Source organism: Blastomonas sp. (assembly GCF_030373265.1).
In the GTDB taxonomy this organism is placed as follows: Bacteria; Pseudomonadota; Alphaproteobacteria; order Sphingomonadales; family Sphingomonadaceae; genus Blastomonas.
Genome location: NZ_JAUCZC010000003.1, coordinates 57,672 through 171,525 on the forward strand (window position 1 = coordinate 57,672; position 113,854 = coordinate 171,525).

A 113,854-nucleotide genomic window follows, 5' to 3' on the forward strand; every position below is an offset into this window, starting at 1 on the left:
CGCGCTTGGCGAAGGAGAAATGGTCGGCGCGATAGAACAGCCCGCGCTCGGGCAGGCTTTCGGGCGTGATGGTGCGGCCCTGGGTACCGGCGACGCGCGCCATGTCGTCTTCCAGCGTGTTCTGGCCCTTGCCGACCAGCACGACATCGTTCGCCGCGCCCGCGGTCTGCAGGATGTCGATCCCCAGATTGGCAACGGTCTTGGCCATCGGGAAGACCGGATTGGTTGCGTAATATTCCGACCCCAGCAGGCCGCGCTCTTCGGCGGTCCACGCGCCAAAGACCACCGATCGCTCAGGCGCAGGCCCTGCCTTCATCGCGCGCGCGATCTCGAACATGCCCGCGATGCCCAGCGCATCGTCATTGGCCCCGGCGCGGTAGATGCGGCCTTCGGCGTCGGGCTTGCCCTCGCCATAGGCATCCCAGTGCGCGCCATACATCACGATCTCGTCGGGCCGGGTGGTGCCGGGGATCTTCGCCAGCACATTGTGGCTGGTGACCACCTCGGGCACGACCGGGATATCTGTGGCCAGCGATACGCCTTTCAGCTCGACCGGGCGGAATTGGGGCGAGCGGGCCTGCACCTCGAGCTTGGCCAGATCGAGCCCGGCGGCGGCGAACAGCCGGGTTGACATGTCCGCCGACATCCAGCCCTGCAGCTTCAGGCTGGTGAGCTGCTCAGCCGGGCGGACGATGTCGTAATTTTCGCCGCCCGGGCTGATCACGACATTCCAGCCATAGCCCACGCCCTCTGCGTTGTGCACGATCAGCGCGGCGACCGCGCCCTGGCGCGCGGCTTCCTCGAACTTGTAGGTCCAGCGGCCATAATAGGTCATCGTGCGGTCGCCGAACTTGCCGGCGGCAGGCTCGCCGGGCTGGGCCGCGAAATCGGGATCGTTGATCAGGAACACCGCGACCTTGCCCTTGAGGTCTGTGCCCTTGAAATCGTCCCAGCCGCGCTCGGGTGCCTTCACGCCATAGCCGACGAACACCAGAGGCGCGTCGGCGATCCGCGCGGCATCCTCGGGGCGGATGGTCGACAGATAGATATCCTGCGCCATCACCGGCGCGATCGCCCCCTTGGGCGTGGCAAAGTCCAGTTGTGCAGGCGTGCCCAGCCGGGTGTGGAGCAGCGGCACCTTCTGCAGCCAGCCGCCGTCGGTGCCCGCAGGCTCGAGCCCCAGCGCCTCGAACCTTGCGATCAGATAGCCCAGTGTCCGCTCCTCGCCGCGCGTGCCCGGCGCGCGGCCTTCGAACACGTCGGAGGCCAGAGTGCGCACGGTCTCGGTCAGCCGGTCGGGGTCGATCGTCATTGCGGGCTGCGCATAAGCGCTGACGAGGGGAACAGCGGCAAGCGCCGCGGCGAAAGCGAGGGTACGGGTCAGCATGACGGCGGTTATAGGGCGGCTGCAGAACAGGGCAAGGCTATGGCATGTCGGGCGCCCCGCCCTATATGCTGGGGATGACAGCGCCCCCTGCCCCGACCGTCCCGACCGATGCTGAAGCCGCCGAGGTGACGGTGTGGTTCGACGGCGCCTGTCCCCTGTGCCTGCGCGAGATCGCGCTGATGCGAAGGCTCGACCGGCGCGAGGCAATTGCGTTTGTCGATGTGGCTTCGCCCGACACTGCCTGCCCGATCGACCGGCGCGAATTGCTCGCCCGGTTCCATGCACGCGAGAACGGCGTGATGCTGTCGGGCGCGGCGGCATTCGCGGCGATGTGGCGGGCGATTCCGCTGCTCAAGCCGCTGGGCTGGGCGGCGCGCAACCGCACCGTGCTGAACGGGCTCGAATGGCTGTATCTGCGCTTTCTGGTGCTGCGGCCGCGGCTGCAGAAGATGCTCGCCCGATGACCTCCGGCAGCACGATGTTTCCGCCGACCCGAGCCGCTGCGGTAGAGCGGCTGGCCGCTTTCGTCCCGCATGCCGCTGCCGACTACGCGATCGGACGCAACACCGATCCCGGCCCCGGCGCGCCAACAGCTGTGTCGCGCCTGTCGCCCTATCTGCGCTACCGGATTCTCGCCGAGCAAGAGGTGGTGCATGCAGTGCTGGCAGAGCATGCACTGCGATCGTCCGAGAAATATGTGCAGGAGGTGCTGTGGCGCACCTATTGGAAGGGCTGGCTGGAGATGCGCCCGCAGGTCTGGGCGCGGTTTCTCGCCGACCGCGACCGCCAGCGTGCCGCGTTCGGCGATGCCAGGACCATCGCGGATGCCGAGGCGGGCCGCACCGGGATCGAAGGCTTCGACGACTGGGCGCGCGAGCTGGTCGCGACCGGCTATCTGCACAACCACGCGCGGATGTGGTTCGCCTCGATCTGGATTTTCACGCTCAAACTGCCTTGGACGCTCGGCGCGGATTTCTTCCTGCGCCATCTGGTCGATGCCGATGCCGCATCCAACACTTTGTCGTGGCGCTGGGTCGCAGGGCTGCAGACCGCGGGCAAGACCTATCTTGCCACCGCCGACAACATCGCGCGCTACACCGACGGGCGCTTTGCTCCCAAAGGATTGGCGGAGCAGGCCGAGCCGCTGACCGAGGAGCTGCTGGAGGCTGCGCGACCGGTGGCGGCGCTCGCTCCGTTCGATCCGCGCACGCCTGCGCTGCTGCTGGTCACCCCCGACGATCTGCATGCCGAATCGGCGTTGCCGCGCGATGCCGACTGGCGCGCGGCGCTGGTCGTGACCGATGACAATCTGCTGTGGGGCGATGCGGCGCGCGGATTTGTGCGCGCTGCGTCCGCCGATGCCGCAACCCGGGTGTCGGAGCATTTCGGGTGCGGGGCCAACCTTGCCACCAGCCTCGACGCTCCCACGCTGATCGAGGTGGCGCAGCAATCCAGCGCGCGCCAGATCGTCACGGCCTATGCGCCGGTCGGACCGGTGGCGGACGCGTTGGCGCGGCTTGCGCCGATACTGGCGGCAGAGGGTGTCCCGCTGGTGCAGGTTCGCCGCGAATGGGACGATATCTTCTGGCCGCACGCGAAGAAAGGCTTCTTCCCGTTCAAGCAGCAGATGCCGAAATTGCTGGCCGAGATCGGGATGCCCGGCGTGTAGCTAAAGGCCCAGCGCTGCTTTCCATTGCGCCAGCCGGGTGGCACGCGCGTCGGCGGCCATCTGCGGCGAAAACACCTGCGTGCTCGACACCATCGCTTCTGCGCCTTCCAGCGAGGGATACAGCCCCGCGCCGATCGCCGCGAGGACCGCCGCGCCGCGCGCGGTCGTCTCGACATCGGCCGGGCGTTCGCACGGGATGCCCAGCACATCGGCGATATCCTGCGCCAGCCAGTCGTTGGCGCTCATCCCGCCGTCGAGCCGCAGCACCGACCAGCCCGCGCCATCGGCGGCAAAGGCCCGCGCCAGATCGTGGAAGACGTTGGCGACCGATTCCAGCGACGCGCGGATGATGTGCGCGCGGGTGGTCGCAAACGACAGCCCGGTGATGCTGCCGCGGGCATCGGGCAGCCAATAGGGCGCGCCCAGCCCGGAAAGCGCGGGCACCACGACCACGCCGCCGCTGTCGGGCACCGACCGCGCCAGCGCCTCGCTTTCGGCGGCATTGCCCAGCATGCCGATGCTGTCGCGCAGCCACTTGACCAGGCTGCCCGCGACGAACACCGATCCTTCGAGCGCAAAGGTCCGCGTGCCGCCGACCTCGCACAGCACGGTGCCCAGCAGCCGGTGTTCGGACTTTGGCGGGGTCTGCCCCATATTGGCGAGCACGAACGCGCCGGTCCCGAGCGTCGCCTTGGTCTGGCCGTGCGCAAAACAGCCCTGGCCGATGGTCGCGGCCTGCTGGTCGCCGGCCAGGCCCGTGATGGGGATCGCCGCTCCGAAAAGCTCGGGCTTCGTCGTCCCGAACGCCCCGGCGCTCGCAACGATCTCGGGCAGCGCCGCGCACGGCACGCCGAACAGGTCACACAGCCCCTCGTCCCAGGTCTGCGCGGTCAGCGGGAACAGCGAGGTCCGGCTGGCGTTGGAAACATCGGTGATGTGCGCGCCTCCGGTGAGGTTCCAAACCAGCCAGCTTTCGACCGTGCCGAATGCCAACCGGTTGCCCAAAGCGGACGCGCCTCCGACGTTGTTGAGGATCCACGCCATCTTGGTGGCGGAAAAATACGGGTCGAGCAGCAGCCCGGTGGCGGACTGGATCGCGGGCTCGTGCCCCGCATCGCGCAAGGCGCGGCATTGCGCCTCGGTGCGCCGGTCCTGCCACACGATCGCGCGGCACAACGGCTTTCCGGTCGACCGGTCCCATGCCACCACGGTCTCACGCTGATTGGTGACGCCGATCGCCTCGATCCGGTCGGCACCGCCAGCGCGCTCGACCATCGCGCGCGCGCAGCGCAGCGTCTTGTCCCAGATCTCGCTCGCATCGTGTTCGACCAGCCCCGGCGCGGGATAATGCTGGGTGATGTCCTCCTGCGACGCGGCGATGACATCGCCGGTCAGCGAATAAAGGATCGCGCGGGTCGAGGTGGTGCCTTCATCGAGGACCAGCAGGAAGCGGTTATCGGTCATGCGGATAAGCCCATCGCGGTTATCGGTCAGACCCCGGGGCCTGAGCGTTCAGCAGATCATCGATATTGGCCACCGCCAGATCGAACTTTGCAACCAGATCGGCGATGTCGGCGGGCCGCGCCATCTCGCCATCGTCGCGCATGATCGCGCAGATTACCGCCGCATCGCCTGCGCCGGCGCGCTGGCACAGTTCGACCGCGGCTTCGGCGGCAGCGGGGCGTTCGGCCACGCCGCCGGGCGCGGTGATCAGCGGGAAGACATGGCCGGGCGAGACGATATGCGCATCCGTCGCATCGGGCGCGACCGCGACCTTGACGGTCTGCGCGCGGTCGGCGGCGGATATCCCGGTGGTGACGCCCTCTGCCGCTTCGATCGACCGCCCGAGCGGCCTGCCCGACTGGCGATCAGTGCCAGGGTTCATCAGCGTGATCCCCAGCCGCTGCGCGCGGTCCTGCTGCATCGCCAGACAGACCAGCCCGCGGCCATGCGTGGCGAGGAAATTGATCGCATCGGCATCGGCGTGCTGCGCGGACACGGCAAAATCCATGTCGCCCCGGCGAAAGCGGTCGCCGGTGATGATGATGATCCGGCCTTTGGCCAGCGCCTCGATCGCTTCGCCAAGCCCGCTCATGCGCCGGCCCGCGCCGTCGTCGCCAGGCTGGTCGCGCCCTGCACGACCTGCTGGCCGACGAGCTCGAGCTGCAGCCGGGCGCGGTCATCCAGGCATTCGCCATCGACCGAATACAGCCCGGGAAAGGTGCGGATCGTCGCCCCCATCGGCGTCGGCCAGCCGCGCAGAGCATGGACGATGCTGCGCAAGGTCTGCATCGTGCTCATCGTCGCCTGATCGCCATAAGCGGTTGCGATCAGCCCGACCGCGCGGCCATCGAGATAGGGCCGCGTGTCCTTCGACAGGTCCTCGAGATAATCGAGCGCGTTCTTGACCAGCCCCGAAATGGTGCCGTGATAGCCCGGCGCCGCGAGCAGCAGACCATCGGCCTGACGGACAGCCTCCACCAGTTCACCGCCCTCGGCGCCCGCATGCGCGGTGCTGCGATAATGCGGCAGCGCTGCGAGATAATCCCCGCCGAACAGCTGCACCTCGGCGCCCTGCGCCACCGCGCTCGCCATGGCGGTGCGCAGCGCAAGCTCGGTGGTGCTGCCGGTGGAGACGGTGCCGCCGATGGCGACGATACGGGGTGTCATGAAACGGGTTCCTTGGTGAAAAAGCGGTGCAGGCTGTCCTGCTCGGAGGACGAAAGACGAAGACCCAATTTGGAACGCCGCCACAGCACGTCATCGGCCTCGCGCGCCCATTCGTGCGCGATCAGATAACGCACTTCGCGGGCCGTGAGGCCGTGGCCGAAATGCTCGCCGCAATCGGCAAGGCTCGCGGCATCGCCCAGCATGTCGGTCGCGCGCGTGCCATACGAGCGGATCAGCCGCTCGGCCCATTTGGCTTCCAGGAACGGATAGCGGGCACGCAGATCGGCGATGCGCTGCTCGACCTCGTCCACGCCGAAATCGCCGCCGGGCAGCGGCCTGGTGTCGGTCCAGTGGTCGCCCGCCAGCGCGGGGATGCGTTCGGCCATGCGATCCACTGCCTCCTGCGCCAGCGTGCGGAAGGTGGTGATCTTGCCGCCAAACACCGACAGGATCGGCGCGCCTTCATGGGCGTCGGTCAGATCGAAGCGATAGCCGCGCGTCGCCGCCTCGGGCTTGCCCGATCCGTCATCGACCAGGGGCCGCACCCCCGAATAGCTCCACACCACTTCGGACGGCGTGACAGGCTTTGCGAAAAAGCGGCTCGCGCCCTCGCACAGATAGGCGATTTCCTCGTCGCTCGCGACGATCGGTTCGCCGGGCGTGTGGTCGCGATCGGTGGTGCCGATCAGCGTGAAATCCTGCTCATAGGGGATCGCAAAGAAGATGCGGCCATCGGGCAGCTGGAAGAAATAGGGGTGCGGGTGATCGAACAGCTTGCGCACCACGATGTGCGAACCGCGCACCAGCCGGATCGCCTGTTTGGGCGTCTCGCCGCTGCGCCCCAGAATGCCGAGCACTGAGGGCCCGGCGGCGTTGATCACCGAGCGGGCGGTGAAGCTGCCTTGCGCGGTCTCGATGTGCCACAGGTCCCCTGCCCGCTCCAGCTTGGTCACCGGACAGCGGGTGTGCACCGCAGCGCCGTGGTCTGCCGCATCGCGCGCGTTGAGCACCACCAGCCGCGAGTCATCGACCCAGCCGTCCGAATAGACGAAGCCGTGCTTGAACTCGGGTTTGAGCGGCGCACCCGCCGGGTGCCGGTCGAGCCGGATGGTCTGCGTCGCGGGCAGCAACTTGCGCTTGCCGAGATGATCGTAGAGAAACAACCCGATCCGCAGCAGCCAGCGCGGACGAAGCCCCTGCACCCAGGGCAATACGAAGCGCATCGGCCAGATGATGTGCGGCGCGATGGCCCAAAGCTTCTCGCGCTCGCCCAAGGCCTCGCGCACCAGGCCGAACTCGTAATGCTCGAGATAGCGCAGGCCGCCATGGATCAGCTTGCTCGAGTTGGAAGAGGTGCCGCTGGCAAGATCGTCCGCCTCGAGCAGCAGCACTTTCGCGCCGCGCCCGGCGGCATCGCGCGCGATGCCGGTGCCATTGACGCCGCCGCCGATGACGGCGACGTCGAAGATCGGATCAGTGCCGGGCACGCCTTGCTCCATCAGATGTTCAGCGGTCCGTGCTGGATATGCGGCAGCACGTAGCGTGCGAACATATCGGCTTCCTGCACATGCGGATAGCCCGACAGGATGAACGCCTCGATGCCCTCGGCCTGATAGGCGCGCAGCTTGGCGAGCACCTGATCGGGGGTTCCGACGATCGCCGCGCCGCAGCCCGAGCGCGCGCGGCCGATGCCGGTCCACAGGTTCTCTTCGACAAAGCCGTCACCATCGGCCGCGCCGCGCAATTCCTGCTGACGCTGGACGCCATAATTTTTTGCATCGAGCGACTGCTCGCGGATCGCCCGGCCTGCTTCGTCGTCGAGCTTCGACAGCAGCCGATCGGCATAAGCGCGCGCTTCGTCCTCGGTCTCGCGGACGATGACATGCGCGCGGTAACCGAACTTGAGCGTGCGGCCGTAGCGCGCGGCGCGGGCGGTCAGGTCGGCGATGTTCTCGCGGACCTTGTCCATCGTGTCGGGCCACATCAGGTAGACGTCGCTCGATTCCGCCGCGCATTCGCGCGCATCGTGGCTGAGCCCGCCGAAGTAGAACGCGGGGCACTTGCCGGAGAGCGTGCCGACGCGCGGCGGATCGAGCTTGAGCTGGTAGAACTCACCCTGGAAATCGAGATGCTCGCCGTTGAGCAGCGTCTTGACGATCTTCATGATCTCGGTGGCGCGGGCATAACGCGGGCCGGACTCGATCTTCTCGCCGGGCATGTCCGACGAGATGATGTTGACGTTGAGCCGGCCTCCGGTGCCGTCGGCGTTGGGGCCGAGGATGCGATCGAGCGTGGCGATACGGCGCGCGAGCTGCGGCGGCCAGTCTTCACCCATCCGCGTCGCCCAGAGCAATTTGATCCGGCGGACCTGCGTGGCGACGGCCGCGGCAAACGCGGTGGTGTCCAGCCCCAGCGCATAGCCCGACGGCAGCAGGATGTTGTCGAACCCGCCTTCTTCGGCGCGCAGCACGATGTTGCGGCAATGCTCCCAGCTCGACTGCAGATAGGGGTCGGGCACGCCGAGAAACTCGTAGTCATCGTCGCACAGCGCCGAGAACCAGGAGATTTCGCATTGTTGGCCAGTGGGTTGGGTCATGGATCGATTCCTTTGAACTGGGCTTGTGCAGGGCCTGGGTGAGGCTCTGCGAACATAATCTATTAGCGGCCTCGACCCCGCTAGTGCCGAGCCGGTCGAAGCCTCCGAGGGATCATCAGGGCAGCGGAACGCCGCGCGCCGCGATCAGCACCGCATACCAATCCTGCCGGGTCCAGCGCACCTTGAGCGCCTGTGCGCCTTCGGCGATGCGGCCTGGCTGCTGCGATCCGATGATCGGCACGATGCCTGCCGGATGCGCCATCAGCCAGGAATAGGCTGCGACCGTGCGCGACACGCCGTGCGCCTCGGCGACCGTATCGAGCGCGGCGGCCACCGCCTTGTCGCTCTCGCTCTCCGGCGCAGCGAGACGGCCACCGCCGAGCGGCGACCATGCCATCGGGGTCAGCCCCAGCATCATCGCCTGATCGAGCTCGCCATTTTCGAAGCAGTCGATCCGCAACGGACTGATCTCGGGCTGGGTGGTGACCAGCTTTTCGGCGAGGAAATGGTCAAGCGCCGCGATCTGCGCGGTGGTGAAGTTCGACACGCCGATGGTGCGGATCTTGCCCGATGTCACCGCATCGTCGAGCACACGCGCGGTTTCCTGCGGATGGGCGAGGATATCGGGACGGTGGATCTGCCACAAGTCGACCATGTCCACCTTGAGCCGGGCGAGCGAATCATCGATCGCCTTGCGCAGATAGTCGGCGCTCTGGTCATAGGGCAGCGGAGGCAGGATGCCGCCCTTGGTCGCCAGGACCATCCGGTCGCGCAAGGACGTGTCCGCCGCGAGCACCTCGCCCAGCAAAGCCTCGGCATCGCCGAAGCCGCCCGAGCCGTCGAAGCCATAAATGTCGGCGGTGTCGAGGAAGTTGATCCCGGCATCCAGCGCGGCATGCACCAGCGTCGTTGCCTCGGCGACGCGGCGGCCATTCTCGGCAAAGCGCCACATGCCCCAGGCGATCGGGGACACGGCGATATCGCTGCGCCCGAGGGGACGGAAGGCAGGGGGCATTGGCAATTCACTCATGAAACAGTCCTGTCAGGGGGCGCAACCGAGGCGCGTTCGATAAGGGTATGGGGAAGGCGGCGATGCGAGATATCGCCGCCGGCAATCAGGATCTCGGTGGCAGTGCGCGCCAGCTCGATCATCGGCTGATGGATGGTGGTGAGCGGCGGCCAGACGGTGCGCGCCAGCGTGGTGTCGTCGAACCCCGCCACCGAAAGCTGTGCGGGCACCGCCATGCCCCGATCGTGCGCGACCGCGAGCACGCCTGCGGCCATGTCGTCGTTCGAGGCGAAGATTGCGGTCGGGCGGTTGGGCAGGTCGAGCAGCGCGCCGCCGCCGCGCACGCCGGAATCGAAATCGAACGCGCCATCGCAGACCAGCACCGGATCATAAGGCAGCCCTGCGCGGTCGAGCGCGCGGCGATAGCCGAACAACCGGTCGTCCGACGCCATATGGTTGGGGTGGCCCTTGATGAAGCCGATGCGGCGATGCCCGGCGTTGATCAAATGGGTGGTCATGTCGTCGGCGGCCTGGGCATCGTCCATGAACACCGAACTCGTCAGCGCGTGATTGGTGCCCGGCGATATCCGCACGAAGGGCACGTCCAGCGCCTCGAGCGCGCGCAGCACCGGATCGCAATCGGTCACCGGCGACGACAGGATGATGCCGTCGACATGGGTTTCGGTGACCAGCCCGCGCACCTGTTCGCCGACATCGGGATCGGCGACATCAACCGGCTGGGCGAGCAGCCGGATATGGTTGGCGCGGCAGAAATCCCAGCAGCCGGTCTGAATCTGGAACATGTAATAAGGGCTGTGATTGTCGTAGATGAGCGCGATCTGGTTCGACTTTCCGCCCGACAAGATCCGCGCGGCGACGCTGGGGCGGAAATCGAGGCTGCGCATCGCCTCTTCCACGCGGGTGCGGGTCTCGGTGCTGACATAGGGGTGGCCGTTGAGCACCCGGCTGACGGTCTTGACCGCCACGCCCGCCTTCGCCGCGACATCCTTGATATTGGCCCGCTCACTCATCGATCAAAGCACCTCTTTCAGCCCCGCGAACAGCGCGGCAAAGGCGCTGTCCGGGCGATAGAACACAGGTGGCTGACCGATCGGCGCGGGGACCGTGTGCGTGCCGGGAGCGTAATCGTCCCCCGTCCAGACATGCCGCCAGTGCCCCTCGCCTGGAAGGATCACCTCGCGTGCACTCGCCCCCTGCGCGATGACCGGTGCCACCAGCAGATCGGCACCGTAGAGAAACTGGTCCTGCAGCGTAAAGAGCGCAGGCTCATGCGGATAATGCAGGAACAAGGGCCGCTGCGCGGGCAGCCCGGCCTCGCTCGCCTCGATGCACAGCTGGCGGACATAGGGCGAAAGGTGCGCATGCACCCGGCTCCAGCGCGCGAAGCAGGCGAGCAGTTCGGCGTTGCTGTCGTACTGCAGATTGTCGTCGGGCCGGTTGCCTTCGTGGCTACGCATCACCGGCGCGAACGCGGCGAGCTCGCACCAGCGCTGCATGAGTTCCTCGGTGCGGACATTGCCGTGCAGCGAGGTGTAGCCGCCGCAATCCGAATGGCTGTAGGCGTTGCCGACAAGGCCCGCCGACAGCGCCCCGGTGATCACCGTGCCGATGCCGTCGTGCCGGGTAAAGTCCACCGACTGGTCGCCCGCCCACAGCAGCGCACAGTGCTCCTGCACGCCCGAGAACCCTGCGCGCATGAAGAACACCGCATCGCCAGTCCGCCCGCGGCTTTCGACCGCGCGCGCGTTGACCTCGGCCCACAGCACCGGCCACAGATTGTGCGCCTCCATCGGATCGGAACCGTCGGCGAGGCGCAGGTCGGTGGGCAGATACTCGCCGAAATCGGCCATCCAGCCAGCGATGCCGATATCGAGCATCTCGCGGCCCAGCACGCGATCGGCGAACCAGGCGCGCGTCGCCTCGCGGGTAAAATCGACCACGCCGCAATCGAACTCGCCGAAATCGACGAGGTAGACGTCGTCGCTGTTCCGCTGCAGGCAGAAATGACCGCCCGCGCGTCCCTCTTCGTATAGCTCGCCGTCGACCGCGATATATGGGTTGGCATAGGCCATGAAGCGGATGCCGCGAGCGTGCAGCCCGGCGATGCGCGCCTTCAGATCAGGGTAGCGCTCGGCGCTGCGCGCGCCGTTGTGCCAGTCCCAGAACAGCCGGCGGCCGAACGTCGTCTCGCGCACGCCCGCCCAATCCTCGCACCACACGGCCGAAACCGCAGCGCCTGCGTCAATGAACCGCTCCATCCGGTCGAAGCTCGACGCGCCCGACTTGAGCCCGACGATCGCGCCGCCGATCGCCCAGTCGGGCAATTGCGGCTGCCGCCCGAACCGGGCCGAAAGCTGCGACACCAGCCCCATGGGCCCTTCGTCGGCGAAAATCTCGAATGCCGCAGCGCTTCTCCACACATCGACGGCATGAAAGGCAGGGTCAGTGAAGTCGAGCACGCTGTAGCAGCTGGCATCGAGATGCACCGCCAGCCAGCACGAGGTGAGGAAGGTCGGCTGCGGATAATTGGTGTTCCAGTAATCACCGCCCGCCATGCCGTCGGCATCCATGATCTGCGTGAGCTCGGTCGACTTGTCGCGGCCGACGCCGGGCTCGCTGGTCCAGATCGGGAAGGCGCGGCCGTTGAGCGCCAGATAGCTCATCTGCTCGCCGCCGCCCCACACGGTTTCCCCCGGCTCGGCATGGAAATGGACCCGCAGCCGGTCATAGCCTTCGACCAGCGCACGCAGCTTCAAGACGTTGGCGGCCAGTTCGATCCGCACCACCGGCACATCGCCATCCAGCAGCTCGACGCCGCCATAGCAGGTGCGCCATCCGGCCGGCGCAATCGGCTCTGAAGGGGTATCGGAGATGCGGAAGTTGCCGCGAATCATCAGGATATCGGGATCGCCGCGCGACATGACTACCGCAGGACAGGAATGGCGGTGACGCAACACCAGTCGATCCCCGAAGCGGAGATCAAACCCATCATTTCCGGCTTCCAGCCGCAGTTTCAAGCTATTATCCTCACCTGCACATCCGGGACTGTGGCGAAATGGCCGCTACCGCTGTGCGTTTTTCTGACACCGCTTGACATATCGAGACAGCCATAGCAGATCAAGCGCCAATCGCGGCGACCATACCAAGGGGCAACAAGCCCCCGCTACGACCAAAATTCTCGCAGGGAGAGGTTACCATGAAGCTCACCAACTACCCGTCCGCACGCGCCCTCGCGCTGTCCGCTACCGCGCTTTCGCTGGGTTTTGCCGCGCCTGCCTATGCGCAGGATACCACCGACGATAGCACGGGAGGCATCGCCGAAATCGTCGTCACCGCGCAGAAGGTCGCCGAGAATGTCCAGGACGTTCCGATCTCGATCACCGCAATCACCGCCGACCGGCTCGAAGCCTCGGGTGTCACCAGCCTTGAAGGCCTGACCCAGCTCGTCCCGTCGGTCACCTTCCGCAAGGGCACCACCAGCGCCAACAGCGCCATCGTGATGCGCGGCGTCGGCACCATCACCTTCTCGGTCGCTGCCGAGCCCAGCGTCTCGACCGTGGTCGACGGCGTGGTGCTCAGCCGTTCGGGCCAGGCGTTCATGGATCTGGTCGATGCCGAGCGGCTTGAAGTTCTGCGTGGCCCCCAGGGCACGCTGTTCGGCAAGAACGCGTCGGCGGGCCTCGTCAACATCATCTCCAAGGGCGGCACCGACAGCTTCGAAGCCGAAGCTCGCGCCGACATCTTCGAAGGCGACGAATACCGCCTGCGCGCCGCGATTTCCGGCCCGCTCGCCGAAGGCCTGACCGGTCGCATCACCGGCTTCTACGGCAGCTTCGATGGCAACATCACCAACGTCAACGGCGGCCGCCGCAACCAGATCAACGGTTACGAGCATTACGGTGCGCGCGGTATCCTCGATTATGACACCGGCGGTTCGCGCTTCCGCTTCATCGCCGATTATTTCGAAGCCGATGATGACTGCTGCGCCGATGTCACCGGCGTCAGCCGCGGCGCGGTGCTCGACCGCGAGCTTGGCCTGCCCGGCGGCGTGGCGCGCGGCGTCAACCAACGCTTCGTCAACCATAACCTCGTCACACAGACGCGCGACAAGCAGTGGAGCCTGACCGCTTCGGGCGATTTCGACGTGTTCAGCGCGCATGTGCTGAGTGTCGTCGCGGGCTATCGCAACTGGGAAAACATCGAGATCCGCGAGGGTGACTTCCTGCCCCGCGCAATCGTCGGCACCGGCGAACTGCACGACAATGGCGCGGTCCGCACCGAGCAGCTCTCGCTCGAGGTGCGTCTCGCGTCCGACCAGTCCAAGCCGTTCTTCTATCAGGTCGGCGGCTTCCTGTGGGGTTCGGACAACGAGCAGGACTTCACCCGTCGCAACATCACCTGCGCCACCTCGACCCTGCCGGTCGATCCGATCACCGGTGGCCGTCCGTGCAACGTCAACGACACCGTCAACACGCTGTTCCCGACCGCAACCTCGTTCAGCGACGTCAAGTCGCGCAACTACGCGATCTTCGGCCAGGCGACCTATCGCCTGACCGAGCAGCTCGCGCTCATCGGCGGCCTGCGCTACACCTGGGACGAGCTCGACTTCGTCCACACCCGCGCACCCGGCGTCAATGCGACCACCGGCCTCCCCGCAACCGGCCCCGGCGTTTCGGGCGCACCGGCTGGCGGCACGATCGCTTCGGGCGGCAACGGCACCAACACCTCGGCAGGCTCGAGCAGCAACGGCAACCTTTCGGGCCGCGCCGCGCTGCAGTTCAAGCCATCCGAAGACGTGATGCTCTATGGCAGCTACACCCGCGGCTATAAGGGCCCTGCGTTCAACGTGTTCTTCAACCACACCGCGCCGACCAACGCGATCCCGATCGACGAGGAAACCTCGGACGCATTCGAAATCGGCATCAAGTCGCAGTTCCTCGACAACCGCATCCAGGTCAACGCCTCGGCCTTCACCGTGACCTATGACGGCTTCCAGGCGAACAACTTCGTGCTCTTGAACGGCGCGGTCGTTTCCAACCTGACCAACGCCGGATCGGTGAAGAGCGAAGGCTTCGAAATCGATCTGCTTGCGGTGCCGGTCGATGGCTGGACGCTGCGCGCGAGCGGCGCCTATGCCGACGCCACGGTCAAGCGCTTCAACCCCAACCCCGCCACCAACGCGCCGGATGCCCGCAACGGCACCCAGCTGCCGCTGGCGCCGAAGTTCACCTGGACGATCGGCACCAGCTACGAGCGCGATCTGGGCGCGCTGAAGGTCTATCTCGACACCGACTTCCGCCATGTCAGCCGCCAGTTCTCCGACCTCGGCGAATCCGGCCCGATCGCGGCCTATGGCATCTGGAACGGCTCGATCGGCTTCTCCGATCCCGAAGACAACTATCGCATCAGCTTCCTGGCGCGCAACATCACCGACAAGGCCTACGCGCTGCTCAACGTGAGCGCCGGCCAGCGCCTGCAGATCCCGCGCGACGCGGACCGCTATTTCGGCGTGAGCCTGCGGGCACGCCTGCGCTGATTGGGTCAGGGATAGCATAAGCCCTTCGGGTCAAAGAGGGCAGACAAAGGGGCTCCGGGCGCAATGCCCGGGGCCCTTTTTCGTTGATCCTCCCCCAGCTTGCTGGGGGAGGGGGACCGCCCGCGCAGCGGGTGGTGGAGGGGAAGCGTCCGGGCGCCCTCCCGGCCACAAGGCACAATCCCGCTGCCCGTCCGTCATGGCTACGCCATGCCACCTCCCCTGAAGGGGGAGGATTTGAGAGCACACCCACCATCACCTCGAAATGTTTCTCCGGTGCCAGATCTCAGCTATTGTCGCGTTGCGGATCAACCTTGGACGATGAAGGAAAACGCATGCCCTCGCAGCAGATTAGCGTCGCAACAACAGTTCCCGTCGCAACAACAGTTCCCGTCGCACCCGAACGGGCATGGGCGCTCTATACGGATCCGGACGCCGTTACCCGTTGGAATTTCGCTAACGATGAATGGCATTGCCCGTCGGCCAGCATCGAGCTTCGGGTCGGAGGAACCCATACGGCCCGCATGGAAGCCAAGGATGGAAGTTTTGGCTTCGATTTCGAAGGCACATATACTGAAATCGATGCGCCACGCTCGCTCACGCTGCTGTTGGGTGACGGGCGGACCTCCCGGACGACCTTCCATCAGGCAACGGACGGGACGTTCGTCGAAACTACGTTCGACGCAGATGCTGACACCCCGATCGAGATGCAACGCGATGGGTGGCAGGCGATCCTGAACAATTATGGCAAACTCGTAGAGCGAGTTTCTGAAAGCTGAGGACGTTTTTGAGGGTCCGTTTATCCGTTCGCGCAGTCGGTTCATCCGGCGCGATGGATGCTGAAACGAGTTCAGCATGACGTGCTTTGCTCTCTCCCCTTTAGGGGAGAGATACTTGAGGCTTGGCAGCTTGCTGCCTAGCCGGGGTTGAGAGGGGCGAGCGGCGGTGCATTCCCCTCTCCCCCCGCCGCCTGACGGCGGCTCCTCCCTCTTCCCTGAAGGGGAGAGGGCGTCTGCCTCACTCCGCCGCCAGCTTGAGCTTCGGGATCATCACCTGGATGAATGCCAGCGCGACCAGATACGCGCTGCCGCAGATCGCAAACAGCGGCACATAGCCCATGCCGCTGCCCAGCGAGTAGCCGGCGAACTCGATGATCGCGGTGCCCGAGAGGTTGCCCGCGACCGCACCCAGCGCGATGACGCTGGCGACGCGAGTGGCGGGGATGATGTCGGCGGTCATACCGAAGACGTTGGTCGAAAAGCCCTGATGCGCGAACAGCCCGAAGCCGATCAGCACCGCGGCGAGCCACGGGTTGTCGGTAAGCAGCGCCAGCGGCATCGCCAGCACGACCACCGCATAGAACAGCATCGAGGTCTTGCGCGCGGCGTTGACGCTCATGCCGCGGCTGAGCAGGATCGGGTAGAGTCCGCCCGATGTGATCGCGCCCAACGCCGCCAGCGTGAAGATGATCGCGATCGGCCAGCCCAAGTCGCCCTGCGCCATGTCGAACTGCCGGTTGAAGAAATCGGGCATCCAGAACAGCACGAACCACCACACAGCATCGATGCAGAACTTCGCGCCGATCACGGTCCAGGTCCTGCGGTCGGAGAGCAGGATTCCCCACGGCACGCGCGCGCGCTCGGGGATGTCGCCGAGGGGTTTCAGGTTGCGGGTGCCGTACCACCAGCCGGCAAGCCAGACGAAGCCCAAGGCTCCCGTGACCCAGAACGCTGCCTGCCAGCCAAAGGCGAGCGCGAACGGCGGGATCAGCAGCGGGGTGATGATCGCGCCGATGTTCGGCGCGGTGTTGATTAGCCCGATGGCGAAGTTGCGTTCCTTGACCGGCAGATACATCGCCGCGGCCTTGAGACCCGCCGGCGTGCTGACCGATTCGCCTGCCGCCAGCACGATCCGCGCGGCGACGAACTGCTGGACCGTCTGCGCCAGCGCATGCGCCATTCCGGCGGCGCTCCACACGACGACCGCGATCGAATAGGCGACGCGCACGCCCAGCCGATCGACGAACCAGCCGACGAAGAGCAAGGTGCCTGCCGCGGCAATCTGGAAGGAGGAACCGAGATGCGCATAATCCGCGTCCGACCAGCCGAATTCGGCCTCCAGCGTGGGTTTCAACAGCGCCAGCACCTGCCGATCGACATAATTGAGCGCGTTGCCCAGGAACAGCAATGCGACCAGCGCCACTGCAGCACCGCGCGCCACACCCTGTTGCGCGGTTTGTTTCTGGGCCTCGTTCATTGCGCATTCCTCCCGCTTCCGCGCTCTTATGCAGCGCTTCTCGCTTGCACGATAGCCGCTCGCGTGCGTAAGAAAAGCGTTATATGACACCGAGAGACATACTTTGTGGTCAGGTCAGGGAGAGCCACGCGTGAAACGGCAGGAGATTGACTGGGATTCGCTTCCCGCAGCCGGCGACCTCTTCGGCGAGATGTATCTGGCCGAGGCCAACCCCAAAAACGCGACGGAAACTCCGTCAGAGCCCGCCAAGCCGCGCGATACGGTGTTCCAGGGGCTGGTGATCTGCGCCATCGCCGCGGCTGCGGCGGCGTGGCTGTCCGAACATTACATGTTCCCGATCATCCTGCTGGGCCTGCTGATCGGGCTGTCGATGAGCTTTGTCGCGCGCGATCCGCGCAGCCATATGGGGCTCGACTTCGCCTCGCGCACCTGTCTGCGCTTCGGCGTGGTGCTGCTCGGGCTGCAGGTGACCTTCAGCCAGATCGGCTCGCTGGGCGTCGAGCCGTTCGCGGCGCTGGCGGGGATCATGACGCTCACCTTCCTCGCCGGAATACTCGGCGCGCGGTTGGTCGGCCAATCGGTGTACACCGGCATATTGGCCGGCGGCGCGACCGCGATCTGCGGCGCGAGCGCGGCGATGGCGCTTTATGGCATCATCGGGCGTGAACGGGTCAGCCAGTCGCAGTTCGCGATCACCCTGGTGGTCGTCTCGCTGGCCAGCGCGCTGGCGATGTCGCTCTACCCGATCCTTGCGGGCTATCTCAACCTCACCGACGAGCAGGCGGGCTTTCTGATCGGCGCGTCGATCCACGATGTCGCGCAAGCCATCGGCGGCGGCTATGCGTTCTCCGAAGATGCGGGCAGTTATGCCGCGATCGTCAAGCTGTCGCGCGTCGCGATGCTGGCACCGGTGGTGATCATCGTCGGACTACTAATCGGTGGTGCAGACCAAGCCGAGGGCGGTCCGCTCTGGAAACGGCTGGCGCTGCCGTGGTTCATCGTCGCCTTCTTCTGCGTTGTGCTGCTGAATTCGCTGGTCGACATCCCGGCGCCCGCGCGCGACTTCGCGCTGAGCGTGTCCAAGGGCCTGCTGCTGATCGCTGTGATCGCCACCGCCATGCGCAGCCGGCTCGACCTGTTGCTCGAAACCGGCATCCGCCCGGCGATCCCGGTGGCGATCGCGACGATCGTCAGCCTGATCGCCTCGTTCGGCGCGGTGATGCTGATTACCTAGGGGTTTCCAGTGAGATCAACCATTTCACGGCTCGGAAATCCGGCAAGACAAGGGACCTAACCAAAGCGGTCGGCGAGGATATCGCTGATCGCCTGGGCATCCGCCGGTTCGATCGGTGCGCCATAGACCTTGACCATCTTGCCGACCGAATCGTGCCAGAATTTCTCGCCCATGCCGCGCGGCTGGGTGGTGATGTACTCGAGCGAATGACAGGCCGAGCAGGTCGAGACCACCAGCTCGGCGCCCTCGTCCGCCAGCTCGGGCGGCGTCGTCTCTTCGGGCATCACGAACGACACCGGCGCCAGCGAGGACGGCGGAACGACACGATCCTCGCCATGGACGCCCGGAAACACCGCGAGCACCGCCAGTGCCGACACCACGATGAACGCGGTTACAAATGTCTGCTGTCCCGATCCCATCACACCGCCTCCACGCGAACCGTCTCAACCACATTGCGCATATAGCCCGCAGGCTGCCACACCGCCTCCAGCGGCTGCGTCTCGCCGCCTGCTGTGGTCGCACGCACCCTGATCGCATGGCGCCCCCTGGCCAGCGTCACGCCCAACCGCCACTCGCGGAAGGAATAGCGTCCGGCATCCTCGCCGAGCCGTGCCGCCTGCCAGGCGCGGCCGTCATCGGTGGACACCAGGACCTGCTTCACCGCATCGCCGCCGCTGAACGCAATGCCGCGCAGTTCGGTCGTGCGCGCGGCCGGAACCTGCGCGCCATCGGCGTGGCTGGTGACGAACGAGCGGACGTTGAAGCGACCGATCGGCACGGTCTTCTCGGGCTTGGTGCCCGGTTCGACACAGGCGCAGTCATTGTCGGGGATGCGATAGGCGGTCTTCATCCAGTAACCGTCGAAGTCCGCGTCGACGACATTGATCTCGTCGAGATGCTTCACCCAATAGGTGCCGAAATGCCCAGGCACCACCAGCCGCAAGGGATAGCCGTTGAGAAACGGCAGGTCCTCGCCGTTCATCGCGAAGGCGACCATCACCTCGCCATCGGTGGCGTGATCGACGTCGAGCGCCTTGACGAAATCGGGAATGCCGTCGGTCGGTGGGTTGTCGAGCCCGTTGAAGGTCACCTGCCGCGCACCTTCGCGCAGGCCCGCCTTGGCGAGCAGATGCTTGAGCGCGACCCCGCGCCAGCGGGCATTGCCCATCGCGCCGTTGCCCAGTTGCCCGCCGCCGACACGCGGATCGAAAAAGCCCCGGCTGTTGCCCGAGCATTGGTTGACCGCGACGATCTCGCTGACCGGAAAATCGCGTTTCAGGCTGTCGAGCGACAGCGACAGCGGCGCATTGACATGCCCGCCGATCCTGAGCCGGAAGGTGCGCGGGTCGATCTCGGACGGCAGGCCAGACAGGTGATAGCGCACGAAGAACGCGTCATTGGGCGTGATCAGCCCCTCGTCGAACACGGCGAACGGCGTTTCAAGCTGGGGCGGGCGCGTGGTCAGCAGGATCATCGGACGCTTGCCCGGCATTTGCACCATCGATCGGGTGCCGTTGCCGAACGGCAAGGTCACCTGACCGGGCGTATCCCTGCTGGTTGCGCCCAGCAACGCGGCCCCGGCGCCTGCCAGAAACACCCGGCGATCAAACTCGGTCACAACCCCTCCTGCGGCGAACTTCGGTCAAGGCCTCTTTTCGCGCAGAGCGGCGGGTATGTCCACCGCTAGTCATACGGCCTGAACGATGATCAGTTGAGGTTGGTCTGTGCCCCTACGCGGTGGCAGCGATCACCTGGGTGACGATCGGCAGCCCGGTCGGGCGCCGGGCCCAGGAAGCAAAGCCGGCCTTGGTCAGCATTGTGCCGATTTCCTGCGGCGTGCGCGCGCGGCCCGAGCCCATCGCGAGCAGATAGAAGCCGAAATAGGCATCCGCCATCGCCTCGGCGCCGCTGGTTCCAGCCATCGGTTCGGCAATCAGCAGCGTATCGCCGGGTGCGAGCGCGGCGCGGACCTTGACCAGCAGCGCCTGCGCCAGCGCGTCGTCATGATCGTGCAGGATGCGAATCAGCGTGATCAGGTCATAGCCCTGCGGGATCGGATCGTTGCGGAAATCGCCGGGATGCGGAGCGACCCGGACCCCCTGCTCACCCAGTTGCCGCGCGCCGATGGCGGTGACCGCGGGCAGATCGAACAGCCCGAAATCCAGTTGCGGCGCGACCTTCGCCACCGCCGCGATGAATGCGCCCGCGCCGCCGCCGACATCGAGCATCCGCCTGTGCCGATCGAACCGCCAGGCGTGCACCACCTGTTCGGCGACCATCGGCTGCGAGGCGGCCATCAGCTGCGAATAGGGCGACACCGCCGCCTGATCCTCGCCTTCGCTGCCATCGCCCAGCGCATAAGGCCAGTATCCTGCGAGCGCCCCGGGCGCGGTGCGTTCGCCGCGCAACAGCGACAGCGGGTCGGCGAGATCGGCATAGAGCAGGTGATGATGGCGGATCATCGCGATCGCGCCCGGATTGCCGACCAACGCCACGCCCTGCTCGCCCAGCATCCACAGATCGTCCCCGACGCTTTCGATCAGCCCCAGAGCTGCGGCGGCGCGCAACAGCCGGCGCGTCGCATCGTCGCCGAGCCGGGCCAGTGCGCCCAGTTCCGCCGACCGCGCAGCCCCCTGCTCCAGCCGCCCGATAATGCCGCTTTCGACACAGGCGAACAGGGTCTGCGAATAGGTGAACCCGGCGATGATATCGAACAGCCTCCGCGCGCGGACACGCGAGACCGGGCGGGTCAGCACGAAGCGCGACGCCCAGGACTGGAACGCCGGGCTCGAGATGATTCCGTTGCGCCAGCCAACCCAGCTCTGCCTCCAGCCCGTCATCGCGATCAGGCTGCCACGGCCGGTATCTGTTCGGCAAATTCGCGGATCAGCGCGACGATCTGCTCGGGTGCCTCCTCATGCGCCAGATGCCCCAGATCCGGCAGGTTCAAGGTCACCGCATGCGGCATCAGCCTGGCCGCCCGCTCGATCGAATCGAGCGGGATCGCGCTGTCGAGCGCGCCGTGCACCAGCAGCGAGCGCGCCGCGACGCTGGGCAGTTCGCTCGCCAGCGTCTCCAGATCCCAGTTGGCCATCATGCCGATCGCGCCGGCGCAATGGTCCGACGTGCGGAACAGCCGGTGGTAGAGCGCGACACCGCGCGCATCGATCCGCGAGCCGGTGGATTTCTTGAGGAACCGCGCCACTTCGTTCTCGCTGCTGGCGATCTGGGCGAAGATCATCGCGGTGAACGGGTTGACGAACAACGCGCGCGCCATCGCCGGGAACAGCCGCGCGGCGAGACCCGGAAACGGCAGAAGGGCAGGATTGAGACCGATGATCGGCGCATCGATTCCCAGCCCGATCGCCAGCCGCACGCCGATGGCCGCGCCTGCCGAATGGCCGACGATCACATCCGGCGCGCCCAGACCCAGTTTGCCCAGCAGTTCAGCCAGCACTGTCGCCATCCCCGGCAGGCTTTGCCCGCCCGAAATCCGGCCCCGGGTGAAGCCGTGGCCCGGCATATCGGGCGCGATCACGGTATAATGCTGGGCCAGCAAGGGCAGCACGTCGCGCCAGCTGTGAGTCGCTGCCCCCGTGCCGTGGATCAGCAGCAAGACCGGCGCGCCGCCGCCTTGTGGCCCGGCGACCTGAACGTGCCAGTCGAGCATTCCAACGCGCACAAAGCGGCTGTGCTCGCGGTTGGGCCAGTCGTGCCCGTCAACCTCCCAGCGTACAGAACTCATGCATTTTTCCCGAATTGCAGTGCGGAGACCGCGCGCTCGACCCCGCGCGCGTCCGCACGCGGCAGTGCCAGATAGCGCGCACGCATCGCCGCTGCAATCGCTGCGGCCTCGGGCTGCGGCCGCGCGGAGATATCGATCACGACGGCTTGCGTCCCCGACTGGGCAAACCGGCGCGCTGCTGCCAGCGCATCCTCGCCCGCCTGCGCGCGGCCGGGCTGGCCGTTCTTGTCGATGTTGCCCTTGCCGTCGGTGAGCACCGCGACGAACGGGGTACGCCCGCGCGCAGCCTGGGTCTCGGCGAGTTCGGACGCTGCCGACAGCCCCAAGGCGAGCGGCGTTCCGCCACCCCCAGGCAGCTCGCCCAGCACCTTCTTGGCGCGGGTGAGCGAGCGCGTCGGAGGCAGCAGCAGATCGGCGCTGGTGCCGCGAAACGCGATCAGCGCGACCTGTGCGCGTTTGACGTAGCTTTGCGCCAGCATCAGCTCCACCGCGCCCTTGGCCTCGGCCAGTCGCGCCAGCGCCGACGATCCCGAGGCATCGACAGCAAAGATCGTCAGCGCCTCGGCACGGTCCTCGAACCTGTGGATGCGCAGATCCCCCTTGCGAATGCGCAGCCGCTTGGGGGCGTCCATGCCCTCCTGCTGGCGGCGGATCTCCTGCCAGGGGACCGCAGCGCGCAGCGTGTCGATCAGTGCCAGCCGTGCACCGCCGCGCGGTAGCCCGGGCCGCGCGCCCAACGGCCGACCGCGCAGCTGCGAGGCACGCTTGCGCCCTGCCCCGCCCGCGCCGGTGGAGCGACGCGCCGGGCGCCCCTCGCCGATCCGCGCGAGCACATCCTTGGGGATCGAGGCGAGCACCGCGGCGAGGATCAGGTCGTCGAGCTGGTCGGGGTCGTGCGGTTCTTGATCGCCGTCGCTGTCGCCCGGCGGGGGTTCGTCCTCCCCTTCGGGTGGCGGGGGTGGCTGATCCTCCGCCTGTTGCGGAATGCGCGTGGCGCGCGGGCCAAGGACAGTGCGCGCGACAAACTGGATGTCGTCATCGGTGACGGTGTCGCGCTCATCGATCTGTGCGGAGAGCGACAGCGCGGACTGCGCGAACAGCATCGCGCGCGCGGAATCGATGCCGAGCGCGAGAGTGATGTTGGCGAGGGTCTGGCGGTCCTCCATCCCGACTGCACTACCCACCTCCGCCTGTCCCGAGCGAAGTCGAGGGACGTGCGCGCTACCGTTCGCGCGGGGTCCCTCGACTTCGCTCGGGAACACGGAAGGGGGGGGGCTGGGGGCCTTTTCGCGATCCCCCTCGAAATCACACCAGAACGCCATCCGCTCGGTCAGCGAGACCGGCGGCACCTCCTCCTCGCCGCCATCGTCGATCAGCACCAAAGCAAAGCCCGCGCCTGCATCCATCGCCTGCGCAATGCGGCCTGCGACCATGCCGCTCAACCGCTCGGCCATCGGCACCACAAGCAGCCCGCCTGCGACCTCCTGCAGCAATCCCGCCTGTTCGATGCGGCGCCCGGCAGACAGGCTCGAGGCGACATCGATGCCGCCGCAAAGCCGTTCCTCGTCAATATGCACCGGCAGGCGGCGCAGCGGGCGATCGGAAAATTCCTCGGTCAGAAAAGCCAGTACCGCATCGCGCTCGGCCCCCTGCCCGCGCAACCAGATGCCGCCCAGCCGGGCGGGCGCGGCTGCCAGCAGTTCCGCCGCCAGCAGCGCATCGCTCATCCGAAAAGCTCGGCCAGCGCGCGATCGATGCGCACGGTCGATCCGGTCTCGTCGAGCACGTCGCGGCGCAGACGGTGACGCAGCGCCATCGGCGCAACCGCGCGCAGATGCTTGCGCTCGGCCGATTTCGCGCCTTCCAGTGCGGCAAAGGCGCGCGCCGCGCGCATCAGGGTAAGTTCGCCGCGCAAGCCATCGGCGCCAACCGCCATGCACAGGGTTGCGGCATCGGTCAGCGTGCTCTCGGGCATCGCCACGCCCGGCAACGCCTTCTTGCCCTTGGCGAGGCGCTTGACGATCTTGGCATCCGCCTCGGCCCAGTCGGCGGCAAAGGCTGCGCCATTGCGCTCGAGCGCATCGCAGCGGCGCATGATCTCGATCCGCTGTTCGATATCCTGCGGCGTCTTGACTTCGACCGACAGCCCGAACCGGTCGAGCAGTTGCGGGCGCAGTTCGCCTTCCTCGGGGTTGCCGCTGCCGATCAGCACGAAGCGAGCGGGATGCCGCACCGACAGCCCTTCGCGCTCCACGAGATTTTCTCCCGACGCCGCGACATCAAGCAGCAGGTCGACCAAGTGATCCTCGAGCAGGTTGATCTCGTCGATATACAGATAGCCGCGGTGCGCCTTGGCGAGCAGCCCGGGCTCGAACGCCTTTTCGCCGCGCCCCAATGCGCGTTCCAGATCGAGCGCGCCGAGCACGCGGTCCTCGGTCGCGCCCAGCGGCAGATCGACGAAGGGCACAGGGACCTTGGCGGTCTTGGCGCCGCGCTTTTCGGCGCATTTGTCCGGGCAGCGATCAGCTTCCTCGGGCGCGCAATTGTATCGGCACCCGGCAATCGCCAGCATCGGCGGCAGCAGCGCCGACAACGCGCGCGCGGCGGTGGACTTGCCGGTGCCGCGATCGCCAAACACCATCACCCCGCCAATCCGCGGATCAACCGCAGAAATCAGCAGAGCACGTTTCATTTCGTCCTGGCCGACGATGGCCGAAAAGGGAAAGGGCATGGCTATGGTCTAACAGATTGGTTTGCCGCGACAAGCAGGAGTGTCAGGCAAAGTTGACGGTTATCGAATTTCAATCCTCCCCGGCACGGGGAGGGGGACCGCGAAGCGGTGGAGGGGCAGCGGGATGGCACGCCGCTGAATCGAGATCACTATATCGCCGCCCCTCCACCACCGACCTGCGGTCGGCGGTCCCCCTCCCCGAGGCAAGCTCGGGGAGGATTTAAAACTATTGCTCGAACGAACCCTTCCTCGGCCCCAGATACCCGAACAGATACGCCCCCACCTTGCGCATCTGGATCTCCTCGGACCCCTCGGTGATCCGGTAGCGGCGGTGGTGGCGGTAAATGTGTTCGAACGGGGTATGGCGCGAATAGCCGATGCCGCCGTGCACCTGCATCGCGCGGTCGGCGGCTTCGCAGCACAATCGGTTCGCCCAGTAGTTGCACATGCTGACCTTGTCCGACATCTCGCGCTCGATCGCTTTATGAGGGAGCCGGTCCATGTCCCAGGCGGTCTTGTAGATCAGCCAGCGCAGCATTTCGGCCTGCGTCGCTAGTTCCACCAATGGAAACTGGATACCCTGGTTCTCGCTCAATGCCTTGCCGAACGGCTTGCGTTTGCGCGCATACTTCACGCTTTCCTCGATGCAGAACACCGCCGCCCCCAACGACGATGCGGCCTGACGGATGCGGTTCTGGTGGACGAAGCTTTGCGCCAGCGCCAGCCCGCGCCCCTCCTCGCCCAGCATCGCGGTTTCGGGTACCCAGACGTTGGTGAACGACAATCGCGGGTGATCGGTAGGCATGTTGAAAGTCCAGAGGTACTCCTCGATTTTCAGGCCCGGGGTCTCGGTCGGCACCAGCAGGCAGGTGATGCCCTTCGCGTCGCCATCCGCGCCGCTGGTGCGCACGAACAAAGCGCAGTGCGTCGCGACGTGCATGCCAGTGATCCACATCTTCTCGCCATCGATCCGCCAGCCGGAAACGCCATCACGGGTTTCGCGGACGGCGCGGGTTTCCATATGCGTCGCGTCCGATCCGTGATCGGGTTCGGTCAGGCCAAAGGCGGTGATCCGGGTGCGCTCGAACCCGCCGAGGATGAATTCGCGCTTCTGTTCCTCGGTGCCGAATTCCTCGAACATCGCGACGAACGGGAAGTTGCCGACGATCGAATGCTCGTTCTGCAGGTCGTTGTGCAGCCCCAGGCCCTTGGCGGCGAAATGCTCGCGGATCACTGCCATCCACAGGTTCGAGCCGTCCTTGCCGCCGTATTTCTTCGGCGCCGAGAAGCGCCAGTGCCCGGCGGCATCGGCGCGGCGCTGCGCCTCGCGGAGCAGCTCTTCCCAGTCGTGCCTCGGGAGCCCTCCGGCTTCGAAATCGGTCCGCGCCCATTCGCGGCGATGGTCGAAGAAGCGAATGTTGTCGTCCGCCTGTTCGAGCGGTTTGATCTCGGCCTCGATGAACGCGTCGAGCTCGGCGAGATAGGCGGTCAGCTCCGCCGGCAGCGTGAAATCCATTGGTGCATCCTCGTCTTATGGTTTGGATGCACTATGGACGGCTTTACGCTTGCGGCAAGCCCTCTGCTACCTCGTCGCGCTTGCCCAGCCCCGACCAGTCGACCTTGCGCGTCACGTACATCACCGCCGCCAGCGCCACGAACAGCAGCAGCGATCCGATGATCAGCGAATAGGCCTCGAGATTGAGCAGGACGTAGAGCAAGGCATAGAGGCCCAGCAGCAGCCCGGCGATGAACCCTGCGCGTTTCACACTGCCGAGCACTGCGGCGCTATAGGCGCTGATCAGCCCGACGATTGCACCCGAAGCCGCCAGATAGGCCAGCGTGAAGCCGATGATTTCGGCAAAGGCGAGCAGCAGCACGAAGAACAGGATCAGCCCCGCGCCGGTGAGCAGATATTCCGCCGCCGCAACCCGCGCGCCCGCGATGATGTCGAACATCAGGAAGGCGAGGAAGGTGAAGCCGATGAACAGGAAGCCGTATTTCACCGCGCGGTCGACCTGGCTGTAGAGGTTCACTGGCTCGATCAGGTCGATCTGCGCGCTTTGCGCGCCCTGGCCGACCTGCTCGCCCGGCTGCGGCAGCTGCACGATCGCGCGCCCCAAGGCCAGGTTGCTGATCGTATAGCGCGCGGTGAAGCCTTTGTCGGTCACGGAGCGGCTATTAGGCAGAAACTGGCCGCCGAAGCTGGGGTGCGGCCATTGCGAGGAGATCGTCCAGTCGGTCGACTCTGCGTCCGGGATCAGGGTCAGCTGGCCATTGCCGCGCACCCCGAAGCGATAGGCGACATCGAGCGGCGCGGCGCTTCCGGCGGACCAGTCGGCAAAGGCGAAGAACCCCGATCCGTTGGTCGCGCCCAGCCCCTTGCCGGGACGCAACGGCAGCGCGGTGCCACCGACGCTGATGCCGTTGTCCGCGAGCAGCCCGCGTGCATCCGAGATGCCGACGCGGATTTCGGCGCGGTCGAGCAGCAGCTGTTCGGGTCTGACGCCGAAGCGCGCCAGATCGGCGGGCAGTGCAAACCGCGCGGTGCCATTGACCCGTGCCTCGTAGACCACGGTTTCGTAGATCGACTTGGTGCGGCGTTCCGGGCTGACATCGACCTTGGCGGTGTTCTTCACCGGGGCGAGGAACAGCTCGCGGTCGATCGTCACCGCCCGCGTCGTCGCCTTGCCGTTTTCGGTGACGGTCTCGACCGATTGCTGGCGATAGGGGATGACCATCACCGGGCCTGCAAGCATCTGCGGCCCGCCCCAGCCCTCGGCCACGCTGGCGCGTGCGGTTTCGGACTGGCTCTGCCGGTCCCAGACAAGCGCGTAGACCATGAACAACGGGATCGCGAGCAGCGCGCCGATCAGCACGGTCATGCCCAGCTTGAATCCCGGGCTGCGGTCCTTGGCCATGCGGCGCTCCTAACGGTTGGTCGAAGAAAACCGCGCCCGGACTATGGCGCGGCGAATGTATCGGGTGTGAACTGCGTCACAGCGAATCGCTGTGGTGCATATTAACCCTGTCTCGGAAGCCGGATGCCCTACCCGTTCGTTGCCCGCTAGCAATCGGGGTGTCCGGTTTCCACTATTCCCTCAGCGCCACTCCCGTCATTCCCGTCATTCCCGCGAACGCGGGAATCCCGCTTCTGCGCCACGGCTACGCACAAGCGGGACCCCCGCCTTCGCGGGGGTGACGGAAAAAATTTGAACGGAGCGTTCCGGCTTTGGTGGCACACTCACCCGCTAAATCCCTTCGCGCCTTCGCGTCTTCGCTTGCGCAAATTGGGTTCACGCGAAGCCCGCGAAGCCGCGAAGAGCTTTCGCCCAACAGAACCCCTCCCTGCCACCTAACCGATCCCCTGCGAAGGCAGGGGCCCATCTCCCGACCGCCGCATCCGGAGGCATGGGCAGGAGATGGATGCCTGCCTTCGCAGGCAAGCGGCAATACGGCATCCCTAACCACCTCCGCTCATCCTGAGCCGCGGGCGTAGCCCGCGACGTCGAAGGACCCGCGCCCACGCCGGCCATATAGCGGGGCCTTCGACAGGCTCAGGCTGAGCGGGGTGGGTGGACTTGCCGCTGCCATTTTTGCCGTCATCCCGGACTTGATCCGGGACCCAGTATTGTCGGCACAGCGGCACACAGGACGCACTAGGCCCCGGATCAGGTCCGGGGTGACGATTGAAGGAGGGTCACGAAACCGCTCCAGGATCAATCAATCCGATCGCCAAAACCACCCCTCACCTTTTCTCCATCGCCAACCGGCTCATCAAAATCGCCGCCCGCTTCGCCTGGCGCTTGATGCTCGGCAGATCGACCGTCTCGCCGGGAGCGTGTGCGCCGTCGCCGGCGGGGCCCATGCCGACCAGCCCGTCGACATAGCGCGCGACGAACGAGATATCGCCCGCGCCGCGCTTCAGGGGGTCGAGTTCGGCCATCTGCTCGAGGCCCAGATCGGCGTTCACGACGTTGAGGCGGCGCAGAAGGCCGCGGTTGCCTTCGGTCGGGGCCATCGGCGGATAGCCCTGTTCGAACACGATCTCGGCGCCGGTGCCGGGAAGATGCTGGGCGACAATCGCCTGCATCTTGACCTTGACCCGCTCGGACTGTTCATCGCTCAGCGTGCGGAAGTCGCCGCGCGCCACTGCGAGCGCGGGGATGATGTTGGTCTTGCCCGCCGCCTGCGCGCGCACCAAATCGGCATCGAGCTGGGCGATCGATCCGCCCGCGATCAGCCCGACGTTGAAGGTCAGTTTGTCCTCGGGCAGCTCGCGACGGAACTGGTCGATGATGCGGGCGAGCTCGTAGATCGCGCCATGGCCGGCACTGGCCGAAAAGATCCCCGAGCTATGGCCTTCCTTGCCGGTGGCGTTGACCTGCCAGCTGTACGACGAGCGCCGCGCGATCGAGCCCATGTCCTTGCCGTCGACCTGGCTCAATCCCTCGAAATCGAGCGCGACATCTGCCCATTGGCCCCATTTGATCAGGTCAGCACGCGCCACGTCGATCGGGTCGCCAGCATCTTCCTCATCACCGGTCAGCACAATGGTGATCGTCGCCGCCGACAACGTGCCCGCTGCCTGCATCGCTTCCAGCGCGGCGAACATCGTCACGACACCGCCCTTGTTGTCCTCGATCCCCGGGCCTTCGAGCGTGGTCTCGTTGATGCGGCGGACATCCTGGAACGGCGAATCGGGTTCGAACACGGTGTCGAGATGGCCGATCAGCAGCATCTTGGTGCTGCCCGGACGTCCGGTGCGCGTCGCGATCAGATGGCCCGAACGCTTGGCCGCGCTCTGGTCGACCCATTCGACCTTGAAGCCCAATTTCTCGAGCTCGGGCGTCACCATCTCGCCGACCTTTTTCACCCCGGCGATGTTGCGGCTGCCGCTGTTCTGCCGCGTGATCGTCTCGAGCACGCCGATCCAGCGGTCATGGCCGGTGTCGACCGCCTCGACCATCTTGGCTTCCTGCGGAGACAGCTTGGCGAAAGCGGGCGTGGCGAAGGCCAGCAGGGCGGTGGCCGCGGCAAACCCGAACGTCTTCAATGTCATGATATTTCCTTGTCAGCCGAGATCGAATTCGCGCACGCCGCGCTTCTGGCGGATCGCCTCGACCCGGTCGCGCAGTTCGGCGCGGATGGCGCGGGCGTGGCGCACATGGGTGACGATGATCGATGTCCGCCCGGTGGGCGCCACGGGCTTGAGCGAGCCGCTGGCATCCGACGACGTGATTTGCACCGTGCCTGCGTTGAACATCTGCTGGATCACCGAGAAGGACACTTTTACGTCCTTGATCCGATAGAGCTCGATCTCTTCTTCGCTGCGCATCAATATGCCGCGGCGCATGAACAGCCTCTGGTCGTCGATCCAGAACAGGCTGGTGCGGTTTTCCAGATGTGTCCACGCAATATAGGCGCCCAGCACCACCGCCAGCACCGTCAGCGTCTGCCACCAGTAACCAGCATAGGCCCCGCCTGCCATCACCGCGGCGCTCAGCGCCAGAATGATCCAGCCCGTCCCCGACTGGAACAGCCATGCGAATGTCGAGGAGCGGAACTCTATCCGCGGCAGGCCCTCCATGCGCCGTATCCCGGGCCGGTTCTCGATCGGGCGATGTTCGATAATGTCATGCGGATCCATGTCGCATCCCTCCCCCGGGTCACAGGCCAATAGGATGGTCTTAACCGCCATCTGTCCGGCGGTAAACGGGCTTGCGCGCCTGCCTTGTACCATTGCATTTGGTCGAAGCGCGACGTTCACCGGTCGAAGGTCACACGGCAACGGAACCGTCCTTGCCCACAGGACGACTACGGATGTAGATGGTTGGCCTCAGGGGGGTGAAGCGCATCCGGCGAAGAGGGGAACGCCGCGTGACACGCCGACTGCTGACATCTGCTGCCTTGGGGCTGGCCAGCCTGCCCGTCGGCGCCCTGGCCCAGGAGGCACCGCCTGCGCCGTCATCGGCAGCGCCCGTTTCGGCGACCACGCCGCTGCGCAGCTTCAGCCCGTCCGATTTCGAGCGGTTCGCTCCGCGCACCGCGCTCGACATGGTGCGGCAGATCCCCGGCTTTGCGATCGACCAGGGCGAGGACCGCCGCGGGCTGGGCCAGGCCGGCAGCAACGTGCTGATCAACGGCGAGCGCTTTTCGGGCAAGAGCAACGACGTCGTGTCCGAACTGGGCCGGATCGGCGCCAGCAACGTCATCCGCATCGAACTGATCGACGGCGCGACATTGAACCTGCCGGGCCTGTCCGGCCAGGTGGTCAACATCGTCAGCAAGGTCGATTCCCTGACCGGCCAGTTCCGCTGGAGCCCGCGCGTCCGCTTCCGCAGGACCGACCCCCAATTTCTGGATGGCGAAGTGTCGATCAGTGGCAAGGCGGGGAAGATCGCCTATACCCTCAGCCTCTCCAACGACAGCTTTCGCAACGGCAATGCGGGGACGGAGCGGGTGGTCGACGCCAACGGGATCGTAACCGACCGCCGCTATGAAGAGCTCTACGTCAACGGTGACCAGCCGCGTATCGCGGCGGGGCTCAAATACACCGGCGACAACGGCCAGATCGGCAACCTCAATCTCTCGTTCGAACGCCCGTGGACGCGCATCACCGAGGATTCGGATGGCGAGGTGGTGCGTGACCGCGACTACCTCGAGACCGAGAAGGAATATAATTACGAGGTCGGCGGCGACTATCTGTTTCCTCTGTGGGGTGGCAATTTGAAGCTGATCGGCCTGCGCCGGTTCGAACACAGCCCGTTTTTCACCCGCATCTTCCTCGACTTCGAGGACGGCCGTCCGCGCGAAGGCAACAGCCTCGCGACGGTGATCGACGAGACCGAAACCATCGCGCGCGCCGAATATGGCTGGAAGGCGGGCGAGGCCGACTGGCAGTTCAGCCTGGAAGGCGCGATCAACAGGCTCGACACCCGCGCCGATCTCGCGCTGCTCGACACCGTCGGCGTCTTCGTGCCTGTGCCGCTGCCCGGATCGGACGCGGTGGTCGAGGAAAAGCGCGCCGAGATCGGCCTGAGCTACGGCCGACCCCTGTCCTCGACGCTGACGCTGCAGACCTCACTGGGCGGTGAGTATTCTCAGATCATGCAGAGCGGTGCCGGCGGGCTGACGCGCAGCTTCATCCGCCCCAAGGGTTTTGTTGCGCTGGCCTGGAAGGCGACGCCGCGGCTCGACCTCAGCCTCAGACTGCAGCGCGATGTCGGCCAGCTCAACTTCTTCGATTTCGTCGCCTCGGCCGATCTGGGCGCGGAGAACCAGAACAGCGGCAACCCCGATCTGGTGCCGCAGCAAAGCTGGAATATCGATTTCCAGGCAACGCAGAACCTGGGCGCTCTGGGGTCGATCAATGCCAAGGCGTTCGTCAACTTCGTCGAGGATATCGTCGATCAGGTGCCGATCGGGCTGACCGGCGAGGCACCGGGCAACATCGAAAGCGCCACGATCTGGGGTGCGTCCCTCGACAGCACCTTCAAGATGGATGTCATCGGCTGGACCGGGGTGCGCTTCGACATCGACTACACCTACCGCAAGAGCAGCCTGCCCGACCCGCTGACCGGCATCCGCCGCCGGATATCGGGGGACACCATCCATGAGTTCAGCGCCGAGCTGCGCTATGACATTCCCGGCGGCAACTGGGCGGTGGGCGGCAATTATTTCGATTTCAGCCAGGCGGACGAGGTTCGGCTGAGCCAACTGGCCGAGTTCCCGATCACTGGCGGCGATCTGGGCATCTATGTCGAGAACAAGAATGTCGGCGGGCTGACCGTCCGGCTGGGGCTGTCCAACATAATCGGCACCAACGAGGCCTTCCGGCGGACCTTCTATGTTGGCAGGCGCGATGGACCAGTGGCCTTCGTCGAGGATCGGGACCGTTTCTTCGGGCCGGTCGTGTCGCTCGATGTCAATGGCAGCTTCTGATCCACCGCGGGTTTTCGGGCCGGTTCATGGGCGATACAGGCTGCAAAATCTAGCGATCGGGCGACAAGGCGAATCCTCGCCGCACCGCTTGATTTGCGCTTGGCGCAGGGGTGCTTAGCCGATAAGGGTTGCGGCCATGAACAAGGCGATCAAACTGGCTCTGGCAAGCGCGGGCGCGCTGGCTCTGCTTTCCGGCTGCGCGAGCGGCAAGAACAAGGTCAACACCAACTACATCGCACGCGATGTCAGCACTCTGTATATGGCGGCGAAGGACCGGCTCGATCGCGGCCAGAACAAGATCGCCGCCGAGCTGTTCGACGAGGTCGAGCGGCAGCATCCCTATTCGCCCTGGGCGCGCCGCGCGCAGCTGATGAGCGCGTTCAGTTACTATCTTGCCAAGGATCACAACAAGTCGATCCAGTCGGCGCAACGCTTCCTCGCGATCCATCCCGGCAACAAGGACGCGTCCTACGCTTATTACCTGATTTCGCTCAATTATTACGAGCAGATCAGCGATGTCACCCGCGACCAGAAGATTACCCAGCAGGCGCTGGCATCTTTGGGCGAAGTGATGCGCCGCTACCCCAACACCCGCTATGCCTCCGATGCGCGGCTCAAGGTCGATCTGGTCAACGATCACCTTGCCGGCAAGGAAATGGAAATCGGCCGCTATTACCAGCGCAGCTCCAACTGGCTGGCGGCGACATTGCGGTTCCGCGAGGTCGTCGACAAATACCAGACCACCAGCCACACCGCCGAAGCGCTCTATCGGCTGACCGAATGCTATCTGGCGCTGGGCATCCCGCAGGAAGCCAAGCGGTCCGCCGCCGTACTCGGCGCCAATTATCCCGGCTCCGACTGGTACGAAAAGGCCTTCGCGCTCACCGAAAAGCATAGCGACCTGATTACCAGCTGATCGGCCCAAGCCATCACCATACAAGAAGCCCCGGAGCGCGATGCCCCGGGGCTTTTTTGTTTCAGATCTGATGGAAGACCCAGCGCAGCACCGATTTCTGTGCGTGCAGCCGGTTCTCGGCCTCGTCCCACACCACCGATTGCGGGCCATCGATGACGCTGCTCGTCACCTCTTCCTCGCGGTGCGCGGGCAGGCAGTGCAGGAAAAGCGCATCGGGCTTGGCCAGCGCCATCAGCGCGTCGTTCACCTGAAACGGCAGCATCGCCTGCAGCTTGGCATCGGCATGGTCCTGCCCCATCGAGATCCAGGTATCGGTGACGATCACGTCGGCGCCTGCCGCAGCCTCGGCCGCATCGCGGTGCAGGCTGATCGTGCCGCCCGCGGCCTGCGCCCGCGCGATGAAACCGTCATCGGGATCATAGCCGGTCGGGCAGCCGATGCGGACGGTGAACTTCATCAGCCCTGCCGCCTCGATGATCGAGTGCAGCACGTTGTTGCCATCGCCCAGCCAGGCGACGACCAGCCCGGGCAGCGCCTTGCGGTGCTCGATGATGGTCAGCAGGTCCGCGACGATCTGGCACGGGTGCGACAGATCGGTCAGGCCATTGATCACCGGAACGCTGGCGAACTGCGCCATCGCCTCGACCTTGGCATGATCGTCGGTGCGGATCATGATCGCATCGCACATCCGCGACAGCACGCGCGCGGTATCGGCGATGCTTTCGCCGCGGCCCAGCTGCGTGCTGGAAGCGTCGAGAATCAGACTGGTGCCGCCCAATTGGCGGATCGCCATGTCGAACGAGACGCGGGTGCGGGTCGAGTTCTTCTCGAACACCATCGCCAGCGTGTGCCCCTCCAGCGGGGCATCGGGATCGGCCTTGCCGCGCGGCCAGCCGTGGCGCACCGCCTTGCGGTCGAGCGCGTCGTTGAGCATCGCGGCAATGGCATCGTGTCCGGCATCGGACAGGTTCAGGAAATGACGGGTCATATTCAGTCTCCTCCCTCTCCCCTTTAGGGGAGAGGATACGGAGCCTTGGCAGCTTGCTGCCTAGGCGAAGTTGGAGAGGGGAATGCGATGTTGCACATGGCCCCCTCTCCCAACCCTCTCCCCTGAAGGGGAGAGGGCTCTGGGCTTAAGCCGCGACCGGCACCGCGAACTCCCGCGCGCCTGCGGACAGGCGTTCGATGAACTCGTCGACATGCGCCTGCTCAATGATCAGCGGCGGAAGAATTCGCACCACATTCTCGCCCGCCGCCACGGTCAGCAACCCGTGATGATCACGCAGATGCGCGACGAAAGCGCGCGCCTCCGCCGCCGGCTTGAGCTTGAGACCGAGCATCAGCCCCATGCCGCGCACCGAATCGAAAATGGTGTCGTGATTGGGGATCAGCTGCTCGAGCGCGCCGCGCAGACGTTCGCTCATCGCGCGGACATGCTCGAGGAACTCGGGATTGTCGACGACATCAAGCACCGCTTCGCCCGCCGCCATCGCCAGCGGATTGCCGCCATAGGTCGATCCGTGCGTTCCCGCGACCATGCCGCGCGCCGCCTTTTCGGTAGCGAGGCACGCACCCATCGGAAAACCGCCGCCGATGCCCTTGGCGGTCGCCATGATGTCGGGCTCGATCCCGTATTGCTCGTAGGCATAGAACGTTCCGGTCCGTGCGACGCCGCACTGTACCTCGTCGAGCACCAGCATCAAGTCGTGCTCGTCGCACAGCGCGCGCAGCCCCTTCATGAACTCGGGGGAAGCCGGGCGGACACCGCCCTCACCCTGCACCGGCTCGACCAGAAAGCCCGCGACATCAGGGCCAATCGCCGCCTTGGCGCCTTCGAGATCATCGAAATCGACGTACCGGAAGCCCGCCAGCAGCGGGGCAAAGCCCTTGTGCATCTTTTCCTGGTTCGATGCGCTGATCGTCGCCATCGTCCGCCCGTGAAAGGCGTTGTTGAACGTGATCAGGACATTGCGGTTGGCGTCACCACCCTCGCTCTGGTGATAGGCGCGCGCGGTCTTGATCGCGCATTCGACCGCCTCGGCACCCGAGTTGGTGAAGAACACGGTGTCGGCAAAGGTCGAATCGACCAGCCGCTGCGCCAGATGCTCGCCTTGCGGGCTGCCATAGAGGTTCGACACATGCACCAGCGTTTCGGCCTGTTTCTGGATCGCCTTGGTGAGGTGCGGGTGGCCGTGACCCAGCAGGTTGACCGCGATGCCGCTGGCAAAGTCGAGATATCGCTCGCCACGCTCTCCGATCAGATAACAGCCTTCGCCGCGCACCGGGCGGACTTCGCACCGGGGGTATACGGGCATAAGCGGCGTGATCGTCATGGCGGCCTTGTCCTTCTCGCATCGGCCCCGTTGGCATGTCCGGCAAGCCAGGCATGGCGCAGGGGGCCGCTGCGCCAAACAGAAAAGGCGACCCCGTCGATAGGGCCGCCAGCTTGCAGATCGCAGCTATAGCGCCGCTGAGGCCGCCGGGTCAATGATCGCCGCACAAAGGGGCTGGCGGCGATGCAGATCGCTTGCTAAGGGCTTGCGCCTTGGCGAGATGCACCCGTAGCTCAGCTGGATAGAGCGCTGCCCTCCGAAGGCAGAGGCCACTGGTTCGAATCCAGTCGGGTGCACCAATGTCTTGATCACGATCGGCAGCCCTGAGCCATGCGCGCAAATGCCGGGCGCCGCCAGGTCATCGCCAGTCACGTCAGCAGATAGCCCAGCATGCGCAGCATCGCCAGAATGAGCAATGCGCCCAGAAGGGCATAGCCGAAACGTTGCGACAAAGACGTTCTCCAATGACGTGGGTGGCTATTCCACAGCGACATGACCATCCAGAAGAGGCTACGCCTGGTCCAGAAACGCGCCATAGCGTTGGCGCCAGGCTGCGACCTCTTGTTCCAGATGCGGCGGCGAGGGGTTTCCCGAGAGCACGAGCTGGGCAACGTCGTTGTCCGGGTGGAGCAGCATCTTTCTCGATCCGTCGCTGTACCATACCGCCACCAGCCCGTCGCACAGGCTGTCCAGCACCCTCTGGGTGAGCGCGGGGTCTATCCCGGCCTGGTCCCTCATAGCCCGAACATTGAGCGATACGGCTTCCAGCGGGTTGCGCGGTTCGCGTACGAAGTTGACCGAAACCAGCAGCCCCGACCGGTCCGGCCGCGCCTCCTCCGGCATAGCGGCAACCCTTCGCCAGGCGCAGAACCATGTCCGGCAGATCGGCGGGCGCACCGCGTGGATGCTGCATCCGTGCGCGGTCAGCTTTTCACATGGCGTTCCTGCCGGCTTCTTGAGATCGGGGGTGTCGACGGTCAGCACGGTGCAGCAGGCGGTGCACGCGCCGCAGTCACGGTCGGCAAGGACCGGGCCCAGCAGCACGGTCTCCAGATCGGGATTGTTGGGCATGGGCCGAGACTCTGGCGCGGGCTTCGCCCGAATGCAAGCGCGCGCGCCCCAAGGGCCATGCCTACGACAAGGCATAGCCGAATAACCAGAGTCTTTTCCAATCCCATTGATCTGATCTATGATACGGCTTGATCCGCGCCAGGAGACACCACCGGATGAGCGACCGCGTACCCCTGATCGACAAGAAATTTGCCAGCCGGGTCGACTGGAACCTGATGCGCACCTTTGTCGATATCGTTCGCGCCGGCGGTATCGGGGCGGCGGCGCGCCAGCTCAACCGGCAGCAGCCGAGCATCAGCGCCGCGCTCAAGCGGCTCGAGGACCATGTCGGCACCAACCTGCTGCGCCGCACGGCCACCGGGGTCGAGATGACCGCGGCGGGCAAGGCGATGATGGCGCTGTGCGAGGACATGCTCGAATCGGCGCGGATGATGCCGCACCAGATTGCCCAGGCGACCAAGCGGGTCGAAGGCTATGTCCGCATCCAGATCGTGTCAGGCCTCGTCTCGCCCGAATTCGACGAGGCGATCGCCAGCTTTCACCGGCGCAACCCCGATATCCACATCGAAATCCGCGTCTCGCCCTGGCGGCAGGTGCTCGACGCGCTCGAACAGGGCGAGGTCGAGATCGGCGTCAGCTACGACAGCTCGGTGCGCGGCAGCCTGATGTACGAACCTTTGCTGGTTGAGCGGCAGCAGCTCTATTGCTCGCGCAGCAGCCCGTATTACGGTCGCCGCGTCAGCCGCCTGATCGAACTCAAGGAAGAACGCTTCGTGCTGACCGGTGACGACGAGATCGAGCTGATCAAGAACCTGCGACGGCGCAACCGGCTCGGCACACGGGTCAGCGGCCTGGCCGAGGACATCAACGAAGCGCAGCGCCTGATCACTCTGGGCGTCGGCATCGGCTTCCTGCCCGTGCTCGCAGCAGAGGGCGCGGTCGCCAAGGGCAGGCTGTGGCCTCTGCTCCACGCCGATGTCGAGCCGTTCTACGACATCTATCTGCTCGCCCGCACCGATCCGGCGCGCGATACCGCAACGCAACTGTTCTGGGACGAGGTCTTCCGCCGGGTGCGCGCGCTGCGCGTGGCATAGACAGCATCTATGCCTTTCATCGGGAATTTGCCCCTGCCTTGATGACGCGGTGCAACGCAGACTTTCGCATCGAAGCGGAGCCCTGCGATGACGACATCTGTATCAACCCCTGCGAGCCTGAAAGACCGGGTTTTCAACCTTGTCCCGCCCGCGATGATCGCGATGGTGCTGCTGTTCTGGGCCTATGCCCCCAAGGCCGTGACCGACTATCCCTGGACGCTGATCGTCACGTCTTCCGCGATCGTGATCATCGTGCTGCTGCTCGAGTTCGTCCATGAGCGGCACCAGGGCTGGCGGATGAACCGGCAGGAGTTCTTCACCGACCTGTTCTATGTCGTGCTGAGTGCCACGGTCATCGCCTGGCTGAGCAAGACGCTGGCCGAGGATCCGCTGCTCGCGGCCAAGGCGGCGATGGGCCTATCGACGCAATGGATGGCGCAGGTCCCCTGGCTGGTGCAGGTGTTGATGGTCATCGTCATTCTGGAGTTCGGCCAGTACTGGATGCACCGGCTGATGCACAATGTGACGCCATTCTGGCTGACGCATGCGCCGCACCACCACCTGACCCAGCTCAATGCCGCCAAGGGCGCGGTCGGCAATCCGATCGAATTGTTCCTGATCAGCCTCAGCGTGCTGGCGTTGTTCGATTTCGACATTACGGCGCTGTTCGCCGGGCTGAACACGCTCAATGTGATCTCGACCTTCGCCCATGCCAATGTGAAGTCCGATCCGCCGATCTGGTATTCGTTCTTTTTCACCACCATCCGTCACCACAGCCTGCACCATTCGACCGATTACGAGGCGACCCGCTGCAATTACGGCAATTCGCTGATCCTGCTCGACCGCATCTTCGGCACCTATCGCGAAGGCGAAGGCGTGCTGGTCGGCCAGGACGAGCGCCGGCGCCTGTCGATCTGGGAGCAGACGGTGTTTCCCTTCGTGCCGCTGATCGAGCGGATCAAGGCGCGGCGCTCAGTTGAGCCAGCGCCTCCACCGACCCGTGTTTCCGGCGCTCCTGCGTCCGACGGAGGCCCTGCAGCGGCATGATCGTAACGCGCTCCCGTCGGATCGATGCCGCGCGCGACGCGCTGGCGCTGGGCGATCTGCAGGCGGCGCATGCGATGGCAGCTGGGTTGGTCGCAGACAATGCCAATGATGCCGAGGGGCATTTCCTGCTCGGGGTGGCCGCATCGGGCGGCGGGCGAATCCAGGCCGGGATCCAGCATCTGGTCCGCGCGGTAGCACTCGACCCGCAGGGCGAATATCGCGCCCAGCTCGCCAAATTGTTCTGCCTCGTCCGCCGCGATGGCGATGCGGCAGCCACGTTGCGCGCGGCCGAGCTGTCGCCGCCTTCCGACGCGCTGAGCCGTGATACGATCGGCTGCGTCTATGCTCGCCTGGGCGACCATGCTGCGGCTCTGGTCCACTTCGTCCACGCGGTGCGGCTGTGCTCCGACAACAGCGAATATCGCTATAATCAGGCGGTCACGCTCAACTTTCTCGGGCGGGTCGACGAGGCCGAGGCCGCGCTCGAGGCGCTGATCGCGATGGCCCCGGACCATGCCCGCGCGCATCACCTGCTCTCCAGCCTGCGCAAGCAGAGTGCCGCGCGCAACCATGTCGCCCGGCTCGGTCAGACCCATGCGCGCGTGCGCGACGGACGCGACCGGCTGTTGCTGGGCTATGCGCTGGCCAAGGAGCTCGAGGATGTCGGCGAGCCCGATCAGGCGCTCGACATCCTGTGCGCGGCCAATGGCGAGCATCGCCGGACGCTCGATTACAGCTTTGCCCGGGACGCGGCAGCGTTCGACGCGATCGAGGCCAGCTGGCCTGTAGTTCGCGCCGCGCCCGCCCTTTCCGTCTCGTCTGAGGCCCCGATCTTCATCATCGGAATGCCGCGCACCGGCACCACCTTGGTCGACCGCATCGTGTCGTCGCACCCCGAGGTCGAAAGCGCGGGCGAACTGCAGGCGATGCCGCTCGCGGTCAAGGCCGCGTCCGGCACGCGGACCCGGACGGTGCTCGACCCCGAGACGATCGCAGCGGCGGCGCGCGCGGACATGGGCGCGATCGGGCACGATTATCTGCAGCGCGCAGGCCACCATCGGCGCAACCCCGAAGCGCGCTTCACCGACAAGTTTCCGGGGAACTTCCAATATGCCGGATTCATCGCAAAAGCGCTGCCCGGTGCCCGGATCGTCTGCCTGCGCCGCAACCCGATGGACACCGTGCTCGCCAACTTCCGCAACTTGTTCGCGGTCAGCTCGCGGTACTACGATTACAGCTATGATCTGCTCGACATCGCAGCGTACTATGTCCGGTTCGATCGGTTGATGGCCCTGTGGGCCAGCGAACTGCCAGGTCGCGTGCTCGAACTGCGCTATGAGGACCTGATCGCGGACCAGGAAGGGCAGACCCGCCGCCTGCTCGACCATGTCGGGCTCGCCTGGTCGGATGACTGCCTGTCGTTCCACACCAATGCCGCCCCGGTCTCGACCCCCAGCGCCGCACAGGTGCGCCGCCCGATCTACACCGACTCGGTCGCGCGCTGGAAGCGCCACGCCGAGGTTCTCGAGCCCGTCCGGCGCTTTTTCGAGCAGCACGGGATTGCCACCGAATGACACGGAGCACCCCGCCCATGACCCGAATTGCAATGCTTGCGCTCAGCCCACTGCTCGCGCTCTCCACCCCCGCCGCGGCCGCGGATGCGCCTGACACCCGGCTGGTGCAATGCGGATCGCAAAGCTGCCTGCTGGTCTCCGGCCGACGCGCCGATAACGCGGTTCCGGTCAGCATCAACGGCCACGAAGTGGCGACGTCAGGCGCGCGCAGATGGCGGGCGCGGGTGCCGGTTGCCACCATCCGTAGCTGGTCCCTGCCCTATGCGCAGAGCATCTCGATCACGGTCGCAGAAACAGCCTATGATGCACGGCTGCCGGTGGGAATGCTTGGTCCCAAGCGCGATCTGGCCCTGCTCGTCGTTCGCGTGAAGTAATAACGTCGCCAAAGCAAAGTAATAAAACAACAACTTTGCGCATTATATTGAAAGTTTCATCGCCTGGCGCTATAAAGTGCGGCAGCGGCCGAAGAGCCGTACCCGTCCCACGCAAGGAGATGACCCATGAAAACAGGCCTTTTGGCGCTCGCCACTGTCGCCTTCGCTCTTTCGGCTGGTGGCGCAGCCGCATCCGAAAACCCCTTCGCCAAGGACAAGGCGATCCTGAACCTTCAGGGCCTTGACCTCTCGACCGCCGATGGCCAGCAGCGCCTCGCTATCCGCGTCGATCAGGCCGCACGCGCGGTCTGTGGCGACCAGCTTGCCAGCGTGCATCTGTCCGCCAACGCCAAGGCGCAGGAATGCCGCACCCTTGTGGCTGCCGATGTCCGCGCGCAGATCGAAGCCCGGCTTGCCCGCGCTCCCAGCACTTCGGCCACCCAGGTCGCAGCGTTGCGCTGACTATACTTTCCCGTTTCGCGACCGGGAGCCCCGGTCGCGAAACGGGTTACTGCGCTGCTGATGGGGCCGCCGTCAGGATCGGCTCGGGCCACCAGGTCAGCGTGTGCACGTCATGCGCCGATGTCCACAGCCCGGACCCTGCATAGCGCAGCGCGCCGCTGCCCTCGGCCTTGCCCAGCCTTGCGACGACCTCGAGAGTCTGCGGGTCGATCGCGACAAAGGTCTGGTCTTCGGTGGTGCGCAGCCACACCATGCCCGCGCCCGTATCGATATCGCCATATTTGAGCACCGCACCGACTTTCGCCCGGCCCAGCACCGCGCCGGTCTCGGGATCGATCTTCGCGACCGTGCCGTCGCCCTGTTCCTGCACCCAGACCGCGCCTTCGCCCGTGGTGAGAAAGCCGGGGATCTTGCCGAGCGCCGTGGTTGTCGTGACCGTGTTGGTCGCAGGGTCGATCCGCTGGATTGTCTGGCTCTGGCTGCTCACCGCCCACACCGAGCCAAATCCGAACGCCAGATACCAGGTGCCGGGGCTGACCGTGATTGTCGCGATGACCGTGTTGGTGGCGGGGTCGACCCGCGCAACCTTGCCCGCGACATTGTCGCTCGCCACCCACACCGATCCGGCGCCTGCGACGACGTTCAGTTCGCCCGTGCTGGCCAGCCCGGTGGGGACTGTCGCGGTCTTCTGAGCGGTTTGCGTGTCGATCCGGACGAGCGCTTTCTCCTTGCAATCGGCCACCCATAAAGACCCGTCCAATATCGCCATCGCGCCGCAAGGCTTGGACATCGGCACGCCGGCGATCTTGCCAGTGCGCGACCAGCGTTCAACCCGGCCGTCGTTGGTCGTCCACACGCTGTCACCATCGACCGCGAGGAAATCGGCAAAACCGGGCACATCGATCACCTGCTCGGGATGCGCCTGTGCCATCGGCGTGAGAGCGGACATCCCCGCTGCAATTGCCGTGGCCGTCATGCGAAGTTTCTGCATTGTCTGCCCTTTCTGTACCGGTGAAGAATTCAGGTGATCTGCGCGATATAGGCCCGCCATCCGCCCAGATGGGTGATGTCCTGAGCGCCGGTCAGCGCGCGTGGTTCGGCGACGAAACCCTTGACCGAGGTGCCATCCGAAAGCGCCACCGTGCCGATCGCGAGCGGCGGCGGCACCTCGACCACGAAGCTGCCGAATTCAGCGACGCCCAGCTCGTAAACCTCCACGGCGATCGAACTGCCTTCCGGGCTGTGGACCAGCGCAGGCTTGGGCGGCACGCTGTCCGCGATCGCATAGAGACGGTATTCCGGCGCGGTCTCGAACGCGCCGACAAACGTCGCCTCGCGCGAGGTCAATTGCCAGTGCAGCGGCATGTCCTTGAGATGTGCTCCGACGACAGCGAGTTTCACGGTCTGCATAGTGCCCTCCAGATCAAGCGGGGGTGGTGGGGGAAGATCGGCGATGGCGAGATAATCGTCGGCGATGGCGAGCAGCGTGCGGTCAGTATCCGCCGGGCCGATCAGCGTGATCCCGAAGCCGGTGGCGTTGGCGCGGGTGCCCGCGGGAACCGCAAGCGCGGCCATGTCGAGCAGGTTGACGAAGTTGGTGTAGAACCCCAACGCACTGTTGAGCGCGATCGGTGCGGCGAGCAATTCAGCAACGCGGTAAGTGGTGCCAGTGGTCGGAAAGGCCATCAGGTCGATGCTCTGCCACAGCGTGTCGGCATGGCGCTTAAGTTCGGCCAGGCGGTAGATGCCGTTGAACAGATCGACCGCGCGCGTCTCAAGCCCGACCGAGACGATCTCGCGCACCGTGGGGTCGATCGCATCGGGGTCGCTGGCAAGGATATCCGCCATCGCGGCGGTGCGCTCGGCGACCCACGGGCCGCTGTAGAGCAGTTGCGCCGCCTCCTGCAGCGGGGCGTAATCGATCTCGACGATCGTGCCGAGCGCGCTGAGCGTCTCCAGCGCGCGGTCATAGAGGTACTCGGATTCCAGATCGCCGAAGAACGCCCGCTGGTCGCGGCGCGGCACGCCGATGGTGCGGCGCGCGATTGCGCGGTCGGCGAGCGGCTTGGAATAGGCATCCGCCGCATCGAAGCCCGCGACCACGCCATCGATCAGCCGGGCATCGGCGGTGTCGCCCGTGAACACGGTGACGCAATCGAGCGTGCGGCAGGCCGGCACGACGCCGCGGTTGCTCCAGCGGCCCTTGCTCGGCTTGAACCCGATCAGGTGCTGGAACGCCGCGGGCACCCGGCCCGATCCTGCGGTGTCGGTGCCCAGGGCAAAGGCGACCAGCCCGGCGGCGACCGCGCTCGACGATCCCGAGCTCGATCCGCCGCTGACATAGCCAAGGTTGTAGGCGTTGCGCGGCGCCCCATAAGGGCTGCGCGTGCCGTTGAGCCCGGTCGCGAATTGGTCGAGATTGGTCTTGCCCACGCACAACGCGCCCACCGCCAGCAGCCGCTCGACAACGGTGGCGGATGCATCGGGGCGATAGGCGAACGCCGGGCACGCTGCGGTGGTCTCGAACCCGGCGACATCGATATTGTCCTTCACCGCGAACGGCACGCCGGCGAGCAGCAACACCTCACCCGCCGCGACCCGCGCGTCGATGGTGCGCGCAGCAGCGAGCAGCGCCTCGTCCGACGCGCGACAGATCCAGATTTGCGGCTGTACCGCGTCATAGGCCGCAAGGCGCGCCAGCGTGTCCTCGGCGATAGTCACCGCGCTGGTCGCCCCGCTATTGACCGCCTGCGCAATCCCCGAGACGCTGCGGCGATCCAGCGCGCTCATATGTGCCTCGTCAGCGCGAGGATCGGCGCGCCGGGCTGCACCGACTGGCGTTCGTGCGCATACAGCGCGCTGATCGTTCCAGCACCGGGGCTGTCGACGCGGCATTCCATCTTCATCGCCTCGATGATCGCGATCGCATCGCCCGCCTCGACCTCGTCGCCCACCGCGACCAGCATCTTCCAGACGCTGCCGCCGAACGGCGCCTCAATCACATCGGCGCCCTCGGGCACCTCGACCGCACCCGCCTCGACCGCTTCGGCCTCGGCAGGGTCGGCGCGATCGAATTCGCCGCGCCGCTGCCAGTCGGCGCGCTCCTCGTCGAACGCCGCTTGGCGCGTCGCCTCGAAGGTAGAGATTGCATCGGCATTGTCGGCGAGAAACGCGCGATAGTCGGCGAGCCGGAATTCGGACGGCTCGATCCGGATCGAGCGCCGACCGGTCGGGAAGTCGCGGCGCCATTCGGTGAGCTCGTCGGCGCTGACCGGATAGAAGCGGATCTGGTCGAAGAAGCGCAGCAGCCAGGGTTTGCCCTCGATGAACGCGTCGGTCTGGCGATAGGTGTTCCACACCTGCAGCGTCCGTCCGAACAATTGGTAACCGCCAGGACCTTCCATGCCGTAGATGCACATATACGCGCCGCCGATGCCCACGACATTGGGCGGGGTCCAGGTGCGTGCGGGGTTGTATTTGGTGGTAACCAGCCGGTGGCGCGGATCGACCGGGGTGGCCACCGGCGCGCCGAGATAGACATCGCCAAGGCCGAGCACCAGATAGTTCGCCTCGAAGATCAGGTTCTCGACCGCCGCGGCATCGGGCAGACCGTTGACTCGGCGGATGAACTCGATGTTGTCCGGGCACCAGGGCGCATCGTCGCGCACCGCGCCCATGTATTTCTCGATCGTCTCGATCGTCGCCGGATCGCGCCAGCTGAGCGGCAGATGGACGATACGCGAGGGGATGGTGAAATCCTCCAGATCGCCCAGCCGCTCTTCTGTGCCCATCAAGGCGGCCAGCGCGCTGGCCTGCGTCATCGTCACGCCATCGAAATGGAACTGCAGCGAGCGAATGCCGGGAACGATGTCGATCACGCCGGGCAGCGCCATCCGCTCGAGCTCGGTCATCAGCGCCTGCACGCGGATGCGCAGCTCGATGTCGAGCACGATCGGGCCGTATTCGACCAGGATGTTGCGATCGCCCTGCTGGCGGTAGACGGTGCGCGGGCGCTGCGGGCCTGCCTGGATCACGCCCAGGATCGGCGACAGCGTCTCGATCGGCCGCGCTGGGCCAAGCTCGCATCCGTCGCCGGTCGCCAGCAACCGCCGCTGCAGGCTGTCGGCCGCAAAGGCATCGTGCGCGTTGACCGGAACGAAGCGCAAGGTGTCGCCGGGCGCCAGCTGGCCGATCTTCCAGCGGTCCGCCGCGATCACCACGAACGGACAGACGAAGCCACCGAGCGACGGGCCATCGGGGCCGAGGATGATCGGCATGTCGCCGGTGAAATCGACCGCCCCGATGGCGTAAGGGTTATCGTGGATATTCGAGGGATGCAGCCCGGCCTCGCCGCCATCCTTGCGCGCCCAGTTGGGCTTGGGGCCGATCAGGCGAACGCCGGTGCGGTTCGAGTTGTAATGCACCTGCCACTGCGCGGCGACGAAGGTGTCGACGTCCTCGTCGGTGAAAAAATCGGGTGCGCCGTGCGGACCATAGAGCACCCGCAGCGACCATTCGGTCGGAAGCGCAGGCAGGGCCACGCGCTCCAGCGGCGCATCGGTGGGCTCATCGCCCAGATGCAGCGTATCGCCCGCAAGCAGGCGGCGCGCTGCGTGGCCGCCGAACTGGCCGAGTTCGAAGGTGCTGCGGCTTCCGAGATACGGCGCGATGTCGAGCCCGCCGGCGAGCAGGATATAGCCGCGCATCCCGCCGCCGGAAGCGCGACCCAGCGCCAGCGTCTGGCCCGCCGCGATGGCGATGGATTCGCCGCGCGGAACAGCCACGCCATCGAGCGTCGCGCCGAAATCCGCACCCATCAGGCAGATACGCGCGGGCGTGTTGAAGATCAGCGTCGGGCCGCTGATGGTGACTTCGAGCCCGGCGGTGCCTTCGGGATTGCCGAGCAGGCGGTTGCCCAGGCGGAACGACTGGTCGTCCATCGGCCCCGAGGGCGGCACGCCGACCGACCACAGGCGCTGGCGCCCGGGCCAGTCCTGCACGGTGGTCGCGGTGCCGCCGCTGACCACCTGGAGGCTGCGCGGGTGGTATTCGACCGTGTCGAGCGCGCGGGTCGAGACCTCGCCGCTGACAAACGCGGGCGAGCGCACGACGTCGCGCAGCCAGCGCAGGTTGCTCTCGATACCATCGACGCGGCTGGCATCGAGCGCAATCTGCATCGCGGTGACCGCGGCCTCGCGGGTGTCAGCATGGACGATCAGCTTGGCGAGCATCGGATCGTACCACGCGCTGACCGTGCTGCCTGCCATCACCCAGGTCTCCGCGCGGATGTCGGAGGGGAAATCGACGGCAGTCAGCGTACCCGAAGTCGGGCGATAGTCGTGCGCGGGATCTTCGGCATACAGCCGCACCTGGACCGAATGGCCGCTGGGTCGGGCGGGCGCGGTGGATAGAAATCCGAAATCGCCCGCGCCACCGCGCACCATCCATTCGACCAGATCGATCCCCATCACCTCTTCGGTGACGCCGTGCTCGACCTGCAGCCGGGTGTTCATTTCGAGGAAGAAGAACTCTTCGCGCTCGGAATCGTAGAGGAACTCGACCGTGCCTGCCGAGCGATAGTTCGCGGCCCTGCCCAGCCGGATCGCCGAGGCGATCAGGTCGGTGCGCACGGCATCGGGCAAAAGCGGCGCGGGCGCTTCTTCGACCACCTTCTGGTTTCGCCGCTGGAGCGAGCAGTCGCGTTCGCCCAGGGCAACGACATTCCCGGCACCGTCGCCGAAGACCTGCACCTCGATATGCCGCGCGCGGCGGATATAGCGCTCCAGAAACACCCCGGCGTCGCCGAAATTGCCCAGCCCCTGGCGCCGGACGGCGGCGAAGCCCTCGCGAACATCGGCTTCGTCCTCGCAGATGCGCATGCCGATGCCACCGCCGCCCGCCGTCGCCTTGAGCATCACCGGATAACCGATTTTTGTGGCAGCGTTCGCCGCCTCGTCCTCGTCGGTCAGCAGATCGGTGCCCGGTGCCAACGGCACGTCATGGGCTGCGGCCAGTGCACGCGCGCTGTGCTTGAGCCCGAAGGTGCGCATGTTGTCCGGCGTCGGGCCGATGAACACGATGCCGGCAGCAGCGCAGGCCTCGGCAAACTCGGCATTCTCGGCGAGAAAGCCATAGCCCGGATGGATCGCGCCCGCGCCGGTCTGGCGCGCGGCCTCCAGGATCGCGGCGACGTTGAGATAGCTTTCCGATGCCCGTGCAGGGCCGATGCACACCGCTTCGTCGGCTTGCGCAACGTGCAGCGAATCCTCGTCGGCCTCCGAATAGACCGCGACCGAGCGCAGCCCCATCGCACGCAAGGTTCGGATGATCCGGGTGGCGATCGCGCCGCGGTTGGCAATGAGAACGGTGTCGAAGCTCATGCGGCAACGATCATGCGCACGGGGGTGGGGTTGAAGCCGTTGCAGGGGTTGTTGATCTGCGGGCAGTTGGAGACCACCACGGTCACGTCCATCTCGGCGTGCAGATCGACCATCAGCCCGGGCGCGGAGATGCCATCGACGATGCCCAGCGCGCCATCGGCTTCGACCGGCACGTTCATGAAGAAGTTGATGTTGGGGACGATGTCGCGCTTGCCGCGGCCCTCCCGCAGGTTCGCCTCGAGGAAGTTCTCGACACAGGCGTGTTCGGACTTGGTGTGGTGGCCATAACGCAGCGTGTTGGACTCGCACGAGCACGCGCCGCCGATGGTGTCGTGATACTCGACCGAGGTCGCCGCGATGGTCATCATAGCGCGGCCCTCGTTCGAGCGCAGGACGGTGCCTTGCCGCAGGAACAGATTGCCTTGCGCCGCGACGGTGTCCTGCGCGCTGTAGCGCTCGGCATCGTCCTCAGTGGAATACAGCAGGAAATCGACCGCCTGGTTGCCCTCCAGATCGACGATGCGCAGCGTCTGCCCGGCGGCGACCGGATACAGCCAGGGCGCGCGCGCGGGCACGATGCAATCGTGGACGATGCTGCCGGAAAGCCCGGCGAGATGGGGATCGACGCTCATGGGAACAGGCTCCTTCTGTCAGCGGCGGAAATAGTCTTCGACATTGAGGAAGGCGCGCTGGCCCTCGGGGGTCGCATTGCGGATGGCATCGTCTGCCTGCGTCACCACCCCGCGCCACGCGGTCGCGCGCAGCGGAGTGACGGTGTAGGCATCGCGCGGATCGAGCACGTGCGGCACGTTGGCGATGACGACGATCAGCTCCATCTCGGCGCGCAGCGTCAGGCTCCGCCCCGGCGCAAACGGACCGATGTCGGGCACGATCGTGCCATCGGCCGCGATCTTGGTTCCCTTGAACAGGTTGATGCACGGGTGAACGTCACGCCGCTGCAGCCCGTGCTTGGCGGCGCCGAGCAGAAAGCGGTCGCGGCCATTGGGATAGGGACCACTGTTGCTGCCCTCGCCATATTTCGCGGAATTGGTGGCGGCGTTGGAGGTGCCGCAAAACGCATCGTGCGTGGAAGCGTCGTCCTCCAGAATGCTCATCATCACCCGGCCCATATCCGACAGCAGCAATTTGCCCGCGCCCAGATAGGCGTTCCACTGGACCTTGACCGTATCGGCGACGTTGAGCCGTTCGGTCGGCATCTCGGCGTTGAACAGCATCAGCGCGGCGCAGGCATCGCCCTTGGTGTCGATCAGCCGGAGCCGGCTGCCGCGCGCCAGCCGCCGGGTGGCATAGCCGCCGGGCGCGATCGTCTCCTCCCACACCAGATCGTCGGGCGCGACGGCTTCGGGCAGGTCGCTGGCGACCGGCGGCAGCACCGGCATCGCCTCGACCACGGTCCCCGCCATCGACCGGGCGTGGTCGCGGGCGGCGTTCGGATCGGCCAGGGTGGTGGCGGTCATGCGGCGGCTCCTTCGGGCAGGCCATTGACATCGGGCTCGTAGAGCGGCGGCAGCAAGGCAGTGGTGGTGACGAGCTGGAGCTGATGCACCCCGCGCACCCGGCGCAGCGCATCGCACAGATCCTTCAGCCGCACCGCGGGGCCCTGTACCAGCAGCACCTCGAGCGACTGATCGTCCTCGAGGAAGACGTGCTGCGAGGAGATGACCTCTTTCAGATACTCCGCCTGCGTTTGCGCGAGCTGATGCCGCACCCGGCCACGGTCGCCGCGATAGACGATGGTGATCGTGCCGGCGAGCATCTCGTCGGGACGGGTGTGCGCCTCATGCTCGGCGAGCGCGTGGCGGATCAGCTCGGCAATCAGCTGCGATCGCGACGGCAGGCCGCGCTCCTCGACCATGTTGTCGAGCTGGCGAAACAGCTCGCCGGGCAGGCTCATCGAAAGCCTTGCAAGGCTGGTGGGTTCGGTACTCACGTCAGGCACTTTCTTGGCTGGGGACAGGGGATTGCGGGATTGCGGGCGGCACGGCAGCCGAGACCTCCGCCGGGTCGGGATCGGGATCCTTGCGCAGCGCGATGTCGTAGACCGCGGTCGCGCCGAAGCGGTGCGGCGCGTGCGGATCGTGGCGGCGCTTGTCGAGCGCCAGCACCCGCGTGCCCAGGGTAAACGCTTCGCGGATGTCGTGTGTCACCATGACGATGGTCAGCGCATAATCGCGCCACAACGCCCTGATCAACTTGTGCATGTCGGCGCGGATGCCCGGATCGAGCGCGCCGAACGGCTCGTCGAGCAGCAGGATGCGCGGCCGCTTGATCAGCGCCTGCGCGATCGCGAGCCTTTGCTGCATCCCGCCCGAAAGCTGCGCGGGGTAAAGGTGCATCGAATCGCCCAGCCCGACTGCGTGCAGCATCTCGGTCGCCTCGGCGATGGCCGCGCGCCGCGCCGATCCGAACAGCCGCGCCAGCACGGGCGCCTGCGCGCACTCCATCCCGAACACCGTATTGTCGAGCGCCGAGAGGTGCGGGAACACCGAGTAACGCTGGAACACCACGCCGCGATCGGGCCCGCATTCGGGCGCCAGCGGCGCGCCATCCAGATCGATCCTGCCCCGCGTCGGCTGCTCCTGGCCCAGGATGATCCGCAACAGGCTGCTCTTGCCCGCGCCCGAAGGTCCGACGATCGAGACAAACGAGCCCGCCTCGATATCGAGATCGACCCGCTCGAGCACGATCTTGTCGCCATATTCGACCCACACGTTCTGCAGGCTGAGGATCGGGCCGGGGACGGAAGGGGCGGGTGCGGCGTTCAATGGCCTGCTCCATGCGCCCAGGGGAAGGCCCGCTTGCTGGTCCAGGTCAGCGTCATGTCCATGAGTATCGCGAGCAGCGCGATCCACGCGACATAGGGGATGATCACGTCCATCGAAAGATAGCGGCGCACCAGGAAGATGCGGTAGCCAAGCCCGACGTCCGAAGCGATCGCCTCGGCAGAGATCAGGAACACCCAGGCCGGGCCCAGCGCCATGCGCACCGCATGGATCAGCCTGGGCAGCGCCTGGGGCAAAGCGACGCGGATCATGATCTGCCACGAGCTCGCGCCCAAGGTCTGCGCCTTGACGATCTGTTCGGTCGGCAGCGCGCCGACATGCGCGGCGATATCCCGCACCATCACCGGCGCGATGCCGATGACGATCAGCGCGACCTTGGCGGTCTCCCCCAGTCCCAGGGCGATGAACAATATGGGCAGCAAAGCGATCGGCGGGATCACCGCGATGCCCGTCACCAGCGGACCCAAGGTGGCGCGCACCGGCGGCAGCACGCCCAGCACCAGACCGACGACCAGTGCGGTGATCGTCGCGATCCCCAGGCCGAGCCCCAGCCGCTGGAGGCTCGCCAGCGTATCGACCCAGAAGGTGAGCTGCCCGGTGAGCTGGTCGGGCTCGAACATCAGCGCCGCCATCGCCTGCGCCATCGCGCCGGGCAGCGGCAGGATGCGATCGAGCGGATTGTCGGCGTGGCGTTGGGCTGCCATCACCAGATAGACCAAAAGCAGCAGCGCGATCGGGGCAGCCCCCAGCAGGATGCGCTGGCCCCGGCTCAGGTGAAGGTTGACCCAGCGCATGCCTGTTGCCTCTCCTCGCGTCCGCCGGCCGGTCAGAGCTTGCCGTCGGCGGCGAGCTTCATGAAGCTGTCGTCGAAGCGCAAGGTCACCCGCGCAGGATCGCCCAGCGTCTTGCCGCCGGGAAAGCCGATGCCGACATCGTCAGCCGAGCGCGCGCCCTTGAACAGCCCCTTGGAAAAGCTGAAATCGCGCACTTGGGTCATCGTCGCGACCAGCTCCGGGGCGGTCGCCGCCGCCAGAGCGGCCTTGGGTTCGGCATAGAGGAAGGTGGTCGCAAGCTGGCTGTCGAACATCTCGGGCGTTGCCCCCGACAATTTGGCCATCGCCGCGCGGGCTTCTGCGCCTTGCGCGTCCTGGCGCTGCATCAGCGCCACGGTCTCATACCAGATGCCCGCCAGCGCCTTGCCCAGATTGGGGTTGGCCTTGAGCGTCGCAGTATCGACCACCATCAGGTCGAGGATTTCGCCCGGGATGTCGGCGGAACTGAACACCATGTTCACGCCCTGCCCGGCCTTCATCACCGAAAGCTGCGGGTTCCACGCGACCGCGGCATCGACATCCGCTGCGCCGAAAGCGGCGACGATGTCGGCATCCGAGGTGTTGACGGTGCGCACATCGGTGGATTTCAGCCCGGCCTTATCCAGCCCCCGGGTCAGCAGATAATGCGACACCGAAAGCTCGACCAGATAGGCCTGGCGGCCCTTGAGCGCGGCGAGCGAATTGGCACCCTTGAGCAGGATGCCGTCATTGCCATTGGAATAATCGCCGATGATGATCGCGCTGGTGTCCTTGCCGCCCGCAGCCGGGATGGTCAGCGCATCCATGTTGGTAACGGTCACGCCATCGAACTTGCCCGCGGTGTACTGGTTGACCGACTCCACATAGTCGTTGACCTGCACGAGGTTGATTTCGATGCCATATTTGTCGGCCCATTTCTTCACGATGCCCGCCTGCTGGGCATAGGGCCAGGGCATCCATCCGGCATAGATCGACCAGCCGATGGTGAACTCGGTCTTGGGCTCGGTCTTGGGATCGGGACCTTGCGAGCAGGCTGTCAGCAGCAGCGCTCCAGCGACCAGCACCGCGGTGCCCAGCTTGCCAAACAGCCTCATCATGATTCGATCCCCTTTCGCAGTGCAGCATCACCCTCGCGACAATCCTTGTCCACCAAAAAATATTACCACCGTGACGAATTGTAATAATGATGGTTGCACAGCCTGACGCGGGATGCACGAATGGGACGTCGCTGCGATCACGCCGGGCCGGAGGGCAAATGCAGCTGGCGGCCCGTGGTTGCGGGGGTAACAGCACAGAACGACTCGAACGCACACTTCGCCATCCTACGCCGAGGTGATTCGAGGCAAGCGACGTCCCGTCCTTGCACGCGACCGAATCTCCGCAATTTTTCACGATGACGATGCCGCCGGCAATATCCGGAAAATCCGGGATTTTGTGCAGTGCAGCATCGAATTTGTTCATACTGAGCAAGTGCAATATTATTACGCTTGACGCATTGTGTAATATCCATACCGTAATGGGCATCGCCACTGCGACGGCGAACAGCGAAAAATCAAGTGCTCAGAGTGAGGGTTCATGGATCAAATGCCGGCCTGCACCGAAGTCCCTGCCAGCGACAAGCTGCCCATAGCCGGTAGCATGCGGTGGGCAGTCGGCGCAGGGCGTGCACCGGACTTTCCTTCCGATCGCTATTCCAGCGGGGCCTGTCGGCCTCGCTCCGTTCCCTCCGCCATCCAAGCGCGGAGCACCGTTATGATCAAGCCATCAAGCCGGAAACCGGCTGACAAGGTGCCGGCCTAGCCAGAGCGCCAAAGGGGAAGGGTGTCGTTCAAAGAAAGGCTCACCAGATAAGGGGGGTCGGAATGACAAAGAAACTGTTTCGCAACACGCTGCTTGGGGCAACCATGCTGATGGGGATCGGCAACGCCCCGGTCCTTGCACAGGATACCGACCAGGCAGCCGAGCCGGAAGGCGGCGCGGGCACGATCGTCGTGACCGCCACGCGCCGGGCGACCTCGCTGCAAGACGTTCCGATCAACATCAGCGCCATCGGCGCGGAAGAGCTTTCCCGCCAGCGCATCGACGACGTCCGCGACATTGCCGATTTCACCCCCGGCGTGACCATCGCCGATACCGGCCCGGGCTCAACCGGAACCATCGTCTTGCGCGGCCTCAACGCTTCGGATTCGAGCGCCAACGGCGCCTCGTACGACAATTCGCTCGGGGTCTATCTGGGCGAAGTGCCGCTGTATTATGATTTCAAGCTGCTCGACATCGCCCGGGTGGAGGTGCTGCTCGGCCCCCAGGGCACGCTGTATGGTCTCGGCACGCTGGCAGGTGCGATCCGCAACATTCCCAACCGGCCCAACCTCGATACCATCGAGGGTGAAGTCCACGGCCGGTTCTATGGCAAGAGCAAAAGCGGCGATGTCGGCTATCAGATGGACGGAATGATCAACATTCCGATCATCAAGGATCACCTCGCGTTCCGTTCTGCCACCGGCTATTATTTCGATCCCGGCTTTATCGATTATCCGTTGCTGGTGCAGCAGCCGGGCATCTCCCTGCCCCAGCCCAATGGGCCGGACGCGATTACGCCGGCAGGCTATGCCGCCAATCTGCGCCGCGAGAGCGACGTCAACTTCGAGAAGACCTTCACCACCCGCAACCAGCTGCTGCTGCAGGCCAGCGAGGACTTCAAGGTCAACTTCACCTACGCGTTCCAGCAGACCAAGACCGACGGCGGCCAGTACAACAGCGACGGCGTGTTCAGCACGGGCCGATACGAGAGCGCCAGCCGCTTCCTCGAGCCCGCCAAGCGCCGCGCGCATCTGGGCAGCGTTGAGATCAACGCCAACCTTGCGGATATCGCCGATCTTGTCGCCACCACCGCGTATACCGACGTCAAGAACAACACCAGTTTCGACATCACCGATCTGCTGCTCGATCTCGATTATGGCTATGAATCGTTTCCGGCCTTTGCCGGGTTCAATCAGAACGAGAACCGCCGCAAGCAGTTCAACCAGGAGGTCCGCTTCGTCTCACGCCATGGCGGCCCGTTCAACTGGGTGGTGGGCGCGTTCTACAACCGGCAGAAGCTCGATTCCTTCGGCCGCGAACGGCTGCCCAACCATCCCTTTGTCGCCTTTGGCACCCAGCCCAATCCGGACGAGGTCGAATACGCCGCCTTCACCCGGTCCAAGGTGAGCGAGCGGGCGATCTTCGGCGAAGGCACCTTCAGGGTCACCCCCGAATGGCAGGTGACGGCCGGCGCGCGCTATTTCGGCTACAAGTCAGAGATCGCAGGGCGTGCGGTGCTGCCGCTGCTCGGCGATCCGGTCAGCCCGTTCGATCTGCCGTCGGCCGGCGGCAAGGCCAAGCAGAGCGGCTGGGTGTGGAAGTTCAACAGCTCCTACAACTTCACTCCCGATATCATGCTGTATGCGACCTACTCCAAGGGCTATCGCATCGGCGGCCCGAACTCGGTGGCGCCGTGCGTGCTGCCGCTCGACCCCACCCAGCAGAATGTCTGCGCGCTGCCCAACGAGATTCAGTTCGGGCCGGATACCACCAAGAACATCGAGGTCGGCATCCGCGCGCAGTTGTTCGAACAGATGCTGACGGTGAATGCCAATGTGTTCACGATCGACTGGAACGGTATCCAGGTGGATTCGGCGACCATCAACGGCATCGTCGGGATCACCGTGAACGGCGGCAAGGGCAAGTCAGAAGGCTTTGAGGCCTCGTTCCAGCTGCGCCCGATCCCACGGGTGTCGATCCAGGGGATGTACTCCTATCTCGATGCCAAGCTGACCGAAGACGTGCCCGCGATCATTGCGGTGAACAGCCCGGCGGGCATCTATCCCAGCAGGCCGATCCAGCTCGACGCACTGGCGGGCGACAGGCTGCCCGGTTCTGCGAGCAACTCCGGCAGCCTGGGGGCGACTTATACCGCGCCGTTCATGGACGGAACGATCGTTGCCGACTGGACTGCCACGTACCGCGGTAGCGTGGTGACACGGCTGGGCTGGGAGCGGGCCTTTGGCGACAAGCTTCCCGGCTTCACGCTGCACCGCGCATCGGTGTTCTACGATACCGAGAAGTTCAGCATCGGCCTGTTCGCCAGCAACATCTTCGACAAATATGCGGTCGCATCGGTGTCCAATGACCGGTCGCGTGTGGGGCTGAACGACGGGGTGAGGCTGCGCTACTTCAAGCAGAACGTGATCAATCCGCGCACCTTCGGCCTCGAGGCACGGGTGAAGTTCTGATCGGGGGGATGCCGGGCGGGGCTGCATCCTTGCAGGGATGACGCCCCGTCCGGCCATCGGCCCAGACTCTCTCAGATCACAGGGGGGCAAGCGACATGGTCGCTGGAGCACGCGCATTTCAGGGCAACCCGGCCAGGCGGTGGGCAACCGCGCTGCTGGCTGCGACCATGCTGCCGGGCGCGCTTGCAGCGCATGCCAGTGCAGAGCCATCCGCGCTGTTTGCCGAGCGGTGGATCGACGGCACCAACGGCGCTGAACCCGCCACCCAGGTGCAGGCGCTCGATGCCGACACCTTCGTCATCCGGCAATCGGTCAAGACCAATTTCGAAGCGCCGTTCGTGTATCTGCTGTTCGGGCGCGACAAGGCGCTGCTGATCGACACCGGCGCTCAGGATGGCCGGATCAGGCCCGCGGTCGATGCGCTGATTGCCGACTGGCTGGCCGCGCACAACCGCACGACCATCCCCCTGGTGGTCGCGCACAGCCACAATCACGGCGATCATATCGCCGGCGATGCGGCGTTTCGCGACCGCCCCGACACCACGGTTGTCGGGCTCACACCTGCCGGTGTCGCAGGCTTTTTCGGCATCGACCCCTGGCCGGATGCCATCGTCCCGTTTGATCTGGGCAGCCGCAAGCTCAGCATCCTGGCCACGCCCGGCCATCAGTCTGCGGCGATCATGGTCTATGACCCGCGGCTGAAAATCCTGCTGTCGGGCGACACACTGTATCCCGGGCGGCTGTACGTGCCGGTCAATTTCCTGAACGACAACCGCGCCAGCCTCGACCGGCTGGCAGCCTTCGCCGCGACCCACCCCATCCGCGCGGTGCTTGGCGCGCATATCGAGATGACCCGTACCCCGGGGCGCGATTATCCGCATGAGGCGGCCAGCCATCCCGACGAACACCTGCTCGAGCTGGCTGCGGACAGCATCGCCGAACTGCGCAGCGGCCTTGCCGCAAAGCTCGATGTTCCGGGCGAAGGCCAGGTGCACGATCACTTCATCATCATGCCGGTTCCTGCCCGTGACAACTGACGCCATAGACCAAATCTATGGGGTCTATTCCATATTGCCGTCTGGCGTGATGGGTCGGTTTTGCCGACCTTGGCTAGACTGAATTTTTCATCCCATCCTGCGCGCCGGTCGATGCCGTACCGCTCAGGGTCACATCGCGAGTACAGATGCATGGACGGAGTTCGCGTAGGTAAACGGGTGATAGGCGCGCAGTCGCCGGTCACCATCGGCTGGGAAAACATTCCCCGGGTGCAGGGCGGTCCGGTCAAGCAGATCGTGTTCACCTATTTCCAGCCGTTCGTGCTGTTTTCGCTGGTGCTGTTCTGGTATTATGCGCCCAACTCGATCGCCAAGGCATCGACCGCGATCGGCATCGGCATTGCCTTCAAGATCCTGCTGCTCGCGCTCGAATGGATCAATCCACGCTACGAGAGCTGGCAGCTCACCTGGAAGGAACTGGTCACCGATCTGTTCTATGTCGGGCTGGGCTATACCGTCCTGAGGCTGGTCGAAAACCATATCGGCGCCGATGTGCTGATCGAGTTCGTGCAGACCAGTTTCAACTGGGACAAGTTCGCGTGGTTCACCAGCATGCCGTTGCTGGTGCAGGCGTTCGCTATCCTGTTCGTGTTCGATTTCGGCCAGTACTGGATGCATCGCGGGATGCACAACTGGTACCCCTTGTGGCTGACGCATTCGGTGCACCACTACATCACCCAGCTCAACATCAACAAGGGTGCGGTCGGCAATCCGATCGAGCTGCTGCTGATCGGCATCGGCATCGGCGGGTTCTTCGATTTCCTCCCCCGCGCCGCGCTGCTGGCGGGTGCGATCGGCATGTCGGTGGGCGTGTACCAGCACATCAACGTGCGGTTCAACACGCCGCGCTGGTGGCGGTTCCTGTTCAACACCACCGAGCACCACAGCCTGCACCATTCGCAGGATTTCGAGGCCACCCGCTCCAACTACGCCAGCACCTTCATCTTCATCGACCGCATCTTCGGCACCTGCGTCGATGGGGAGGCCGAACTGCTGGGCATGGAAGGCGGCCGCCGCATGTCGATCCGCGAACAGATGCTCTTCCCCTTCACCGAAGGCTGGAAGACGATGAAAGAGCGCTTTGGCAAGTCCTCGCGGGCAGAGCAGCCTTATGCTGACCAGCCTTATGCCCAGACCGATGCGATTGCTGCCGAGTGATGGACCAGACGCAAGTGCTTGGCGACCACGCCCGCAAACCGCGCACCCATCTGCTGCGTGGACACCGCATCAACCTTAGGCTGCTCGACTGGATCTGGAATATCCGGGGCAGCGTGCCGCTTGCCCCCGGCCAGTCGAGCGACGAAGCCTTCGCCCGGCTCGACCCTTTGTTCCAGCAGCCCGGCACCACCTATGAGCGGACAGGGGATACCCTGGTGTTCGCCAAGAAGGACCAGGCCGCGCAGGACAAGATGTCGATCTTCGATGCGGGCGCGCTCCAGATCGAACCCGGCGCGGGCGGCGCGGTGCTGCGCTATCGAATGGCCAGCCGCGCACTGCTTTTCTGCTTCCTCGCGCCTTTGCTGTTCCTGGCCTTCGGGCAATTGACCGTCGCGGTGGGCAAGTTTGCGGGCCCGGACACCGAAGCGGCAGAAAAGGACAAGAAGGACGAGAAGAAAAAGGACGTGGTGCGCGAGCTGCACCCGATCGACAAGTTCCTCGGCGCGCCTGCCCCCGAAAAGCCCAAGGACGACAAGAAGGAAGAGAAGAAGGACCACTCGCATTCGCCGACTGCGGCTTATGTGTTCGCCGCGATCTTCGCAGCGCTCTATGCCGCCGGACGGATCCTGGAAGACCGTCTGATCCGGTCGCTGTTCAGAAAGCGCCTGCACGCGGCCGAGGCCTGAGCGCCGGTTTCTGGCGTGGCGACCTAGTCCACCACCAGATAGAAGCGGGCCTTGCGCCGACTTGGATTGATCACGTGGATGAGATGACGCTGGGTGAACATCGGCACCCATTCGCAGCTGGGGCGCGCCGCGGTGTGCTGGCACACCGCCTGCGACGCGCCATCGATCACCTGCAGCCGCAACTGCGCCGCATCGGGCGACGACAGCACGATCGAGGCCTTCTGGCCGGACAGGAATGTCTGTTCGATCTGCAGATCACCACCCGCCTTCAGTGTGCCGTGCCGATAGCCTGGCCCCAATGTCCGACCGCGCAGCGGCGGGGCCGTGTCCGGCGGTGCCTTTGCCTGCCACAGCGCCAGGGTCGATTGTGCGGCGGTGTCGAGGGGGTGCGCGCCCAGCGCGGAAATCGTAGCGAGCGGCGAGGTCAGCGCGGCGTTATCGCCCGATCGTGCCGCCCTGTCCGCCTGCACCAGGGCATTGGCAACCCGAACCGTGGCCGGATCAGACGGCATCGCCACGGGCTGAGCAACGCCGGAATGGGTGGCGACAGGGCCGCACGATGCCAGCGTCGCGAAGGCCAGCGACCCCAGGGCAGTCAGCCCCTTCCTCCGATTGTGCAAAACCTGTTTCATTGCGCGCCCATTTTGACCTCGAAGCATGCCCCGCAGGCGCTGTCGACCAGACCGAGCGTCAGGCCATGCCGTTCGGCTATCGCGCGGGCCAGCGCCAGACCCAGACCACTGCCCGGCTGGCGCTGATCGACATTGCCGCTGCGATAAAACGCATCGAATATCCTCGATCGGTCATCCGGCGGGACACCGGGGCCATCATCGGCGATGGTCAGCACCGGCCCCGCAGTGAGCGTCACCGTCACGCTGCCGCCTGCGGGCACATATTTGAACGCGTTGTCGAGCAGATTGGTGACCAGCCGCCCCAGTTGCGCCTCCTCGCCCTCGATATGCACCTCAGGCGCGATATCCCAGACAAAACTGTGGCCGGATTCCTCGGAACTGTCGGCATACAGTTCGCAGATGGCGCTCACCATCGCCGACAGGTCGACGGGCTTCAAGCCGGTTCGATCCCCCCGCCGCGCCTTGCTCGCGGCAATATCCAGCAGCGATTCCAGCGTGCCGACCAGATGGCGGATTTCCGCGCGGGCCCCCACCAAGGCTTCGGCTGTGGCGGCATCGGGATTGGCGGCCAGCAGCTTCACCAGCCGCCGGTCGAGATGCATCACCGGGGTGCGGATCTCGTGCGCAACCTGATCGGACGTATCGCGATACGCCTCCATCAGATCGCGTAGCCGCGCCAGCGATGCCGCCGCATGGCCGGCCAGTTCGTCGATCTCGTCAGTGCGTGCGCCATCGGCGAGTTTGCGGATCGGCTTGGCGTCGGGGTTACGGAACGCGCGGTTGATGCTGTCGATCCGGTGCTTGAGATGGCTTCCGGCGCTGTAGCCGAACAGCCCGATCGCGATCGCAAACACCACGCCGCCGGCCGCGAAGACCAGGGCGATGCGCGTCAGCAGCGGCTGGCCGTCGGCAGCTTCGTGCGCCACCACCAGCTTCAGGTCGGGACCCAGCCGGGTCGCCCTGGCAAAGGCTTGCGTCGCCTTGCCGATCCGGATCACCCCGCTTTCCGAAACCCCGGCATCCAGCGCCGGCCAAGCGGTGATATCGCCCGCGATCCGCGCACCCCGGGCATCCGCCAGCATGTAATGCGGCAGGCTGCCATCGGCGGGGCGGATCATCAGCCGGTCTTCGATCCGCCGGGCAAGCTCTGCGCGACCGCCACTCGCGTGAATATCGACGAGGCCAGCCAGATCGACGTCGACCGCGTCGCGCGCCGAGGCATTCAGTGTCGCGCGGATCGTCTGATCGGTCACCAGCCACAGGCCCGCGACCAGCACTCCTGACAGGAGGATGGCCATCGCGACGATGCGCGAGAAAATGGAGCGGCGAGCAGTGCGGGTCATCGGCCGTCGAGCAGCCTGTAGCCCGAGCCCCAGATCGTCTCCATCGCCGGCGTGTCGAAGCCATCCTCGAGCTTGCGTCGCAGCCGACCGATATTGACGTCGACGACGTTGGTCTGCGGGTCGAACGCCATGTTCCAGACATCGCGCAGCAGCATCTCGCGGGTGACGATCTCGCCGGCATTGTCCATGAAGTAGCGGAACAGCTCGAACTCACGCGGGCTCAGCGCCAGGTGCCGGTTCTGCCGAAACGCGGTGCGCGCCTTCACATGGCATTCGAACGCGCCGAACAGAATGACCGCGCTGTGTTCCTGTCCCGATGCGCGCCGGTGCAGCGCACGGATGCGCGCCAGCAGTTCGGGGGCTTCGAAGGGCTTGGCCAGATAGTCGTCGGCGCCGGCCTCCAGCCCTTCGGACCGGTCGCTGGTCCGGCCCAGCGCCGACAGCATCAGCACCGGCGTCCCCACACCGCTCTCGCGCAGCCGCTGCAGAATATTGAGGCCATCAAGGTCACCCAGCATCCGGTCAAGTATGATGACATCAAACTTCTCCAGGCCTGCGCGGAGCAGACCGCTTGCACCGCTGCTTTCCCACACCAGGGTGTCTCCATTGGCGGCGGCCAGCTCCTGCACCTCGGCTGCGGCGCGCTGATCGTCCTCCACATACAGGATCTTCACCATGGGTGCTCCACTCGCCCAGCCATCATCATGCCTTCAACCGGCGAATACACAACCGTCTGGTTGCGGTGCCGACACGCCCTGAATAGGCCCGGATACCGGGGCAGGCCAGCCACATGAATGCACCTAACGGGGTTTGTCATGTTTCCGTCAATGCTTGTAACGCGCCATGGACGCCGCCTGCGTCTAATCTTCCTGCAGTCAAGCATCGCAAGGAGGAGGCACCCAATGAAAGCCCGCATCAAGACCGCATCGGCACTGTCCGCGCTCGGGTTCGCTGCACTGGCCGTGACCCCGGTTTATGCAGGCAAGCCAAAGGCCGAGATCGAGGTTACCAAGTGCGCAGCATCGCACGGCAGCATCGCGATCACCGATGGCGATACGCAGGGCTGGGCCAAGATGGGTCTATCGAGCCCGCGTGGCATGCTGGGCGCGATCGTTCAGCAATCGGGGTGCTTCACGCTGCACACCGGCGCCGAGGGCAAGCCCGCTGATTACCTGATGTCCGCCGTCGCAGGCTCGCAGGAAGAAATCGACCAGACGATGAACGCCGCCAAGGGCGCGCTGACCACCGGCCTCGTACATTCTGGTGCCGCGGGCGCCGTCCTGTCGAGGGTTCCCTTTGGGGGTGCGATGTTCGGCATGCTCGGCGGACTGGGCGGCAAGAAGAAGACGGTGACCGCGGGCCTCAGGCTGGTCAACCCGGCCAACGGCCAGACCATGCTCTCGGGCAGCGGGCAAAGCCAGAAATCGACGATCAGCGTGCTCAGCAGCACCGACTGGGTCGCCGCCAGCCAGGGCCAGCTTGGCCAATACGGCTCGTCCGCCGACGGCAAGATGCTGACCAGCGCGTTTATCGAAGCGTATAACGCGCTGGCATCGCAGGCTGGCGCGCTCGCCGCGGCGGCACCCGCTGCCCCGGCAGCCGCCGCCCCTCCAGCGGCGACATACACGGTGGCTGTCGACACCAAGATGCGGGCTGCGGCCTCAGCCGGGGCGTTAGAAGTCCGCGCGCTGCGCGCAGACACCAACCTGATCCCGACCGGCCAGAAGGAAGGCCTGTTCGTCGAAGTGACCGACACATATGGAACCAAGGGGTGGGTTTCGGTGGAAGATCTGCGTTAGATTGCGACCCGAGCGCAGGATTTCCACCGTCAGGGGGGCGTCATCTCGCAAGGATGGCGCCCTTTCCTGTTTCATCGCAGCGGGCGCATCGCCCCGTCAGAACGACTTGGGCAGCCCCAAAGCATGGGTTGCAACGTGGCTGAGGATCAGGTTGGTGCTGATCGGTGCCACCTGATAGAGCCGGGTCTCGCGGAACTTGCGCTCCACGTCATATTCCTCGGCGAAACCGAACCCGCCATGCGTCTGCACGCACATATCGGCAGCAAACCAGCTTGCTTCCGATGCCAGCATCTTGGCCATATTGGCCTCGGTGCCGCAGGGCAGCCCCGCCTCGAACATGGCAGCGGCCTTGTCCACCATTTCAGCGGCGGCAGAAAGCTGCACGAAGGCGCGCGCAATCGGGAACTGGACGCCCTGGTTCTCGCCGATCGCACGGCCGAACACCAAGCGGTCCTTGGCATAAGCGACCGCCCGATCGATGAAGAACCGGCCATCGCCGATGCATTCGCTGGCAATCAGGATGCGTTCGGCATTCATCCCGTCGAGGATATAGCGAAAGCCCCTCCCCTCCTCGCCGATCAGGCTGGTCGCGGGAACGCGCAGGTCGTCAAAGAACAGTTCGGTGGTGGCGTGGTTGAGCATCGTGCGGATGGGCCGGATGGTCAGCCCGTTGCCGATCGCCGCGCGCATATCGACCAAGAGAACCGAGATGCCGTCCGACGGCTTGGCGACATCGTCGCGCGCAGTCGTGCGCACCAGCAGCACCATCAGGTCGCTGTGCTCGGCGCGGCTGATCCAGATTTTCTGCCCGTTGATGACATAATCATCGCCATCCCTGCGGGCAAAGGTGGTGATGCGGGTGGTGTCGGTGCCGCTGGTCGGTTCGGTGACGCCAAAGGCCTGCAGCCGCAGCTCCCCGGTGGCGATCTTCGGAAGATACATCGCCTTCTGCTCGGCAGAGCCATGCTTGAGCAACGTGCCCATGGTGTACATCTGGGCATGGCAGGCGCCGCCATTGCACCCCGAGCGGTGGATTTCCTCGAGGATTGCGGTGGCTGCGCCAAGACCCAGGCCCGACCCGCCGAACACCTCGGGAATCAGCACCGACAAGAAGCCCTCCCGGGTCAGCGTGTCGACGAACGCGGTGGGATAGGTGCGATCCCGGTCCAGCGCCTGCCAGTACGATCCGGGAAACTTGGCGCACAGCCGCCGGACAGACTCGCGGATATCAGGAAAGCTCGGATCTTGGCTGCCGGTCATGCAAATCTCCCTGCTGCATGCCATCGGCATATCGCAGCCCGGTGTCAAATGGCCGGGGGACGATCGCTACAGCCCCACGGTCCGCAACGCCTGATCGAGATCCTCGATGACATCGTCGACATCCTCGAGCCCGACATTGAGCCGCAGCATGTCCTCGGTGATGCCGACTGCCAGCCGCGCCTCTTCGCCCAGGCCGTGGTGCGTGGTCGAGCTGGGATGCGTCATCAGCGAGCGGGAGTCGCCGATGTTGTTCGAGATATCGACCAGTTCGAGTGCGTTGAGCAGGCCGTGCGCGCGCGCACGGCCACCACCGACATAGACCGAGAAGATCGGACCCGCCGCCTCCATCTGCGCCATGGCCAGATTGTGCTGCGGATGGCTGGCAAGTCCCGGATAATTCACCCGCTCGATCCGCCCTTCGAGAAAGCTTGCGACCTTCATCGCATTCTCGCTCTGGCGGCGGATGCGCAGGTCGAGCGTTTCCAGCCCCTTGAGCACCACCCAGGCGTTGAACGCACTCAGCGTTGGCCCGGTGTTGCGGGTGAACGGCAGCAAGGTGTTGGTGATGAAATCGTCGGTGCCGCACACCGCGCCTGCGAGCACGCGGCCCTGGCCGTCCATCATCTTGGTCGCGCTGTAGGCGACGACATCCGCGCCGAATTCCATCGGCCGCTGGAGCACGTTGGTGGCGAACGCATTGTCGACCACGCTGGTGATGCCGTGCGCGCGCGCGATGTCGCACACCGCCTGCATGTCGATGATGTCCATCGTCGGGTTGGCGGGGGTCTCGAAGAAGAACACCTTGGTGTTGGGACGAATCGCGGCCTGCCACTGGTCGAGCTCGCGCCCGTCGATGATCGTCGTCTCAATGCCGAACTTGGGCAGCAGCGTATCGGTGAGCCAGCGGCACGAGCCAAACAGCGCGCGGCTGGCGACGACATGGTCCCCCATCTGCAGCTGGCACAGCAATGCTGCAGTCATCGCCGCCATCCCGCTGGCCATGCACCGCGTGGCTTCAGCGCCTTCCATCAGCGAAATGCGCTTTTCGAGCATCTCCACGGTAGGGTTCTGCAGGCGGCTGTAGGTCATGCCGGCCTGTTCGCCGTTGAAGCGCGCGGCGGCGTCTTCGGCGCAGTCATAGGCATAGCCCGAGGTCAGAAACAACGCCTCGGAGGTCTCGCCGAACTCGCTGCGCGCGGTTCCGCCCCGGATCGCGCGGGTGGCGGGACGCCAGCGGCTGGTGATGGCGGGGTCTTGTCCGGCGTTGCGCTTCATGGGATTGCCTTAGTGCTGATAGGGAGAAACGCGCGCTATATGCGCGAGTGTGCTGCGCGGGGAAAGCGCGAATTGTGATTTGGTGTGCGCACGATTACCGCGTCGAATTGCGGCCGCGCTCGGGGGCTTCTTCCGATGCAATCGCCTGCGGGCTGATCGACACGCCGTGCAGCCGCCAGCGCCCTTCGACCCACTGGAAGAAGAAATCGAAGAACAAGGCGGTGGGCCTGAGCCCGAAATAGCCGCGCACCCGGATCACGCCGGGCTCCGCCACCGAGGGCGGCTCGGTATAGGTCGGCGCGAGCAGCAGCGCGTTGGACAGATCGACCCGGCTTTCGCGGATGCTGGCGAAGATCTCGCCCAGCCGCGCGGCGTTGTTGTTGACCTGGAAACCCGGCGACGAGATGTCGCGCAGCACCGAATAATTGCCCGACAGATTGGCGTGATGCACCGCGGTCATCGTCGACCACAGCAATTTGGCGAGCTCGAGCTCACTGGGCACCGGCTCCACCGAGATCGGCGGTTGCGCGGCCTGGGTCTGGGCATGCGTCGGCATCGACCAAATCACCGCTGCCAGCAAAAAGGCCGGAGCAAAACGCCCCGGCCGAGTGATCAATAATGGCATATCGTTCCTTACAACCGATTGGCCCTACCAGGCGATCTGGAACCCGCCGCGTGCGCCCACCGATCCGCTGTTGAAGCCGACACCGATGCCCGCCGACACAGAGGCATTTTCGGCAACGCGGGCGGTGATCGCCGTGGTCAACGAACCCTGGTCCTCATAATAGCCGACGCCGCCCGATAGCGCAAAGGTGGTGCCCGGCGGCAGCGCGGGCGATTCCATCGCCAGCGCCATCGCGACACCCTCGTTCGCCCGGCTGATCGCCCGCCGGTTGATCTCGGTCAGGTCGAACAGCGTGTTGACCTGTCCGCTGAGCACATTGACCTGGCTGTTGGTGGCGAAGGTGTTGACCGCAGGTCCCGCGCCCAGCGTGCCGCTGGCGTCGGTGGTGACGATCGAGGTGGTGCCGCTCTGCGCGGCGGTGCTGGCCGCCAGATCACCGATGGTGACCGAGCTGCCGGTTCCGCCCAGCTTGATCTGGCCCGCCCGGTTAGCTGTCGCGCCGTTGCCGATCGCCACCGAATTGGTGAACGCCGCCGAGGTCTGGTTGCCGATCGCGATCGCTCCCGCACCCGAGGCCACCGCGGCCTCACCCACCGAGACCGAACGCACGCCCGAGGCCACGGCGAGGTGCCCCAGCGCGGTCGCCCGCTCGCCGGTCGCTTCTGCCCGCCAGCCATAAGCGGTGGCGGCGGTCGCCGTCGCCAGCGCCTGCCCGCCCACCGCGGTGGTCGATGCCCCGGTCGCCTGGGTCGCGCGGCCCGATGCGCCGTCGCGGTTGCCACCGATGGCGATCGCATCGCCGCCACTCGCCACCGCGGTGTTCCCGATCGCGATCGCGTTTGTGCCGCTGGCGACCGAGAGGTTGCCGACCGCAACGCTCAATGCACCCGACGAATTGGCCGCCTCACCCACGGCGGTCGAGCGCACGCCCGATGCGTTGGCGAGATGGCCCAGTGCAGTCGCGCGTTCCGCCACCGCCTCGGCGCGCCAGCCGAAGGCGGTTGCGGCCGTGGCCGTCGCGAGCGCGCGCCCGCCGACCGCGGTGCTCGACTGCGCCGTGGCGACCGCGCTCAAGCCCATCGCGACCGATTCGACACCGGTCGAGCGCGCGTCGTTGCCGATGGCGATCGAACCGACGCCCGATGCCACGGCCCCCAGCGCGTCGGCATCGCCGCCGTCCTCACCGATGGCGATCGATTGCGCACCGGTTGCCTGGGCGTTCGATCCATAAGCCGCCGAGCCTGCGCCCGTCGCGGTCGCGCCTGCCCCCACGGCCGTCGATCCCGATGCGACGGCGCCCGCACCGATCGCGGTAGCGCCCGGGCTGGTCGCCTGCGCGCCTTCGCCCACCGCGGTCGCATCGACCGAGCTTGCCACCGCTCCATTGCCGACTGCGGTCGAATCCTCAGCAGAAGCACTCGCACCAACCCCGACCTGGGTGCTGTCCACCCCGATGCCGATCCCCGATCCCGGCGGCGCCGCTGCCACCGCGATCAGATTGCCCGCTGAATCGATGGTCAGGAAGAACTGCTGTCCCGCAGGCACCATCCCCGCCAGCCCCGCGAAACGATAGCTATGGTTGGCCGAGCCGAGCACGAACTGGTTGTTCGCGGTCGCGACCGAGCCGCTGCCGATCACGATCGAGTTGCTGAACATTCCGGTCGAGGCGGCGTTGCCGATCGCGATTGAGAAATCGCCGCTGGCGGTCGCACTCTTGCCCAGCGCCAGCGAACGGATGCCGCCCGCCACCGCCTGATGGCCGACCGCGAGCGAAAGCTCTCCGGTCGCCTGCGCCTGCCAGCCGAAGGTCTGCGATCCCCGGCCCGACGCCACCGATTCGCCACCGACAGCGGTCGCATGAAAGCCCGAGGCATTGGCAAGATCGCCGATCGCCACCGCATCCTCATCGCCGGCACTGGCCAGGTTGCCGATCGCAACCGAGGTGCCCAGGGATGCCGCGTTGGCGCTGTTGGTCGTCGCCTGATTGCCGATCGCGACCGAATTGGTGGCGGAGGCCACCGCGCTCTTGCCGACCGCGGTCGAGCGCACGCCGGTGGCCTGCGCCTGGTGCCCTGCCGCCAGCGACAGGTCGCCCGAGGCCACGGCCTGCCAGCCAAAGCTCTGTGCGCCGCGACCCGATGCCACCGATTCACCGCCAACGGCCGTGGCGTGGAAGCCCGAGGCCAACGCCAGATCACCCACCGCAACCGCATCCTCGTCGGTCGCGCTTGCCAGATTGCCGATGGCGACCGAGGTCAGCGCGGTGGCGTTTGCCGCCTCGCCCACCGCCAGCGATCGCACCCCGGTCGCGTTGGCAAGGTGCCCCAGCGCGTGTGCCCGCTCGGCATTGGCATTGGCGCGCCAGCCGATCGAGGTCGCGCCCGGGCCGATGGCATCGGCCTCACCGCCGATCGCGACGGTCGAGTTGCCGATCGCCCGCGCGCCGGTCCCGGCATCGTCGCCGCCGATCGCCAGCGCATCGATGCCCTCTGCCGCCGCGTTATCGCCCAGCGCGATCGCCGACGCGCCGGTCGCGTTGGCGCCGGCCTGGGTGCTGTTGATCGCGAAATAGTTCAGCCGGTTGGCGTTGGCGGTGGTGGTCGCTGCCACGGCGTTGAGCTGGCCGACATTGACCGCATCGGTCAGCGCGGTGCCCGCCGCGACATTGGCGATCTGTCGTTCCGCACCAGCCGCGCCCACCGAGACAGTGCCGGCACGATCGGCCACGGAATTGGCGCCCAAAGCCACCGAATTGGCTGCGGTGGCCGAAGCGAAGGTGCCGACCGCAGCACTGTTGTCTCCTGCCGCCGAGGCGCTCTTGCCCAGCGCGGTCGCCTGAACCCCCGCAGCCACCGCCTGATGGCCTGCCGCCAGGCTGAGATTGCCCGAGGCGACGGCCTGCCAGCCGAACGCCTGCGCGCCGCGGCCAGATGCGACCGATTCGCCGCCCACCGCGGTCGCGTGGAAGCCCGAGGCATTGGCCTGGTCGCCGATCGCCACGGCATCCTCATCGCCCGCGCTCGCCAGATTGCCGACCGCCACCGAGGTGCCGAGCGATGCCGCATTGGCGCTGTTGGTGGTGGCGAGGTTGCCGACGGCCACCGAGTTGATCGCCGAGGCGGTGGCGCTCTTGCCAACCGCGGTCGAGCGCACGCCCGTCGCCTGCGCCTGATGGCCCGCGGCGAGCGACAATTCGCCCGAAGCGACCGCCTGCCAGCCGAAGCTCTGCGCGCCGCGTCCCGATGCCACCGATTCCCCGCCCACTGCCGTGGCGTGGAAGCCGGATGCCAGGGCCGCATCGCCGACCGCGACCGCATCTTCATCGGTCGCCTGCGCCAGATTGCCGATAGCGGTGGCAGTCAGAGCCGACGCATTGGCGGCCTCGCCAACCGCCAGCGACCGGATACCGGTCGCCTGCGCGAGGTGTCCGAGGGCATGAGCACGCTCCGCCGCTGCGTTGGCGCGCCAGCCTAATGCGGTCGCTCCCGGCCCTGCAGCATCGGCCTCGCCGCCGATCGAGACCGTGGAATTGCCGATGGCGGTGGCGCCCGCTCCGGCGTCATCCCCTCCGATCGCGAGCGCATCGATGCCTGTCGCCTGCGATCCATTGCCTATTGCGATGCTGGCCACGCCGCTGGCTGCCGCAAGGTCACCCTGCGCGATGGCAAGACTTGCCGACGCCACCGCCGCTTCGCCGATGGCGAGCGACCGGATTCCCGTGGCTTGGGCCAGATGACCGAAGGCGTGCGCGCGCTCTGCATTGGCGACCGAGCGCCAGCCGAACGCCGTCGCGCCAGGGCCTGAAGCAAGAGCCTCGCCGCCCACCGCGGTTGTCGAATTTCCGATCGCCCGCGCGCCGGTACCGCCGTCATCGCCCCCGATCGCCAGCGAGTCGATCCCTGTCGCCGAACTGTTGTTGCCGATCGCAATGCTCGCGGCACCCGAGGCAACCGACGTGGTGCCCACGGCAGTCGAGTTCACTCCGGTCGCGGTCGAACCGACACCGCACTCGGTGGTTCCGACCACATCATCCGCATTGCCAGCGGTGCCATCGGGGCCCGCATTGACGTTGCAGGGTGCGGTTGCGTCGGCATGGGCCGGGCTTGCGATGGCGATTGCTGCTGCACTCGACGCCAGAAACAGCGAGGTGCGCAACGCTTTTGCGTTGTTTGGGAAAGCTTTCATGGGTCCGCTCCTTGTTCAATGACAAGGCGGGTGTTGCCCCCGGCCAAAAATTCTACTCATGCGACCCTGCTCGCCGAGTGGTAATTAACCAGCCGGCGCGAAGCCTAGCAGAGGTTGCCGAAGGATCAAGCCCCCGATAATCGACCGGCTTGCGCAGCCCGCACGTTCAGGAGTTTAAGTCTCTGCCAATCCTTGCTATCCGGATGCCGGATGGACATACCTATTGCTTCCGACCGCCAGAAAGCCTGACTTTTGCCAGAACTTGTTTCCTTTGAACCTGCTACCGGTGCCCGCTTGTGGACAGGAGCGCATGGCAATGTCGATGCCGAGGTTGCCATGGCGCGGGCGGCGTTTCCCGAATGGGTGGCAATGGCGGTCACCAAGCGAATCGAACTGTGTCGACGCTTTGCCAATCAGGTGCGCGCCCGGTCCGAGGAATTCGCGACCCTGATTGCGCGCGAGACCGGCAAGCCGCTGTGGGAATCGCGGACCGAGGTCGAATCGGTGATCGCCAAGGTCGATATCTCGGTCTCGGCCTATGCCGAACGCACCGCGCAGCGCAAGCTCGACAGCGCGCTGGGCGGCACGATGGCGCTGCGCCACAAGCCGCACGGCGTGATGGCGGTGCTGGGCCCCTATAACTTCCCCGCGCACCTGCCCAACGGCCACATCATTCCGGCCTTGATCGCGGGCAACGCGGTGGTGTTCAAGCCATCCGAAAAAACGCCCGCGGTGGGCGCGATGCTGGTCGAGTGCCTGCACCAGGCGGGCATCCCCGAAGGCGTGGTCCGGCTGGTGATCGGGACCGGCGAAGAGGGCAAGGCGCTGGTCGCGCACGAGGATGTCGACGGCATCCTGTTCACAGGCTCGGCCACCACCGGAATCGCCATCAACCGCACGCTCGCCAGCCGCCCGGACAAGATTGTCGCGCTGGAAATGGGCGGCAACAACCCGATGGTGATCTGGGACACGCCCTGCATATCCGATGCCGCCACGCTGATTATCCAGTCCGCGTTCACCTCCGCCGGCCAGCGCTGCTCGGCCGCCAGCCGCCTGATCGTGCGCGATACCATCTATGACGCGGTCATTGCCGAGACCAAGAAGCTGGCCGACCGGATCATCGTCGGCGCACCGTTCGACGACCCGCAACCCTATATGGGCCCGGTCATCGACAACCAGGCCGCCGACGGGCTGACCGAAAGCTTCCTGTACCTGCTGAGCAATGGCGGGCGCGTGATCAAGCATCTGGTGCGGCTGGACGACAAGGTGCCTTTGCTCTCGCCTGCGATCATCGATGTCACGGCCATCAAGGACCGCCCCGATGTCGAACTGTTCGGCCCGCTGCTGCAGGTGATCAAGGTCAGCTCGTTCGAAGAGGCGATCGCCGAGGCGAACAACACGCGGTTCGGACTGTCTGCGGCGCTGGTCGGTGGCAGCCCCCAGCACTACAAGCAGTTCTGGGCCAACATCAAGGCGGGCATCGTCAACTGGAACCGCCCGACCAACGGGGCATCATCCAAGGCGCCGTTCGGCGGAGTCGGCCTGTCGGGCAACCACCGCGCCAGCGCCTATTATGCCGCCGACTATTGTGCCTATCCGGTGGTCTCCAACGAGATGGAACAGCCCCGCGCCACGATCGGCATCGGCCTGAAACAGGACTGATTGTCGCTGGTTCCAAAGCCTGAGCAAAAGCAAAACTAAGCCGCGCCAAAGGGGTTCTGCTTTGCAAGTCGAGCGGGCACGGACCAGATGCACCGTTGGAAAGGACCAACGGACATGACTCATCTGCAAGCACAATCTTCACAGGGCACCGTCTGGCTGGTCGGCGCAGGCCCGGGCGATCCCGACCTGCTGACGGTGAAGGCCGCGCGGATCATTTCGCGCGCCGCGCTGATCGTGCATGACGGGCTGGTCGACGATGCCATCCTGGCGCTGGCCCGCCCCGATGCACGGCTGATCTCGGTCGCCAAGAAGCGCGCGCGCCACACGCTGCCGCAGGACGATATCAACGCATTGCTGATCGCCGAAGCCCGCAAGGGCCACGACGTGGTGCGGCTCAAGGGCGGCGATCCGTTCATTTTCGGACGTGGCGGCGAAGAGGTCGATGATTGCCGCGCCGCCGGCGTCGCGGTCGAGGTTGTCCCCGGCATCAGCGCCGCCAACGGCAGCGCGGCGGCCGCGCAACTGCCGCTGACCCATCGTGACCTGTCGAGCGCGGTGACCTTCGTCGCGGGCCAGTGCAAGGGGCTGACCGAACAGGACTGGTCTGGTCTTGCCGGCAAGGGCCGCACGCTCGTGATCTATATGGGCGTCGCCACCGGCGATGCGATCGCCGAAAAGCTGATCGCCGACGGCCTGTCGCCCGACACCCCGGTCGCGGTGCTCGAAAAGGGCACGCGCGAAGACATGCGCACCCTGCGTACGTTGCTCACTGACCTTGGCCCGATGATCGCGCGCGAAAGCGTGATCAGCCCGGCGCTGATCGTGATCGGTGATGTCGTGACGCGCGCGCGCGCCACCGATTGCCTCCCCACCCTCTTTGCCCAGCATCTGGAGCCCGTTGCATGAAGATCCTCACCGGTAACGACCTGAAGACCGGAGACGTCGTCTGGTGGGCGGGCGATACCCGCTGGTCGCGCCATCTGGCCGACGCGGTGGACGCCGGCGCGGAAGCCGAAGCGATTTTGAAGCGCGAGGAAGCCGCGCTGCGGGTCAACGTGCCCTATATCGTCGATGGCAAGCAGACCGACCAGGGTCCGATGCCGCTGCACATCAAGGAGCGCGTCCGCGCGTTCGGCCCCACCGTGCGGCCCGACCTTGCCATCAACACCAGCATCCCGATTCTGAAGACCTAAGCTCATGTACCAATACGACAAATATGACCAGGCGATGGTCGATGCGCGGGTCGCGGAGTTCCGCGATCAGGTGCGTCGCCGCCTTGATGGCAGTCTCTCGGAGGACCAGTTCAAACACCTGCGTCTCAAGAACGGCCTGTATCTGCAGTTGCACGCGTACATGCTGCGCGTCGCGATCCCGTATGGCACCTTATCGTCCAAGCAGATGCATATGCTCGCGCACATCGCGCGCACCTATGACAAGGGCTATGGCCACTTCACTACCCGGCAGAACATCCAGTACAACTGGATCAATCTGGAGCAGACGCCCGACATCCTCGCCGATCTGGCGACGGTCGAGATGCACGCCATCCAGACCAGCGGCAACTGCATCCGCAACATCAGCTCGGACCATTTCGCCGGCGCCGCCGCCGACGAGATCGCCGATCCGCGCCCCTGGGCGGAGCTGCTGCGGCAATGGTCGACCTTCCACCCCGAATTCCAGCTGCTGCCGCGCAAGTTCAAGATCGCGGTCATCGCCTCTGCGACCGACCGCGCGGCGATGCGGCTGCACGATATCGGCATCGAGCTGGTCAACAATGCAGACGGCGTGCTGGGCGCCAAGTTCTTCGTCGGTGGCGGCATGGGCCGTACCCCGATGATCGCGCCGTGCATCCGCGAGTTCGTGCCTGCCGAAGAGCTGATCAGCTATTCGGAAGCCTGCCTTCGCGTCTACAACCGCTATGGCCGCCGCGACAACAAGTACAAGGCACGGATCAAGATCCTGGTCCACGAGATCGGTGCGGACGAATATCGCCGCCAGGTCGAGGAAGAGTTTGCGCACATGAAGACGCTGGGTCTCATTCCCCCGGTGGCCGAGCTCGAACGGATCAGCGCGTTCTTCACAGACCCTGCATTCGAGCAGGGGCTGAGCGACGATATCGACCGCTCCGATCCCGATTTCGCGGTCTGGGTCGATCAGAACACGCACAAGCACAAGACGCCGGGCTATGTTTCGGTGACGATCAGCCTCAAGCCCGAAGGCGGCATCCCCGGCGATGCCACCGCCGAGCAGATCGACCTGATGGCCGATCTTGCCGAGCGCTATGCGTTCGACGAGCTGCGCGTCACCCACACGCAGAACATCGTGCTGGCGCATGTCCGCAAGGCCGACCTTTATGCCATCTGGCAGCAGCTCGATGCGGCAGGCCTTGCCACCGCCAATCTCGACTTGATCAGCGACATGATCGCCTGCCCGGGTCTCGATTATTGCAGCCTCGCCAATGCACGATCGATCCCGGTCGCGCAGAAGATTTCGCAGCGCTTTGCCGACACCGGACGCCAGCGCGATCTGGGCGAACTCAAGCTCAAGATCTCGGGCTGCATCAACGCCTGCGGCCACCACCATGCCGGGCACATCGGCATCCTGGGCGTCGACAAGAAGGGCGTCGAGAACTTCCAGCTGCTGCTCGGCGGATCGGCGGCGGAAGATGTTTCGATCGCCAAGATCGTCGGCCCCGGCTTCGACGAGGACGGCATCGTCAACGCGGTCGAGACCGTGACCAACGTCTATCTCGGTGCGCGCGAACAGGGCGAGCGTTTCGTCGATACCTATCGCCGCATCGGCATGGAACCGTTCAAGGAGGCGCTTTATGGCTGAGCCACAGATCATCTATCGCGATGAGCCCGCCGTCACCGATACGCCCGTCGCCCTGACCGACTTCGCTAGCGGATCGAACGCCGCCGCCGTGCGGATCGAGCCGGGCGAAGATGCACGCGCTCTGTTGCCGCATCTGAGCCAGATCAAGCTGGTCGAGATCGCCTTCCCTGCATTTGGCGATGGCCGCGGCTTTTCGTCGGCGCAGATCCTGCGCGAGGCGGGCTATGTCGGCGAACTGCGTGCAACCGGCGACGTGCTGGTCGACCAGTTCGTCTTCCTGCGCCGCTGCGGGTTCGACAGTTTCGCGCCCAACAGTCCGCTCAACGAAGACGACGTGAAGGCGGCGATGAGCTTCTTCCCCGATTTCTACCAGAAGACCAGCGACGGCGTCGCCGCGATCTGGGCCCAGCGGCACCCGGTGGCATCATGAAGCCGGCACAGACCAAAGATGCCGGACAGCGGCTGCGCGACCGGATCGACGTGAAGCCGCGTTTTTCCGAGAGCGACGCCATCCGGCTGAACAACATGTTCCGCGGCACCGAAACCGCCGACATGGTGCGCACCGTCATCAAGGAAGGCCTGGTCGGCGATCTGGCTATCGTATCGTCCTTCGGCGCGGAAAGCGCGGTGCTGCTGCACATGATCGCAAGCGTCGATCCGACGCTGCCGGTGCTGTTTCTGGATACGCAGAAGCATTTCCCCGAAACCGTCGCCTATCGCGATACGCTGGTCGAGCGGCTGGGGTTGACCAACCTCGTCATGCTGTCTCCCGATTCCAGCGAACTCGCCGCGCAGGATGCCAACGGCCTGCGCTGGTCCTACGACCCCGATGGCTGCTGCGAGATCCGCAAGGTGCGTCCGCTTGCCAAGGCGCTGCTCGAGTTTGACGGGTCGATCACCGGCCGCAAGGGCTTCCAGTCGGCGACCCGCCAGGGCCTGCCGCGGTTCGAGATCGACACATCGGACGCGCAGGGCCGGTTCAAGATCAATCCGCTGGCAAGCTGGACCAAGCCGATGCTGGATGCGTATTTCGCCGAGCATGACCTGCCCCGCCACCCGCTCGAATCGCAGGGCTATCCTTCGATCGGCTGCGCGCCGTGCACCAGCAGGGTCGCGCCCGGCGAAGACCCGCGCTCGGGTCGCTGGAAGGGCTGGGACAAGACCGAATGCGGCATCCACAGCGATGTCACCCCGCTGCCGGGCGCAGATGACGACAACGGCGCAAACGACCCGGTATTTTGAGGCTTCGCGAGCTTGATCGGTTGGCCGCAAGTACAACACGCCGTTTACCATGAATTAACTGCGCGCCAGCAGTGTCAGCGCATGACACGCACTCCTTTAATAGAACAACTTCTGTACATCAGTACCGTTTCACCCAATGAAACCGTAGACCTTGCCACGATTCTGGCAACGGCGCGGCGGAACAACCGCGCCAACGGCATCACCGGGCTGTTGATGTATAATTGCAAGAGGTTCCTCCAGGTGCTGGAGGGCCCGGCCGATGCGATCGACGCCACCTTCAACCGCATCCGCCGCGATACCCGCCATCGCGGCCAGGTGCTGCTGGCGCGCAAGACAATCGACCAACGCGAGTTCGGGGACTGGTCGATGGATTTCAGGGGCGAAACAAACCAGGATGCCGATGCGCTGTATGACACCATCTGCGCCAAGATCGCAAATGCCAGCCCCAATCTGCGGGCGGAACTGACGGCTTTCGCGAGCCAGATCTGAGGTCCATCGCCCGTCCGCGCCCTAGAAATGCTGCGCAGCATTTTTTGCGATACCTTGCCCGAGATGGTTGACAATGACCCGCGCGATCATATCTTAAAGGGAGCGGGCCGGGCCCCTCTGACGCGGGACATTCCCCATATGTCTTTCGTGATGTCGGACCGCTACGGGATGCGCAACCATCCCGGGCTTCAGGCCCGGTCAATCCACCCTATCTTCGCGTATCCCGACCAATGCACACATCCATTGGAAAGGACACACTATGAAAACGAAAACGACCGCCAAGATCGCGGCATTGTCAGTAGCAGCACTCTCGGCCGCAGGCATGGCATTCCCCGCCATCGCTGCCGACTATCAGGATTTCCGTCATCAGGTCGAGGTTCCCCACGGGGAGCGCCAGGTGACGGCGGTCTATCAGCCCAAGACTTCGGTCAGTTACCGCCAGGTCGGCAATATGACCCCCAACCGCCCGAGCACAGCCCGGTGCATGTGGCAGGCGGAAGTCTCCGTCGAACGCCATCTGCAGGCGCCTGCTGGTCAGGGCAGCCATGTCGTGCGTACCCTGGTGCCCACCAAGGTGATCGAGGGTTCGACCAACGGTCGCTGTGCCCAGGGCAAGGAGCAGGTCAACAGCGCGATTGCGCGCCGCTCAGACGAGGTCCGCGCGCATGTGCTCGCGGTCGCGGCAGAAGACCGCAACGCTCTGATGGCGGAGCTTAACCTCGCCGGGACTGCCCCGGCGGGCTGAGGCCATCCGAATACATCCTCCCCGATACGGGGAGGGGGACCACCCGCTTGCGGGTGGAGGAGGGGAAGCGAGATTGCACTTCTCGTGAGAAGCTGCACCCGGCCGCTTCCCCTCCGTCAGCCCTGACGGGCTGCCACCTCCCCGTTCGGGGAGAGGATTTAAGATCGTACCCTCCGCTTGCCATCTGCCCCGGGCTAGCCCACTGTCTTCCCAATAAAAAACAGGGAAGGACAGGCCATGTCGGCTAAAGCATTCAAATTCGGTTCGATTGCGCTGGCGCTCGCCATCGCACCGCTGATGGGCACAGCCCAGGCGCAGACCACTGCCAAGACCGAGAACTTCTCCGTCATCATCGGCGGCACCAAGGTTGGTCATCTCGACGTTGTGCGCACTGGCGACACGGTAAAGATCGACTACGACTACAAGAACAACGGCCGCGGCCCGACGATGAAGGAAGAGTTGAAGCTGGATGCCAACGGCATGCCGGTCGCCTGGAAGATCACCGGCAACTCGACCTTCGGCAATGCAATCAACGAAAGCTTTGTCATGCAGCGCGGCACCGCGCGCTGGACCGATTCGACCGGCAGCGGCACCGCCAGGCCCAAGGGTCCTGCGATCTACGTCGCGCAGGAAGGCAGCCCGTGGTCTGCAGGCCTGTATGCCCGCGCGCTGCTCGCCGATGACGACCGCTCGCTGCCTGCCCTGCCCGGTGGCGCGTTGACGCTGGCTGAGCTCGAGAAGGTTCAGGTCAGCGGCACGGCCGGCGCGATGACGGTCACGGCCTATGCGCTGTCGGGCAATGATCTGGATCCCGGCTATTTCCTGCTGGACGATAGCGGCGCGCTGTTCGCCGCGATCAGCCCGCGCGCGGTTTTCGTCCGCAACGGCTTCGAGGGCGAGGATGTCCGGCTGCGCGATCTGGCGGTCAAATATTCGACCGAACGCTTCGTGACGATGCAGGCCAAGGCGGCCCAGAATTACAAGGCGCCGGTGCGCATCACCAACGTCCGTCTGTTCGATCCGGTCGCGATGGCGCTGACCGAACCCAAGACGGTGGTCGTCAGCGGCAGGCACATTTCCGCCGTGCTGCCGGTTAACAGCCCTGCCACCGCAGGCGAGGTCGTCATCGACGGCAATGGCGGCACTCTGGTCCCCGGCCTGTACGAGATGCACGGCCATATCGGCCAGGAAGACGCGATGCTCAACATCCTCGCCGGGATCACCACGGTGCGCGACATGGGCAACGAGATCGATGTGCTCGATGGGCTGATCAACCGGATCGAGAGCGGCGTGCTCGCAGGCCCGCGGATCGTCAAATCCGGCTTCATCGAGGGCAAGAGCCCGTTCAGTTCGAACAACGGCAAACTGGTGACCAGCGAACGCGAGGCGATCGATGCCGCGCGCTTTTATGCCGCGCGCGATTTCCAGGCGATCAAGATCTACAACAGCATGAACCCCGAGTGGATCCCCGCGCTGGTCAAGGAGGCCAAAGCGCTGGGGCTGCACGTGATGGGCCACGTTCCTGCTTTCACCAACGCGGATGCGATGATCGCGGCGGGCTATGACGAGATGACCCACATCAACCAGGTGATGCTGGGGTGGGTGCTGGAGCCGGGCGAAGATACCCGCACCTTGCTGCGCCTGACCGCGCTCAAGCGGCTACCGGGGCTCGACCTCGACAGCGGCCGGGTGAACACCACCATCCGCGCCATGGTCGACAACAAGGTGACCATCGACCCGACCTTTGCCATCCATGAATCGCTGCTGCTGGCACGCAACGGGACGGTCAATCCCGGCATGGTCGATTATGTCGACCACATGCCCACCGGCGTGCAGCGCAGCGCCAAGCAGGCCTGGTCGAATGTCGGAAACCCGGCCGATGACAAAGCCTATCGTGGCGCGTTCGATCAGGTTGCCGCCACTATCCGCAAGATGCACGAGGCAGGGATCTTCCTGATCCCCGGCACCGACATGGGCGGCAGCTTCACCTATCACCGCGAACTGGAGCTTTACCAGAAGGCGGGCATGACCCCGGCCCAGATCCTGCGCCGTGCGACCTATGACATGGCGCAGTATCTCAAGCAGGACCAGTCGCTGGGCAGCATCGAGAAGGGCAAATATGCCGACTTCTTCCTGATCCAGGGTGATCCGACCAAGGACCTCAAAGCCATCAAGGCAATCCGCATGGTCGCCAAGGACGGCGTGTTCTATTACCCCAGCGAGGTCTATCCCGAGTTCGGCATCAAGCCGTTCGCGACCAAGCCCAAGGTGAAGATGCCCAAGGAAGGCTGAGAGCCTTTACCCGTCATTCCCGCGAACGCGGGAATCCCGCTTGCCGGCGGTAGCGCAAAAGTGGGACCCCCGCGTGCGCGGGGGTGACGAGGACAAAATCGCTATTGGTTGGAAGAACGTTGGTCCGCGAAGCGGCTCACCCCACCTTGCGCACCACCACCGAGCCTGCCGAATAGCCCGCACCGAACGAGCAGATCAGCCCGGTGTCGCCCGGCTTCAGGTCTTCGTTGTGCAGATGGAAGGCGATGATCGATCCGGCGGACGAGGTGTTGGCGTAGCTGTCGAGCACCGTCGGGCTTTCGTCCTCGCTCGCCTCGTGCCCCAGCACGCGCTGCGCGATCAGCCGGTTCATGCCCGCATTGGCCTGATGCAGCCACAACCGGCGCAGGTCAGCAGGCGCCAGCCCCAGCCGCGCGATATGATCGGTGATCAGCTCGCCAACCATCGGCACGACTTCCTTGAACACCTTGCGGCCCTCCTGAACGAAGAGCTTGTCGGCATCGTCGCGGCTCTCGGGCGCGGTGCGGTTGAGGAAACCGAAATTGTTGCGGATGTTGTTCGAAAAGCGCGTCTTGAGCTGGGTGCCCAGGATATCCCAGTGCTGCGCCGGCGCCAGGTCCGCGTCCTCGACCAGCACGGCGGTCGCAACATCGCCAAAGATGAAGTGGCTGTCGCGGTCGCGCCAGTTGAGATGGCCCGAGCAGATCTCGGGGCTCACCACCAGCACCGACCGGGCATTGCCGGCGCGGATGAAATCGGCTGCGGTCTGGATGCCGAAGGTCGCCGAGGAGCACGCGACGTTCATGTCGAAGCCGAAGCCTTCGATTCCCAGCGCGTCCTGCACTTCGATCGCGATCGCGGGATAGGCCCGCTGCAGATTGGAGCAGGCGACCAGCACCGCATCGACATCCTTCGCGTCGCGCCCGGCGCGCGCCAGCGCGTCACGGGCGGCGGCGACACCGATTTCTGCAAGCACCGAAAGTTCGTCGTTGGGGCGCTCGTCGAAGCGCGGACACATCACGTCGATGTCCAGGATCGATGCCTTGGAGAGCACCTTGCGCGCCTTGATCCCGCTCGCCTTTTCGATGAATTCAACCGAGGATGGCTGCAGCGCGATGACGTCGCCAGCATCGATTGCTGCGGCATGCTGCGCATTATGCTGCGCAACATAAGCATTAAAGCTTTCGACAAGCTCGTCGTTGCTGATGCTGTCGGCGGGGGTGAAAAGGCCGGTCGCAGAGATGACCGGGCGGGCATTTTTGTAGGCGGAAGTCATGAAACCGTAGGGTCCTGCGCTATAGCTGGAGCGGGTGGGCGTCTTACTGCCGCAACACGCCGATGGCAAGGGCTGTGCGAAATGCGCTTGCCGTTTGCGCGCGCTGGCCCTTTGATGCACGCCGACCAGATCAGGAGAGGCAAGCACATGGATTACGCAGGCAAGGTCATCTGGATCACGGGGGCATCATCGGGCATCGGCGAGGCGCTGGCAGAAGCGTTCTCCGCGCAGGGGGCATCGCTGATCCTTTCGGGTCGCCGCACCGAGGCGTTGCAGGCCGTGGCCGACCGGCTGCCGACCCCCGCGATGGTTCTTCCCTTCGAGACCACCGACAAGTCAGCCCTGCCCGCCATCGTCGAGCGCGCGATCGCCTGGCAGGGGCATGTCGATGGCCTGATCAACAACGCCGGGATCAGCCAGCGCGCGCTGGCCATCGACAGCGCACTCGAGGTCTATGACCGGATCATCGAGGTCGATCTGCTCGCGCCGATCTGGCTCACCCAGTTGCTGTTGCCGCACATGGCCGCACGCAAATCCGGGCTGATCGTTGGCATCTCTTCGGTGGCCGGCCGCGCCGGGGTCGCGCTGCGCACCGCCTATTGCGCGGCCAAGCACGGGCTGATCGGCTATCTCGATGCGCTGCGCGCCGAGACCGAGGTGCATTGCGGACTGAAGGTGCACACCGTTCTGCCCGGATCGATCCGCACCCAGGTATCCGTCAATGCGCTCGCCGCTGATGGCAGCGCGCATGGAAAGACCGACAGCGCGATCGCCAACGGCATGGACCCGGGCGAATGTGCTGCACGGATCCTTGCCGGGATAGCCGCAGGCGAGCGGGAAATTCTGGTGGCCGAAGGAATCGAGGAAATGGTCGCCGGGATGCGGTTCAGCGATCCGGAAAAGCTGTTCGAGATGACGGCAGCGATGGGCGGCCAGTTGGCGGCGCAGCGCGACGCGGCGCTGGTGCCATGACCGGGACGCCGCACGAGCTGATCGAACGCCTCGCCCTCAGCCCGCATCCCGAGGGTGGCTGGTATCGCGAAACCTGGCGCGGGGCGGCAGGCGCGGATGGCCGGGCGAGCGAGACGCTGATCTTCTTCCTGCTGGAAGCGGGGCAGCAATCGCATTGGCACACCGTCGATGCGACCGAGATCTGGTGCTGGCACGCAGGCTCTGCGCTCGCGGTCGGGACAGCGCCGGGCGATGACGGGCCGGTGGCGTGGCACAGTCTGGGCACCGATTTTGCTGCCGGTCAGTCGCCCCAGCTGGTCATCCCGCCGCACCACTGGCAGGCCGCGCGCGCCACGCACGGCTGGGCCCTGGTCAGTTGCATGGTCTCGCCGGGGTTCGAGTTCAGCGGCTTCGTGATGGCCGAGCCGGGTTGGGAGCCGGGGTGAGTTCGCTGTGTTCCTCAACGGATGACAGCCGCCTCTTGCCTCTCCCGTGATGGAAAAGGCAGCGAGACTTGGTGGCTCTGCCACCTGGTCGCGGCAATGAGGGTGATCGTGCGGCTGGGTACTGCTCTGGATCCACATGCCGACCAAGCGCAATCCGGAGGGATCACCCCCACCCCACCCTCCCCCATCGAGGGGGAGGGCTTTCAGCATTACTACTCGCGGGAAAGGGACGATTGAGCAGCTGCCGCCCCCTCGACCATCCGCTAGCCAGGCGTCTTGTCGAACGTCACCGCACCTTCGGTATACCGCACCCAAGGCTGGGCACTGCGGGTCCAGAAGTGCATCCTGGGGTCGAGCCCGCTGACATCGTCGAGCGTCCCGGCCTTGACGAAGTGCATCCCTGCCTGGCTGGGCAGATCGGACAGGATCGGCGATCCGCAAGTCCCGCAGAACCGGCGATAGACCGGATCGCCGCTCTCTCCGGTGTCCTGATAGGTGGTCAGCGCGCCGGTGATCGCCATCTGTGCCTCGCGCACCCCGATCAGCACCGACATCGCGCTGCCGGCCTGTTTCTGGCAGTTGCGGCAGTGGCACACCGCGCTCAGCAATGGCTCCCCCTCGATCGTGTAGCGCACCGCGCCGCACAGGCATCCCCCGGTCATCGTCATCGCGTCTTCCCTCCTTGCAACCGCCTGCCCGCGCGCCTCATCCGTGCGTGTCGATCCAGGCGAATTCCTCGATCAGCAGCTTGGTGCTGTCCTCGAGCATCAATTTTTCCACCATATCGGCGACCATCGGCGCGCGGCTGGAGACGCTGATCTCTGCTTCGCAACGAGTCGTGTTGTCATCCACCGGCGTCAGCGTGATCTGCGCCGCGCCTTCAGCGGCAAGCCCCTTGGGCTTGGCATTGCGCTGCGCGGTCCAGCTTCCATCAGGATGCTGCTGCCAGAGGTCGCTCTGGGTCAGGTCAAGCCATGACCCGATGACCGAACGGATCAGGGCGGGTGCCTTCACCGGCACCTGGCGGGCAATCGTCACCTGAATCTGTCCGGGTTCGGGTCGCTCGACCGTCACATGGACATCGCGCGATCCCTGGGCCTGCATCATCGCGGTGAGGAACGCCTCGTCGGTCCAGCACGCCACCACGAGCGCCACCGGCTTTGCAAATTCATGGCTTTCCTGCCGCTTCAACATCGATTTTCGGTATCCCCTGGTCCAGCGCCCAGATACTCTGCATTGCGCTTGTGCGGCATCAGCCTAGGCTCTGCGGCGATGTTGGCAAGCTATGTCATGACCGTTCTCGTCATCGAACTCACACCGGGGCCCAACATGGCCTATCTGGCGGCGCTGACTCTGGGCGCCGGGCGCCGGGCGGGGCTGGCTGCTGTCGCGGGTGTCGCGCTCGGGCTGGCACTGATCGGGGTGGCTGCGGCTGCAGGTCTGGCGACGCTGATTGCCGCCAGCCCGACGATCTGGGCTGCGCTGCGCTGGGCGGGCGGGCTGTATCTGCTGTATTTGGCATGGGAAACATGGCGCGGCGAGGCGGAAACCTCGCCTGCCGACACCGCCTCGTTCCAGCGCAGCGGCGCGCACTATTTCACCCGCGGGCTGATCACCAACATTCTCAATCCCAAGGCGGCGCTGTTCTATGTCGCCATTGTCCCGCGTTTCCTTCCGGACACCGGACCCACCCTGGCAACCGGGCTGGGGCTCACCGCGATCAGCGTGGCCGTCGCCACCACGATCCATCTTGCCATCGTGCTGCTAGCCGCGAAGATGCATCCGCTGCTCAGTCAACCAGGACGGATGGAGCGCACACGGCAGCTTTTGGCGATCGGGCTGGCGATCATCGCGATCTGGTTTCTGCTCACCACCGCTGGCCCTTCGATTTAGCGCCAGAAGGAACCATTTCGGCCGATTTTCGTAGCTGTGGTCTGTTACCAAGAGGAGGTCGGCCATGATCAGACACGGCGAAGAAGTTGAGATGAGTACGGAAGAAGCCAGTGGAGGTCAGAAGCGGGGGATTGTCCGGTATGTGCTGATCATCTCGACGTTGCTGGCCATCATCGCGCTCAGCATCATCTGGATGACGGGCGCCGCGACAGGCCCGGAAAACCCGACCCCCAATCCGGAAGAATCGATTTCAGAGCCGACGGTCGCACCCGAAGGCACCTGAGTTCGCCTGCGCTCCCGGCGCGGATGAAATCAAACGGCGCTTGCCCTCTCAGCGGGCGAGCGCCGTTTCTGTTTCCTGCATCAGCGTGGCGATGATATCCGCGACGCTCTCCTCGGCGGTGACCATGCCGACCGACTGGCCTGCCATCAGCGATCCGTTCTCGACATCGCCATCGATCACCGCGCGACGCAGCGCGCCAGCCCAGTAATGCTCGATCTGCAGCTGCGCCTCGGACATGTCGATGCCGCCTGCATCGAGCAGGGCTGCGACCTCGCGCTGCTTGGCGGTGAACTCCTCGGTGCCCTTGTTCTTGAGCGCGCGCACCGGGATCACGGGCAGGCGCGGATCGACCTGGACGCTGGCGATGGCATCGCGCGCATTGCCGCGCAGGAACGCCTTTTTGAACGCGGGATGCGCGATCGATTCATGCGCGCAGACAAACCGCGTGCCCAGCTGCACGCCAGCCGCCCCCATTTCGAGATAGCCCGCGATCGCGCTGCCGCGGCCGATGCCGCCGGCGACGAACACCGGAATGTCGGCGGCCACTTCGGGGAGAATCTCCTGCGCCAGCACGCTGGTCGAGACCGGCCCGATATGGCCGCCCGCCTCCATGCCCTCGATCACCAGCGCATCGACGCCCGAACGGATGAACTTCTTCGCCAGCGCCAGCGCGGGCGCAAAACAGATGACCTGGGCGCCGCCAGCCTTGATCGCCTCGATGCTGCCCTTGGGCGGAAGGCCGCCCGCCAGCACGATGTGCGTGACCTGGTGCGCGGCGCACACCGCGATCAGATCCATCAGCTGCGGGTGCATGGTGATCAGGTTGACCCCGAACGGCTTGGTGGCGAGCTTTTTGGTCGCGGCGATCTCGGCGTCGAGCAAAGCCGGTGTCATCGCCCCGCACGCGATCACGCCGAAGCCGCCCGCATTGGAGATGGCCGAGACCAGATTGCGCTCGGACACCCAGCTCATCGCCCCGCACAGGATCGCGGTCTCGCTGCCCAGAAACGCGGTGCCCCGCGCCATGGCAGTGTCGGTGAGGGGGTGGTTGGTCATCGCGATTTCCTCAAAAGAGCCCCTCCCCTTCAGGGGAGGGGAAGGGGGTGGGGGCGAATGCAAAACCTTGCCCCACCCCAACCCCTCCCCTGAAGGGGAGGGGCTTTAAGCGGTCAAGCCTCGACCGCATCCAGCCCATAGGCCGTGTGCAGCACGCGCACCGCCAGCTCGGTATAATCCTCTTCGATCAGCACGCTGACCTTGATCTCGCTGGTCGAGATCGCAACAATGTTGACGCCGCGATCGGCGAGCGCCTTGAACATCGTCGCGGCAACACCCGCATGGCTCTTCATGCCGACGCCGACCACGGAGATCTTGGCGACGTTGGTATCCGGGATGATGCGGTTGAACCCGATCTCGCTTTTTGCCGCCTCAAGCAGGTCGAGCGAGCGCGCCAGATCAGCCGCGGGGACGGTGAAGGTCACGTCGGTCTCGCCCTTGTCGCGGCCCACGTTCTGGATAATCATGTCGACGTTGATCGCCGCCTCGGCAAGGGGGCCAAAGATGTTGGCCACCGCGCCCGGCTTGTCGGGCACGCGGGTCAGCGTGATCTTGGCTTCGTTCTTGTCGTGCGCAATGCCGGTGATCAGCTGGCGTTCCATGTCCATTCCTTCCAGTTCTTCATCGCTCACGATCATCGTGCCGGGGATCGTATCGGCTGCGGGTGCATCATCGTCGATGAACGAGGAGAGAACCTGAACGCGCACGCCTTCCTTCATCGCAAGGCCGACAGAACGCGTCTGCAGCACCTTGGCGCCGACGCTCGCGAGCTCGAGCATTTCCTCGTAGGTCACATGGCGCAATTTGCGCGCCTTGGCGACGATCCGCGGGTCGGTGGTGTAGACCCCATCGACATCGGTGTAGATATCGCAGCGATCGGCCTTGACCGCCGCTGCCACCGCGACCGCCGAGGTGTCCGATCCGCCGCGACCCAGCGTGGTGATGCGCCCGGCCTCGCTGACGCCCTGGAAGCCCGGGATGACCGCAATGACGCCCTTCTGCATCTCGGCGATCAGCGCATCGGCATCGATCGTCTCGACCCGCGCCTTGGCATGCGCCTCGACGGTGCGGATCGGCAATTGCCAGCCCAGCCAGCTGCGTGCCTGCGCACCCAGCGCCTGCAGCGCGATCGCCAGCAGCCCGCTGGTGACCTGCTCGCCGCTGGCGACGACGACGTCGTATTCTGCCGGATCGTACAGCGGGTTGGCCTCGCGGCAGAAATTGACCAGCCGGTCGGTCTCGCCCGCCATGGCCGAGACGACAACAGCGACCTCGTGCCCGGCGTCCTGCTGACGCTTGACGATCCGCGCCACCCGGCGGATGCGCTCTGTCCCGGCCATCGATGTGCCGCCGAATTTCATGACGATCCGTGCCATTGCCCGTTCGTACTTTCCCTTATGCGAAGTTCGCCCCTATAGTCGGGCGCTGCATAGAGAGGCCCCAAGATGAACGCAAGCACCGGAACCGCAGAAGCCCGTAACGGAACCATCGATCCCAAAGAGGCGGCGCATTTCGGGCGGCTGGCGGCGGAATGGTGGGACCCGAAGGGCGAATCGGCGATGCTGCACCGGCTGAACCCGGTGCGGCTGGCCTATATCCGCAACGCCATCGACCATCACTGGCCCGATGCCGGCGCGGCGCGGAAACCTCTGGCAGGCAAAACCGCGATCGATGTCGGTTGCGGTGCGGGCCTGCTCGCCGAACCGCTCGCCCGGCTGGGCGCGAGCGTCACCGGACTGGATGCAGCGTCGGAAAACGTCGCAGTCGCGAGCGCACACGCAGACGCGGTTGGACTGCAGATCGACTATCGCTGCGCCGATATCGAGACGTTGGAGGGCGAGACCTTCGACCTCGTCACCTCGATGGAGGTGATCGAGCATGTCACCGATCCGGCAGCGTTCATCGCTGCGCTGGAACGCGTGCTGGCACCGGGCGGGCTGATGCTGCTGTCCACGCCCAACCGCACCACGCTGTCGCGGATCATGCTGGTCGAGACTGCAGAACGCATCGGCCAAGTGCCGCGCGGCACGCACGACTGGCACAAGTTCCTGACACCCGAAGACCTGACCGCCCATTTGCACGCGGCCGGGCTGACCGTGCGCGACACCCGCGGCATCGCGTGGGATCCGCTCAAGGGGCTGCACCTCAGCGACAATCTGGCGCTCAATTATCTGATGGCGGTGGTGCGGGAATGATTCAGAGCTGGCCTGCCGCATTCATCCGCTGATGCAGGATTCGCACGACGGAAATGCCGGTATTAGTTTCACGGAAGTAAATGACGTGCCGTCCAACGCCCTGGCGGCGATAACCCTGCCGGATTGCATCGCATGTTGGCGCTCTGAGCGGCGCGTTTGCCAGAACGGTACAGGCCTGCTCGATGAAGTCGGTATAATCCGTAGCCTGCGCCAGGCCCCATTGGGCCACGGTGTAATCGAAAATGCTGTCGAGATCGCGCTGTGCCGCCGGGGTCAGGCGATATTCAGCCATGCTGCTTTAGTTTGCGCTGCTTGAAGGCGGCAAAATCGAAAGCTTCCGGTTCGCCGCTCCGTTCGCCTTCGATCAGCGCAGCGCGGATGGTTTCGATTTCGAGATGGCGCACTTGCGCCTGGCGAATGAGATCGCGGATCGCCTCGCTATCGTTGGTATAGTTTCCCGATGAAATCTGCTCGGCAATCCAGTCGTCTTGCTGTGTGGTCAGGGTTATCGTTTTGCGGATCGTGGCCATCTGCTGTCATCCACCAAAGATCGTCATACTATTGGTGCGCTATAGCAGATTGGGCGGTTGGGCGCCAGCGACCTACTCCTCGTAGCCCCCCGCCATATAGTCCTCGCGTGCCAGATCGCTAAACTTGGTGAACTCGCTTTCGAAGCGCAGCTGGACGTTGCCGGTGGAGCCGTGGCGCTGCTTGGCGATCACCACCGTTGCCTTGCCCTGAACCTTCAGGTGCTTTTCCATCCACGCGCCGTATTTCTCGGCCTCTTCCGAGGTGCTGTTCTCGTCGGGTACCGTCGGCTGCAGCGCCTGGTGGTAATATTCGTCGCGATAGATGAACATCACGATATCAGCGTCCTGCTCGATCGAGCCGGATTCGCGCAGATCCGATAGCTGCGGGCGCTTGTCTTCGCGGCTTTCGACCGCGCGGCTGAGCTGCGACAGTGCCATCACCGGGAGCTGGAGCTCTTTGGCGAGCGTCTTGAGCCCGCGGCTGATCTCCGAGATTTCGTTGACTCGGCCCTCGTTGCGCCCCGTGCCCTGCAACAGCTGGAGATAATCGACGACGATGAAGCCGATGTCGTGCTTGCGCTTGAGGCGGCGCGCGCGGGCGCGCAGCGCTGCAATCGTCAGGCCCGGCGTATCGTCGATGAACAACGGCAGGTCCTCGAGCTCCTGCGAGGCGGTGACCAGCCGCTGGAACTCGTTGCGCGCGATCTGGCCCATGCGCAGCTTCTCCGAGCTGATCCGCGATTGCTCGGCCAGGATACGCGTCGCCAGCTGGTCGGAGGACATTTCGAGGCTGAAGAACGCGGTCTTGGCGCCGACATTCTTGTCGTCCTCGATCCCTGCGGCCTTGTCGAGCCGCCAGCGCGCCGCGGCATTGAACGCGATGTTGGTGGCGAGCGAGGTCTTGCCCATCCCTGGACGTCCGGCGAGGATCAGCAGATCGGACGGATGCAGACCACCGATCTTGGCGTTGAGGTCGGTCAGGCCGGTGGTGACGCCCGAGACATGGCCGCCGCTGTTGAGCGCCTTTTCGACCATGCTCAAGGCGGTTCTGGTCGCGACGTTGAAGTGCACCGCACCGCCGCCTTCGCCCTCGCCCTGCGCGACGTTGTAGAGCGCCGCTTCGGCCTGCTCGATCTGGCCCATCGGATCGACGGTGTCCGAGGTGTCCATGGCCTTGTCGACCAGGGTCCGCCCGACCTGGATCAGCTCGCGCAGCAGCGCGAGATTGTAGATCTGGTCGGCAAAGTCGCGTGCGCCGATCAGCCCGCCGGCATCGCCTGTGAGCCGTGCCAGATAGCGCATGCCGCCCAATTCGGCGAGGCCAGCGTCCTTCTCGAAGAACGGCTTGAGCGTCACCGGGGTAACGGTGACGTTCTTGTCGATCAGCCGCATGATCTGCGCATACAGCCGCTGGTGGACGCTCTCGAAGAAATGCTCCGCCTTGAGCCGCGCGCTAACCTCTTCGGCGATTCGGTTGTCGATCAGCAGAGCGCCCAGAAACGCGGCCTCTGCCTCGATGTTGCGGGGCAGCTTGGCCTCGGGCGTATCGCGCGCCAAGGGCGCGGCGATCTGCGGCGGGAGCACAGGCGAGGGAGCGGACTGGATAAGCGTGTCTTCAGGCATCCGGCCATATTCGACGCGGACGCTGTGGCGCGCAAGGCACTGCGGGCAATAATCGTGTGGACAAGGCCGGGGACATCCAGGAACGCCGGTTTTTCCGCTTGCCCAGCCCGGATGCATAGGCGAAAGACTTGCCCTCATATGTCCGATCCCCGCATCATCCACGTCGAGCTCGACGAGCAGACCATCCTGTGGCGCAACGCGGATATCGAGCAGGAACGGCGGATCGCCATCTTCGATCTGATCGAGGACAATTTCTTCAAGCCGCTGAAGGACTATCCTGACGGCTATGCAGGTCCCTTCCGGTTGAGCCTTGCGGTGTTTGAAGGGCGCCTTGCGATCACCATCGCGCGCGAGGACAGCACCCATCTGGAAACGCTGGTGCTGGCGCTGGGACGCTTCCGCCGCCCGATCCGCGAATATTTCGCGATCTGCGACAGCTATTACCAGGCGATCCGCAAGGCGACCGCTCAGGAGATCGAGACGATCGACATGGCGCGGCGCGGTGTGCACAACGAAGCCGCCGAACTGCTGGTCGAACGGCTGCAGGACAAGATCGAGATCGATTTTCCCACCGCTCGGCGGCTGTTCACGCTGATCTGCGTGCTGCACATCAAGGGCTGACCAGAGCAGCCATGCGGACATCGACCCTGAAACGCTGGACCATCGGCCTTTTGCTGCTTGCCCTGTTGCTGGCGGTGCTGGGCGGGCTGATCTGGGGCGGAATCACCGGCTGGGCGCCGTCGCGCAAGGATTACCCGGTGCAGGGCCTGTATGTCAGCGCCGCCGATGGCGATCTGGCCTGGCCGACATTGGCAGCAATGGGCGCAGATTTCGCCTATATCCGCGCCAGTGCAGGTGGCGCAGCCCGCGATCGGCGCTTTGCCGACAATATCGAGGGCGCTCGCGCCACCGGCATGCGCTATGGCGCGGTGCACGAGTTCAGCCTGTGTGCGGGCGAAGCACAGCAGGCAGAACTGTTCATCACCACCGTGCCGCGTGATCCGGAAATGCTGCCCCCGGTGGTCAGTCTCGATCTCAACGAGAGCTGCGCCACGCGCCCCAACCGCGCAATGCTGCTGGGCGAGCTCAACACCTTTTTGAACCAGATCGAGAGCCATGCTGGCAAACCTGCGCTACTGAGGATTTCCGCCGCGTTCGAAAGCGCCTATGAGATCAGCGACGGCCTGTCGCGCACGGTCTGGCTGATCGGCGATTTCGTGCCGCCCGATTATGCCGCCAAGCGCTGGGTGATGTGGCAGTCGAGCAGCTTTTACCGGATCAATGGCGCGCCCGATGGCGTGCGCTGGAATGTGGTGCAACCATGACCGATGAAACCGCGACACGCGAACTTCTGGACGCCGCGCGCGCCGCGGCGCTGACGGCCTATGCGCCCTATTCGGGCTTCCATGTCGGCGCGGCGTTCCGCTTCGATGACGGCACCATCGTCACCGGAAGCAATTTCGAGAACGCAAGCTATGGCCTGGCGATCTGCGCAGAGACCGCAGCTGCGATCGCCGCCAATCTGCAGGGACGGCGCACCGGGCTGGTCGAGGTCGCGATCATGGGTGGCCCGCTGGCCGAGGAAGGCGCGCTTGCCCCCACGGCGGCGCCCGTCACCCCCTGCGGTCGCTGCCGCCAGGTGATGAACGAGCTTGCGCAACTGGGCGGCACCGATCCGATCGTCTATTCAGGGCATGCCACCGGCTGGATCGAACATCGGCTCTCGGTGCTCTTGCCAGCCGCGTTCGGCCCGGCCAATCTGGAGTAACACCCTAACCCCGTCACCCCCGCGGACGCGGGGGTCCCGCTTTGCACCCGCCAGCGGGATTCCCGCGTTCGCGGGAATGACGAAACAGGAGAGATATAGAAGTGTCCATCCTTTCCGACAAATGGATCCGCACCCAGGCGCACGAACACGCCATGATCGAGCCGTTTGTCGAGGCCCAGCGCCGCGATGGCTGCATTTCCTATGGCCTGTCGTCGTATGGCTATGACGCGCGGGTGGCGGACGAGTTCAAGATTTTCACCAACGTCAACTCGTCGGTGGTCGATCCCAAGCAGTTCGACCCCAACAGCTTTGTCGACCGCAAGACCGATGTCTGCATCATCCCGCCCAATTCGTTCGCGCTCGCCCGCACGGTCGAGTATTTCCGCGTGCCGCGCGACGTGCTGGTGATCTGTCTGGGCAAATCGACCTATGCGCGCTGCGGAATCATCGTCAACGTCACCCCGCTCGAGCCAGGCTGGGAGGGGCATGTGACGCTGGAGTTCAGCAACACCACGCCGCTTCCCGCCAAGATTTACGCCAACGAAGGCGCGTGCCAATTCCTGTTTCTGCAGGGCAACGAGCCGTGCGAGACCAGCTATGCCGACCGCGCGGGCAAATATATGGGCCAGCGCGGCGTGACGCTGCCCAAGCTTTGACTTAAGACCAACTGCAACAAGCCACGGATCAGGAGAGAGCCTATGTCGCCCAGAGAAAACCGGGAATTCGATGTGATCGTCTATGGCGCGAGCGGCTTTACCGGGCGGCTTGTCGCTGAGTATCTGCAGACCACGTATGGCCAGGGCGGTGACGCTCCGAAATGGGCGGTCGCGGCGCGCTCTGCCGAGAAGATGACGTCCGTGCTCGCCGAAATGGGCCTGCCCGCCGATACCCCGGTGATCGTCGCAGACGCCGACGCGCCGGAGACGATCGAAGCGATGGCCAAGCGCACCAAGGTCGTGCTCACCACGGTGGGCCCCTATCAGCTCTATGGCGAGCCGCTGATCGCAGCCTGCGCGGCCAACGGCACCGATTATGTCGACCTGTGCGGCGAACCGGCCTGGATGCGCCAGATGATCGACAAATATGACGCTGCTGCAAAGGCAAGCGGCGCGCGGATCGTGTTCTCGACCGGCTTCGATTCGATCCCGTTCGATCTGGGCGTGCTGATGCTGCAGAAGGAGTGCCAGACCCGCTTCGGAAAGCCCGCACCGCGGATCAAGGGCCGCGTGCGCGCGATGCAGGGCACCTTTTCTGGTGGAACCGCCGCCTCGCTCAAGGCGACCATGGCGGCCGCGGCGAAGGACCCGGCGGTGCTGGGCTATCTGGTCAATCCGTTCAGCCTCGCGAACGGCTTCGAGGGGCCCGCGCAGCCCAAGGGCAACAAGCCAGAGCATGACGAGGCGCTCGGCAGCTGGGCCGCGCCGTTCATCATGGCACCGATCAACACCAAGAATGTCCACCGCACCAACGCGCTGCTCGGCCATGCCTATGGCGCAGATTTCGTCTATGACGAGATGATGCTCACCGGTCCGGGCGACAAGGGCGAGGCAATCGCCAAGCACCTCGCCAACACCGACATGATGGGCGGCGAAGGCGGCCCCAAGCCCGGCGAAGGCCCCAGCAAGGAAGAGCGCGAGAACGGCTTTTATGACGTGCTGTTCATAGCCGAAATGCCCGATGGCGCGACGCAGAAATACGGCGTCAAGGGCGACAAGGACCCGGGCTATGGCTCCACCTCGAAGATGATCGCCGAAAGCGCGCTGTGTCTGGTGCAGGACGTGCCCGAAGGCGATGGCGGGATTGTAACCCCGGGCGCAGTGCTGGGCGAGCATCTGGTCAAGCGGCTCGAGGCGAAGGCCGGGTTGAGCTTCGCGGCGGAGTGACGTGCAACCTGCCCCGGCAGGGGTTGGAAGGCGGCAGGCCTGACGGAAGGGTGTCCATCGCTGCGCGTGGACGACACCCTTCCACCACGCCATCGCGCCTCCCGCGGGCAGCATAGTTTTATCCCAATTGCTGCACCTGCGAACAGCGGGGAGTTGAACTTTTCGCCAATTGGCGCATATAGCAGCCGCTTGGGGCATCGCACGACACAGACAATTGAAGAATCGAACGCCAAATGCTGAAGGCCTTGCTGCGCAGAAAGCCCAAACCGGCTGCCCCGATCGACACCGCGGCGCTGCCCGATGGCCGTCGCGTTTATGCCATCGGCGATGTCCATGGGCGGCGCGACCTGCTCGACCTGCTGCTTGACCAGATCATCGCGGATGACCGAGCGCGCGGCCCTGCCGACACGCATATCGTGTTCCTGGGCGATCTGATGGACCGCGGCCCGGACAGCTCCGGGGTGATCGACCGCGCGATGGAAGTGGCCCAGACACTGGGTGACAAGGCGCATTTCCTGATGGGCAACCACGAGGAAGTCTATCTCGGCGCGGCCACCGGCGACGAGAAGCTGGTGCGTTTCTTCTGCAAGATCGGCGGTCGCGAGACGATCCTGAGCTATGACATCGCGCCGCAGGAATATAACGAACTGAGCATGGAAGAGCTCGCCGCGCGGATGCCCGACCTGCTTTCGAAGCATCATGTCGATTTCGTATCCGGCTTCAAGGACCGGATCGTGATGGGCGATTATGCCTTCGTTCATGCCGGTGTCCGTCCTGGCGTATCGATCGAAGATCAACGGCCCAAGGACCTGCGCTGGATTCGCGAGGAGTTCATTATCGAGGATGCGCCACACGACAAATTGATCGTGCACGGCCACACCATCACCGACGATGTCGAGGAATGTTCCAATCGCATCGGGATCGATACCGGCGCCTATATGAGCGGCGTGCTGACCGCCCTGTGCCTCGAGGGCGGCGAGCGCTGGTATCTCAAGACCGGACAATAGCGCATTCAAGGCGCTTGCACTGCCACACGACTTGGGCCAGCTTGGCCGCCATGCACAAAATAGCCACGCTGGTCGCCGCGCTCGTCCTGTCCAATCTGCCCGCGCACGCCGAGGTCGAGGCCGATCCGGCCAGGCTGAGAGCCGATGTCGAGAAACTGGTCAGCTTCGGCACCCGGCACACCCTTTCATCGCCCGATCACCCGACGCGTGGCATTGGCGCTGCCCGGCGCTGGGCCGCAGCTGAGTTCGCCAGGATCAGCAAGACCTGTCGCGGCTGCATCACCGTCGAGCAGATCGACCGGCGCTTTACCGGACCGCGCGCGCCCAACGGGGTGAATGTCATCAACGTGCTCGGCGTGCAGCAGGGCACCGGCGACCCGGATGACGTTATCATCATCTCCGCGCATATCGACAGCCGCGTGACCGATATCGCCGATTTCACCAGCGATGCGCCGGGTGCCAATGACGACGCATCGGGTGTCGCGCTGGTGCTGGAAGCGGCACGGACACTGAGCCGCGAGACATTCGCGCCGACCATCATCTACGCCGCTCTCTCGGGCGAGGAGCAGGGATTGTGGGGCGGACGGCTGATCGCCGAGACCGCACGAGCGCGCGGCTGGCGGGTGCGGGCCTTGCTCAACAACGACATCGTCGGCAACACCGAGGGCCAGGATGGCCGCAAGGTCAGCGACCGGGTACGCGTGTTCTCCGAAGGAATCCGGGCATCGGAATCCATGGCCGAAGCGATGGCCAGGCGCGGCAGCGGCGGCGAGGACGACGGCCCCTCGCGCGCGCTGATGCGCGCCGCGCAACGCGTCGGCAAGGCGCGCAGCGATATCGGGCTGGAAGTGTTCGGCGTCCGCAGGCCCGACCGGTTTGCGCGCGGCGGCGACCATCTGCCCGCGCTCGAATTGGGCTATCCGGCGATCCGCTTCACCGTCGGCGTCGAGAACTACGACCACCAGCACCAGGATATCCGCACCGAGGGGGACCGCAAATTCGGCGACACCATCGACGAGATGGATTTTGCGTATCTGGCACGGGTAACCGCGCTCAACGTGGCGGTGATCCGCGAGCTGGCAAGCGCCCCTGCCGCGCCCGAAAGCGCCAAGCTCGCCGGGGCATTGACCAGCGACACGCAGGTGACCTGGACCGAGGTGCCGGGCGCTGCACGCTACAAGGTCTATTGGCGCCGGGCCGATGCACGTGACTGGGAGCAGTCGACCGAAACCACCGACAGCAAGCTGACCTTGCCGGGCGTGATCGTCGATGATCACTTCGCCGGTGTGGCCGCGATGTCGGAAAACGGCGCGGAAAGCGCGATCACATTTGCAGGCCTGCCGCCGCGATAACTTCGGACTGGCGCAGCATGCTGTTCATAACGCATGTTAAGCTGTAGAGAGACGGAATGAACGATTGTTCCACCTGCGTTGTACGCAACCGCGCGATTTGCGCCAGCCTTACTGTTGATGAGCTTGCGGTGCTGGGGAAGATGGGGCGGCGTCAGCGCGTCAAGGCGGGCCACACCCTGTTGTGGGAGGGCGATGACGCCCCGGTCGTCGCCAATGTGCTGGAAGGCGTGCTCAAATTGGTGGTCGCGGCATCCGAAGGCCGCGAGCAGATCGTCGGTGTGGTCTTCGCCTCCGATTTCATCGGCCGCCCGTTCGGCAAGGAAAGCCCCTATACGGTGACCGCGATGACCAATGCTGAGGTGTGCATCTTCAACCGCAACAGCTTCGACGATTTTGCCAGCGAGCACCCCGACCTTCAGCAGAAGCTGCTGCGCCGGACGCTCGACGAACTCGACCGGGCGCGGCACTGGATGATGCTGCTCGGACGCAAGTCGGCTGCCGAAAAGGTCGCCTCGTTCCTGCTCGAAATGTCCGAGCGGATCACCGGCCAGGGGTGCGACACCGCCAATGCGCAGAACGTTTTCGAACTGCCCTTCGGCCGTCAGCAGATCGCCGACATTCTGGGTCTGACGATCGAGACGACCAGCCGCCAGCTCACCCAGATGCGAGGGGCCGGCGTGCTTGGCCTGCCCTCTCGCCGCGAGATCGTGATTCACGACCGCGCGGCGATGGAAGCAATGGCTGGCTGAAGGCCTTCGGTCCGCTTTAGAAGCGGAAGCCCAGACCGGCGCTGATCACCCAGGGATCAAGCTCGTGCCGGGTGCGCAGCACCTCGACGCCATTGGCGCGCCAGCTGGCCAGCGGGCGCATGAAATAGCGCTTGGCGTCGACCGAGACGAACATGCCTTTGTCGTTGATCGGAACATCGACTCCGGCCTGCAGCGCAGCGCCCACGGTATCGTTGATCTTCTGGCTGGTGGCGCCCAGCGCCCGCGTCGTCGCGCCGGGCTTTTCGTTGATGAAGATGAAATAGCTGGGCCCTGCGCCGATATAGGGGCGGATACCGCCGGCCTTGCCGAAATGGTATTTCAGCGTGACGGTCGCAGGTACGATCTTGGCGTTGGAGACAAGGCCTGCGCCAGCCAGCGCGCCGCGTCCATCGACATCATGCTGGGTCACCCCGGCGATCGTTTCCACCGATACCTGGTCGGTGAAGAAATATTCGATGGCGACGGTCGGCACGAAATTGTCGTTGGCCTTGGTCTGGCTTCCCGCAGGCAAACCGATCAGGTCCAGCTTGACGTCCTTGATCTTGCCATCGGGTGCCACCAGCGTCCCCAGCACCTTGAAATGCACCTCGCCATTCTGCGCCATGGCCTGGCCGGGCAGAGCGATGGCAGCGGCCAATGCAGCGAGCGGGGCAATGTAGTTCTTCATGGGTTCAACTCCTCCTTGAGTGGCCGCATCCCTGCCGGGCCGGGAGTGCCAGCGCATTGATCCGGCGCAAAAAATTCGTTGATCAGGATCAATGTTTTGTCGCGCCAACCGGCGCATCAGCACCCCAGTAGAAGCGCGGGCCGGTGGCCTATCGCGTACGGGGACATACGTTATGGATGGTTTGGTTCTGAAAACCGGCGGCTGGCTGGGGTTGGCGCTGCTGGCGCTGGCGATGGCGGTGTTTGCGGTCGACTGGCCGTTTGCGGTGCACATGACGACCGTGATGATCGCCTGTCTGCTCGCCTTGTGGTTCACCATGACCCGCGCGGACTATGGCGCGATCGCTCGCGGCATATTGAAGAGCCCTGCCGATCAGGGCCTGTATGATGACGATCCGGTGCGCTGGGGCGTCATCGCCACCCTGTTCTGGGGCGCTGCCGGCATGGCCGCCGGGCTGTACATCGCGTTGCAGCTCGCCTTCCCCGTGCTCAACCTGAACTTCGAATACACCACCTTCGGACGTCTGCGGCCGCTGCACACCTCGGCAGTGATCTTCGCCTTTGGCGGCAACGCGCTGATCGCGACCAGCTTCTATGTCGTCCAGCGCACCTGCCGCGCGCGGCTCGCCTTCCCCAAAATGGCCCGCTTCGTGTTCTGGGGCTATCAATTGTTCATCGTGCTCGCCGCCACCGGCTATCTGATGGGGGTCACCGAGGCCAAGGAATATGCCGAGCCCGAATGGTATGTCGATCTGTGGCTGACGGTCGTCTGGCTGTGCTATCTCGCGGTGTTCGTCGGCACCATCGTCAAGCGCCGCGAGCCGCATATCTATGTCGCCAACTGGTTCTATCTCGCCTTCATCATCACCGTGGCCATGCTGCACGTGGTCAACAACCTGTCGATGCCCGCGTCGATCTTCGGATCGAAGAGCTACTCGGCGTTCGCAGGCGTGCAGGATGCGCTGACCCAGTGGTGGTACGGCCATAACGCGGTCGGCTTCTTCCTGACCGCAGGCTTCCTGGCGATGATGTATTACTTCGTCCCCAAACAGGCCGAGCGCCCGGTCTACAGCTACCGGCTGTCGATCATCCACTTCTGGTCGCTGATCTTCCTGTATATCTGGGCAGGTCCGCACCACCTCCATTACACCGCGCTGCCCGATTGGGCGCAAACTCTGGGCATGGTGTTCTCGATCATGCTGTGGATGCCCAGCTGGGGCGGCATGATCAACGGCCTGATGACACTCAACGGCGCCTGGGACAAGATCCGCACCGATCCGATCATCCGCATGATGGTGATGGCGCTCGCCTTCTACGGGATGAGCACCTTCGAAGGCCCGATGATGTCGATCAAATGGGTCAACTCGATGTCGCATTACACCGACTGGACCATCGGCCACGTCCATAGTGGCGCGCTTGGCTGGAACGGCATGATCACCTTTGCCTGCGTCTATTATCTGGTGCCCCGCCTGTGGAACCGTCCGCGCCTGTACAGCCTGCGCATGGTAAACTGGCACTTCTGGCTCGCGACGGTGGGGATCGTTTTCTACGCCGCCTCGATGTGGGTCGCGGGCATCATGCAGGGCCTGATGTGGCGTGAATACGGAGCCGACGGCTACCTCGTCTACAGCTTCGTCGAAAGCGTCGCGGCGATGCACCCGATGTACCTGATCCGCGCCACGGGCGGTCTGCTCTACCTCGCCGGGTTCATCGTGATGATCGTCAACGTGTGGGCGACGATCGCGGGCAACATCCGCGAGGAAAAGCCGATGACCGAAACGCCGCACAATCCCGCCGCCGATCGCCCGGCTCCGCTGCCCGGCGCCGCCGTGCCCGCCGAATAAGGAGCCTGACAATGGCCGATAACACCACCGAGCCGCGCTTCAGCCACAAGAAGCTCGAACGCAACGTCACCCTGCTCAGCCTGGGCGCTCTGGTCGCGGTCGCCATCGGCGGCATCGTCGAGATCGCACCCTTGTTCTGGATCGACAACACCATCGAGAAGGTGGACGGCATGCGCCCGTACACCCCGCTCGAGCTGTCGGGCCGCAACATCTACATGCGCGAGGGCTGCTATACCTGCCATAGCCAGATGATCCGTCCGTTCCGTGACGAGGTCGAACGCTATGGCCATTACAGCCTGGCGGCAGAGAGCATGTACGACCACCCGTTCCAATGGGGGTCCAAGCGCACCGGGCCCGATCTGGCGCGCGTCGGCGGCCGCTATTCGGACGAATGGCACCGCGCGCACCTCATCGATCCGCGCAGCGTCGTCGGCGAATCGATCATGCCGCCTTATGCCTTCCTCGCCGAAAAGGATCTGGTCACTGGCGACATGTCCAACGACCTGACCGCATTGTCGCGGGTGGGCGTGCCTTACACGAAGGCCGCAATCGCTGCCGCCAATGCCGATCTCAAGGCGCAGGCCGACCCCGATGCCGATGGCGCCGACGAGCTCAAGGCGCGCTACCCCAAGGCGCAGGTGCGCGACTTTGACGGCGATCCCACCCGCATCACCGAGATGGATGCGCTGATCGCCTATCTCCAGATGCTGGGCACGCTGGTCGATGTCGAGAAGGCCGCGCCGCAGGATCAGGGGTCCGCGCCCGCACCGGTCGCGGCTGCGGCAGGCTCTGCCACCGTTAAGGGAGGCAACCCATGAGCTATGACGAACTGCGCCACTTCGCCGACAGCTGGGGCCTGCTGGCGATGACCATCCTGTTCCTCGGCCTCATCGCCTGGCCTTTCCGCAAGGGTGCGCGTCAGCACAACCACGACGCAGCCAACATGATCTTCAGGGACGACGACAATGTCTGACACACCGCGCTTCGACGAACCCACCGGCACCCACACCGTCGGCCATGAATGGGACGGCATCGAGGAACTGAACACCCCTCTGCCGCGCTGGTGGCTGTGGACGTTCTATGCCTGCATCGCGTGGGCGGCGGTCTATGTCGTGCTCTACCCAGCCTGGCCGATGGTCAACAGCGCGACGCAGGGCGTGCTCGGCTGGAGCAGCCGCGGCGACCTTGAGAAGGAGATGGCAGGCCACACCGCAAAGCGCGCGCCGATCGTCAACGCCATTGCCGCCATGCCGATCGCTGCCCTTCCTTCAAAGCCCGAACTGCTCGAAGCCGCGATCCAGGGCGGCAGCGCCGCGTTCAAGGTGCATTGCGTGCAGTGCCATGGCGCGGGCGGCGCAGGCGTGGTCGGGCTGTACCCCAGCCTGACCGATGACGACTGGCTATGGGGCGGCGACCTTGCCACCATCGAGACGACACTGATCCACGGCATCCGCAATCCCGACCATGACCTGACCCGGGTCAACAGCATGCCCGCTTTCGGTCGTGACGGCATATTGGACAGCACCGCGATCAACGATCTGGTCAGCCACGTCCGCGTGATCAGCCGCCAGGAAAAGCCCAGCGCTGCTTCCGCGCGCGGCGCCGCGTTGTTCGAGAACAACTGTGTCGCGTGCCATGGTACCAATGGCGAAGGCATTCGCGAGCTCGGCGCGCCCAAGCTGACCGATCCCGTTTGGCTCTATGGCGGCAGCCGCGATGCCATCGCCAAGACCATCCACAACCCGCGCAATGGCGTAATGCCGCGCTGGAACGACAAATTGGACGCGGTGACGATCCGGATGCTCGCGGCGTACGTCCATTCGCTGGGCGGCGGCGAGAATGCGCCCGCACCGGTCGTACCTGCGGCTGCAGAAGCTGCAGCCCCCGACAAGGCCCCGGCCAATGGCTGAAGCAGACACCCTTGCGGGCAACGATGGCCCGCTCTACGCCGCGCGCAAGGGTGTCTACCCCAAGAAGGTGGATGGGACCTTCCGCCGCCTGAAATGGCTGATCATGGGCGTCGCGCTCGCGATCTATTACGGCACGCCGTGGATCCGCTGGGATCGCGGCCCTTATGCGCCCGATCAGGCGGTGCTGATCGATCTTGCCAACCGGCGCTTCTACATGTTCCAGATCGAGATCTGGCCGCATGAATTCTATTATGTCGCCGGCCTGCTGATCATGGCGGGGATCGGCCTGTTTCTGGTGACCAGCGCGGTGGGCCGCGCATGGTGCGGCTATGCCTGTCCGCAGACGGTGTGGACCGATCTGTTCCAGCATGTCGATCGACTGATCGATGGCGACCGCAACGCGCAGATCCGCCTCGCCAATGGGCCCTGGTCGGCCGAGAAGGTCGCCAAGCGCGCCGCCAAATACGCGATCTACCTCGCCATCGCCTTCTGGACCGGCGGCGCGTGGATCATGTACTTTGCCGATGCGCCAACGCTGACCCGCGATTTCTGGACCGGGGACGCGGCTTTCGTCGCCTATGGCACCGTCGCCGCGCTGACTGCGACGACCTTCGTGCTGGGCGGCTTCATGCGCGAGCAGGTGTGCATCTATATGTGCCCGTGGCCGCGCATCCAGACCGCGATGATGGACGAAAAATCGCTGCTGGTGACCTACAAGGATTGGCGCGGCGAACCGCGCGGCAGCCTCAAGAAAGCGCTCGCGCACCCCGGATCGATCGGTGACTGTATCGACTGCAACCAGTGTGTCGCGGTCTGCCCCACCGGGATCGACATCCGCGAAGGGCCGCAGATCGGCTGCATCACCTGCGCGCTGTGCATCGATGCCTGCGACACCGTGATGGCGCAGGTCGGACGCCCGCGCGGGCTGATCGATTATTGCGCGCTCGATGACGTCGCGGTCGAGAAGGCCGGCGGCACCGCGCCGCCGGTGCTCAAGACGCTGCTGCGCCCGCGGCTGATGATCTATCTCGCTATCTGGAGCGCAATCGGGGCTGCGATGCTGTTCTCGCTGGGCGAGCGCACCCGGCTCGACCTGTCCGTCCAGCACGAGCGCAGCCCGCTCTATGTCCAGCTCTCCGACGGCATGATCCGCAACAACTACACGCTCAAGCTGCGCAACATGGAAACGCGCCCGCGCAAGGTGGCGATCACGGTCAGCGGTCTGCCCGGCGCGCAATTGTGGACCGAGAACGGATCGCGCGAGAAGGCCAGCCAGCGAGTGAACATGACGATCTCGCCCGACAGCGTCACCCGCGTCCGCTTGTTCGTCGCAGCGCCGGCGCAAGGCCTGGCGCGGCAGGACTTCACCATCGCAACCTATGGCCGCGACGGCGATCCGCGCGGTGATACCGACACCATCCAGTTCGACCGCCCGGAGGCACAATGATGAGCACCTACCCTGCGAAAAAGCCGTTTACCGGCTGGCACATGACCGCGATCCTGGTTGGGTTCTTCGCTATCGTCATGGCGGTCAACTTCACCATGGCGGGCTTTGCGATGTCGACCTTTGGCGGCAAGGTTGTCGAAAACAGTTATGTCGCCAGCCAGCATTATAACGATCTGCTCGACCGCGCCGCAGCGCAGGACGCCATGGGCTGGGACGAGACGATCACGCTCGACGCCGATCGGCATGTCCGGCTGTCGCTCACCCATCTGGGGGAACCGCTCGCCATCTCCGGCGTCACCGCAATGCTCAGCCACCCACTGGGGCGCGTTCCGGCGACGGCGCTGCGCTTTGCGCCCGATGGCACGGGCGCGATGCGCTCGGTCGAGGCGCTGGCACCGGGCCGCTGGCGGCTGGACGCCTCGGTGCGCCACGGCAGCGACGAGGCGCGCTACCGGAGCGATGTGCAATGAGCGCGCTTGCCAACCTCGCCCCCCGGCCCGCCCCCAGGCCCACAGCGCCAACCGCGCTGGTCGAGCGCGACTTTGCCGTGCCCGATATCCGCTGCGCCGGGTGCATCTCCAAGCTCGAGCAGGGCCTGGTGCGTGATTCCAGGATCCATACGGCCCGGGTCAACTTCACCGAAAAGCGGGTGCATCTCTCGTGCGCAGCCGATGCGCAGATGCCCGAACTGCTCGGCGCTTTCACCTCCCTGGGGTTCGAGGCACACCCGATTGGCGATGGCCCCCGCGAGATCGATGCCGATGCCGCGAACAGCCGTGAGCTGTTGCGGGCAGTCGCAGTCGCCGGCTTTGCGATGATGAACATCATGCTGCTCTCGGTCTCGGTCTGGTCGGGCGCGGCGGGCGTCACCCGCGACCTGTTCCACTGGCTGTCGGCGATGATCGCCCTGCCGACCATTGCCTATGCGGGACGGCCATTCTTCCGCTCGGCATGGCGCGCGGTCAGCCACGGCACCACCAACATGGATGTGCCGATCAGCATCGGCGTCACGCTCGCCACCGCGCTCAGCCTCTACGAGACCGCGACGCACGGCCCGCACGCCTATTTCGACAGCGCGGTGATGCTGCTGTTCTTCCTGCTGTGCGGCCGCTGGCTCGACAGTGTGATGCGCGACCGTGCGCGCGGCGGCGTCACCGCGCTGCTGCGCAACATGGGCACCGGCGCGATGGTGTTTGAAAGTGACGGCTCCACCCGCTGGGTCGATGCGACCGAGCTCGACCCCGGCATGGTCATGCTGGTCGCCGCCGGCGAACGGTTGGCGGCCGACGGCGTGATCGTGGCGGGCGCAAGCCGGATCGACCTCTCGCTGCTCACCGGCGAAAGCGCACCGCAGCAAGCCGCGCTCGACGATGTCGTTCACGCTGGCACGCTCAACCTCGAAACCCCGATCCGGGTGCGCGTCACCGCAGCAGGCACCGACACCGCGATTGCCGATATCGCGCGGCTGATGGGCGAGGCCTCGCAGGGCAAGTCTCGCTATGTCCGCATCGCCGATCGCGCGGCCAAGCTCTATGCCCCCGCCGTCCACGCGCTGGCATTGCTGGCGTTCGCCGGCTGGATGCTGGCGGGCGCGGGCTGGCACGATGCGCTGCTGATTGCGGTGGCGGTGCTGATCATCACCTGCCCCTGCGCTCTGGGTCTGGCCGTGCCCGCGGCACAGATCGTCGCGGCCGGCGCGCTGATGAAGGTCGGCGTGCTGATCAAGGATGGCTCCGCGCTCGAACGGCTGGCAGAAGTCGACCGCGCGCTGATCGACAAGACCGGAACGCTCACCCTGGGCCGCCCCGTGGTGAGCAACCTCTCCGAGATCGGGCTCGAGCACCGCGCTTTGCTGCTCGCGCTGGCGCGTGCCAGCCGTCACCCGCTGAGCGCGGCGCTGACCCGCGACCTGGGGGCAGAGAAGATTGTCGCTGCGGATGTCACCAACGTGCAGGAAACCCCGGGCTTCGGCGTCGAGGCCGAATGGCAGGGCCATGTCGTCACTCTGGGGCGTCCGCAAAGTGGCGATGCGGGCACCGAACTGGTCTCCGAACTTGCGATCGACATGCACCCGGTGGCGACGGTGCGCTTCGCCGATGCCCTGCGCCCGGATGCGGTGGAGGCGATCGCGGCCCTGGACAGGCTGGGCATCGACGCGATGATCCTGTCGGGCGACCGCGCAACCGCCGTCGCTCCCGTCGCCCGCACGCTCGGGCTGACCGCGATGACCGGCATGAGCCCGCAGGACAAGCTGGCTACGATCTCGCGCCACTCGGGCGCCGGCCACAAGGTGTTGATGATCGGCGATGGCCTCAACGACGGCCCCGCCCTCGCCGCCGGCCATGCCTCGATGGCGCCCGGGTCGGCCAGCGATGTCGGCAAGAACGCCTCGGACTGCATCTTCATGGGCGACCGGTTGATGCCGGTGGTCGACACCATCCGCATGGCGCGCCGCACCCAGGCCATCGTCCGCCAGAACTTCGCGCTGGCGATCGGCTACAACGTCGTCGCCGTGCCTTTGGCCTTTGCCGGGCTGGTGACGCCTCTGGTGGCGGCGCTGGCGATGTCCGGATCCTCGCTGATCGTGGTCAGCAACGCGTTGCGACTCAAAAGGGCATTGAAATGAACGGCCTGCTCGTCCTGATCCCCATCGCCCTGTTGCTTGGGCTGTTGGGCCTTGCCGCGTTCTTCTGGTCACTGAAGCGCGGACAGTTCGACGACATGGACGGCGCGGCCTTGCGCATCTTCGTCGACGACGAAGAGGACAAGGCGGTGCAGCCATGAAGCGGGAACCGACCCATCTGCGAGTCGCCGTCGCGCTGCTGATCGGGACGGCACTGGCCCACGCACCGTTTGCTCAGGCGGATGCGCAGATGATTGCCGTAGGCAACTGCAACGGCGGGATGAGTCTGCTGGTGATCCCCGGCGAGGACGGCGATCCCGGCAAGGGCGGAAACGACTGCGCCAAGGCGTGTCACGGGACATGCGAACGCCGGAGCAAGACCAGCAAACGGGCAAGCTAGCAGCCGATTCGACCGCCGCGGCCATTGCGCAGCGCTGCCGCCCGATCGCTCCAGGGCAAAGGGCCTGGCACAAACCCGCCGATCTGGCGGCATCGTCCATCTTCCCTCTGAGATTTTACAATTTTCTGACGCATGGTCACGAGCCACAAAAGGTGTTGTTAACCGTCCGCATGCGACCCACGGGCTATGGACACTGTTCTCAATCGACTGACGAAGCTCGGGCACATCATGTGGCAGCCAATCATCACGGGTGTTGCCTATTACATTGCCGCAGTGGTGGCCCTGGCGCTCACCCAGGGGCAGGATGGCATCGCTGCCATATGGCCTTCGAGCGGCATTTTGCTGGCGGCCCTGCTGATGAACGGCAAAAGGCATGCCGGCTGGCACATTGGCGCGGCGATGATCGCCAGCCTGGCGGCGAATCTGGGCCTGAGCAATTCTCTGCTGGTTTCGATGGGTTTCAGCCTCGTGAACATGGCCGAGGCAACGGTTGCAGCATGGCTGATCATGCGCCGGCGAGGCGGTCACATCTCTTGGTCAGACCCCGCGCCCCTGGGCTGGTTCTGTGTGGCAGCAACCATCGCCACGGCGATCAGCGCCACATTGGCAGCAGGTCTCACCCAAAACCCATCCGTCGGTTTCTGGTTCTCGTGGTTTTCCACCGCGTTGCTGGGCATTCTGCTCGTAACGCCGTTGATCATGATCATCAGGGATTCGATCCGGAAAGTGGATCTGAAGCGGCAACCCGACGCGCTTGGCAAAGTCATGGGCGTCTTCGGCTTGCAGGCGGTGATCTGCGGCATCACCTTCGGCCAATCGACGTTCCCCCTGTTGTTCCTGCCGATGATCGGGATATTGATCGCGGTTTTCCGATTGGGTCCGCTCGGCGCTGCCGGCAGCGTGCTCATGGTCACCGCGGCCAGTTCAATCGCGAGCAGCCTGGATTCTGGCCCATTGATGCTGATTGTCGCAAGCCACGGCACCCGCAGCCTGTTTCTGCAGTTCTATCTGCTCGCCCTGTTTGCCGCAGCACTGCCCGTCGCGGCCCTGCTGGCATCTGGGCGGCGCATGCAGCGCCGGCTGCGCGAGAACGTCCGATTGCTCCGGCTGGCCGAATCGACTGCCAAGGTCGGCCACTGGCGGCTTGATATCGAATCGGGGACGGTCGACTGGTCACCAGAGGTGTTCAACATCCACGGACTGACGCATCAATCCCCGCCAATGGTCGACGAAGCGATCAACGCCTATCATCCCGATGACCGGGAGATGGTCGGTCAGCGAATCACGAAATCGATCGAAACCCAGACGGGCTTTCAATTCAGCGCCCGGATCATTCGACCGGATGGCGAAATTCGCCATGTGTTCTCCCGCGGCGAATTTGACCATGCCGATCATGAAAGGTCGGCCGGCCTGTTCGGTGTCATTCAGGACACAACCGCGCAGGTCGCCTATGAAAAGGATCTGCGTGCCGCCAGCGCACGCGCCCTGGAGGCAGCCGAGGAGGCCAGGATCATGTCGGAAACCGACCAGCTGACCGGAGTTGCCAACCGGCGGCGGGTGTATTCCGTGCTGGAAAGATCAATGCGCAACGCTCGGACCAGCGATGGGTCTATGGCAGTCGCCATCTTCGACATCGATCATTTCAAATCGGTCAACGATCGCTTTGGTCATCAGGTCGGCGATGAGGTTATCAAACGCGTCGCCAACGATGCCAGCCACCATTTGCGCGGAGATGACCTGCTGGGCAGATTGGGCGGCGAGGAATTCGTGATCGTCCTTCCCGGGGCAAGCGCACACATTGCCATGCTGGTGGCCGAGCGCGTCCGTCTGGCCGTCCAGAGCGGGGGCACCAACCCGCCTGTCACCATCAGCCTGGGAGTTGCCGAGCTGGAACCCGATGATACGATCGAGACGCTGCTGAGCCGAGCCGACAAGGCGCTGTACGTCGCGAAAACCGAAGGCCGCAATGCGCTGAGACTTGCTGCCTGATGCATCGGGTTTATCGCGGGCGATTGATCTGCGTCGGGTCGCCCGGCAACAAACTGCGTCGATCGGAGGGATGATCCGCAACAAATCCAATCTTTGACCCGTATCAAAGACCGGCGTGGTCCCATCGCATAAAACGCCCCTATGTGGACCTATCACCCCGATCTGCTCGCCCGGCCCGTGCCGCGGTATACCAGCTACCCGACGGCGGCGGATTTCGTCGATGAGGTGGGTGCGGGGCACTATGCCGACGCGCTCGATCGCATGGAATCGGCCACGGCGCTCTCGCTTTATATCCACATCCCCTATTGCGAGCAGATCTGCTGGTACTGCGGGTGCAACACCGGCGCAGCCAACCGCAAGCACCGGCTGACCGACTACCTCACCGCGTTGCGCTCCGAGATCGCGATGGTCGCCAAACGGCTGGGCGGGCGCGGGCGAGTACAGCACATTGCCTTTGGCGGGGGCAGCCCCAACGCGATCACGCCCGTCGATTTCGTCCGTCTGCTCGACCGGATCATGACCGTTTTCGCCTGCAGCGAACCGGAGATCTCGATCGAAATCGACCCGCGCACGTTCACGCTCGAATGGGCCCGCGTGCTGGCCTCGTCGCAGGTCAGCCGGGTGAGCATGGGCGTGCAGACATTCGCGCCGCACATCCAGGCGGCGATCGGCCGCGTCCAGCCGCTCGAGCAGATCGAGCAGGCGGTGATGTCGCTGCGTATGCGCGGTGTCGACGCGATCAACTTCGATCTGATGTACGGGCTTCCCGGCCAGCATCTCGACGATCTCGACGCCACGCTCGTGCAGACCATCCGGCTCGCTCCCAGCCGGATCGCGCTGTTTGGCTATGCTCATCTGCCCACCATGATTCCCCGGCAGAAACGGATCGATGCAAGCGACCTGCCTAACGACCGGGAGCGCTTTGAACAGGCGGCATTCGGCTATCTGCGGCTGCATGATGCAGGCTATGTACCGATCGGCTTCGATCACTTCGCGTTGCCTGGCGACCCGCTGGCCGTCGCGGCACGCCAACACCGGCTCAACCGCAACTTCCAGGGGTTCACCCATGACGGCGCATCGATGCTGCTGGGCTTCGGCGCCAGCGCGATCAGCATCCTGCCGGGGCTGATCGTCCAGAACGAAAAACGCGCGGGGCCCTATCGCACTTTGGTCGGTACCGGCCAGATGCCTGCGACGCGGGGCGTGGCGCTCAACGCCGATGACGCCCTTCGCGGCACCATTATCAATGCGCTTCTGTGCCAGGGTCGCGCGACGCTGCCACCAGACTTCCTCCCTACTGCCCGCGCCGCTCTTGCCGAGTTTGAACGGCGCGGGCTCCTTTTTTGGGAGCAGGACGATCTGGTGATGGCCCCTGCGTCAGAACCCTATGCGCGCGTCATCGCCGCGCAGTTCGATGGCTATCGCGGGACCATTCATCCGCACAGCGGAGCTGCCCGCTTGCATTCCGCCGCGCCAGCCTGTTGAGATTACGCCGGCGGTGCGACGCGAATCACGCGGCGCGGCGGGATCGCTAACGGGGGTAGCCACAGCATGACGACATCAGACGCCACGGCCAATTATGCGGGCGTGTTCGGCAACCGCATCGGCTTCGGCCGACGCCCCGCCTTGCTGCTGATCGATTTCGTCGAGGCCTATTTCGATCGGACGTGCGATCTGTTCGCCGATGTCGAGGACGCGCTGGCTAGCGCCATCCGGGTGCGTGATGCAGCGCGTGCGGCGGGCATCCCGGTCATCTACACCAATGTCGTCTATCACCCCAGCCTGGTCGATGGCGGGCGCTTCATGCAGAAGACGCCGCTGCTCAAGCACTTCGTTGCAGGCTCGCCAATGGGTGCATGGCCCGCAGGGCTCGAGCCGAACGCCGATGAACTGGTGATCTCCAAGCAGTATCCCAGCGCCTTTTTCGGGACCTCGCTCGCCGCGACGCTGACCGCTGCCGGCGTCGACAGCGTCATCCTGACCGGGCTTTCGACCAGCGGCTGCGTGCGCGCGACGTGTGTCGACACGAGCAGCCACGGTTTCATCCCGATCGTCGTCGCCGATGCCTGCGGCGACCGCCACGAAGCCCCGCACACCGCCAATCTGTTCGACATGAACGCCAAATATGCCGATGTCGTGAGCGAAGCCGAAGTGCTGGCGCATCTGGCGGGTTTGGGGGGCTAACAGGCCACCATCTTTATCGTCACCCCCGCGAACGCGGGGGTCCCGTTACTGCGGACGTCGCGCCGAAGCGGGATTCCCGCCTCGCGGGAATGGGCGATTAAACCGCGCCCGCCGCCTTCAGCTCCGCGATCGCCGCTTCGTCCAGCCCGAGCAGTTCGCCATACACTTGCGCATTGTGCTCGCCGATAGACTGCGGGGCGAGACTGCGGATGCTGCTGGGCGTATCGGAGAGCTTGGGGAAGCTGTTCTGCATCGCGAACTTGCCCCAGCGCGGGCTGTCGACCTCGACCAGCGCCTCGCGCGCCTTGAAATGCTCGTCGTCCAGCATGTCCGCCGCGCCATAGATGCGCCCCGCCGGAACGCTGTGTTCGATCATCAGCGCCTCGACCTCGGCCACGGTCAGCGTTTTGGTCCAGGCCTCGATCAGGTCGTCGAGTTCCTTCTGCCGCTGCCCGCGCGCCAGATGCGTCGCATAGCGCGGGTCGCTGGCGAGTTCGGGCTGCCCCATCGCCTTGCATAGCCGCGCAAACACCGCGTCCTGATTGGCGCCGATCAGATATTCGCCGTCGTTGCACTGATAGACGTTGCTGGGCGCGACGCCTTCAAGGATCGACCCGGTACGCTGGCGGACATGGCCGCCGACCATATATTCGGGCACCAGGCTTTCCATCACCTGCAGCACCGCCTCATAGAGAGCGCTATCGACCACCTGCCCCCGGCCGGTCCGCTCGCGCGCATGCAGCGCGGCGAGCGCGCCCATGCAGCCATATGTCGCAGCCAGCGAATCGCCGATCGAGACCCCCATGCGGCTGGGCGGGCGGTCGGGATCGCCGACGATCGCGCGCCATCCGCCCATCGCCTCGCCGATTCCACCGAAGCCCGCGCGCGACGAATAAGGCCCGGTCTGGCCATAGCCCGAGACGCGCACGATGATGAGCCGCGGATTGATCGCATGCAGCGCATCGGGCCCCAGCCCCCATTTCTCGATCGTGCCGGGCTTGAAGTTCTCGATCAGGATATCGGCATGTTCGACCAGCTTGCGGACGATCTCCTGCCCTGCGGGAATTCGAAGGTTGGCGCTGACCGACTTCTTGTTGCGGGCGACGACCTCCCACCACAGTTTCTGCTCGCCATGGCCCCAGGCCCGCATCGGATCGCCGCCACCAACACCGTCCACCGCGGGCGGTTCGACCTTGATCACCTCCGCGCCCATGTCGCCGAGCAACTGGCCGCAGAACGGACCTGCGATCAGCTGGCCGAGTTCGACGACGCGAATGCCGGCCAATGCCCCCTGGTTTTCCTGGCTCATGGCGTGGTCCTTATTCTGCGGCAATCGCGTGGTGGTTCCAGCGCGGCTGGATCGGTGCGGGCAGCCCGGTTTCCGCGAGGCAGTTGGCGCGCAGCTGCTCGATGCTCGGGCCATAATCGAACAGCGGCAGATCGGCGCGCTCGGCGCGCATCGTGGTGCGCAACGCTTCGGTAGCGGCGGTATCGAGCACGCCATCGGCATCGGCGATCACGCCATAGGCCTTGGCCCCTTCGGACGTCACCAGACCCTGGCGGATTTCCTTGGCGACCAGCTCGGGCGCGCGTTCGAGCGGGTCACCCCAGCCGCCGCCGCCCCAAGTGATGAAATGCAGGATATCGCCCGCCTCGACCCGGACATCTTCCACCTTGTTGCCGACGATGGTTTGCGTGCCATCGGCCTTTTCCAGGATCTTGCGCGCGCGTGCGCCGGGCTTGCCGCCGTTGACGCCCCAGGGCGGCACGAACCAGCGGTCGTCGTGGATCGCGATCACGCCGGGCTCGAGGAACCGGTAGGTCATCAGGATGCCGTTGCCGCCGCGGTGCAGCCCCGCGCCGCCGCTGTCGGGCACGGTCTCGTAGCGCTCGATGACCAGCGGGAAATAGCGCTCAAGAAACTCGTTGGGCACGTTGGTGAAGCCCGGCCACAAGGAATGGCCATCGGGGCCATCGCCCATCGGCCGCCCCGGAATGCCGCCAAAGCCGATCTGGAACAGCTGGAACCACTCGCCCTTTTTGTCGGTGCCCGCATAGAACAGATGCGGCGACGACGAAAAGCCGGCGGCGTTCAAGAATTCGGGCGTCTTCTGGCCGAGCAGCCCACCCAAAATGTCGAAGATGCGGCCCAGCGCATGGGTGCGGCCCGACAGCGCTGCGGGATAGCGCGGCTTGAGCAGCGATCCTTCGGGAATGCGCACCTCGATCAGGTCGTAGAAGCCGTCGTTGAACAGGATCTGTGGATCGAAGACCATGATCATGTAGATGCCGAAGAACATCTTGAACATGTTCTCGTTGAGCAGGAAGTTGATCGAGGCCTGGCTTTGCGGGTCGGTGCCGTCGAAATCGAGGATGACCTTATCGCCGTCGCGCCACATCGTGCATTTGAGCTTGTACGGCCCATAGCCCATGCCGTCGTCGCAGATATAATCCTCGAAGCTGACCGGCTCTTCGCTGATCGCCTGGGACAGCAGGATCTTCATCGCGCGGTGGTTGCGCGCGAGCAGCTCCTGCGTCGCCGAGACATAGGTGTCGACGCCGAAACGCTCGCTCATCTCGATCACCCGGCGCGCGGCGACGCGGCACGAGGCGATCAACGCGTTCAGGTCCGCCGCGCACCACGCAGGCGTGCGGCTCTGGTGCAGCACCAGTTTGACCAGATCCTCGTTGTACACGCCCTTCTTCCAGATCTTGACCGGGGGAATGCGCACACCTTCCTGGAAGATGCTGGTCGCATCGATCGGCATCGACCCTGGCACCTTGCCGCCGATGTCGCTCTGGTGGCCGAACATCGCGGTATAAGCGAGCAACCGGCCGTCCTTGAACACCGGCAGCAACACCAGCCAGTCGTTGCTATGGCTGATCGCGCCGCCGACCGAATACGGGTCCGACAGGAAGATCATGTCGCCATCCTCGAGCGTACCGTCAAAGCCTTCGAGGAAGCCGCCGATGAAGCTGCCGAACTGGCCAACGATCATCCGGCCGAGATGATCGGCGATCAGCGGAAAGGCATCGCCCTGCTCGCGGATGCCGGGCGACATCGCGGTTCGAACGAGCGTTGCGTCCATTTCGATGCGGGCGTTGCGCAGCGCGTTTTCGATGATGTCGAGGCTGACCGGATCGATGGTCTTCTTCTCGAACGGGGTGTCGTTGGTCTGGATGATCGTTGCGGGCATGGGTCAGTTCCCCTTCTTGAGGGTGATCAAAATGTTGCCGACGCTGTCGACGGTGCCGGTGCAATCGGCTTCGATCAGCGTGGTCGAGTCCATCTCGATGACGATGGCAGGGCCGGGGATGACGTCTCCGGCGAGCAGCTTGGAACGGTCGTAGATGACCGCGGGCATCATCGCCCCGTCCATCCACAGCTCATGAGCGCGCAGCTTGGCCGCCGACGGGTCGCCATTGCCCTGCGCCAGCGTGGCGGCGGGCAGATCGAGCGGCTGGCCCATCGCCACCGCGCGCAGGTTCACGATCTCGTGCTCCGAATCCATGTTGAAGGTGAACAATCGGTGGTGTTCCTCGTCGAACCGGCCGGTCAGCCACTCGATGCCATGGGTGTGCAGGTCATCGCGGGTGACCGCCATCGGCACCTCGAACGCCTGGCCCGCATAGCGCACATCGACCTCGAAGGTGATGGTGACATCCTCCCTCGCAACGCCCTCGGAGACCAATTCGTCGCCGATCTGCGCCGCCATTTCGTCGAGGATGCCGCCGAGCTCGTCGAGCGTGGTCGCGCTCGCGAGCCGCGAGAAGCTGCGCGCGGTTTCGGTGCGCATGCGCGTGGTCGCATCGCCCAGCGCGCACAGCACGCCGGGACTGACCGGCGAGACCGCAGGCCAGCTGCCCATCAGCCGGGCAACCGCATTGACGTGCAGCGGCCCCGCGCCGCCAAAGCCCATCAGCGCGAAATCGCGCGGGTCATAGCCCTGCTGCACCGAGATCATCCGCAGCGCACCGAACATGTTCTCGTTGACGATATCGATGATGCCGCGCGCGGCGGCGTAAAGGTCGATCTTGAGCGCGTCGGCGATGGTCTGCACCGCCTTCTTGGCGCCCTCGCGGTCGAGCTTGAAGGTGCCGCCGAGCAGAGCTTCAGGCAGATAGCCCAGCACGACATTGGCGTCGGTCACCGTCGGCAGCTCGCCACCCTTGCCGTACGCGACCGGCCCCGGCACTGCGCCCGCCGATTGCGGTCCGACCCTAAGGGCTCCGGTCAGTTCCGGCACATAGGCGATCGATCCACCGCCCGCGCCCACGGTCTTGACGTCGAGCGCGGAGGCGCGGACCGACAGATGCCCGACCTCGGTGGTGCGCACCCGGCGCGCCTCGAGGTTCTCGATCAGCGCGACGTCGGTCGAGGTACCGCCGACATCGAGCGTCAGGATGTTCTTAATGCCTGCGTTCTTGCCGACCCAGATCGCGCCGGTCACGCCGCCCGCCGGACCCGACATCAGCAGCGAGACGGGATGCTCTTCGGATTTTTCCGAGCTCATCAGCCCGCCATCGGAGCGCAGCAAAGCCAATTTG

The 113,854-nt window shown here is 65.2% G+C and carries 103 protein-coding genes and 1 tRNA gene (2 of these 104 only partly in view); 52 read left to right on the forward strand and 52 right to left on the reverse strand.

Annotated elements, in window-relative coordinates; all coding sequences use genetic code 11:
* Window positions 1-1,387 carry the 5' portion of a M20/M25/M40 family metallo-hydrolase gene (locus tag QUV11_RS02390; RefSeq protein ID WP_300880364.1) on the reverse strand. It extends 281 nt beyond the left edge of the window, so the window shows 1,387 of its 1,668 coding nt (coding positions 1-1,387); its start codon is at window positions 1,385-1,387; its stop codon lies beyond the left edge, outside the window.
* A 74-nt stretch (window positions 1,388-1,461) separates the two neighbouring features.
* Between QUV11_RS02390 and QUV11_RS02395 the strand changes: the two genes are divergently transcribed.
* Window positions 1,462-1,851 carry a DUF393 domain-containing protein gene (locus QUV11_RS02395; RefSeq protein WP_300880501.1) on the forward strand — a complete coding sequence of 130 codons (390 nt, stop codon included), beginning with the start codon at window positions 1,462-1,464 and terminating at the stop codon, window positions 1,849-1,851.
* Complete coding sequence (locus QUV11_RS02400; protein ID WP_300880365.1) at window positions 1,848-3,056, forward strand: FAD-binding domain-containing protein; 1,209 nt, start codon at window positions 1,848-1,850, stop codon at window positions 3,054-3,056. Before QUV11_RS02395 ends, QUV11_RS02400 begins: the two co-directional genes overlap by 4 nt.
* Here QUV11_RS02400 and QUV11_RS02405 read toward each other — a convergent pair whose 3' ends face one another.
* The 8 genes from QUV11_RS02405 to QUV11_RS02440 form a co-directional block, all read right to left on the reverse strand.
* Window positions 3,057-4,520 (reverse strand): glycerol kinase, encoded by a 1,464-nt coding sequence (locus tag QUV11_RS02405; RefSeq protein ID WP_300880366.1) that lies wholly within the window; start codon window positions 4,518-4,520, stop codon window positions 3,057-3,059.
* 19 nt (window positions 4,521-4,539) lie between these two features.
* On the reverse strand, window positions 4,540-5,151 hold the full coding sequence (locus QUV11_RS02410) for a 3,4-dihydroxy-2-butanone-4-phosphate synthase (protein ID WP_300880367.1): 612 nt from the start codon (window positions 5,149-5,151) through the stop codon (window positions 4,540-4,542).
* A complete protein-coding gene (locus QUV11_RS02415; protein ID WP_300880368.1) occupies window positions 5,148-5,726 on the reverse strand; it encodes an NADPH-dependent FMN reductase in 579 nt (192 codons plus the stop codon). Before QUV11_RS02415 ends, QUV11_RS02410 begins: the two co-directional genes overlap by 4 nt.
* Entirely contained in the window at window positions 5,723-7,225 is a 1,503-nt protein-coding gene (gene glpD, locus QUV11_RS02420) for a glycerol-3-phosphate dehydrogenase (protein WP_300880369.1), read from the reverse strand. The genes QUV11_RS02415 and glpD overlap by 4 nt, the downstream gene beginning before the upstream one ends.
* Window positions 7,225-8,322, reverse strand: a complete 1,098-nt coding sequence (locus QUV11_RS02425; RefSeq protein WP_300880370.1) for an LLM class flavin-dependent oxidoreductase — start codon at window positions 8,320-8,322, stop codon at window positions 7,225-7,227. The genes glpD and QUV11_RS02425 overlap by 1 nt, the downstream gene beginning before the upstream one ends.
* Window positions 8,323-8,437: 115 nt before the next feature.
* On the reverse strand, window positions 8,438-9,352 hold the full coding sequence (locus tag QUV11_RS02430; RefSeq protein ID WP_300880371.1) for an aldo/keto reductase: 915 nt from the start codon (window positions 9,350-9,352) through the stop codon (window positions 8,438-8,440).
* Window positions 9,349-10,362, reverse strand: coding sequence for a LacI family DNA-binding transcriptional regulator (locus tag QUV11_RS02435; RefSeq protein ID WP_300880372.1), 1,014 nt, complete (start codon window positions 10,360-10,362; stop codon window positions 9,349-9,351). The genes QUV11_RS02430 and QUV11_RS02435 overlap by 4 nt, the downstream gene beginning before the upstream one ends.
* A 3-nt stretch (window positions 10,363-10,365) precedes the next feature.
* Entirely contained in the window at window positions 10,366-12,369 is a 2,004-nt protein-coding gene (locus tag QUV11_RS02440; protein WP_300880373.1) for an alpha-glucosidase, read from the reverse strand.
* A 179-nt stretch (window positions 12,370-12,548) separates the two neighbouring features.
* Here QUV11_RS02440 and QUV11_RS02445 point away from each other — a divergent pair, with 179 nt between their 5' ends.
* Together QUV11_RS02445 and QUV11_RS02450 are read left to right on the forward strand one after the other, a co-directional pair.
* Window positions 12,549-14,888: a TonB-dependent receptor gene (locus QUV11_RS02445; RefSeq protein ID WP_300880374.1), complete on the forward strand. Its 2,340-nt coding sequence runs from the start codon at window positions 12,549-12,551 to the stop codon at window positions 14,886-14,888.
* 332 nt (window positions 14,889-15,220) lie between these two features.
* A complete protein-coding gene (locus tag QUV11_RS02450; protein ID WP_300880375.1) occupies window positions 15,221-15,664 on the forward strand; it encodes an SRPBCC domain-containing protein in 444 nt (147 codons plus the stop codon).
* A gap of 238 nt (window positions 15,665-15,902) precedes the next feature.
* On the opposite strand, the gene QUV11_RS02455 is transcribed toward QUV11_RS02450, so the two are convergent.
* Window positions 15,903-17,141: an MFS transporter gene (locus tag QUV11_RS02455; RefSeq protein WP_300880376.1), complete on the reverse strand. Its 1,239-nt coding sequence runs from the start codon at window positions 17,139-17,141 to the stop codon at window positions 15,903-15,905.
* 130 nt (window positions 17,142-17,271) lie between these two features.
* Between QUV11_RS02455 and QUV11_RS02460 the strand changes: the two genes are divergently transcribed.
* On the forward strand, window positions 17,272-18,375 hold the full coding sequence (locus QUV11_RS02460) for a putative sulfate exporter family transporter (protein ID WP_300880377.1): 1,104 nt from the start codon (window positions 17,272-17,274) through the stop codon (window positions 18,373-18,375).
* Window positions 18,376-18,431: 56 nt separating this feature from the next.
* Here QUV11_RS02460 and QUV11_RS02465 read toward each other — a convergent pair whose 3' ends face one another.
* The 10 genes from QUV11_RS02465 to QUV11_RS02510 all read right to left on the reverse strand — a co-directional run bounded on the left by QUV11_RS02465 (window position 18,432) and on the right by QUV11_RS02510 (window position 30,498).
* Entirely contained in the window at window positions 18,432-18,794 is a 363-nt protein-coding gene (locus QUV11_RS02465; RefSeq protein ID WP_300880378.1) for a cytochrome C, read from the reverse strand.
* Entirely contained in the window at window positions 18,794-19,993 is a 1,200-nt protein-coding gene (locus QUV11_RS02470) for a molybdopterin-dependent oxidoreductase (protein WP_367279834.1), read from the reverse strand. Before QUV11_RS02470 ends, QUV11_RS02465 begins: the two co-directional genes overlap by 1 nt.
* A 112-nt stretch (window positions 19,994-20,105) precedes the next feature.
* Window positions 20,106-21,215: a methyltransferase gene (locus tag QUV11_RS02475; protein ID WP_300880379.1), complete on the reverse strand. Its 1,110-nt coding sequence runs from the start codon at window positions 21,213-21,215 to the stop codon at window positions 20,106-20,108.
* Between the two features lie 5 nt (window positions 21,216-21,220).
* Window positions 21,221-22,120: an alpha/beta fold hydrolase BchO gene (gene bchO / locus QUV11_RS02480; protein WP_300880380.1), complete on the reverse strand. Its 900-nt coding sequence runs from the start codon at window positions 22,118-22,120 to the stop codon at window positions 21,221-21,223.
* Window positions 22,117-23,847, reverse strand: a complete 1,731-nt coding sequence (locus tag QUV11_RS02485; protein ID WP_300880381.1) for a magnesium chelatase subunit D — start codon at window positions 23,845-23,847, stop codon at window positions 22,117-22,119. The genes bchO and QUV11_RS02485 overlap by 4 nt, the downstream gene beginning before the upstream one ends.
* Window positions 23,844-24,851: a magnesium chelatase ATPase subunit I gene (bchI, locus tag QUV11_RS02490; RefSeq protein ID WP_300880382.1), complete on the reverse strand. Its 1,008-nt coding sequence runs from the start codon at window positions 24,849-24,851 to the stop codon at window positions 23,844-23,846. The genes QUV11_RS02485 and bchI overlap by 4 nt, the downstream gene beginning before the upstream one ends.
* Window positions 24,852-25,077: 226 nt before the next feature.
* Entirely contained in the window at window positions 25,078-26,367 is a 1,290-nt protein-coding gene (locus tag QUV11_RS02495; protein WP_300880383.1) for an acyl-CoA dehydrogenase family protein, read from the reverse strand.
* Between the two features lie 43 nt (window positions 26,368-26,410).
* Window positions 26,411-27,769 (reverse strand): cell envelope integrity protein CreD, encoded by a 1,359-nt coding sequence (creD, locus tag QUV11_RS02500; RefSeq protein ID WP_300880384.1) that lies wholly within the window; start codon window positions 27,767-27,769, stop codon window positions 26,411-26,413.
* A gap of 827 nt (window positions 27,770-28,596) precedes the next feature.
* On the reverse strand, window positions 28,597-29,910 hold the full coding sequence (locus QUV11_RS02505) for a M20/M25/M40 family metallo-hydrolase (protein ID WP_300880385.1): 1,314 nt from the start codon (window positions 29,908-29,910) through the stop codon (window positions 28,597-28,599).
* A gap of 12 nt (window positions 29,911-29,922) precedes the next feature.
* Window positions 29,923-30,498: a PH domain-containing protein gene (locus tag QUV11_RS02510; RefSeq protein ID WP_300880386.1), complete on the reverse strand. Its 576-nt coding sequence runs from the start codon at window positions 30,496-30,498 to the stop codon at window positions 29,923-29,925.
* Window positions 30,499-30,728: 230 nt separating this feature from the next.
* On the opposite strand from QUV11_RS02510, the gene QUV11_RS02515 reads away from it, so the two are divergent.
* Both QUV11_RS02515 and QUV11_RS02520 read left to right on the forward strand, forming a co-directional pair.
* Entirely contained in the window at window positions 30,729-32,792 is a 2,064-nt protein-coding gene (locus QUV11_RS02515; RefSeq protein ID WP_300880387.1) for a TonB-dependent siderophore receptor, read from the forward strand.
* A gap of 136 nt (window positions 32,793-32,928) precedes the next feature.
* Entirely contained in the window at window positions 32,929-33,708 is a 780-nt protein-coding gene (locus QUV11_RS02520) for an outer membrane protein assembly factor BamD (protein ID WP_300880388.1), read from the forward strand.
* 61 nt (window positions 33,709-33,769) lie between these two features.
* Here QUV11_RS02520 and argF read toward each other — a convergent pair whose 3' ends face one another.
* Window positions 33,770-34,696 carry an ornithine carbamoyltransferase gene (gene argF, locus QUV11_RS02525; protein WP_300880389.1) on the reverse strand — a complete coding sequence of 309 codons (927 nt, stop codon included), beginning with the start codon at window positions 34,694-34,696 and terminating at the stop codon, window positions 33,770-33,772.
* Between the two features lie 145 nt (window positions 34,697-34,841).
* Window positions 34,842-36,041, reverse strand: a complete 1,200-nt coding sequence (locus QUV11_RS02530) for an aspartate aminotransferase family protein (RefSeq protein ID WP_300880390.1) — start codon at window positions 36,039-36,041, stop codon at window positions 34,842-34,844.
* A 222-nt stretch (window positions 36,042-36,263) separates the two neighbouring features.
* Between QUV11_RS02530 and QUV11_RS02535 the strand changes: the two genes are divergently transcribed.
* Window positions 36,264-36,340, forward strand: a tRNA-Arg gene (locus QUV11_RS02535).
* Window positions 36,341-36,409: 69 nt separating this feature from the next.
* On the opposite strand, the gene QUV11_RS02540 is transcribed toward QUV11_RS02535, so the two are convergent.
* Both QUV11_RS02540 and QUV11_RS02545 read right to left on the reverse strand, forming a co-directional pair.
* On the reverse strand, window positions 36,410-36,541 hold the full coding sequence (locus tag QUV11_RS02540; protein ID WP_300880391.1) for a hypothetical protein: 132 nt from the start codon (window positions 36,539-36,541) through the stop codon (window positions 36,410-36,412).
* Window positions 36,542-36,551: 10 nt separating this feature from the next.
* Window positions 36,552-37,112, reverse strand: coding sequence for a YkgJ family cysteine cluster protein (locus QUV11_RS02545; protein WP_300880392.1), 561 nt, complete (start codon window positions 37,110-37,112; stop codon window positions 36,552-36,554).
* Window positions 37,113-37,267: 155 nt separating this feature from the next.
* Between QUV11_RS02545 and QUV11_RS02550 the strand changes: the two genes are divergently transcribed.
* The 5 genes from QUV11_RS02550 (at window position 37,268) to QUV11_RS02570 (ending at window position 41,663) form a co-directional block, all read left to right on the forward strand.
* A complete protein-coding gene (locus QUV11_RS02550; RefSeq protein ID WP_300880393.1) occupies window positions 37,268-38,206 on the forward strand; it encodes a LysR family transcriptional regulator in 939 nt (312 codons plus the stop codon).
* Between the two features lie 87 nt (window positions 38,207-38,293).
* Window positions 38,294-39,253 carry a sterol desaturase family protein gene (locus tag QUV11_RS02555; RefSeq protein WP_300880394.1) on the forward strand — a complete coding sequence of 320 codons (960 nt, stop codon included), beginning with the start codon at window positions 38,294-38,296 and terminating at the stop codon, window positions 39,251-39,253.
* Window positions 39,250-40,827 (forward strand): tetratricopeptide repeat-containing sulfotransferase family protein, encoded by a 1,578-nt coding sequence (locus QUV11_RS02560; protein ID WP_300880395.1) that lies wholly within the window; start codon window positions 39,250-39,252, stop codon window positions 40,825-40,827. The genes QUV11_RS02555 and QUV11_RS02560 overlap by 4 nt, the downstream gene beginning before the upstream one ends.
* Before the next feature lie 17 nt (window positions 40,828-40,844).
* The gene (locus QUV11_RS02565) at window positions 40,845-41,201 is read left to right on the forward strand and encodes a hypothetical protein (protein ID WP_300880396.1); all 357 of its coding nucleotides are present in this window, start codon (window positions 40,845-40,847) and stop codon (window positions 41,199-41,201) included.
* A gap of 126 nt (window positions 41,202-41,327) precedes the next feature.
* Window positions 41,328-41,663, forward strand: a complete 336-nt coding sequence (locus QUV11_RS02570; RefSeq protein ID WP_300880397.1) for a UrcA family protein — start codon at window positions 41,328-41,330, stop codon at window positions 41,661-41,663.
* 46 nt (window positions 41,664-41,709) lie between these two features.
* Here the strand turns inward: QUV11_RS02570 and QUV11_RS02575 are convergent, their stop codons facing one another.
* The 9 genes from QUV11_RS02575 to QUV11_RS02615 are packed head-to-tail and all read right to left on the reverse strand — an operon-like array spanning window position 41,710 to window position 52,756.
* Complete coding sequence (locus QUV11_RS02575) at window positions 41,710-42,654, reverse strand: YncE family protein (RefSeq protein ID WP_300880398.1); 945 nt, start codon at window positions 42,652-42,654, stop codon at window positions 41,710-41,712.
* A 29-nt stretch (window positions 42,655-42,683) separates the two neighbouring features.
* Window positions 42,684-44,453, reverse strand: a complete 1,770-nt coding sequence (gene atzF, locus QUV11_RS02580; protein WP_300880399.1) for an allophanate hydrolase — start codon at window positions 44,451-44,453, stop codon at window positions 42,684-42,686.
* Complete coding sequence (gene uca, locus QUV11_RS02585) at window positions 44,450-48,043, reverse strand: urea carboxylase (protein WP_300880400.1); 3,594 nt, start codon at window positions 48,041-48,043, stop codon at window positions 44,450-44,452. Before uca ends, atzF begins: the two co-directional genes overlap by 4 nt.
* Complete coding sequence (locus tag QUV11_RS02590) at window positions 48,040-48,675, reverse strand: urea amidolyase associated protein UAAP2 (RefSeq protein ID WP_300880401.1); 636 nt, start codon at window positions 48,673-48,675, stop codon at window positions 48,040-48,042. Before QUV11_RS02590 ends, uca begins: the two co-directional genes overlap by 4 nt.
* A gap of 18 nt (window positions 48,676-48,693) precedes the next feature.
* Window positions 48,694-49,521, reverse strand: a complete 828-nt coding sequence (locus QUV11_RS02595) for an urea amidolyase associated protein UAAP1 (protein WP_300880402.1) — start codon at window positions 49,519-49,521, stop codon at window positions 48,694-48,696.
* On the reverse strand, window positions 49,518-49,994 hold the full coding sequence (locus QUV11_RS02600) for a CopG family ribbon-helix-helix protein (protein ID WP_300880403.1): 477 nt from the start codon (window positions 49,992-49,994) through the stop codon (window positions 49,518-49,520). The genes QUV11_RS02595 and QUV11_RS02600 overlap by 4 nt, the downstream gene beginning before the upstream one ends.
* Before the next feature lies 1 nt (window position 49,995).
* On the reverse strand, window positions 49,996-50,829 hold the full coding sequence (locus QUV11_RS02605) for an ABC transporter ATP-binding protein (protein WP_300880404.1): 834 nt from the start codon (window positions 50,827-50,829) through the stop codon (window positions 49,996-49,998).
* The gene (locus QUV11_RS02610) at window positions 50,826-51,641 is read right to left on the reverse strand and encodes an ABC transporter permease (RefSeq protein ID WP_300880405.1); all 816 of its coding nucleotides are present in this window, start codon (window positions 51,639-51,641) and stop codon (window positions 50,826-50,828) included. Before QUV11_RS02610 ends, QUV11_RS02605 begins: the two co-directional genes overlap by 4 nt.
* Before the next feature lie 32 nt (window positions 51,642-51,673).
* Window positions 51,674-52,756, reverse strand: a complete 1,083-nt coding sequence (locus QUV11_RS02615; RefSeq protein ID WP_300880406.1) for a putative urea ABC transporter substrate-binding protein — start codon at window positions 52,754-52,756, stop codon at window positions 51,674-51,676.
* A gap of 765 nt (window positions 52,757-53,521) precedes the next feature.
* Between QUV11_RS02615 and QUV11_RS02620 the strand changes: the two genes are divergently transcribed.
* The 4 genes from QUV11_RS02620 (at window position 53,522) to QUV11_RS02635 (ending at window position 58,829) form a co-directional block, all read left to right on the forward strand.
* Window positions 53,522-55,930, forward strand: coding sequence for a TonB-dependent receptor (locus QUV11_RS02620; RefSeq protein ID WP_300880407.1), 2,409 nt, complete (start codon window positions 53,522-53,524; stop codon window positions 55,928-55,930).
* Window positions 55,931-56,097: 167 nt separating this feature from the next.
* Window positions 56,098-56,967, forward strand: a complete 870-nt coding sequence (locus tag QUV11_RS02625) for an MBL fold metallo-hydrolase (RefSeq protein WP_300880503.1) — start codon at window positions 56,098-56,100, stop codon at window positions 56,965-56,967.
* Window positions 56,968-57,117: 150 nt separating this feature from the next.
* Window positions 57,118-58,143, forward strand: a complete 1,026-nt coding sequence (locus tag QUV11_RS02630) for a sterol desaturase family protein (protein WP_300880408.1) — start codon at window positions 57,118-57,120, stop codon at window positions 58,141-58,143.
* Window positions 58,143-58,829, forward strand: a complete 687-nt coding sequence (locus tag QUV11_RS02635; RefSeq protein ID WP_367279836.1) for a hypothetical protein — start codon at window positions 58,143-58,145, stop codon at window positions 58,827-58,829. Before QUV11_RS02630 ends, QUV11_RS02635 begins: the two co-directional genes overlap by 1 nt.
* A 23-nt stretch (window positions 58,830-58,852) precedes the next feature.
* Here the strand turns inward: QUV11_RS02635 and QUV11_RS02640 are convergent, their stop codons facing one another.
* Genes QUV11_RS02640 through QUV11_RS02650 form a run of 3 tightly spaced genes read right to left on the reverse strand, consistent with a single transcriptional unit; the run spans window position 58,853 to window position 61,481 of the window.
* On the reverse strand, window positions 58,853-59,461 hold the full coding sequence (locus QUV11_RS02640) for a hypothetical protein (RefSeq protein ID WP_300880409.1): 609 nt from the start codon (window positions 59,459-59,461) through the stop codon (window positions 58,853-58,855).
* Window positions 59,458-60,804: a HAMP domain-containing sensor histidine kinase gene (locus tag QUV11_RS02645; RefSeq protein WP_300880410.1), complete on the reverse strand. Its 1,347-nt coding sequence runs from the start codon at window positions 60,802-60,804 to the stop codon at window positions 59,458-59,460. The genes QUV11_RS02640 and QUV11_RS02645 overlap by 4 nt, the downstream gene beginning before the upstream one ends.
* The gene (locus QUV11_RS02650) at window positions 60,801-61,481 is read right to left on the reverse strand and encodes a response regulator transcription factor (protein ID WP_300880411.1); all 681 of its coding nucleotides are present in this window, start codon (window positions 61,479-61,481) and stop codon (window positions 60,801-60,803) included. The genes QUV11_RS02645 and QUV11_RS02650 overlap by 4 nt, the downstream gene beginning before the upstream one ends.
* Window positions 61,482-61,706: 225 nt before the next feature.
* Here QUV11_RS02650 and QUV11_RS02655 point away from each other — a divergent pair, with 225 nt between their 5' ends.
* Entirely contained in the window at window positions 61,707-62,603 is an 897-nt protein-coding gene (locus QUV11_RS02655; protein ID WP_300880412.1) for an SH3 domain-containing protein, read from the forward strand.
* 96 nt (window positions 62,604-62,699) lie between these two features.
* Here QUV11_RS02655 and QUV11_RS02660 read toward each other — a convergent pair whose 3' ends face one another.
* The 4 genes from QUV11_RS02660 to QUV11_RS02675 all read right to left on the reverse strand — a co-directional run bounded on the left by QUV11_RS02660 (window position 62,700) and on the right by QUV11_RS02675 (window position 69,948).
* Complete coding sequence (locus tag QUV11_RS02660) at window positions 62,700-63,863, reverse strand: acyl-CoA dehydrogenase family protein (RefSeq protein ID WP_300880413.1); 1,164 nt, start codon at window positions 63,861-63,863, stop codon at window positions 62,700-62,702.
* 66 nt (window positions 63,864-63,929) lie between these two features.
* Window positions 63,930-65,138, reverse strand: coding sequence for an aminotransferase class I/II-fold pyridoxal phosphate-dependent enzyme (locus QUV11_RS02665; protein WP_300880414.1), 1,209 nt, complete (start codon window positions 65,136-65,138; stop codon window positions 63,930-63,932).
* 94 nt (window positions 65,139-65,232) lie between these two features.
* The gene (locus QUV11_RS02670; protein ID WP_300880415.1) at window positions 65,233-65,763 is read right to left on the reverse strand and encodes a hypothetical protein; all 531 of its coding nucleotides are present in this window, start codon (window positions 65,761-65,763) and stop codon (window positions 65,233-65,235) included.
* 24 nt (window positions 65,764-65,787) lie between these two features.
* The gene (locus QUV11_RS02675; protein ID WP_300880416.1) at window positions 65,788-69,948 is read right to left on the reverse strand and encodes a hypothetical protein; all 4,161 of its coding nucleotides are present in this window, start codon (window positions 69,946-69,948) and stop codon (window positions 65,788-65,790) included.
* Between the two features lie 252 nt (window positions 69,949-70,200).
* Here QUV11_RS02675 and astD point away from each other — a divergent pair, with 252 nt between their 5' ends.
* The 9 genes from astD to QUV11_RS02720 all read left to right on the forward strand — a co-directional run bounded on the left by astD (window position 70,201) and on the right by QUV11_RS02720 (window position 79,210).
* The gene (gene astD / locus QUV11_RS02680) at window positions 70,201-71,610 is read left to right on the forward strand and encodes a succinylglutamate-semialdehyde dehydrogenase (protein ID WP_300880417.1); all 1,410 of its coding nucleotides are present in this window, start codon (window positions 70,201-70,203) and stop codon (window positions 71,608-71,610) included.
* 114 nt (window positions 71,611-71,724) lie between these two features.
* On the forward strand, window positions 71,725-72,516 hold the full coding sequence (gene cobA, locus QUV11_RS02685; RefSeq protein WP_300880418.1) for a uroporphyrinogen-III C-methyltransferase: 792 nt from the start codon (window positions 71,725-71,727) through the stop codon (window positions 72,514-72,516).
* Entirely contained in the window at window positions 72,513-72,803 is a 291-nt protein-coding gene (locus QUV11_RS02690) for a DUF2849 domain-containing protein (RefSeq protein WP_300880419.1), read from the forward strand. The genes cobA and QUV11_RS02690 overlap by 4 nt, the downstream gene beginning before the upstream one ends.
* A 4-nt stretch (window positions 72,804-72,807) precedes the next feature.
* Window positions 72,808-74,442 (forward strand): nitrite/sulfite reductase, encoded by a 1,635-nt coding sequence (locus tag QUV11_RS02695; protein WP_300880420.1) that lies wholly within the window; start codon window positions 72,808-72,810, stop codon window positions 74,440-74,442.
* Window positions 74,435-74,872, forward strand: a complete 438-nt coding sequence (locus QUV11_RS02700) for a DUF934 domain-containing protein (protein WP_300880421.1) — start codon at window positions 74,435-74,437, stop codon at window positions 74,870-74,872. The genes QUV11_RS02695 and QUV11_RS02700 overlap by 8 nt, the downstream gene beginning before the upstream one ends.
* Window positions 74,869-75,684: a phosphoadenylyl-sulfate reductase gene (locus tag QUV11_RS02705; RefSeq protein WP_300880422.1), complete on the forward strand. Its 816-nt coding sequence runs from the start codon at window positions 74,869-74,871 to the stop codon at window positions 75,682-75,684. The genes QUV11_RS02700 and QUV11_RS02705 overlap by 4 nt, the downstream gene beginning before the upstream one ends.
* A gap of 12 nt (window positions 75,685-75,696) precedes the next feature.
* The gene (locus QUV11_RS02710; protein ID WP_300880423.1) at window positions 75,697-76,173 is read left to right on the forward strand and encodes a BLUF domain-containing protein; all 477 of its coding nucleotides are present in this window, start codon (window positions 75,697-75,699) and stop codon (window positions 76,171-76,173) included.
* A 259-nt stretch (window positions 76,174-76,432) separates the two neighbouring features.
* A complete protein-coding gene (locus QUV11_RS02715) occupies window positions 76,433-76,918 on the forward strand; it encodes a hypothetical protein (protein ID WP_300880424.1) in 486 nt (161 codons plus the stop codon).
* 237 nt (window positions 76,919-77,155) lie between these two features.
* Window positions 77,156-79,210 carry an amidohydrolase family protein gene (locus QUV11_RS02720; protein WP_300880425.1) on the forward strand — a complete coding sequence of 685 codons (2,055 nt, stop codon included), beginning with the start codon at window positions 77,156-77,158 and terminating at the stop codon, window positions 79,208-79,210.
* Between the two features lie 136 nt (window positions 79,211-79,346).
* Here QUV11_RS02720 and QUV11_RS02725 read toward each other — a convergent pair whose 3' ends face one another.
* Entirely contained in the window at window positions 79,347-80,486 is a 1,140-nt protein-coding gene (locus QUV11_RS02725) for a beta-ketoacyl-ACP synthase III (protein ID WP_300880426.1), read from the reverse strand.
* A gap of 147 nt (window positions 80,487-80,633) precedes the next feature.
* Between QUV11_RS02725 and QUV11_RS02730 the strand changes: the two genes are divergently transcribed.
* Window positions 80,634-81,458: an SDR family NAD(P)-dependent oxidoreductase gene (locus QUV11_RS02730; protein ID WP_300880427.1), complete on the forward strand. Its 825-nt coding sequence runs from the start codon at window positions 80,634-80,636 to the stop codon at window positions 81,456-81,458.
* Window positions 81,455-81,883: a cupin domain-containing protein gene (locus tag QUV11_RS02735; RefSeq protein WP_300880428.1), complete on the forward strand. Its 429-nt coding sequence runs from the start codon at window positions 81,455-81,457 to the stop codon at window positions 81,881-81,883. Before QUV11_RS02730 ends, QUV11_RS02735 begins: the two co-directional genes overlap by 4 nt.
* Window positions 81,884-82,146: 263 nt before the next feature.
* On the opposite strand, the gene QUV11_RS02740 is transcribed toward QUV11_RS02735, so the two are convergent.
* Both QUV11_RS02740 and QUV11_RS02745 read right to left on the reverse strand, forming a co-directional pair.
* Window positions 82,147-82,551 (reverse strand): GFA family protein, encoded by a 405-nt coding sequence (locus QUV11_RS02740; RefSeq protein ID WP_300880429.1) that lies wholly within the window; start codon window positions 82,549-82,551, stop codon window positions 82,147-82,149.
* Between the two features lie 37 nt (window positions 82,552-82,588).
* Window positions 82,589-83,077, reverse strand: coding sequence for a DUF2505 domain-containing protein (locus QUV11_RS02745; RefSeq protein WP_300880430.1), 489 nt, complete (start codon window positions 83,075-83,077; stop codon window positions 82,589-82,591).
* Window positions 83,078-83,173: 96 nt separating this feature from the next.
* Between QUV11_RS02745 and QUV11_RS02750 the strand changes: the two genes are divergently transcribed.
* Both QUV11_RS02750 and QUV11_RS02755 read left to right on the forward strand, forming a co-directional pair.
* Window positions 83,174-83,776: a LysE family translocator gene (locus QUV11_RS02750; RefSeq protein ID WP_300880431.1), complete on the forward strand. Its 603-nt coding sequence runs from the start codon at window positions 83,174-83,176 to the stop codon at window positions 83,774-83,776.
* 64 nt (window positions 83,777-83,840) lie between these two features.
* Entirely contained in the window at window positions 83,841-84,059 is a 219-nt protein-coding gene (locus tag QUV11_RS02755) for a hypothetical protein (protein ID WP_300880432.1), read from the forward strand.
* Window positions 84,060-84,107: 48 nt separating this feature from the next.
* Here QUV11_RS02755 and QUV11_RS02760 read toward each other — a convergent pair whose 3' ends face one another.
* Window positions 84,108-85,115, reverse strand: coding sequence for a nitronate monooxygenase (locus QUV11_RS02760; protein ID WP_300880433.1), 1,008 nt, complete (start codon window positions 85,113-85,115; stop codon window positions 84,108-84,110).
* Window positions 85,116-85,228: 113 nt separating this feature from the next.
* Entirely contained in the window at window positions 85,229-86,491 is a 1,263-nt protein-coding gene (locus QUV11_RS02765) for an aspartate kinase (protein WP_300880434.1), read from the reverse strand.
* 69 nt (window positions 86,492-86,560) lie between these two features.
* On the opposite strand from QUV11_RS02765, the gene ubiG reads away from it, so the two are divergent.
* Window positions 86,561-87,310 carry a bifunctional 2-polyprenyl-6-hydroxyphenol methylase/3-demethylubiquinol 3-O-methyltransferase UbiG gene (ubiG, locus tag QUV11_RS02770; RefSeq protein WP_300880435.1) on the forward strand — a complete coding sequence of 250 codons (750 nt, stop codon included), beginning with the start codon at window positions 86,561-86,563 and terminating at the stop codon, window positions 87,308-87,310.
* A 1-nt stretch (window position 87,311) separates the two neighbouring features.
* Here the strand turns inward: ubiG and QUV11_RS02775 are convergent, their stop codons facing one another.
* From QUV11_RS02775 to QUV11_RS02785, 3 genes are all read right to left on the reverse strand, one after another.
* Complete coding sequence (locus QUV11_RS02775; protein WP_300880436.1) at window positions 87,312-87,602, reverse strand: type II toxin-antitoxin system RelE/ParE family toxin; 291 nt, start codon at window positions 87,600-87,602, stop codon at window positions 87,312-87,314.
* On the reverse strand, window positions 87,595-87,840 hold the full coding sequence (locus tag QUV11_RS02780; RefSeq protein ID WP_300880437.1) for a type II toxin-antitoxin system ParD family antitoxin: 246 nt from the start codon (window positions 87,838-87,840) through the stop codon (window positions 87,595-87,597). The genes QUV11_RS02775 and QUV11_RS02780 overlap by 8 nt, the downstream gene beginning before the upstream one ends.
* Window positions 87,841-87,912: 72 nt before the next feature.
* Complete coding sequence (locus tag QUV11_RS02785) at window positions 87,913-89,463, reverse strand: replicative DNA helicase (protein ID WP_300880438.1); 1,551 nt, start codon at window positions 89,461-89,463, stop codon at window positions 87,913-87,915.
* Window positions 89,464-89,601: 138 nt separating this feature from the next.
* On the opposite strand from QUV11_RS02785, the gene QUV11_RS02790 reads away from it, so the two are divergent.
* The 8 genes from QUV11_RS02790 (at window position 89,602) to QUV11_RS02825 (ending at window position 96,222) form a co-directional block, all read left to right on the forward strand.
* Window positions 89,602-90,084, forward strand: a complete 483-nt coding sequence (locus tag QUV11_RS02790) for a UPF0262 family protein (RefSeq protein ID WP_300880439.1) — start codon at window positions 89,602-89,604, stop codon at window positions 90,082-90,084.
* 11 nt (window positions 90,085-90,095) lie between these two features.
* Window positions 90,096-90,788: a GH25 family lysozyme gene (locus QUV11_RS02795; protein ID WP_300880440.1), complete on the forward strand. Its 693-nt coding sequence runs from the start codon at window positions 90,096-90,098 to the stop codon at window positions 90,786-90,788.
* Window positions 90,785-91,231: a cytidine deaminase gene (locus tag QUV11_RS02800; RefSeq protein WP_300880441.1), complete on the forward strand. Its 447-nt coding sequence runs from the start codon at window positions 90,785-90,787 to the stop codon at window positions 91,229-91,231. Before QUV11_RS02795 ends, QUV11_RS02800 begins: the two co-directional genes overlap by 4 nt.
* Before the next feature lie 101 nt (window positions 91,232-91,332).
* Complete coding sequence (gene dcd, locus QUV11_RS02805; RefSeq protein ID WP_300880442.1) at window positions 91,333-91,887, forward strand: dCTP deaminase; 555 nt, start codon at window positions 91,333-91,335, stop codon at window positions 91,885-91,887.
* Between the two features lie 42 nt (window positions 91,888-91,929).
* Window positions 91,930-93,114, forward strand: coding sequence for a trans-acting enoyl reductase family protein (locus QUV11_RS02810; protein WP_300880443.1), 1,185 nt, complete (start codon window positions 91,930-91,932; stop codon window positions 93,112-93,114).
* Window positions 93,115-93,347: 233 nt separating this feature from the next.
* The gene (locus QUV11_RS02815; RefSeq protein WP_300880444.1) at window positions 93,348-94,121 is read left to right on the forward strand and encodes a metallophosphoesterase family protein; all 774 of its coding nucleotides are present in this window, start codon (window positions 93,348-93,350) and stop codon (window positions 94,119-94,121) included.
* Window positions 94,122-94,171: 50 nt separating this feature from the next.
* Window positions 94,172-95,473 (forward strand): M20/M25/M40 family metallo-hydrolase, encoded by a 1,302-nt coding sequence (locus QUV11_RS02820; protein ID WP_300880445.1) that lies wholly within the window; start codon window positions 94,172-94,174, stop codon window positions 95,471-95,473.
* 56 nt (window positions 95,474-95,529) lie between these two features.
* Window positions 95,530-96,222, forward strand: a complete 693-nt coding sequence (locus QUV11_RS02825; protein ID WP_300880446.1) for a Crp/Fnr family transcriptional regulator — start codon at window positions 95,530-95,532, stop codon at window positions 96,220-96,222.
* Window positions 96,223-96,238: 16 nt separating this feature from the next.
* On the opposite strand, the gene QUV11_RS02830 is transcribed toward QUV11_RS02825, so the two are convergent.
* Window positions 96,239-96,910, reverse strand: coding sequence for an OmpW family outer membrane protein (locus QUV11_RS02830; protein WP_300880447.1), 672 nt, complete (start codon window positions 96,908-96,910; stop codon window positions 96,239-96,241).
* Between the two features lie 172 nt (window positions 96,911-97,082).
* Between QUV11_RS02830 and ccoN the strand changes: the two genes are divergently transcribed.
* The 12 genes from ccoN to QUV11_RS02890 all read left to right on the forward strand — a co-directional run bounded on the left by ccoN (window position 97,083) and on the right by QUV11_RS02890 (window position 109,306).
* Window positions 97,083-98,753 carry a cytochrome-c oxidase, cbb3-type subunit I gene (ccoN, locus tag QUV11_RS02835; RefSeq protein WP_300880448.1) on the forward strand — a complete coding sequence of 557 codons (1,671 nt, stop codon included), beginning with the start codon at window positions 97,083-97,085 and terminating at the stop codon, window positions 98,751-98,753.
* 11 nt (window positions 98,754-98,764) lie between these two features.
* Window positions 98,765-99,571 (forward strand): cytochrome-c oxidase, cbb3-type subunit II, encoded by an 807-nt coding sequence (gene ccoO / locus QUV11_RS02840; protein ID WP_300880449.1) that lies wholly within the window; start codon window positions 98,765-98,767, stop codon window positions 99,569-99,571.
* Window positions 99,568-99,726, forward strand: coding sequence for a cbb3-type cytochrome c oxidase subunit 3 (locus tag QUV11_RS02845; RefSeq protein WP_300880450.1), 159 nt, complete (start codon window positions 99,568-99,570; stop codon window positions 99,724-99,726). The genes ccoO and QUV11_RS02845 overlap by 4 nt, the downstream gene beginning before the upstream one ends.
* Window positions 99,719-100,663 (forward strand): cytochrome-c oxidase, cbb3-type subunit III, encoded by a 945-nt coding sequence (ccoP, locus tag QUV11_RS02850; protein ID WP_300880451.1) that lies wholly within the window; start codon window positions 99,719-99,721, stop codon window positions 100,661-100,663. The genes QUV11_RS02845 and ccoP overlap by 8 nt, the downstream gene beginning before the upstream one ends.
* Window positions 100,656-102,110 (forward strand): cytochrome c oxidase accessory protein CcoG, encoded by a 1,455-nt coding sequence (gene ccoG / locus QUV11_RS02855; RefSeq protein WP_300880452.1) that lies wholly within the window; start codon window positions 100,656-100,658, stop codon window positions 102,108-102,110. Before ccoP ends, ccoG begins: the two co-directional genes overlap by 8 nt.
* Window positions 102,110-102,580, forward strand: coding sequence for a FixH family protein (locus QUV11_RS02860; protein WP_300880453.1), 471 nt, complete (start codon window positions 102,110-102,112; stop codon window positions 102,578-102,580). Before ccoG ends, QUV11_RS02860 begins: the two co-directional genes overlap by 1 nt.
* Window positions 102,577-104,736: a heavy metal translocating P-type ATPase gene (locus QUV11_RS02865; protein ID WP_300880454.1), complete on the forward strand. Its 2,160-nt coding sequence runs from the start codon at window positions 102,577-102,579 to the stop codon at window positions 104,734-104,736. The genes QUV11_RS02860 and QUV11_RS02865 overlap by 4 nt, the downstream gene beginning before the upstream one ends.
* Window positions 104,733-104,894 carry a cbb3-type cytochrome oxidase assembly protein CcoS gene (ccoS, locus tag QUV11_RS02870; protein ID WP_300880455.1) on the forward strand — a complete coding sequence of 54 codons (162 nt, stop codon included), beginning with the start codon at window positions 104,733-104,735 and terminating at the stop codon, window positions 104,892-104,894. The genes QUV11_RS02865 and ccoS overlap by 4 nt, the downstream gene beginning before the upstream one ends.
* Complete coding sequence (locus QUV11_RS02875; protein WP_300880456.1) at window positions 104,891-105,133, forward strand: hypothetical protein; 243 nt, start codon at window positions 104,891-104,893, stop codon at window positions 105,131-105,133. Before ccoS ends, QUV11_RS02875 begins: the two co-directional genes overlap by 4 nt.
* Before the next feature lie 186 nt (window positions 105,134-105,319).
* The gene (locus QUV11_RS02880; RefSeq protein WP_300880457.1) at window positions 105,320-107,122 is read left to right on the forward strand and encodes a sensor domain-containing diguanylate cyclase; all 1,803 of its coding nucleotides are present in this window, start codon (window positions 105,320-105,322) and stop codon (window positions 107,120-107,122) included.
* A gap of 141 nt (window positions 107,123-107,263) precedes the next feature.
* On the forward strand, window positions 107,264-108,607 hold the full coding sequence (gene hemN, locus QUV11_RS02885) for an oxygen-independent coproporphyrinogen III oxidase (protein ID WP_300880458.1): 1,344 nt from the start codon (window positions 107,264-107,266) through the stop codon (window positions 108,605-108,607).
* Window positions 108,608-108,673: 66 nt separating this feature from the next.
* Complete coding sequence (locus QUV11_RS02890) at window positions 108,674-109,306, forward strand: isochorismatase family protein (protein ID WP_300880459.1); 633 nt, start codon at window positions 108,674-108,676, stop codon at window positions 109,304-109,306.
* A 97-nt stretch (window positions 109,307-109,403) separates the two neighbouring features.
* Here the strand turns inward: QUV11_RS02890 and QUV11_RS02895 are convergent, their stop codons facing one another.
* The 3 genes in view from QUV11_RS02895 to QUV11_RS02905 are tightly spaced (at most 10 nt apart) and all read right to left on the reverse strand, a layout consistent with a single transcriptional unit that may run on beyond the window.
* Window positions 109,404-110,615 carry a CaiB/BaiF CoA-transferase family protein gene (locus tag QUV11_RS02895; RefSeq protein ID WP_300880460.1) on the reverse strand — a complete coding sequence of 404 codons (1,212 nt, stop codon included), beginning with the start codon at window positions 110,613-110,615 and terminating at the stop codon, window positions 109,404-109,406.
* Between the two features lie 10 nt (window positions 110,616-110,625).
* Window positions 110,626-112,503, reverse strand: coding sequence for a hydantoinase B/oxoprolinase family protein (locus QUV11_RS02900; RefSeq protein WP_300880461.1), 1,878 nt, complete (start codon window positions 112,501-112,503; stop codon window positions 110,626-110,628).
* 3 nt (window positions 112,504-112,506) lie between these two features.
* Window positions 112,507-113,854, reverse strand: partial view of a hydantoinase/oxoprolinase family protein gene (locus QUV11_RS02905; protein WP_300880462.1) — the 3' portion only. It continues 710 nt past the right edge of the window; the window shows 1,348 of its 2,058 coding nt (coding positions 711-2,058); its start codon lies beyond the right edge, outside the window — the gene reads right to left on this strand; its stop codon occupies window positions 112,507-112,509.

What these genes read in the sequence shown, in the direction of transcription:
- QUV11_RS02760 (WP_300880433.1), bottom strand. Translation starts at nt 85,115, where the DNA reads ATGACCAACCACCCCCTCACCGACACTGCCATGGCGCGGGGCACCGCG.
- QUV11_RS02430 (WP_300880371.1), bottom strand. Translation starts at nt 9,352, where the DNA reads ATGAGTGAATTGCCAATGCCCCCTGCCTTCCGTCCCCTCGGGCGCAGC.
- QUV11_RS02520 (WP_300880388.1), top strand. Translation starts at nt 32,929, where the DNA reads ATGAACAAGGCGATCAAACTGGCTCTGGCAAGCGCGGGCGCGCTGGCT.
- QUV11_RS02640 (WP_300880409.1), bottom strand. Translation starts at nt 59,461, where the DNA reads ATGAAACAGGTTTTGCACAATCGGAGGAAGGGGCTGACTGCCCTGGGG.
- QUV11_RS02830 (WP_300880447.1), bottom strand. Translation starts at nt 96,910, where the DNA reads ATGAAGAACTACATTGCCCCGCTCGCTGCATTGGCCGCTGCCATCGCT.
- bchO (WP_300880380.1), bottom strand. Translation starts at nt 22,120, where the DNA reads ATGAGTTCTGTACGCTGGGAGGTTGACGGGCACGACTGGCCCAACCGC.
- QUV11_RS02445 (WP_300880374.1), top strand. Translation starts at nt 12,549, where the DNA reads ATGAAGCTCACCAACTACCCGTCCGCACGCGCCCTCGCGCTGTCCGCT.
- QUV11_RS02775 (WP_300880436.1), bottom strand. Translation starts at nt 87,602, where the DNA reads ATGGCTGAATATCGCCTGACCCCGGCGGCACAGCGCGATCTCGACAGC.
- QUV11_RS02845 (WP_300880450.1), top strand. Translation starts at nt 99,568, where the DNA reads ATGAGCTATGACGAACTGCGCCACTTCGCCGACAGCTGGGGCCTGCTG.
- QUV11_RS02555 (WP_300880394.1), top strand. Translation starts at nt 38,294, where the DNA reads ATGACGACATCTGTATCAACCCCTGCGAGCCTGAAAGACCGGGTTTTC.
- QUV11_RS02650 (WP_300880411.1), bottom strand. Translation starts at nt 61,481, where the DNA reads ATGGTGAAGATCCTGTATGTGGAGGACGATCAGCGCGCCGCAGCCGAG.
- QUV11_RS02875 (WP_300880456.1), top strand. Translation starts at nt 104,891, where the DNA reads ATGAAGCGGGAACCGACCCATCTGCGAGTCGCCGTCGCGCTGCTGATC.
- QUV11_RS02505 (WP_300880385.1), bottom strand. Translation starts at nt 29,910, where the DNA reads ATGACATTGAAGACGTTCGGGTTTGCCGCGGCCACCGCCCTGCTGGCC.
- QUV11_RS02745 (WP_300880430.1), bottom strand. Translation starts at nt 83,077, where the DNA reads ATGTTGAAGCGGCAGGAAAGCCATGAATTTGCAAAGCCGGTGGCGCTC.
- QUV11_RS02900 (WP_300880461.1), bottom strand. Translation starts at nt 112,503, where the DNA reads ATGCCCGCAACGATCATCCAGACCAACGACACCCCGTTCGAGAAGAAG.
- QUV11_RS02485 (WP_300880381.1), bottom strand. Translation starts at nt 23,847, where the DNA reads ATGAGCGATGCGCTGCTGGCGGCGGAACTGCTGGCAGCCGCGCCCGCC.
- QUV11_RS02895 (WP_300880460.1), bottom strand. Translation starts at nt 110,615, where the DNA reads ATGAGCCAGGAAAACCAGGGGGCATTGGCCGGCATTCGCGTCGTCGAA.
- ubiG (WP_300880435.1), top strand. Translation starts at nt 86,561, where the DNA reads ATGAACGCAAGCACCGGAACCGCAGAAGCCCGTAACGGAACCATCGAT.
- QUV11_RS02780 (WP_300880437.1), bottom strand. Translation starts at nt 87,840, where the DNA reads ATGGCCACGATCCGCAAAACGATAACCCTGACCACACAGCAAGACGAC.
- QUV11_RS02615 (WP_300880406.1), bottom strand. Translation starts at nt 52,756, where the DNA reads ATGATGAGGCTGTTTGGCAAGCTGGGCACCGCGGTGCTGGTCGCTGGA.
- QUV11_RS02860 (WP_300880453.1), top strand. Translation starts at nt 102,110, where the DNA reads ATGAGCACCTACCCTGCGAAAAAGCCGTTTACCGGCTGGCACATGACC.
- QUV11_RS02625 (WP_300880503.1), top strand. Translation starts at nt 56,098, where the DNA reads ATGCTGCCGGGCGCGCTTGCAGCGCATGCCAGTGCAGAGCCATCCGCG.
- QUV11_RS02730 (WP_300880427.1), top strand. Translation starts at nt 80,634, where the DNA reads ATGGATTACGCAGGCAAGGTCATCTGGATCACGGGGGCATCATCGGGC.
- QUV11_RS02740 (WP_300880429.1), bottom strand. Translation starts at nt 82,551, where the DNA reads ATGACGATGACCGGGGGATGCCTGTGCGGCGCGGTGCGCTACACGATC.
- ccoO (WP_300880449.1), top strand. Translation starts at nt 98,765, where the DNA reads ATGGCCGATAACACCACCGAGCCGCGCTTCAGCCACAAGAAGCTCGAA.
- QUV11_RS02415 (WP_300880368.1), bottom strand. Translation starts at nt 5,726, where the DNA reads ATGACACCCCGTATCGTCGCCATCGGCGGCACCGTCTCCACCGGCAGC.
- QUV11_RS02755 (WP_300880432.1), top strand. Translation starts at nt 83,841, where the DNA reads ATGATCAGACACGGCGAAGAAGTTGAGATGAGTACGGAAGAAGCCAGT.
- QUV11_RS02595 (WP_300880402.1), bottom strand. Translation starts at nt 49,521, where the DNA reads ATGACCGCCACCACCCTGGCCGATCCGAACGCCGCCCGCGACCACGCC.
- QUV11_RS02635 (WP_367279836.1), top strand. Translation starts at nt 58,143, where the DNA reads ATGGACCAGACGCAAGTGCTTGGCGACCACGCCCGCAAACCGCGCACC.
- QUV11_RS02405 (WP_300880366.1), bottom strand. Translation starts at nt 4,520, where the DNA reads ATGACCGATAACCGCTTCCTGCTGGTCCTCGATGAAGGCACCACCTCG.
- QUV11_RS02570 (WP_300880397.1), top strand. Translation starts at nt 41,328, where the DNA reads ATGAAAACAGGCCTTTTGGCGCTCGCCACTGTCGCCTTCGCTCTTTCG.
- QUV11_RS02665 (WP_300880414.1), bottom strand. Translation starts at nt 65,138, where the DNA reads ATGAAGCGCAACGCCGGACAAGACCCCGCCATCACCAGCCGCTGGCGT.
- QUV11_RS02890 (WP_300880459.1), top strand. Translation starts at nt 108,674, where the DNA reads ATGACGACATCAGACGCCACGGCCAATTATGCGGGCGTGTTCGGCAAC.
- QUV11_RS02510 (WP_300880386.1), bottom strand. Translation starts at nt 30,498, where the DNA reads ATGGATCCGCATGACATTATCGAACATCGCCCGATCGAGAACCGGCCC.
- QUV11_RS02545 (WP_300880392.1), bottom strand. Translation starts at nt 37,112, where the DNA reads ATGCCCAACAATCCCGATCTGGAGACCGTGCTGCTGGGCCCGGTCCTT.
- QUV11_RS02455 (WP_300880376.1), bottom strand. Translation starts at nt 17,141, where the DNA reads ATGAACGAGGCCCAGAAACAAACCGCGCAACAGGGTGTGGCGCGCGGT.
- ccoG (WP_300880452.1), top strand. Translation starts at nt 100,656, where the DNA reads ATGGCTGAAGCAGACACCCTTGCGGGCAACGATGGCCCGCTCTACGCC.
- QUV11_RS02495 (WP_300880383.1), bottom strand. Translation starts at nt 26,367, where the DNA reads ATGGATTTCACGCTGCCGGCGGAGCTGACCGCCTATCTCGCCGAGCTC.
- QUV11_RS02400 (WP_300880365.1), top strand. Translation starts at nt 1,848, where the DNA reads ATGACCTCCGGCAGCACGATGTTTCCGCCGACCCGAGCCGCTGCGGTA.
- QUV11_RS02725 (WP_300880426.1), bottom strand. Translation starts at nt 80,486, where the DNA reads ATGACTTCCGCCTACAAAAATGCCCGCCCGGTCATCTCTGCGACCGGC.
- ccoS (WP_300880455.1), top strand. Translation starts at nt 104,733, where the DNA reads ATGAACGGCCTGCTCGTCCTGATCCCCATCGCCCTGTTGCTTGGGCTG.
- QUV11_RS02750 (WP_300880431.1), top strand. Translation starts at nt 83,174, where the DNA reads ATGACCGTTCTCGTCATCGAACTCACACCGGGGCCCAACATGGCCTAT.
- uca (WP_300880400.1), bottom strand. Translation starts at nt 48,043, where the DNA reads ATGAGCTTCGACACCGTTCTCATTGCCAACCGCGGCGCGATCGCCACC.
- QUV11_RS02660 (WP_300880413.1), bottom strand. Translation starts at nt 63,863, where the DNA reads ATGACCGGCAGCCAAGATCCGAGCTTTCCTGATATCCGCGAGTCTGTC.
- QUV11_RS02800 (WP_300880441.1), top strand. Translation starts at nt 90,785, where the DNA reads ATGACCGATGAAACCGCGACACGCGAACTTCTGGACGCCGCGCGCGCC.
- QUV11_RS02825 (WP_300880446.1), top strand. Translation starts at nt 95,530, where the DNA reads ATGAACGATTGTTCCACCTGCGTTGTACGCAACCGCGCGATTTGCGCC.
- QUV11_RS02810 (WP_300880443.1), top strand. Translation starts at nt 91,930, where the DNA reads ATGTCGCCCAGAGAAAACCGGGAATTCGATGTGATCGTCTATGGCGCG.
- QUV11_RS02715 (WP_300880424.1), top strand. Translation starts at nt 76,433, where the DNA reads ATGAAAACGAAAACGACCGCCAAGATCGCGGCATTGTCAGTAGCAGCA.
- QUV11_RS02880 (WP_300880457.1), top strand. Translation starts at nt 105,320, where the DNA reads ATGGACACTGTTCTCAATCGACTGACGAAGCTCGGGCACATCATGTGG.
- QUV11_RS02790 (WP_300880439.1), top strand. Translation starts at nt 89,602, where the DNA reads ATGTCCGATCCCCGCATCATCCACGTCGAGCTCGACGAGCAGACCATC.
- QUV11_RS02550 (WP_300880393.1), top strand. Translation starts at nt 37,268, where the DNA reads ATGAGCGACCGCGTACCCCTGATCGACAAGAAATTTGCCAGCCGGGTC.
- QUV11_RS02700 (WP_300880421.1), top strand. Translation starts at nt 74,435, where the DNA reads ATGGCTGAGCCACAGATCATCTATCGCGATGAGCCCGCCGTCACCGAT.
- creD (WP_300880384.1), bottom strand. Translation starts at nt 27,769, where the DNA reads ATGGCCAAGGACCGCAGCCCGGGATTCAAGCTGGGCATGACCGTGCTG.
- QUV11_RS02575 (WP_300880398.1), bottom strand. Translation starts at nt 42,654, where the DNA reads ATGCAGAAACTTCGCATGACGGCCACGGCAATTGCAGCGGGGATGTCC.
- QUV11_RS02865 (WP_300880454.1), top strand. Translation starts at nt 102,577, where the DNA reads ATGAGCGCGCTTGCCAACCTCGCCCCCCGGCCCGCCCCCAGGCCCACA.
- QUV11_RS02410 (WP_300880367.1), bottom strand. Translation starts at nt 5,151, where the DNA reads ATGAGCGGGCTTGGCGAAGCGATCGAGGCGCTGGCCAAAGGCCGGATC.
- hemN (WP_300880458.1), top strand. Translation starts at nt 107,264, where the DNA reads ATGTGGACCTATCACCCCGATCTGCTCGCCCGGCCCGTGCCGCGGTAT.
- QUV11_RS02705 (WP_300880422.1), top strand. Translation starts at nt 74,869, where the DNA reads ATGAAGCCGGCACAGACCAAAGATGCCGGACAGCGGCTGCGCGACCGG.
- ccoN (WP_300880448.1), top strand. Translation starts at nt 97,083, where the DNA reads ATGGATGGTTTGGTTCTGAAAACCGGCGGCTGGCTGGGGTTGGCGCTG.
- QUV11_RS02655 (WP_300880412.1), top strand. Translation starts at nt 61,707, where the DNA reads ATGAAAGCCCGCATCAAGACCGCATCGGCACTGTCCGCGCTCGGGTTC.
- QUV11_RS02610 (WP_300880405.1), bottom strand. Translation starts at nt 51,641, where the DNA reads ATGCGCTGGGTCAACCTTCACCTGAGCCGGGGCCAGCGCATCCTGCTG.
- QUV11_RS02815 (WP_300880444.1), top strand. Translation starts at nt 93,348, where the DNA reads ATGCTGAAGGCCTTGCTGCGCAGAAAGCCCAAACCGGCTGCCCCGATC.
- QUV11_RS02765 (WP_300880434.1), bottom strand. Translation starts at nt 86,491, where the DNA reads ATGGCACGGATCGTCATGAAATTCGGCGGCACATCGATGGCCGGGACA.
- QUV11_RS02465 (WP_300880378.1), bottom strand. Translation starts at nt 18,794, where the DNA reads ATGGGATCGGGACAGCAGACATTTGTAACCGCGTTCATCGTGGTGTCG.
- QUV11_RS02720 (WP_300880425.1), top strand. Translation starts at nt 77,156, where the DNA reads ATGTCGGCTAAAGCATTCAAATTCGGTTCGATTGCGCTGGCGCTCGCC.
- QUV11_RS02475 (WP_300880379.1), bottom strand. Translation starts at nt 21,215, where the DNA reads ATGACGGGCTGGAGGCAGAGCTGGGTTGGCTGGCGCAACGGAATCATC.
- QUV11_RS02435 (WP_300880372.1), bottom strand. Translation starts at nt 10,362, where the DNA reads ATGAGTGAGCGGGCCAATATCAAGGATGTCGCGGCGAAGGCGGGCGTG.
- QUV11_RS02590 (WP_300880401.1), bottom strand. Translation starts at nt 48,675, where the DNA reads ATGAGCGTCGATCCCCATCTCGCCGGGCTTTCCGGCAGCATCGTCCAC.
- bchI (WP_300880382.1), bottom strand. Translation starts at nt 24,851, where the DNA reads ATGCCCTTTCCCTTTTCGGCCATCGTCGGCCAGGACGAAATGAAACGT.
- QUV11_RS02425 (WP_300880370.1), bottom strand. Translation starts at nt 8,322, where the DNA reads ATGACCCAACCCACTGGCCAACAATGCGAAATCTCCTGGTTCTCGGCG.
- argF (WP_300880389.1), bottom strand. Translation starts at nt 34,696, where the DNA reads ATGACCCGTCATTTCCTGAACCTGTCCGATGCCGGACACGATGCCATT.
- ccoP (WP_300880451.1), top strand. Translation starts at nt 99,719, where the DNA reads ATGTCTGACACACCGCGCTTCGACGAACCCACCGGCACCCACACCGTC.
- QUV11_RS02565 (WP_300880396.1), top strand. Translation starts at nt 40,845, where the DNA reads ATGACCCGAATTGCAATGCTTGCGCTCAGCCCACTGCTCGCGCTCTCC.
- QUV11_RS02695 (WP_300880420.1), top strand. Translation starts at nt 72,808, where the DNA reads ATGTACCAATACGACAAATATGACCAGGCGATGGTCGATGCGCGGGTC.
- cobA (WP_300880418.1), top strand. Translation starts at nt 71,725, where the DNA reads ATGACTCATCTGCAAGCACAATCTTCACAGGGCACCGTCTGGCTGGTC.
- glpD (WP_300880369.1), bottom strand. Translation starts at nt 7,225, where the DNA reads ATGGAGCAAGGCGTGCCCGGCACTGATCCGATCTTCGACGTCGCCGTC.
- QUV11_RS02630 (WP_300880408.1), top strand. Translation starts at nt 57,118, where the DNA reads ATGGACGGAGTTCGCGTAGGTAAACGGGTGATAGGCGCGCAGTCGCCG.
- QUV11_RS02620 (WP_300880407.1), top strand. Translation starts at nt 53,522, where the DNA reads ATGACAAAGAAACTGTTTCGCAACACGCTGCTTGGGGCAACCATGCTG.
- QUV11_RS02675 (WP_300880416.1), bottom strand. Translation starts at nt 69,948, where the DNA reads ATGAAAGCTTTCCCAAACAACGCAAAAGCGTTGCGCACCTCGCTGTTT.
- QUV11_RS02645 (WP_300880410.1), bottom strand. Translation starts at nt 60,804, where the DNA reads ATGACCCGCACTGCTCGCCGCTCCATTTTCTCGCGCATCGTCGCGATG.
- QUV11_RS02785 (WP_300880438.1), bottom strand. Translation starts at nt 89,463, where the DNA reads ATGCCTGAAGACACGCTTATCCAGTCCGCTCCCTCGCCTGTGCTCCCG.
- QUV11_RS02540 (WP_300880391.1), bottom strand. Translation starts at nt 36,541, where the DNA reads ATGGTCATGTCGCTGTGGAATAGCCACCCACGTCATTGGAGAACGTCT.
- QUV11_RS02735 (WP_300880428.1), top strand. Translation starts at nt 81,455, where the DNA reads ATGACCGGGACGCCGCACGAGCTGATCGAACGCCTCGCCCTCAGCCCG.
- QUV11_RS02670 (WP_300880415.1), bottom strand. Translation starts at nt 65,763, where the DNA reads ATGCCATTATTGATCACTCGGCCGGGGCGTTTTGCTCCGGCCTTTTTG.
- QUV11_RS02450 (WP_300880375.1), top strand. Translation starts at nt 15,221, where the DNA reads ATGCCCTCGCAGCAGATTAGCGTCGCAACAACAGTTCCCGTCGCAACA.
- QUV11_RS02560 (WP_300880395.1), top strand. Translation starts at nt 39,250, where the DNA reads ATGATCGTAACGCGCTCCCGTCGGATCGATGCCGCGCGCGACGCGCTG.
- atzF (WP_300880399.1), bottom strand. Translation starts at nt 44,453, where the DNA reads ATGAGCGCGCTGGATCGCCGCAGCGTCTCGGGGATTGCGCAGGCGGTC.
- QUV11_RS02395 (WP_300880501.1), top strand. Translation starts at nt 1,462, where the DNA reads ATGACAGCGCCCCCTGCCCCGACCGTCCCGACCGATGCTGAAGCCGCC.
- QUV11_RS02530 (WP_300880390.1), bottom strand. Translation starts at nt 36,041, where the DNA reads ATGACGATCACGCCGCTTATGCCCGTATACCCCCGGTGCGAAGTCCGC.
- QUV11_RS02690 (WP_300880419.1), top strand. Translation starts at nt 72,513, where the DNA reads ATGAAGATCCTCACCGGTAACGACCTGAAGACCGGAGACGTCGTCTGG.
- QUV11_RS02795 (WP_300880440.1), top strand. Translation starts at nt 90,096, where the DNA reads ATGCGGACATCGACCCTGAAACGCTGGACCATCGGCCTTTTGCTGCTT.
- QUV11_RS02820 (WP_300880445.1), top strand. Translation starts at nt 94,172, where the DNA reads ATGCACAAAATAGCCACGCTGGTCGCCGCGCTCGTCCTGTCCAATCTG.